Raw genomic sequence first — 114488 nt, 5'->3', positions numbered from 1 at the left:
CAGCAAGTGGTGTTCAAGGTTGGGGCCCCCCTTCTCCCGAAGTTACGGGGGCATTTTGCCGAGTTCCTTAACCATAATTCTCTCGATCGCCTTAGTATTCTCTACCTGATCACCTGTGTCGGTTTGGGGTACGGGCGGCTAAAACCTCGCGTCGATGCTTTTCTCGGCAGCATAGGATCACCAAATCCCCCCGTGAGGGGGTCCCATCAGATCTCAGGCATCATGAACGGCGGATTTGCCTACCGTTCGCCCTACATCCTTAGACCGGGACAACCATCGCCCGGCTTGGCTACCTTCCTGCGTCACACCTGTTAATACGCTTGCCTCCCAGGATCAGGTCCCGCGCTCCACCAAAACCCACATCACCCCGAAGGGTGGGCGGGCAGGCATCGGGCGGTTAGTATCCCCTGTTCAACATGGACGGTTTTTCGCCGGTACGGGAATATCAACCCGTTGTCCATCGACTACGCCTGTCGGCCTCGCCTTAGGTCCCGACTTACCCAGGGCAGATTAGCTTGACCCTGGAACCCTTGATCATTCGGCGGACGGGTTTCTCACCCGTCTTTCGCTACTCATGCCTGCATTCTCACTCGTGTAGGCTCCACCGCTGGTTTACACCGCGACTTCACTGCCCACACGACGCTCCCCTACCACTCCAGACGCCTGAACCAACCCACAAGGGGCGGCTTAGCTAATATCTGAAATCCACAACTTCGGCGGTGTACTTGAGCCCCGCTACATTGTCGGCGCGGAATCACTTGACCAGTGAGCTATTACGCACTCTTTTAAGGATGGCTGCTTCTAAGCCAACCTCCTGGTTGTCTTCGCAACTCCACATCCTTTCCCACTTAGCACACGCTTAGGGGCCTTAGTTGGTGGTCTGGGCTGTTTCCCTCTCGACTATGAAGCTTATCCCCCACAGTCTCACTGCTGCGCTCTCACTTACCGGCATTCGGAGTTTGGCTGACGTCAGTAACCTTGTAGGGCCCATTAGCCATCCAGTAGCTCTACCTCCAGCAAGAAACACGCAACGCTGCACCTAAATGCATTTCGGGGAGAACCAGCTATCACGAAGTTTGATTGGCCTTTCACCCCTACCCACAGCTCATCCCCTCCATTTTCAACTGAAGTGGGTTCGGTCCTCCACGACGTCTTACCGTCGCTTCAACCTGGCCATGGGTAGATCACTTCGCTTCGGGTCTAGATCACGCCACTGCAACGCCCTATTCAGACTCGCTTTCGCTACGGCTTCCCCACACGGGTTAACCTCGCGACGTAACACTAACTCGCAGGCTCATTCTTCAAAAGGCACGCCGTCACAACTACAAGGTTGCTCCGACGGATTGTAAGCACACGGTTTCAGGTACTGTTTCACTCCCCTCCCGGGGTACTTTTCACCTTTCCCTCACGGTACTGGTCCGCTATCGGTCATTAGGGAGTATTTAGGCTTATCAGGTGGTCCTGACAGATTCACACGGGATTTCTCGGGCCCCGTGCTACTTGGGATACTCTCCAGGCGGCACAAAACATTTCGGTTACGGGGCTCACACCCTCTCTGGCCGGCCTTTCAAGACCGTTCACCTATGCCTGCACATCACACCTCACCAGTCCGGCAGAACTGGTATGGAAAGTCCCACAACCCCGACCATGCAACGCCCGCCGGCTATCACACATGGAACGGTTTAGCCTGATCCGCGTTCGCTCGCCACTACTGACGGAATCACTATTGTTTTCTCTTCCTGCGGGTACTGAGATGTTTCACTTCCCCGCGTTCCCTCCACGCACCCTATGTGTTCAGATGCGGGTCACCAGGCAGCTCGCGCCCCTGGCGGGGTTTCCCCATTCGGACACCCTGGGATCACAGTCCGGTTATCGACTCCCCCAGGCTTATCGCAGATTCCTACGTCCTTCTTCGGCTCCTAATGCCAAGGCATCCACCGTGTGCTCTTAAAAACTTGACCACAAAAGATCAAAAAAACTAATTTACGAGAGAACCACGAAAACCACCCGGACACCACCACCACAACCCGAAGGCCACAGCAACAGACGCCCGGACAGATCCAGGTTCATAATTCTTGGAAATTGCTTCTTATAAAAGATGCTCGCGTCCACTATGTAGTTCTCAAACAACAACCCCAAACCACACACCCCACACACCAGCACCCCACAAAAGGAGAACCAAACGCGCATGATCGATGCAGCCAGGAAACCAGAAACAAACAAACCCGACAAAACACACCACAACCCGTAAGCTGCAGCCCATCCTCCCGGCCCTGTTGCCTCAGGACCCAACAGTGTGCCAAACACTACCCAACAACCCATCCCCGCCGCTTTCCAGGACCCCCGAAGGAATCCGTACTCGCTGCCGGCATGTGCCACCAGGCACCTATTCGTTGATATTCCACCCTTGAGCACCCGCCGCAGAACAATCGTCTGCGCAACGGGCATATACTCCTGACAAACCCCCACACCACATACATGGCATGAACAATCCGTAGGTGCTCCTTAGAAAGGAGGTGATCCAGCCGCACCTTCCGGTACGGCTACCTTGTTACGACTTAGTCCCAATCGCCAGTCCCACCTTCGACAGCTCCCTCCCACAAGGGGTTAGGCCACCGGCTTCGGGTGTTACCAACTTTCGTGACTTGACGGGCGGTGTGTACAAGGCCCGGGAACGTATTCACCGCAGCGTTGCTGATCTGCGATTACTAGCGACTCCGACTTCATGGGGTCGAGTTGCAGACCCCAATCCGAACTGAGACCGGCTTTTTGGGATTAGCTCCACCTCACAGTATCGCAACCCTTTGTACCGGCCATTGTAGCATGCGTGAAGCCCAAGACATAAGGGGCATGATGATTTGACGTCGTCCCCACCTTCCTCCGAGTTGACCCCGGCAGTCTCCTATGAGTCCCCGCCATAACGCGCTGGCAACATAGAACGAGGGTTGCGCTCGTTGCGGGACTTAACCCAACATCTCACGACACGAGCTGACGACAACCATGCACCACCTGTAAACCGACCGCAAGCGGGGCACCTGTTTCCAGGTATTTCCGGTTCATGTCAAGCCTTGGTAAGGTTCTTCGCGTTGCATCGAATTAATCCGCATGCTCCGCCGCTTGTGCGGGCCCCCGTCAATTCCTTTGAGTTTTAGCCTTGCGGCCGTACTCCCCAGGCGGGGCACTTAATGCGTTAGCTACGGCGCGGAAAACGTGGAATGTCCCCCACACCTAGTGCCCAACGTTTACGGCATGGACTACCAGGGTATCTAATCCTGTTCGCTCCCCATGCTTTCGCTCCTCAGCGTCAGTTAATGCCCAGAGACCTGCCTTCGCCATCGGTGTTCCTCCTGATATCTGCGCATTTCACCGCTACACCAGGAATTCCAGTCTCCCCTACATCACTCTAGTCTGCCCGTACCCACCGCAGATCCGGAGTTGAGCCCCGGACTTTCACGGCAGACGCGACAAACCGCCTACGAGCTCTTTACGCCCAATAATTCCGGATAACGCTTGCGCCCTACGTATTACCGCGGCTGCTGGCACGTAGTTAGCCGGCGCTTCTTCTGCAGGTACCGTCACTTTCGCTTCTTCCCTACTGAAAGAGGTTTACAACCCGAAGGCCGTCATCCCTCACGCGGCGTCGCTGCATCAGGCTTTCGCCCATTGTGCAATATTCCCCACTGCTGCCTCCCGTAGGAGTCTGGGCCGTGTCTCAGTCCCAGTGTGGCCGGTCACCCTCTCAGGCCGGCTACCCGTCGTCGCCTTGGTGAGCCATTACCTCACCAACAAGCTGATAGGCCGCGAGTCCATCCAAAACCACAATAAAGCTTTCCACCCCCCACCATGCGATGAGGAGTCATATCCGGTATTAGACCCAGTTTCCCAGGCTTATCCCAGAGTTAAGGGCAGGTTACTCACGTGTTACTCACCCGTTCGCCACTAATCACCGGTGCAAGCACCGGGTCATCGTTCGACTTGCATGTGTTAAGCACGCCGCCAGCGTTCATCCTGAGCCAGGATCAAACTCTCCGTTGAAGTAAAACAGACACAACCACCAACCCCGGAAATAACAGGATAAAATGGCTGCACAAAATTTGAAACCAGCTGTAAAAACCAGACCACACCACGGGGTGGCGGATCCAGTCAATTCAACCAATTCAATACAATAAATTGGTATCAACAAACTTGGCACACTATTGAGTTCTCAAACAACAGACACACCCGGCACCACCACAACCAATCGGCCGTGGATCGCTCCGGAGCAACTTTTCAAACTTACCCGGTTTCCCGCCCCGATGCAAATCCATATTCCAGGACCCGCACCAGCAGAAAACACATCCCCACCAAACAAAGGCGCTCAAAAGAACAACCAACATTTGGTCTTGAATTAGGGGGTTTGGCCGCCCGCGGTAACCAGCTCTTCGCTGTTCCCCTCGCGGCGACTTAGAAAACAATACACCCACCCAACCCCCACCGCAAATCCACCCCTGGAAGGGGCCCCAACCCCGCCATTCCGGGCCCAAAGCCGGCATCGGCACGCAAATTCGGGCGCCGCCGTCGTACGTGAGTTCTGTGTGCTGCGGCACAAGGGCCAACACTGCGCGGGACCTCGACAAGCTGGATCACCAGACGAGGCTCGATCAACGGGAGAGCGCGATCAACCCGGGGGCTCAATCACCGCAAGCCTTAAACGCAGAAGGGCCGGCAACCAAATGGTTGCCGGCCCTTCTCAAGCAGTTGGAATCAGCGGTACTGAATTACCAGGAAGACTTGGTGATGCCCGGGAGCTCACCACGGTGAGCCATGTCGCGGAAGCGAACACGGGAGATACCGAACTTCTGGAAGGTACCGCGGGGACGGCCGTCGATGATGTCGCGGTTACGCAGACGGACGGGCGACGCGTTGCGGGGAAGCTTCTGCAGGCCGAGGCGTGCTGCTTCGCGAACTTCGTCGGTCGAGTTGGGGTCAACCAGAGCCTTCTTCAGTTCGAGGCGCTTTGCAGCGTAACGCTCAACGATGACTTTACGCTGTTCGTTCTTTGCGATCATTGACTTCTTAGCCATGTGTTTAGCGCTCCTCTCGGAATTCGACGTGCTGACGGATCTTGGGATCGTACTTCTTCAGAACCATGCGGTCCGGGTCGTTACGACGGTTCTTCCGCGTCACGTAGGTGTAACCCGTGCCCGCAGTCGACTTGAGCTTGATGATCGGACGTACGTCCTTGTCCTTAGCCATTAGAGCTTCACTCCCCGAGCAAGGATGGCGGCGACGACTACGTCGATGCCGCGTACGTCGATGGTCTTGATGCCCTTTGCAGAAAGCTGCAGCGTGACATTACGGCGCAGGGACGGAACCCAGTAGCGCTTCTTCTGGATGTTCGGATCGAACCGACGCTTGTTGCGACGGTGCGAGTGCGAAATGCTGTGCCCAAAGCCCGGCTCGGCTCCGGTCACTTGGCAGTGTGCTGCCATGACTTCTCCTCAAGAATTGAATGTAATGATCCGCATATCTGCTGCAGGATCATGCGGCTAAGTGCGACCCAAAGTGATCAGGGTGAACGGTTAGTAGCGCAACTTGAGCCCCTAACTACCGGCTACCCTGGAGAAAATTACCGGGCCACCGGAGCAATTGCGCACGCTCCGCGCACTTAGCGCTCACCAAGTCTACGAGTTCACGCAATTAAAGACCAATCCGTGCTCGGACGGTGTATAAGGGGGCGTTGCCTCAGAGGCGCGTGAGCTGGGCGTACTTGGGCTCCAGTCCGTCACCCGAGGACTTGCCCGTGACGCGGCGGACCACCCACGGGCCGGCGAATTCGCGGACCCAGCGGGCGTTGGCGCGGAGGGCTTCGGCCCGGTTCAGTTCGGGCACGGGGGTCATGGGCGGGACTTCGATCGAGTGGTCGTGCTCCAGGACGGTGAGGACGCGTTTGGCCATGTTGGCGTGCCCGGCAGCGGACATGTGCATCCGGTCCTGGGCCCACATGCCCCAGTCGTAGTACTCGTTGAAGCGCCAGTAATCCACCAGCAGCGCTCCATGGTCCCCGGCAATTCCGCGGACCAGTTCGTTGTAGATGGCGGTGCGGCCGCGCATAGTGCTGAAGACCTTCGAGCCGCGCGCGTCGAAGCCGGTGAACATCACCACTGTGGCGCCGGTGGCCGCCAGCTTGCGGATGCCGGCGTCGTACTCCGCCAGCAGATCGTCGATGTCGATCTTGGGCCGCAGAATGTCGTTGGCACCTGCGTAAATGGTCACCAGCGTGGGGTTAAGGTCGACGGCGGCGTCCACCTGTTCCGCCATGATCTGGCGGAGCTTCCTGCCGCGGATGGCCAGGTTGGCGTAGCCGAAGCCGGGATCCGCCGTGCCCAGCTGCTCCGCCACGCGATCCGCCCAGCCGCGAACGCCGTTGGGGCGGCTGGGATCGTCATCCCCGACCCCTTCCGTGAAGGAATCGCCGAGCGCTACATACCGGGTCGAAAAGTCCATGGCATCAGTCTTTCATCTGTTGCCGGGAGCAACCAAGGCGGAGCCTGTCCGGACGGTGTCCAGCAGGGCGAGGGCTTATGGCCGGCTTTCGGTCTCGCGGAGGATCCAGTGGTCATCGTCCAGCCGGGCCACGATCTTTTCGCCGATGCGGGCGAGGTCATTGACGTCGCGTTCCGTCAGGGCGTCCAGGAACTTGGTGCGCACCGCCTCCACGTGCCCCGGTGCAAGCGCCTCCAAAGTGGCCATCCCGACGTCGGACAGGTGAGCGGTGGTGACCCGGGCATCGCGCGGGTGCGGACGCCGCTCCAGCCATCCGCGCTTCTCCAGTTTGGCAACAACATGCGAGAGCCGGGACAGCGACGAACTCGTACGGGCGGCCAGCTGGCTCATCGGCAGGAAGCGGCCCTCGGCTTCGGACAGCATGGCCATGACGTTGTAATCGAACAGGGACACCTTGCCGGCGGTGTGGAGCTGGTTGTCCAGGGCAGCCGGCAGCAGCGTGTTGATGCTCAGGAGTGCCAGCCAGGCACGGCGTTCGTCGGCGTTGAGCCAGCGCGGTTCGGTCATGCGTCCATTCTAGAAGCAGAGCGTGGTTGAGCGTTCAAGTGACGCACGTTCCCGTGGACCCAGCCGGGTAGGCTGACTTTATGTTTGTTGTATCGCTGACCTACAAGGTGCCCGAAGACATCGTGGACTATCACCGCCCTGCGCATATGGCGTGGGTTAAGCAGGCGTTCGACGACGGCGTGTTCCTTGCGTCCGGACGCCTGGTTCCCGCGGTGGGCGGTGTGCTGTTGTCCAAGGCCGACCGAATCACACTGGATGCTGCGTTGGCCAAGGACCCTTTCTACAGCAACGGCGTGGCCGAGTTCGAAGTTATCGAATTCACCGCCACGACCGTGGCGGAGGGTTACGAAAACCTGCTTGACACCTAGGCCCCTGGCCCCTGCCCAGCAGGCTCCGGGGAACTGCCCGGCATCCCCGGCAGTTCCCCGGAAGCACCTACTGCTCCAGAACCAGCAGCTGCGCCTTGTCCGGTTCCCAGGTCACGAACAGCTCCGCGACTGGCGCGGGCCGACCCGTCGCATCTGAGCTGAGTTCGCGCACCTGGAGCTCGTGGCCGCCGGCCGTCAGGCGGTGGCGCACCGTGGCGCCCAGGTTGGTCGAGGAGACCAGCGTCGCCTTGCCGCAGTTGTCCGTGCTTGCCTCGGAGCTGAACTTGAGGTTTTCGGGGCGGATGGACACGGCGTATTTCTCGCCGGTGACACCGCGGTCGCGAACCCTGCCCAGGCCCAGGCCGCCGAGGTCAACCAGCGCCTCGCCGTCCTTGCGTTCCAGGACGGTGCACGGGATGAGGTTTGTGTCACCCAGGAAGCTGGCCACCCAGTCCGTGAGCGGGTGGTTGTAGACCTCTTCGGGCGGGCCCGACTGGACGATCCTGCCGTCCTTCATGACCACGATCCGGTCCGACATGGCCATGGCCTCGTCCTGGTCGTGCGTGACGAAAAGGACGGAGATGCCCAGGCTCTTCTGCAGCGTCTTGATTTCTTCCTGCATGTGTTCGCGGAGCCGCTTGTCGAGGGCAGCCATGGGCTCGTCGAGGAGCAGGGCCGCCGGGTTGAACACCAGGGAGCGGGCCAGGGCCACGCGCTGCTGCTGCCCGCCGGAGAGCTGGCGGGGCTTGCGGTCGCCCATCTTGCCCAGGCCCACGCGTTCCAGCGCGCTATCGGCGCGTTGTCGCCGTTCGGCCTTGGGCACCTTGCGCATCCGGAGCGCGAACTCCACGTTTTCGCGGGCGCTCATGTGCGGGAAGAGGGCGTAGTTCTGGAACACGACGCCCAGGTTCCGGTCCCGGGGCGGGAGCGAATCCACGGGCTTGCCGTCGATCAGGACGCTCCCGGAGGTGTGCTCCTCGAAGCCGGCAACCATCATCATGGTGGTGGTCTTGCCGGATCCGCTCGGTCCCAGCAGGGTGACGAATTCGCCGGGTTCCACCACCAGGTCCAGTTCGTCGACGGCAACCACGTCGCCGTACGTCTTACGGACCTGCCGGAGTTCAATGGAACCCTGCGCGGACGCCGTCGTCCTGGTGCTTGCTGCTGCGGAAATCACTGAAGTAGTCATGGGCCTTCCTTAGTTTGGTGCGGACACGGCCAGCGGCAGCATCCTGGCGGTGGAACGCCGTTTGAGAACGAACATGACCTGGAACAACAGCCCCAGGGTGGCCACGGTGACCAACAGAGCCGAGGACACCGCGATCTTGGGGGTCAGGTTGAACTGGATGTCAGTGAACATCTTCACGGGCAGGGTGGTGGCGCTGGGCGACTGCATGAACAGCGACATCACGGTCTCGTCGATGGAGACCGAGAAGGCGAACAGCGCCCCGGAAACCAGCCCGGGCAGGATGACCGGCAGATAGACGTGCCGGAACACGGACAGCCATCCGGCGCCCAGGCTCTGCGCCGAATTGACCAGCGCCGGGTTCAGTCCGGCAAGGCTGGCACGCGTGGTCAGGTACACGTACGGGGTGGCGATGACGGCATGCGCCAGGCCGATGGGGAGGATGCTGCCCAGCACGCCGAGGGAGATGAAGAACTGGTAGAACGCCAGCGCCAGCACCACGGTGGGGACGATCATCGGCGCCAGGATCAGCCCGACGACAGCCTGCTGGCCCGGGAACTTGCGTCCGTGCAGGCCGATCGCCGCGGTCGCGCCGAGAAGCACACCGATCACGACGGCGATCGCTGCAGATTGGAGGCTGGCCGTCAGGGCCGAGGTCCAAGCCTTGTCAGCGAAGAAGCCCGCGACGGCGGCGAACGAGATTCCTTCGGGCGGGAACGTGATGTAGCGGCTGTCGTTAAGGGCAACAGGCACCACGATCGCCGTCGGGACCACCAGGAACAGGAACACCGGAATGGAAAGCAGCGTCAGCAGTCGCTGCCGGGGATTAGTTGTCTGCATGTTGGCCTCCCGCCTTGAGCACTCGCTGGTAGATGGCAACGAGGATGCTGACCAGCACTGTCAGGATTACGGCCAGGGCCGCGGCCCCGGAGAAGTCGGTGAGCTGTCGCGCGTAGTAGTCGATCTGGTTGGCGATCATCATGTCGCCGGGTCCGCCCATGACCACCGGGGTGATGAAGAATCCGGTGCTGATGATGAACACGAGCAAGCCTGCCGCGGAGATGCCCGGCGTGCTGAGCGGCAGGGTGATCCGGCGGAAGATTGAGGCTTCCTTGGCCCCGAGCGACCGCGCCGCCAGGGCAAGCCGGTCATCGATGGAGGTCAGCGAGGAGAAAATCGGGAACACCGCATACGGGAGCAGGCAGTGAACCATGCCGATGATCACTGCCAGCCGGTTGTGCAGCAGCTCAATGGGAGCATCGGTGAGGCCCACCGTCTGGAGGAAGGAGTTCACGATGCCGTTGTCCTGGAGTAGCACGGCCCACGCGAAGTTCTTCACCAGGATACCGGTCCAGAAGGGCAGCAGCACCACGGCGAACAGGATCACGCGGGTCACCGTGCCGGAGCGCCACAGCACCAGGGCAATGACGTAGCCCAGGACCACGGTGACGACGGTGGATGCCAGGCTGATGCTCAGGGTGTTGATCAGGGAACGGACCACCAGCGGGTCTTCGAGGACGCGTTGGTAGGCGTTGCCGGTGAAGCTCGAGCCCACCAGTTTGCCCAGCGGGCTGAGGAACAGTACGACGTCGAAGGCCAGGATCGGGGCCAGCAGCAGCCACCACATGGTGCGCCGCCGTCGGGGTTTCTCCTGCTCCGGTGCCGGGGCGCGTCCCGCCGGACGCGCGCGTTGCAAGGTTGCGTTGCTCATGTCAGCTGGCCTGCCACAGCTTGAACTGCTGCTCGGTCTTCTTCAGGTTCTCCGACCACCACTTGTCGTCACGGACCAGGATCTTGCCGGCCAGGCTCGGGCTGGTGGGCAGGGTGTCTGCGACCTCCTTGGGCAGCTTGGACAGCGCCGGAGTGTTGGCCAGGGTCAGGTTGGTGACCGTGTCGAAGGCGGCGCCGGCCTCGGCGTCGTTGGACATGAAGTTCATCAGTTTGAAGGCGGCTTCCTTGTTCTTGGCCCCCTTCGGCACCACGAAGTAGTCGCCGGCAAGCACCGCGTTTTCCGCGCTGAAGTTCAGCTTGGCGCCGTCGTTGCGGGCCGCGTTGATGCGGTTGTTGAAGCTCGTGGACAGCGAGACCTCGCCCGAGGTGAGCTGCTGGATGGGCTCCTGGTTGGCCGCGTGGTAAAGCAGGCGATCCTTGCCGGGGTGGTGGCCCAGCACGCGCAGGGCCCGGTCGACGTCGAGCGGGTAGATCTGGTCGAACGGCACGCCGTCGGCCAGGAGTGCGGCCTCCAGCACGGAGCTGTCCGAGAGCTGGTTGTAGACCGAGCGCTTGGTATCGTACTTGCCCTGGTCGAAAAACTGCGCCCAGTCCTTGGGGGCCTGCGCATCGGGGATGGCCTTCTGGTCCCAGGCCATCACAAACAGGAAGCTCAGGTACTTGATGCCATACTCCGCCTTGGCGTAGCCGGGCAGGCCCTTGTCGCTGATGATGTCGTAGTCGAACGGCTCCAGGAGGCCTTCTGCCACGGCCGTTTCGTACTCCGGGGCGGTGATTTCCACGAGGTCCCACTGCACGTCCCCGGACTGCACCTGGGCCTTGAGCGCGGCCAGGCTGGTGTTGGCCAGCAGCGTGGTTTGGATCCCCGATTGCTTGGAGAAGGGGTCCAGAATCGTCTGGGTCAGCTGGTCATTGTAGGAGCCGCCGTAGGAGGTGACCGTGACTGTCTTGTTGGCTGCCGCGCTATCGGCGGGCTTTGCCCCGCAGCCGGACAGTGCCAGGCCTGCAAATGGGGTCAACGCTGCTGCTTTCAGGAGTTTCCTGCGGTCAAAATGAAGGGAACTGTCAGTCATCGCGGTGGTGCCTCTCAAGGCTGGGGCCCGCCCGGCGCACGCCAAAGGACGCCGTGTGCCGAAGGGGCAGGTTGGGGATTCCGCGTTCACGCTGGCATCCCGACGGCGGCGGTTCACGCCCCGAACGGCCCACACAGCGCTGAGCGGACTAGAGCTGACGCGTTGAGTCGTCGTCAGTGCCGCAACAGTATCTGTGATGTTGCACACAAGTCAACAGCTGTTTACAAACCACTTGCTTTCGGGCTGTTCTTGAGCACCGCGTCCCGGTCCATCAGCTTCTTCAGCCCGCGCTTCCGCGGCACCTTGACGGGTTCCGGCCAGCGCGGCGCCAGTGCATCCCCGAGGGTGACGCCCCTGATTTTGCGGCCAAAAAGCGGCAGCACCCAGTCGTTAACCCAACGCCGCTGCCGCTGTTCCCACTCCCGGAGGCTGAGCCGCTCCGGCGGGTCCCAGTCCTTGAGCCGGATTTTGTGGGGCACCCCCAGCTGATCCAGCACCTGCCCGGCGAGGTACTTGTGGCCCGCCTTGGACATGTGGAGGCGGTCCGAGTCCCACATCCGCCGGTCATGGAAGGCGTCCAGGCACCAGTAATCCACCAGGACCGTCCCGTATTTGACAGAGATCTCGCGGACGCGCTGGTTGTAGACCGTGTTCCGCTTCTTCAGCAGCTCCAGAACGGCCGAGACTTTGACGTCGAAGCCGGTGAACAGGACCACCGTGGCCCCGGTCCCGGCCAGTCGCGCCACGAGGTCCTCGTACTCGTCCATCAGGGCAGCCATGTCCGTGCCGATGTCCAGGATGTCGTTTCCGCCGGCGTACAGCGTGATCAGCGTGGGCTTCATGGCCAGCGCCGGTTCCAGCTGCTCGGTGATGACGTGACGCAGGCGCTTGCTCCTGATGGCCAGGTTGGCATATTCCCACCCCGGCTCAGCCTTGGCCAGTTTCTCCGCCACCCGGTCAGCCCACCCCCGGACGCCGTTGGGCAGCCGCTCATCCCGGTCCCCAACACCTTCTGTAAACGAGTCCCCCAAAGCGACAAACACCCGCCGGCCCTCACGGTCCGAGAGTAAAGGATTAGAACCCATCCACTGAAAGTAACCGGCCAAAGAAACGCCAAGGTAAACGGACAGCAACAGGCTGTGCAGAAGGGTTGCGACCCAGGGGCAGCGTGCGGGGGCGCGTTTGGAGTGCCGGGTGCTAGGCGTGTCCATCAGGCCGCCGCCTCTGATCATCGGCAGCTGCTCAGCCTTTGTCACATTTTTGCGACCTATGGTCACGATCAGGTAACGTTGGCGGCTGGCCCCAATGCAGGGCCCCGGGCGCCCGATCACTGGACCCCCGACGCGCCCCTTCGGCGCCTGCTAGCTCCGGCCCTGCCAAGGGGCCCCAGGATGCTTTCCGCACTCGTCATCGTCTCAAGTGCATCAGTAGTTTCTTCCAGTCCTAGCCCGGAGGTATCTTGTTCAAGAAAATAGCCATCATAACCACCATGGGTGCTTTGTCCCTGACAGGATGCGGCCTAGCCCCTACGACCAATGGGGCGTCTGCCCCATCCTCGGCTGGCCGCGCGTCCGCACCTGCCACTCCAGCCCCAACTGCCTCAGCCTCGGCGTCTTCAGCCGCAGCGTCTCCGGCGCCCACGGCTTCGAGCAGCGGCCAGACCCCAGCTTCGGCGGCGGAAACCCCGGTGGCAGCTGTCCCCCCGGCGCCTGCGCTGGCCGCGGCCCCGGCCCCGGCCCAGCCGGGGCCCGCAGCCGGCCAGGCTCTCGCCACGACGGGTGACGGTGCCCAGGCAGCTACCGCCTTCGGTTGGGGCCCGGTCCTGACGGGCGACGAATTCTCCAACACCGGCGCACCGGACCGGACCAAATGGAGTGTCTACAACAGTGCAGGGCATGCCGGCAAAGGCCTGCGCAGTCCCCAGGCTTGGTCGGTTGCCAACGGCGTGGCCACCGTTAGCGGAGACGCAGCCGGCACCACGGGCGGCATGTCGGCAAAGTTCGCGGAACAAAAGTATGGTCGCTGGGAAACGCGCATGAAAACCAATTCACGGGACCCGAAATACCACCCGGTCCTGATCCTTAACAACAACGCTGCCCCGAACTGTGCCGAGATCGATTATGCCGAGGGCAGCTCAGTCACCTCCGTGATGAGGTTCTTCCTGCACTACGCCTGTGGTGGAGCGGATTTCCAGACCACAGCGGCGACGCCCGTCGATGGCACACAGTGGCACAACTACGCGGTGGAGTGGACCCCGGCCGGCATCAGCGGATACGTCGACGGAGTAAAGACCTTCACTGACACGAACCCGGCGCACCAGCCCTCTACCGTAATGAAGCAGACATTGCAGCTGGATTGGTTCCCGGACGGCTCCGCCACCAAGCCCTCGCAGATGCAGGTCGACTGGGTCCGCGTCTACAAGTAAGAAAAACCCACCAGGACCTGGCGAGTTCCAGCGGTCGTTGCAACACCCTGACTTTCGGGAGTGGCAACGACCGTGGTTCGTTAAGGTGATGATTCATCAAGATCCCGGTGGCAGGGGAAGGTCCAGAAGCGCTCGGCTAGACCTCGGCCTTACCCTGGCGCCAGTACCCCATGAAGGCAACCTGCTTCCGGTCGATCCCCACGTCCCGGACCAGGTACCGCCGCATGTCCTTGATAACGGCGGCCTCACCGGCGATCCACGCGTAGAAAGGCATGGCACCGGCCGGCATGGCGGGGTTCTTGGTGGCCTCGATTTCAGCTGTCTCCATCCGTGCGGGCGTCTCCCAGAGGATGTCCACGTCCACATTGACGTCTTCGGGCTCCGGGCCCGCACCGGCGTCGGACGCTTTGATGCCCACCCAGCCGGGAACGGGAACTGAAGTGCGCACTGCCTGCTGCAGCAGTTCGCCGTGCGGGCGTGAGCGGCCGATCGCGGCACCCCGGGCAAGCCAGGTGATGTCGACGTCGGCGGCTGTCTTGAGATCGAGGAAGTCACCGGCCTCCGGTACTTCCAGGAAGGCATGGCCGCTCATGTAGGACGGCAGGTTTTCGAGGATCGCGGAGATGGCCGGGATGGCGGTTTCGTCGCCGGCTAGCAGGACACGCTGGGCCATACCCGGCCGCCACTCGATGCCGGAGTAGATCTCGGCCGTGACACAGTGGGCGGCGCGGTTGTTGGGGCCGATGATAGTGATGGCGTCGCCCGGCTGGGCGTTCTGGGCCCAGTTCGCGGCGGGACCGCCGTGGCCGTCGGCGTCGAAGTGCATCACAAAGTCAACGTCAATTTCGGGATAAACGGCATCGAGCCGGGACTGGCGGACCGTGTACGTGCGCATCGAGCCGCGGACCGCTGGGTCCATGGCCAGCCATTCCTGGTACCAGCCGGCCTGCGCCATTTCGAAGACCGGCAGCGGCAGCTTTGTGCCGTCGGACGCCAGGGATGGGATCATCAGCTTGATCCGCAGGTCGAGGGTGTCGCCGTTAACGCCGAAGTCACGCAGCGAATACCCGCCGAAGGTGATCCGGCGGAAGTTGGGGCTCAGCTCCTGCACCGAGGAAACCGTCACCTCGAAAGCCAGGGTCATGGGCTCGGTGGCGGCGATGTCGCGGGTCTTCATGAAACGAGCTCCAGTTCGGTTGCGGCGGTGTGGTGGCGGCCGATGGGGATGATCAGGGGTGTGCCCGAGACCGGATCGGGAATCACCCGGGACTCAAGGCCGAAAACGTCGCGGACCAGCTTTTCGGTGACAACAGTTATGGGGTCACCCAGGGCCACGATCTCGCCGCCCTTCATGGCGATGACATGGTCCGCGTAGCGTGCCGCGAGGTTCAGGTCGTGGAGGACGATGGCCACGGTGGTGCCGCGCTTGCGGTTCAGGTCCGTGACCAGGTCCAGGACTTCCACCTGGTGCGCCAGGTCCAGATATGTGGTGGGTTCGTCCAGCAGGAGCACGTCGGTTTCCTGGGCGAGCGCCATGGCGATCCAGACACGCTGCCGCTGGCCGCCGGACAGTTCATCGACGTTCCGCTCAGCGAGTTCCAGCGTTTCCGTCGCTTCGAGCGCGCGCTGCACGGCGGCGTCGTCCTCGGTGCTCCAGCTGCGGAAGAAGCCCTGGTGCGGATACCGGCCGCGGCCCACGAGGTCGCGGACAGCGATGCCGTCCGGTGCGGTGGGGTGCTGCGGGAGGAGGCCCAGGGTGCGCGCCAGTTCACGGGCCGGGCGGGCGTGGATGTCCTTGCCGTCCAGCGTAACCACGCCGGCTGCGGGTTTGAGGAGGCGGGACAGGCCGCGGAGGAGCGTGGACTTGCCGCACGCGTTGGCGCCCACGATCATGGTCACCTTACCCTCGGGGATTTCCGCCGTGAGGCCGTCCACCACGCAGCGCTGGTCGTATTTGAGGGTGAGGTCCTGGGCGCTGAGAACAGCCATGTCAGGCATCCTTTCGGTTGGCCGTGACCAGAAGCCACAGCAGGAACGGGGCACCGAGCGCGCCGGTGATAACACCGACGGGCAGCACGGTGCCGTCCAGCAGCAAGGGGGCGAGGTTGGCCGCGACGTAGTCGGCCGTGAGGACAATCAGCGCACCCACCAGGGCCGACGCCGGGAGGCTGGCTTTACGGGTGAAGCGCCGCGCGATGGGGCCGGCCAGGAAGGCGACGAACGAGACAGGCCCGGCGGCCGCCGTCGCCACCGCGGCGAGTGCGACGGCGGTGACCACCACGGCGAGGCGCGTGAACCCGACGCGGATGCCCAGCCCGGCCGCGGCGTCGTCGCCGAGTTCCAGGATGCGCAGCGGCCCGGCAAGGGCGATGACCGCGGGGACCAGAACCAACAGCGCCAAGGAGAGCAGGCCCGCCCGGTCCCAGTTGGCGGAGTTGAGGGAGCCGTTGAGCCAGACGAGTGCGTCGGCTGCCGTGCGGATGTCCGCGCGGGTCATCATGAAGTTGACCACCGCGTGGAGGGCGGCGGCGATGCCCACACCGGCCAGAATCAGCCGGCTGCCCGCGGCGTTCCCCCGGTTGCCGCCGCCTGAGCCCAGTGACGGTCCGCGGGAGATGGCGTAGATCAGCGCTGCGATGCCCAGCGCGCCGCCTAGCGCCGCTCCGGATACGGCCGGACCGGTGGCGCCGAAGATCACGATGGCGGTGACCGCGGCCGCGCTGGCTCCGTAGCTGATGCCGATCACGTCGGGGCTGGCCAGCGGGTTGCGGAGCATGGTCTGGAACAGGCCGCCGGAGAGGCCGAACGCGGCGCCGATCATCACGCCGATGACGGCCCGGGGCAGCTTGTTCTCCATAACGATGAAGCTTGCGCCGGGGATTTTCTCGCCGCCGGTCAGGTGTCCGATGAGGATCTTGAAGAAGTCCGGGATGGTCACGGTGTAGCTGCCCAGGAGCACGTAGATGGCGAACATAACCAGAACGGCGAGGGCCAGGGCGGTGGTCCGCCAATGTTGCGCTATCAGTTTTGGTCGTTTAGACCCGGTTTTGGCAACCGGAAGTGATAGGTCAACGGGGGGTTTGGTTTCGACGAGGTTCACAGGCCGGCCCCCTTGCCACGGCGGATGAGCCAGACGAAGACGGGCGCACCCACGAGTGCGGTCATGATGCCGGCCGGGACCTCGCCGGGAAGCAGCACAACGCGGCCGATGATGTCCGCGCCGAGCAAAAGTGCCGGCGCGAGGACCAGGGAGAACGGCAGGATCCAGCGGTAGTCGGGGCCGGTGAGTGAGCGGACCGCGTGCGGAATGACCAGGCCAACAAAGCCGATGGGCCCTGCCAATGCCGTCGCGGAGCCGCACAGCAGCACGATGCCCAGGGCGGTGACTCCCCGGCTCAGGCCCACACGCTGGCCCAGGCCGCGGGCAATGTCATCACCCAGCGCGAGGCTGTTGAGGATGCGGCCGGTGCCCAGAATAATAAGTGCCCCGACGGCCAGGAACGGGAGGCCCGGAAGCACCACGGCCCAGTCGCGGCCGGAGATTCCGCCCACCTGCCAGAAACGGAAGCGGTCCAGGGTGTCCTGGCTGGAGACGAGAATGACGCTCATCAGGGAATAGAGCCCGGCGCTGAGCGCGGCGCCGGCGAGGGCGAGCTTGACCGGCGTCGCACCGTCCCTGCCCATGGATGCGATGAGGTAAACCACGACGGCGGCGGCTCCGGCGCCAATGAAAGCGAACCAGATGTAGCCGCTGAGGGAGGTGACGCCGAAAAGATAGATGCCGGTCACCACGGCCAGCGCGGCGCCGGCATTGACACCCATGATGCCTGGATCTGCCAGCGGATTGCGGGCAACGCCCTGCATGGCGGCGCCGGCCAGGCCCAGGGCGCCGCCAACGAGGATGCCGAGGACGGTGCGCGGGATGCGTGCGTGGACCACGGCGTGGTCCCCGTTGGCGGCGTCGAACTGGGTGAGCGCCTGCCACACGGTGGTCAGGGAAAGGCCCCGGGCGCCGATGGCCAGGGAAGCGGCGGCTAACAAAGAAAGTACGACGACGGCGGCCAGCAGCCAGGCAAGCTGCGTGGTTCTGGGCGTCCCGCCGGCGCTAGCCAATCGACCCGATCGACCGGCGCGAACGGACACTTGGGGCCCTCGTTGCGACCCGATCGGGGCCCCAAGTGTCCGTTCGCGCTGTCCGGCGGGTGCCGCCGTCGTACTTTCCGTCATGGAGCGGTGCTTACTTCACTGCATCCGCGGCGGTGGCGAGCTGCGGGAGGAACGTGTCCAGCGCCCACGGCAGGCTCAGCGGCGAGGAGGCCGAGATTGCCAGGACCAGGCTCTTGTCCGCGTCGGCAACGAATGCGCCGTTCTTGATGGCCGGAATCTGGCCCAGCAGGGGGTCGCTCTTGACGGCCTCGGCGGTGGCGGCATCCTCGACCGAGCTCAGGAAGATATCGGCCTCAAGTTCGTTGGCTTTCTCGGCGGCCCACGTCACGAAAAAGTCCTTGGAGCCGGCTGAAGCCTTCTCGGCGACCGGGGCCAGCTTCATCCCGACAGCTGAGAGGAACTTCGGACGGTTGTCATTGGCGGTGTAGAAGCCCGTGGCAGTGAGGTCTGCGGGATCGGTGTAACCGTAGACGAAGCTCTTGCCGGCGATCTGCGGGTACTTGGCAGCTTCCGTCTTTACGGTGGCCTCAGTATCGGCGATGAGCTTGGTAGCCTCAGCCTCCTTGCCCAGGGCCTTGCCGATGATGGAGGTTGAATCCTGCCATGAGGTTCCGTAGGCAACCTCGGGGTGCGCCACCACGGGGGCGATCTCGCTGAGCTTTTTGTAGTCCTCTTCGGTAAGGCCCGAGTAGGCGGCCAGGATGACGTCCGGGGTGAGCTTGGCGATCTCGGTGAAGTTGATGCCGTCAGCCTCGGAGAACTGGACCGGGGCCTTGTCGGAACCGAAGCCCGCGCCGAGTTCCTTCAGTGCTGCGTCCTTCCACGGTGTGGAGCCCTGCTCGTTGCCGCCCCATTCGTTCTTGGGGACGCCCACCGGAACAACGCCGAGGGCAAGGGCAACGTCGTCGTTGACCCAGGAAACGGTGACTACGCGCTTGGGCTGTTCCTTGACGGTGGTTTCACCGAAGGCGTGCTTGATGGTGACCGGGAACTGCGAGCTGCTGGAGCTGGAGGTGCTGGCGTCCGATGTGGAGGACACGGGGCCCGTGGAGCAGGCGGACAGTGTGAGTGCCGCGGCGGCCAGAACGGCCGTTGCCTTGCCGGCTGACTTGAACAGCGTGCGGCGGGTGGCGCTCGGGCCGGAGAAGAGGGGGGAAGTCACGGAACTCCTTAGGTGAATGATGCGAACCTAAGTAAGGGTAGCCTAGCCTGCCCGTAATTAGAAAAGCTTTGTATTGCGTAATTGATCATGTGACGCAACATATAGCGGAAGGTCATTGCCGGTCGGGGGTGAACGGTGGTTCACTCTTAAGGGGGTAAACACGCGTTCACCGTGCCGCGCCCCATCCCAGCCCACACCTGAAAGCACCTGATGCCGCGTTCCAACGCCCTGAACACCACCCGGGGCCCGTCCCCGTCCGCCATCACCGCCGTCCTGGCCCTTAGCGGCACGGTGGTAGCCCTTATGCAAACCCTGGTAGTGCCCCTCCTTCCGGATTTTCCCCGGATCCTGGGTATCACCGCCGACGACGCCTCCTGGCTGGTGACCGCCACCCTGCTCGCCAGCGCCGTGGCAACGCCCATCGTGTCCCGCAGCGCGGACATGTACGGCAAGCGCAAGATGATGGTGGTTTGCCTGGCGATCATGGTGGCCGGCTCGGTCATTGCCGCGGTTGGCGGATCCTTCCTGTGGCTGGTCATCGGCCGGACGCTCCAGGGCTTCGCATCGGCCCTAATTCCGGTGGGCATCAGCATCATGCGCGATGAACTGCCCAAGGAGAAGATGGGCTCCGCCGTTGCCTTGATGAGCGCCACGCTGGGAATCGGCAGCGCCATGGGCCTCCCCCTGGCCGGAGTGCTGTACGAGAGCCTGGGGTGGGCCTCGATCTTCTGGGTTTCCGCTGCCGCGGGCGCACTGCTGCTTGTTGCCGTGGCGCTGGTGGTTCCCGAATCCAAGGTCCGCACCCCCGGGCGGTTCGACTACGCGGGAGCACTGGTGCTCTCGGCAGCGCTGGCCGCCCTGCTGCTGGCGATCTCCAAGGGCGGCGCCTGGGGCTGGGGCTCGGAGCCGGTGCTGCTGCTGTTCCTCACGGCCGCAATACTCCTGGCTGCTTGGGTCCCGTACGAGCTGAAAGTCAGCCAGCCGATGGTTGACCTGCGGACATCGGGCCGCAGACCGGTGCTCATGACCAACGTGGCCTCGCTGCTCATCGGCTTCGCCATGTTCGCCAACATGCTCCTCACCACCCAGCAGCTCCAGCTGCCTACCGCCACGGGGTACGGTTTCGGGCTGAACGTCATCACCGCAGGGCTGTGCATGGTCCCGTCCGGGCTCGCGATGGTGATCTTCGCCCCGGTGTCCGGGCGCATCATCCGCGTCTTCGGCGGCAAATCCGCGCTCATCGCCGGCGGCGTTGTGATGATCGTGGGGTACGTGGGCCGCGTCTTCTTCTACGACTCCATCGCCTGGGTGATCATCGGCTCAACCGTGGTCAGCGTGGGCACAGCCATCGCCTATGCCGCCATGCCCACTCTGATCATGGGCGTGGTGCCGATTACCGAGACCGCCTCGGCCAATGGACTGAACAGCCTGGTCCGGTCCATCGGCACGTCGACGTCGAGCGCCGCGGTTGCCGCGGTCCTCACCTCGGTCAGCATGACGGTGGGAGCCGTGCACCTTCCGTCCTTCGACGCTTTCAAGGACGTGTTCTGGCTGGCCGCTCTGGCAGCGGCAGCATCGGTGGCGGCCACGGTCTTCATCCCGAAAGCCACCGCGGCCCACCGGCAGGCCGCGCCCGTTTCCGCCACGGCCGCCTCCGTGAACACCACCGAAATTGTGGTGCGGGGCCGCGTCCTTGCCCCTGACCACCGCCCCGTCGCTCCCGCCGTCGTGACCGTGCTTCAGACCGCCGGCGAGCCGGTGGACTGGAGCCGGGTGGACACGGAAGGCAACTATTCGGTGGCCCTCCCCGGCGCCGGGAAATACCTCATCGTGACCAACGCGGCAGGCTGGGCGCCCACGGCCGACGTTTTCGACTTCGACGGACGTACCCTGCACCAGAACTTCCTGCTTCGGGACCGGCTGGAGATCGGCGGACGGGTCACCGCCGGCAGCGAGGCTGTGGCGGGCGCGGTGGTGACGCTCCTCGAGGCAAGCGGCGGCTACGTGGACACCACAATCTCGGACGACGACGGCGCGTACGCGTTTCCGCTGCCCGCCGCCGGCCGCTACGTTGTGACCATGGTTAACCCGGCCACACATCAGGCCATGGCCCGGAAGCTCGCGGTGGACAACCGCTCGGTCACCGTTGATCTCGCCGCGCCTCGCGTGGAGGAAAAGTCCATGGAACCGGTGGGCGCATGAGCAGCCCCAGCCACGACGCGATCTTCAGCGCCGCCGGACGCCTTTTCGGTGAACGCGGCTACCGCGCCGTCACGGTGCGGGACATCGCCGCGGACGCGGGCGTTTCGGCCGCCCTGGTCATGAAACTCTTCGTTTCCAAGGAAAAGCTCTATGCCGCCGTGCAGCCGGACGAGTCGCTGCTCACCGAACTGGAAGTCCCGACGTCGGAGCTCGGCAGGGCCCTCGTGTTCCGTGTGTTGATGCGCCGGGAACGCGGAGTGCAGGAGCCGTGGGCCATCATCCCGTTCGCCGTCCTGGACTCTCCCGACCCCGAGGCCGCCCGGACGGATATCCGCGAAAGGTACCTCACCGCCATCGTCCGGCTCATCGGGGACACCACACCGGAGCGCCGGTTCGCCTCCACCGTGGTGGCCCTGATGACCGGCTTCGGCGAGACCGTCCGCACCCTGGGCCTTTTCGACGGCTGGGACTTTGACGAGCTGGTGGGACACTACGGCGCAATCGTCCAGGCCCAGATCGACGCGTGCACCGCCGCCAGCTAAGACGCTCTTTCACTTAACGCAGGAAAATCACCAACGCTCTCTCGCTTTCTTCAAGAAAGTGAGAGAGCATCGGCGGAAAACCCACGTTAAGTGAGAGAGCGTCTGACCTAGCGGAGCACGATGTCCACGGGGTTCGCCTCGGACCGCCACTGACCTTCCGCGCCGGGCCGGGGCCGGATCACCGGGGCGGTGAGCACGCCGGAGCGGTTGGTGCGCTTGTCCCGCAGGATCTCCGTCACGGAGCCCAGGTGCCGGGACAGGTCGATCACGTTCTCCGGCGCGGCCAGCAGCAGCTGGAAGCCGAACTCGTGCAGCGCCTTGATCCCGGCGCCGGCAAACTCCTCCGAGGCCAGCACAAACGCCTCATCCATCATCACGGTGCCGTACGTGGTGAACCCCTGCTCGGCGATGCCCAGCTGGTAGCTCAGCGCCGCGGCCATGATGAACGCGGTGAAGCGCTGCCGCTCGCCGCCGGACATGGAGCCGGTGTCGGCGTGCATGTACACGTCGGTCCGCTTGCCGTTTTCCCGGTGTTCCTTGCACTGGATGAACAGGTGCCCGCGGACGTCCAGCACTTCCGCGCGCCAGCGCCGGTCCTCGGGGGTGGGTGAGCCGAGCCGCTTTACGAGCGTTTCGAGGGTCTTGTAGCGGGCGGTGAGCTCGGCGTCGTCGCCTCCCCCGGCTTCCGGGCCGGAAACCGTGCCGGATCCGGCGCGGGTGGGCCGCATGTGCCGGGCCTTCAGCGCGTTCTGGATGGCGTCCTTGAACTGCTTGGCCGTGGCCGGCAGGGTCTGCTTGATGTCCAGTTCCAGGAAGCTGCCCTCGTGGAAGTTGACCTCGGACAGGATGCCGTTGAGCGGCAGGATGCGGCTGGTGATGGACCGCCGCTCCTCGTCCAGCAGGTGCAGCAGCGTGCTGAACGATTCGTGCGTGCGCTGGTTGAAGAACTGCCGGAACTCGGACTCCTGGGCGGGCAGGCCGTCGCTGATGATGGCGTGGTAGCGGCCTTCGAACTCCCCCGCCGCACCGATGGAGGTGCCGTGGTCCGCGGAAATCGCGGAACCCCACTCGCGCACAAAACCCTCGAAGATCCGGGTCAGCCGCTCCGAGGTCGCCTGCCCGCGCGTCTCGGCCACGTGCAGCTCTCCTAGCAGCGCCGTCCGGACACGGTTGGCCAGGTTGTCCAGCTCATGCATCTCGCTGACGTCGCCGAAGTCGGTGAAGTACGGTTCCAGCGCGGTCACTGTGGCGTCCGACGGCGGCGCCTGCTCCAGGCGGGCACGCGCGGCTTCCAGCAGCGAATCGGCAGCGCTCATTTGCCGGTCCAGTGCCTTGTATTCGCTCTGCAGGACGGCGGCTGCTTCGGTGCTGGCCTGGTGCTTCTGCCGGGCAGATTCGATGTTGGCCCGCAGCGGTTCCAGGTCGGCCTGGGCCGCGAGGGCATCCTTGAGCCGCTGTTCAATCCTGGCGAGTTCATCGGCGGCGACCGCAGCTGACACCTGTTCCCAGGGCCGGTGGTCCTCCGCGATCCGGCGGAGGGCATCGAGCTGCCGGCTCATGCCCTGGTGCGACTCTTCACGGCTCTGCGCCAGCTCGGCAGCCTTGGCGAGTTCCTGCTGCAGGTCCTCCACCTGGGCGGCCACAAGTTCCAGCTTGGCAGCATTGTCGAACCCGAGTACGTAGTCCTGGCGACCGGTGAAACGGTCGTCCTTCTCTACCGTGTGCCGGTTGCGTTTGACCACACCGCCCAGGCTCAGGCCCTTGTCCAGGGTGGCCAGCTCGTTAGGGTCCTCGACGCACGGGTAAGCGAAATCGAGGGCGATCCGCTCCCGGATCCATTCCCCGGCGTCCGCCACCGCGCCGCTGGCGAGGATGTCCAGCTTGGTCAGCAGGTCGCCGTCGTGCGCGTCTTCCACGGCGAGGGCGCCGCCCGCGAGCGGTTTGGATACGTCCACCGCGCGCAGGGCTCCGCGTACCTTGTTGTCGTTGAGGTAGCGGGTCACGGCGGCGAAGTGTTCGCCGGGGACCAGCAGCGTGGTGGCGAGGTTCCGGAGCGCGCGCTCCGCCGCCGGCCGCCACTGCTCCTCCCCTTCAGCGAGGTCCATCAGCTCGCCGCCGAACGGCATCCGGTCTTCCGGGACGCCCGTGGCCGCGGCGATTGCCGCGCGGTTTTCAATGCTCGACGGCGGCAGCAGGGACTTGCGCGTCTTCAGCGACACGAGCTCCTGCTGGGCCGCCGCCAGCTCGCGCTTTTTGGTGGCGTGGCCGTCGAAGGCTTCGAAGCGGAGCTCCTGCAGGGCCTGCGAGTCGTCCTTAAGCTCGGCCGACCTGGCGGCAGCCTGCTCGTGGGCCTGTTCCCAACCCTCAGCGGTCCACTCCAGCTGCAGGCCGGCGTCGGACAGGGCCGTGCGGGCCGCTTCCTCCACCTGCTCGCGAAGCCGCAGACCCACGTTGGCGTTGTCCAGCGACTGCTCGATCGCGGAGATCGCGTTGCCGCCCTGGTTGTTGTAATCGGTCTCCAGCTGGCGCAGATCCTTGGCCAGCCCGTCGCGGACGGAGCGTTCCGCGCCCAGTTCCTTGGCTTTCGCCTGGGCCAGCTCCTTGAACCGGGCCAGTGTCTTCTCGTGCACCGTGACCGCGAGCTGCTGCTTGTAGGCTTCGAACTCCTCGCCGGACAGCTCACGGAGCCGGTTCGCATCCAGCAGCGACTGCGCGTATTCCTTGTTCAGGCCGGGCACGGGGGCCAGCTGGTCCCGCTGCTGCCGCACGTCCTCCAGCCGCTGCCGGATGGACATGAGGTTGCTGAATTCCTCCACCACGTCGTCGGCCGCGGCGAGGGTGGCGGGGGCGTCCAGGACCTGGTCGCGGAAGAAGGTATTGACGCTGCCGCCCAGGCCCTTGCCGGCCTGGATCACGCGCAGCAGGGGCAGAGCCTGGTCCGAACTGATGCCGAGGAGCCGGCGGAAACGCTCCGCGAAGGCCTTGTGGACATCGAAGATCTGGGCGTCCGGGAAGATCGTCTCCAGCGCAGCCTTGGTGAAGCGCTTGTCCGCGATGTCCTCGATGGCCGGCAGGTCCAGCGGCTTGCTGTCGATCACGTAGAAACGCCCAACACTGGACTCCGTGCCGTTCTTGGGCAGGTCGAACAGTGCGGACACCGTGATGCGGGTGCCCGCGGCGTTATCAAACGTCAGGGCGACAGCGGACCACGTGGCGCCGGGCCGCTGGAACGCGCTGGCGGAGCCTTCGCCAACGGCCTTGTCGCCCACCTTGCCGCGCATGTACGTGAACGTGGTCCTCTTGTCCTCCACAGCACCGCCGGCACGCTGGGCCGCCGCCTCGTTGGAGCGCGGCCGGGCATCGAATACGCGCAGCATGGCGTCAAACAGCGTGGACTTGCCCACGCCCGAGTTGCCCGTCAGCAGGGTTCCGTTCCGGTCCACGTGCATTGTGTGCGCCCCATGGAACGTGCCCCAGTTGACCACCTGCACCAACGCAAGGCGCATCTGACCGGGGTTCGTGAGATCGCCCATCGGCAGCATGGTTGCGATGCTCATGCGTCTCCTTCTTCGTGGTCGGCTATCGCGCCACCACCGGACACATGCTCTGCATGCTCGCTCGTTCCTCGCTTAGACGCATGCTGCCGCATGTCCCCGGAGTCGTCGCTGTTGTCAGTCACCGGTTCGTTGTCCTCAGTGTCGTCGTCTGCGCGGAGGGGATTCTCGCCGTCGAGCTCTATAAGCGCTTCTGTGCCTGTGGGGTCTGCGGTGGCGGCTACCAGGGCTTCGATTTGGGCGGGGATGTCGCCGATGTTTTCGAAGGGGAGGGCCAGCGGGAGGGCGTTGGAGATGGTGTAGACGTCGTCCAGGCCGGTGGTGAGGAGCAGCTGGCGGGCCAGGAGCTTGGTGATGGCCCGGGTGACCACGTCCGAATCGCGCAGCGCGTCCTGCTGGCCGGCGGGCTGGTAGTGGGCCACGAGGTCTGCGATTTCCTCGCGGGTGATGGTGGCATCGGTCTGGGCGGTGACGTGGCGGTCCAGCAGCATCCGCAGGCGGAGCAGTACGATGGTTTCCACCCGGCTCAGGGCACGCTGTTGGCGCAGGATGCTGGACCGGTTGCTGCCGCCGATGGCTTCAGGATCCACCGGGCGCAGGACGGCGATCTTGCGCTCGTGGTCCAGCTGCAGGGTCAGGAACAGCTCGGACAGGCGGCTGCGCAGGATGATCTGGTTGTCCAGCAGCGTGGTCCACAGCTTTTCGTCGCGGCCGCCGTCAACGTACGGACCCTTGAGCAGCTTGACCAGCGCCTGGCGCACTTTCATCGAGAGCACGCCGGTGTCACCGGGAAACAGGGCCGCGCCGTCCACAAACGTGTCCCGGGGTGTGATGGTAGAGGTCCGTCCAGCACCAAATGCCGCCCCCGCCCCTTCGCCGCGCAGCTGATCTTCGATCAGCCCAGCGCGCGGCTCCGATAGCGGGTCAGGACTTCCCAATACTCGCAAGCTCGCATCGGGGCCCTCGTCCGGTCCCTTAGATGCCACTCCCTGGGCGGCATCTGGTGCTGAACTCATGGGGTTTGAAAGGTCAGTCATCGTCAATCCTTCTTGAGGGTGACCACCGGCAGGTACGCCGTGCGGGTGGTGCCGTCGATCTGTTCGTAGTCCAGGCCATCCCAGGCGTCGCGGTCAAAGGCCGCGCCATCCTGGAGGGCGTGCGAGAGGAGTGCGCGGATGGAGTTGATGTGCTGTTCCTCCGGCGGCAGCTGCCCCCAGGCCTCGGCCAGGGTGGCCGCGCCGGCCACGGCAGCCCGGATGGCCTCGGGGCGGGCTTTGCCTGTTCTCGGCGAGCGCACGCGGTCTGAGTCGCTGAAGGCGATGGGGTCGGCCAGCTTGGGCGGAACGGCGAACTCGTCCGGGTCGTAGAGCTTGACCATGGCCAGCGATTCGAACCCGGCGTTGAACAGCACCGGACCGCGGACCAGTCCCGGCCGTTCGCGTTCATACGGCAGGGACCTGATGGCCTGCTCGGCCTCGCGCAGCACCTTCCGGAGGCGGACGGACTGGCGGAAGTCGTCGCTCTGGACGTAGGTGTTCAGGCTTTCGCTGAGCTTGCCGTAGATCCGCTGGATCTGGCTGTGCTGGTGGCGGAGCTCGGCCACCAGGTTCTTGAGCGTCTCGCGGTCCTCCGGCGAAAGGTCGTCGGCGAACTGCCGACTGAGGACCTCACCGATGGCCGCCCGGAACCGGAGCTGCTGCTGCGGGTCTTCGAGGAATGCGGTGAAGGAGCGGAAGGTCCTGCCCTCGGGGCTCTGCCGCAGCCGCTTGTCCGCGTCGAGCACCTGCGCCATGGTGGCGCCTTTGCTCAGCGACTCCTCGATGATCTGGTTGCGCAGCTCGCCCACCAGTTCCTCGATGCGGTCGCGCATCTTTTTGTAGTCGGCGGGCAGGCTGGCGGCGAGGTCCAGGATGTTCCCGGCGGCTTCCACCGCTTCGTCGTCGTCCAGCAGGCCGTCAAAGTCGCCGGAGCTGATGTCCTGGATCAGCTGCTGCCGTTCCCCGATCTCGTCCTCAAGGGATTCCAGCCGGGCACTCTGGTCCGGATTGGTCTCATTGGCCAGCTTCTCCACGTCGCCCAGGAGCGTGCCCAGCCGGGAACCGTTCAGCGTGGACCGCTCGCTGGAAAGGCTGTCCAGGAAGGCGAGCACGCGGGCGGCCGGCTCGGTCACCTCGTAAACGATCTGCCCCGACTGGTTGCGGCGGGTCAGGAAATGCTTGCGCGTCCACTCGTCCGCATAGTTCCTGCCGGACGACGTGCCGATGGCGGCACCACCCGGCCCGGGCTCCTGGCGCCGGAGCTGCTCAAGGAAGGAGTCGACGTCGGCGTGGAACTCCTCGAGCGGAAGCTGCGGACGTGTGCGGGTGAAGGATGCCTGCAGCACCGCGATCACCCAGGGCGCCGAGCGCGTCAGGGCCCAGGCGGGTCCCTTGGTGAGGAGTTCGAGGTCCCGGAGCCGGGCACTGATCGCGTCAGCGGATGACCTGGCGGAGCGGGGCACGCGCTCTCCTTCAGCTGCTGGGGGATGGTTGGGCAGCGCGGATCGCGAAAACTGCCAACTACAAGGTTAACGCAGGCCCCGCGACCGAAAACTCGTTGTACCTTGCTGGCCGCGGGAGCACACTGTTTAGATCACCTGAGAGGAGTTTGTCATGCGTGAAAAAGCTGTACTGATCACCGGCCTGGCGGCTGCGGCTGTCATTCTGGGTGGCGCGACAGTGGCGGTCGCCGCGAGCACCGGGACCAGCGGAGATCAGCCCTTGAGCAAGATCGGGGTCAACGTCGACCGGTCAGTGCCGGTGTCCACCGTCCCGGGGCCCGAGCGGGACGATGATTCCAATCTGGCACCACTTAACACTGCGGACCATGACCAGGCCGCGAACGCCGCATTGGCCAGGGTGGGCCAGGGCAGTGTCATCGAAGTGGAACGGGAAAATGACGGGAACGTCGCGTACGAGGTTGAAGTCAGGCTGGACAACGGTTCCCAGGTTGAAGTGGGGCTCGGCGCCGACTTCGCGGTCCTGAACCAGGCCGCCCCGGAGTTCGACGACGATTAAAGGCACGCGCGGACAGTGACTTCCGCGACCGCTCCGTGACCTACGTCCCGGTAGCATTGCGATCCCGTATCAACCCGCCATGACGGCGGGGCAGGTCTGGCTGGGACGCCTCAGCACCCCTACGCTCATGCTACTGATCTCAACCGAAGCAACGGCGCAGCAGGGGGAACAATGCAGTTCGACTTAAGTGCAGTGGAGACGGCCACCATGGTGTTCATCGGAACCCTGGTGTTTGCCCTGGTTCTGGTGGGTTTCGTCCTGACAGCGGGCTTCCTGGCCCTGGTCATGGTTGGGGTAGGCAAGTTCGCCTGGTTCCTCGCCTCCACCACGCTGCTGACGGTGGTCCACGGGATCAACAGCGGCTGGGACAGGTTGGTCCACCACGCCTCCGCCGGATCCCCGGGGGACTTCCAGGGCCAGCCATCCCCTAGCACTGGAAGCTACCCGCGGGTAATGTTGAGAGACAGCTGAAGGGTTCTCCAACCCGGCGGATCCATGGCTTGAACCGGCCATCCCGGTCAGAGGAGATACCCCATGAGCTTCGCCACTGACAGTCCCGCCACGAACCCACCTGCCACCGAAGTTCCTGCCACGGATGCCCCGGACGCCGAAGTCCCCGTCGCCGCGGCCAATATCGGGCCCGAAGCCACCGCGGCGGACGCCCGGGCACTTGCTGAAGCCTCCCGCGAACTCGACTGGGAGCGGCCCAGCTTCGCCAAGGGACTCTACCTGGGGAATTTCGACCTCAGCCTCATCCACCCCTGGCCGAAAGCGAACGCCGATGACGTGGAACGCGGTGAGGCCTTCATGGAGCGCCTCACCGCGTACGCCCGCACCATGTCCGGGCGCGTGATCGAACGCGAGGCCCGGATCCCGGACGAGTACCTCCAGGGCCTGGCGGGCCTGGGCGTCTTTGGCATGAAAATCCCGCAGGAGTACGGCGGACTAGGCTTGTCCCTGGTCTACTACGGCCGGGCCCTGGCGCTGCTCGGCAGCGTCCACCCGAGCATTGGCGCCCTGATCTCCGCGCACCAGTCCATCGGCGTCCCCGAGCCCGTGAAGGTCTTTGGCACGCCGGACCAGAAACGCGAGTACCTGCCGCGCTGCGCCGGCGGCGCCATCACGGCTTTCCTCCTGACGGAACCGGACGTGGGCAGCGATCCCGCCCGGATGGGCAGCACCGCCGTTCCCACGGACGACGGCGGGAGTTACGTCCTGGACGGCGTGAAACTTTGGACCACCAACGGTGTGATCGCCGAGCTCGTGGTGGTGATGGCCGTGGTGCCGGCCCACACCGATGCGGACGGCACCGAACATAAGGGCGGCATCAGCGCCTTTGTGGTGGAAATGGACTCCCCCGGCATCACCGTGGAGAACCGCAACACGTTTATGGGGCTGCGTGGGATCGAAAACGGCGTCACCCGCTTCCACCAGGTGCGGGTGCCGGCGGCAAACAGGCTGGGCCGCGAGGGCCAGGGCCTGAAGATCGCCCTCACCACGCTGAACACGGGCCGGCTTTCCCTGCCGGCGTTGTGCGTCGCGTCCGGCCGCTGGAGCCTGAAGATCGCCCGGGAATGGTCCAACGCCCGCACCCAGTGGGGCCAGCCGGTGGGCAAGCACGAGGCCGTGGGCAAGAAGATCGCCTTTATCGCCGCGTCCGCCTTCGCCCTGGACGCCGTCTTCGAACTGTCCGCGGAACTCGCCGACGCCGGGCAGAAGGACGTGCGGATCGAGGCTGCCCTGGCCAAGCTGTGGTCCTCCGAGATCAGCTACCGGATCGCCGACGAACTGGTCCAGATCCGCGGCGGCCGCGGCTTCGAGACGGCGGAGTCCTTGGAAGCCCGGGGAGAACGCGCGGTTCCGGCCGAGCAGCAGCTGCGCGACCTCCGGATCAACCGGATCTTCGAGGGCTCCTCGGAGATCATGAAACTCCTCATCGCCCGGGAAGCCGTGGACGCCCACCTGGCCGCTGCGGGCGACCTTGCGTCCGTGGACGCGAGCCTCCAGGACAAGGCGAGGGCCGCCGTCGGGGCTTCAGGTTTTTATGCCCGCTGGCTGCCCAAACTGGTGGCCGGCGCCGGAATGGATCCCCGGTCGTACAGCGACTTCGGCAGGCTGGCCAAGCAGCTGCGCTTCGTGGAACGGTCCTCGCGCCGGCTGGCCCGCCAGACGTTCTACGGCATGGGGCGCTGGCAGGCGAAGCTGGAGTACAAGCAGGCGTTCCTGGGCAGGGTGGTGGACATCGGCGCCGAGCTGTTCGCCATGGCCGCCTGCTGTTCCCGGGCCGAAATGATCCTTCGCACCACGCCCGAACATGCCGCCAGCGCCTACGAACTGGCAGAGGCATATTGCGAGCAGGCCCGCGTCCGGATTGACGAGTACTTTGACCAGCTGTGGCGGAACACGGACGACGGCGACCACATCCTCTCGCGCAACGTCCTGGCCGGGGATTACACCTGGCTTGAGGCGGGCGTACTGGACCAGTCGGAGGGCACCGGCCCGTGGATCGCCGATGCCACGCCGGGGGCATCCAGCAAGGAAAACCTGCACCGGAAGTACCGCTAGCAACTCATAAGCAGCCTTGTTATCGCTGGTCAGCAGTGGTTGAGTTGACCCATGAGCAACCAAACGGACCCAGAGGACAGAGTTCCGCCAACGACGCGGAACAAGAATCTACGGAATGAAACTGCTCGTGATCAAACCTTCGCCAGTGGCGAGCCCACGCGCGCCTTCGATCAGACGCCGGCGCCGTATGCCGAGCAGGACTATGCCGAGCAGGGCTATGCCCCGGCAGCCGAAACGCCGGTGGCCGACGCTTCGGTGCTGGATCCACGCCTGACGGATCCGCGCCTGACCGACCAGCAGACGGCCGTAGCCAGGGAGAAGGAACAGTTCGGCGGCGTCAAGGTGGGATCTGCCTTTTTCGGCTGGCTCGCTGCAACCGGCATGGCCGTCCTGCTCACAGCCTTTGTGGCCGCAGCGGGAACCGCGGTGGGGCTGGCGAACAACACCGACGTCAACGAGGCCGTCAACCAGGTGACGACCAACGGCGCCGTCGGGCTGGTGGGCATCATTGTCCTGCTGGTGGTCCTGTTCGTCTCCTACTACTCCGGTGGCTACGTTGCCGGCCGGATGGCACGGTTCAACGGCGCCCGGCAGGGTTTTATGGTGTGGATCTGGGCGCTGATCGCCGCGGTTGTGATTGCCCTGCTGGGCATCATCGCCGGCCAGCAGTTCAACGTCCTCGCCAATTTGAACAGCTTCCCACGGATCCCCATCAACGAAGGCGAACTGACCCTCACCAGCATCATTGCCGCCGTTGTGGTGGCCCTGGTTGCGCTGGTGGGTGCCGTGCTCGGCGGCCTAGCGGGCATGCACTTCCACCGCAAGGTGGACCGCGCCGGCTTCACCCCGGACGAAACGTACAGCGGGGCCTAGGCGAGCATCACGGCGTCGACGTAGTACCAGCGGCGGTTCTCACGGACACAGCGGCTGGTTTCGTGGTGGACTCCGCGTTGGCCGTTGTGCCGGAAGTGGGCCTTGAACTCCACGGTCCCCTCCGTATCCAGCGGGCCGCCGCGGCTCGTGGAGAGGATGTCCAGGCGGCGCCACTCCATGGCCGGGTCCAGTTCCAGGTCCGAAGGCGCAGTATCCGGATGCCAGGTTTTCCGGAGGTAGTCGGCGTCCAGCAGGACAAACGCGCTGTAGCGGGAGCGCATCAGCTGCTCCGCCGTGGCTGCTTCGGCCCCGCCGATGTGGAAGCGCCCGCAGCAGTCCGCGTAGGTCTCGCCGGACAGGCAAACGCACGGGCCGGCGGTGCTCGGATTCTCGGGCATGGTGCTCCTGTCGCGGTTGTCCGGACAACAGTCCGGCGGCCTCGTGGGTCCCTTCCGACTATAGGCCGCAGCCGGCGTTGTCATATCCGGTAACAGCTTCGAAACAACCTCGGACGAACCCCGCCGGGCGCGGCAGGACGGAAAAATAGTCCGTAAGGTGGAGGAGGGCTGTTGCCCGTGGTGATGAGTGCCGGGACGGACTCCGCCGCCGGCAGAGAGGAGAGATGACGTGGGAGATTCAACGACGATCGCTCTCAACCTGACTTTTTTCGGCACCCTCGGCCTGGCGCTCCTGATGTTCCTGGGCCTGTTCCTGCTGGTGGTCATCACCTTGCTGCTTGCCGGCGTCGGGCGGCTGTTTGTGCTGACCGTCATGGCCCTCTTTGGCCGGCTCCCGAAAAACGAAACCCTCCCCCTGGTCCGCCTGACCGGGGACTCCGCGCCGCCGTCGGACGCCCCCGTTGAAACGCACGACGACGGCGCTGCCGCCCCGTCTGCCGGCCAGCCGGCCCTCGCCGAGGTGCTGGGCTCAAAGGCCGGCGCGCTACGGACGACAACCGGAGCGGCCCTGTCCACGATGTTTGCCCACGGCGCGGCCGCAGTGGCCGCAGTGAGCACGCCGCGCAACTGGCGCAAAGCCGTTCAAGACGCCCGCACCTTCCTGAAACCCTCCAAACTCCGGCCCCGCTTCCACCATGCGGTGGAGCATCACCCGCTGCTCACCGCGGCCCGCAAGGAACCCCCGGTGTTCGCCGAGGACTGGGCTGCCGCGGTGGCCGAAGCGGATGCCCGGGCCATGGCGCGCGCCCGGGCCGCCGCCCCCGAAATCAAGATCACGGTCCGCGATCTTCCCGGCCCCTCCGTTCCCGCAGCGAAGGTGGAAGCGGTGGCTCCGCTGGTGGAGTCGGCGCTGCACCAGGACAACCCTGCGCGGGACAATTCCAACCGCGACAACCCCAGCCATGAGAGCGCCGGCCTCGGGGCCGCCCGCTCCTTCACGAAGCCGCCCACCCCCGCGCCCCTGTCCCTGCTGGACACCGGATCGCTGCTGTCGTTGTCCGGCCACGCGAACGTCCTCAAGGCCAAGCTGCCTGCCGACCGGAGCTGAGGACCGTGCGGCTCCCGGGCCGTCACAAACCGTCACTGCCCCGGCCCGCGTTACCCCGTGCTACGAAAAGCGAAGCACCATGGCGCTTTCCTGCACCACAGCGCCGAATTTGTGTAGCGTCGTGACGATCCACAGCAATCCGCGTGGGAAATCGATCGTGAGGAGCCGGGGATGAGCCTCAGCGAACTTCGTGTGTTCGGGCGGTCCGGCACGCCCATCAGCCCGCTCACACTGGGCACCATGAACTTTGGCGAAGGCCCGGGCGGCGCGGCCGGCGGCCCCCAGGCAGGCGGCGCCCCCACCGGTGCGGATGAAAGCATCCGCATCATCCAGGCCGCCCTCGACTCCGGCATCACCGCGGTGGACACCGCCGACGTGTACTCCCAGGGTGAGTCCGAACAGGTGGTGGGCCGGGCGCTCCGCGGCCGCCGCGACGACGTCTTCCTGGCCACCAAGTTCCACGGCCAGATGAGCGCCAACCCGGCCCACTCGGGGAACTCCCGGCGCTGGATCATGCAGGCGGTGGAGGGCAGCCTCCGGCGGCTGCAGACGGACCGGATCGATCTGTACCAGGCGCACCGGCCGGACTACAACACCGACGTGCTTGAGACCATCACCGCCCTGAACGACCTCATCCGGCAGGGGAAGATCCTCTACTACGGCACCTCGGTGTTCACCCCGGCGCAGCTCGTGGAGGCCCAGTGGCTGGCCACCACCAACCACCTGATCCCGCCCGTAGCCAACCAGGTCCCGTATTCGATGCTGGTCCGCGGCAACGAACGCGATGTCCTGCCCATTGCGCAGCAGTACGGCCTGGGTGTGCTCGCCTACGGTCCGCTGGCCGGGGGCTGGTTGTCCGGCGAGTTCGTCCTCGATGCCGGGAAACCGCCCACCCGAGTCCATTCACTGCCGGGACGCTACGACATTTCCGGGCCGTCCAGCGAGCGGAAGCTGCTGGCGGCGGACGCGCTGGCCCGGCTGGCCGACAAGCTGGAGATCTCGCTCGTGGAACTTTCCATCGGGTTCGCGCTGAACCACCCCGCCGTCAGCAGTGTGATCATCGGCCCGCGCACCGAGGACCATCTCAAGGCCTATCTCAAGGCCGCGGACACCCTCCTGGGCGAGTCCGTGCTGGATGCGATCGACGAACTGGTGCCGCCCGGGACCAACTTCGTGGAGCGCGACGCCGGGGCGATAGTGCCGTCCCTGGAGTACGCGGAACTCCGCCGCCGCTGATCGCGGGGGCGGCCGCACCGCCGTCGCGCGTTTGCGGAAAGCCCTTTCCCTCAATAACTATCTCCGCTAGCGTGGAAACCATGGAATTCAGATACCTCGGAAACAGCGGCTTCAAAGTCTCGGAAATCACGTTCGGCAACTGGCTGACGCACGGCTCCCAGGTGGAGAACGACGTCGCCACCCAGTGCGTACGCGCAGCGCTCGACGCCGGCATCAGCACCTTTGATACGGCGGATGTTTATGCGAACACCGCCGCCGAAACCGTCCTCGGCGAGGCGCTGAAGGGCGAACGCCGCGAGTCCCTGGAGATTTTCACCAAGGTCTACGGCCCCACCGGGCCCAAGGGCAAAAACGATGTTGGCCTGTCCCGCAAGCACATCATGGACTCGATCAACGGCTCACTCAGCCGGCTCCAGACGGACTACGTGGACCTCTACCAGGCCCACCGGTACGACTTCGAGACGCCCCTGGAAGAGACCATGCAGGCGTTCGCGGACATTGTGCGGCAGGGCAAGGCGCTGTACATCGGCGTCAGCGAATGGACCGCGGAGCAGCTCCGGGACGGCCACGCGCTGTCCAAGGAACTGGGTTTCCAGCTGATCTCCAACCAGCCCCAGTACTCCATGCTCTGGCGCGTCATAGAGTCCGAGGTTGTGCCGGCGTCGGAAGAACTGGGGGTGTCCCAGATTGTCTGGTCCCCCATGGCGCAGGGCGTGCTGAGCGGCAAGTACCTGCCCGGCCAGCCAGCACCCGCGGGCAGCCGCGCCACGGATGACAAGGGCGGCGCCAGGATGATCGAGCGCTGGATGCGTGACGACGTCCTCGCGGGTGTCCAGGACCTCAAGCCGATCGCCGCGGAAGCCGGGCTCTCCCTGCCCCAGCTCGCGGTTGCCTGGGTGCTGCAGAACCCGAACGTTGCCTCCGCCATCGTCGGGGCGTCGCGCCCTGAGCAGCTCGCAGACACCGTGGCCGCCGCGGGTGTGACGCTGGAGCCGCAGACCATGAAGAAGATCGACGACGCCATCGGCTCACTGGCGGAACGCGATCCGGCGCAGACCAAGTCCCCCGCCACGCGCGAAGCGTAGGAGCTCCCCTCCTGGAGTTTTTGTCCAGATAATGGCCGGAAAACGCTCGAACGGCCCCGTTATCTGGACAAAAACTCCGGGCTGGCGTACGGGTGCTACAGGCTCAGCAGCCCTCGAAGTCCGTGAGCACCTTGACCTTGTCCGCCGAAGCAGAGCTCGGATCAAACGTGTAGCCGATCCATTCGCGGGCCAGCCTGCTGGCCAGCTCCACTCCCACCACGCGCTGCCCCATGGTGAGGACCTGGCAGTCATTGGACAGGACGGACCGCTCCACCGAGAACGAATCATGGGCCGTGGTGGCACGGATGCCGTCCACCTTGTTGGCGGCGATCGCCACGCCGATTCCCGTGCCGCAGAACAGGATGGCGCGGTCGGCCTTTCCGTCGCGGATCAGCTCTCCCGCCGCGATGCCAACGTACGGGTAGGGCCGGACGAAGTCCTCCGCGGCATCGCTCCGGTTGACGCCGATATCGATGATCTCGCTGATCCTCGGATCGGCCTGCAGGTCTGCCAGGATGCGGTTCTTGTAGTCGACGCCGGCCTCGTCGGCCCCCAGGACCAGGCGCAGTCCGGGCGTTGCTGGAGTGGGCGTTACTGGCTCCGTGGTCATGAAAGTGCTCCTGCGGTCTCGCTGGAGGTGGTGGCTGATTGGCCCGAACCTGCCAGGAACGGCCCCATGACGGTGAAAATCATCGCGAGTGACGTCGCTCCGGGGTCCGGCGTGCCCAGGCTCTTTTCCGCGAGTGGCCGCGCCCGTCCCTTCAGTGGGCGGAGTGCGGCCGTGGCTTCGGCCGCCGCCACAGCATCAAGGGCCGCTGAAGCCCAGGCCTGACGCGGTTCTGCGCCCTCCTGGACGAGGCGGGTAAGCGTTTCAGTGAACGGCAGCAGCGCATCCACCATGGTCTTATCGCCCGGTCCGGCCTTCCCCAGGTCAGTGATCCTGGCTGCGAAGGCGCTCATGCCGGCCGCCAGTTCCTCGGCGCCAGGGGTCCGCTGGTTCCCCAGCGATTCACCCAACGCCCGCAGCCCCGCACCCCACAGAACCCCGGAAGTGCCGCCGGCCTTGTCTGCCCAGGCGTCACCGGCGGCGATCAGGACCGAGCCCGCCCCGGCACCCCGGGTACCCGCCGCGGCACCTGCTGTGGCGGCGGCGTCGATCCCGCGGACCATTCCCCGGCCGTGGTCGCCGTCGCCGGCCACCGCATCGAGATCACCCAGCCGCGACTCGGCCGCATGTAGTGATTGACGGGCGGCTTCGAGCGCCGCAACGCACTGGACGGCGTAGGCGCGGGAGTCGCCGTCGGCCTCGAATGGCACGTCGGCGGTCCCGGCGTCGGACGTTTCCTGGCCGGAGGCGGCCCCTAACTGGACGGCGGCAGTTCCCCGGCGGTAGGCAGGGGTTTCCGCGGGCGCCGTCCAGAGCGGTTCCAGCTCCTCGTCCAGCCAGGTGATGGTGAGGGAGACACCGGACATGTCGAGGCTGGTGACGAGCTCCCCCACCTCGGGCATCACCAGGGTGTAGCCGGCGTCGCGGAGGAGAAGGGCCACGGTCAGCCAGAGGACAAAGAGCTCCTCGTGCTTGGTGGACCCCAGCCCGTTGAGGATCACTGCAAGCCGGTCGCCGGCACCGGGCGGGGTTTCGGCCAGCAGCCGGGACACAAATTCCTGGCCGAGTTCCTTGGCGGACGGCAAATCGGTGTCGAACAGGCCGGGCTCGCCGTGGATTCCCAGGCCGAGGCCCATCTGCTTGTCCTGGAGCGTAAACAGCGGGGCGTCCGCGCCGGGGAACGTACAGCCGTGGAAAGCGCTGCCGATGGTCCGCGTCAGGCTGTTGGCTTTCCGGCCCAGGCGGACGACGTCGGCCAGGTCAGCGCCCGCTTCAGCGGCAGCACCCATGATCTTGAAGACCGTGAAGTCACCGGCGATGCCGCGGCGTTTGTCGGATTCCGACGGGGGCGCGCTGGCGATGTCGTCCGTGACCAGGACGTTCTCAACCTGGATCCCTTCGGCGGCGAGGCGTTCGCTGGCCATGCCGAAGTTCATCACGTCCCCGGCGTAGTTGCCGTAGGTGAAGACAACGCCGGCGCCCGAATCCGCGGACTTGGCCACGGCGTAGGCCTGCTGCGCCGAAGGCGACGTGAAGATGTTGCCGACCACGGCGCCGTCGGCCAGTCCGGTGCCGATCAGCCCGGCGAACGCCGGGTAGTGCCCGGAACCGCCGCCGGCGAGGACGGCAACCTTGGGGTTCGCCGGACGGTGGCGCCGCACGGCGCCGCCGGGGACCTGGCGCACCAGCCCGGAATAGACGTCGCAGAATCCGGCAAGGGCCTCTTCTGCGAATTCGGAGGGATCATTGAAAATCTTGGTCATGGTGGGCTCTCTGACGTTTGCGCCGGGGCGGGCTGTTAGTGGATGTGGCTTCCGCCGTTGATGTCGATGGTGGTTCCGGTGAGGTACGCGGATTCCTCGGAGGACAGGAACGTGATGACGGCCGCGATCTCTTCGGTGGTGGCATTCCGGCCCAGGGGGATGCCGGCGTTGATGGCGGCTTCCTGCTCGTCAGTGCTGCCCACCCGGATGTTGGTGTCCACGGCGCCGGGCGTGATGGCGTTAACGGTGACGCCGGTGGCGCCGATTTCCCGGGCCAGCGCCTTGGTGAGGCCCAGGATCGCGGCCTTGGCTGCTGAGTAGGGGACCTTGCCGAACACGCCGCCGCCGCGCTGAGCGGACACTGAGGACATGTTGACGATCCGGCCCCAGCCGTTGGCGATCATGTCCGGCAGGAACGCCTTGGTGACCAGGTACGTTCCGGTGGCGTTGACATCCATCACCTTGTGCCAGAGGTCCAGCGTGGTCTCCAGGAACGGGACCGGGGAGGTGATGCCGGCGATGTTGGCAAGGGCTCCGACCGGGGGCAGGATGCCGGCAGTAATCTCCGCATTGACTGCTGCGTAGGCGATGTTGACGGAGCCTTCGTTGGCGACGTCGATCTCGTGGCCGAAGGCAGGCACGTTGAACTCATTGCCGATATCGGCGGCGACCTTGGCGGACTTCTCGCCGTCGAGGTCCAGGATCACCACCGCCCAGCCCTGGCTGGCATAGCGGCGGGCGGTGGTGATGCCGATGCCGCGGTCCGAGGTTGCCCCGGTGAGGACGGCGGTGCGCTGGATGGTGGTGGTCATGATGCTCCTTGGATTACTTGGTGGTGGTTCAGATGAGGTCGGTGATGAAGCTTGCCGCCTTGGCGGCGGCAGCGGGACGTTCGTCGTGGGTGACGTCGCGGGTTTCGAGTTCGAGGGAGAAGTGGCCGGTGTAGCCGCCCTCCGCCAGCGCGCGCAGCCCTGCGGCGAAATCCGCGTTGCCGTTGCCGATGCTGAGGTTGATGTTGCCCGGCACCGCATCACGGAGATGAACGTGGGCAATCCGGCCCTGGTGGCGTTCGAGGTACTCCAGCGGATCTTCTCCGGCGGCGACGATGTGGCTGAAGTCCATGACAATTCCGACGCCGGTACCCGCCAGCCGCCGGGCCAGCAGTTCCGCGCGTTCGAGGTTCCAGCAGAACCGCAGGAAGTGCAGGGATTCGGTCCAGAGCTCGACGCCGAACTCCGCCGCACGCTGCCCGGCATGGATGAGCTGGGCTGCAACTTCGTCCAGATCCGCGTCAAGGCTCCGGACCGGTTCGTGGCTCAGCGCGCCGCACGGGAGGACCAGCGCTTTCGCGCCGGTGTTGGCCGTGAGGGTGAGCAGCGCCTCCAGGTGCCGTTCGCGGGCAGCATGCTGGCGGGGGTCGAGCACTGCGTTGAGGTCGCCGATATCTCCGTTGACGGAACGGACGCGCAGCCCGGAAGCGGCAACTTCCGCAGTGACAGCGGTGACGGCCGCGTCATCGAGGTTGTACGGGACGTGGTCGCACACCCCCGGGAGGGCGCCGAGGTCGATCTCTTCGAAGCCCAGGCCGCCGATGGTACGCAGGGCGGCTGGCAGGTCCTGATGCCTGAAGCTGATGGACGAGCAGCCGAGTCGTGAGTTGAACATCGTCGTTGATCCTCTGAACGAGCGGGTGGTGATGTGAATCACTGTAGATTAATTCACTGTCAACAGTCAACCTCCAACATTGACTGTTGACAATGGAGCATGACCCGGGTCACACTGGCATATCATTTGTTAACAGTCGACAGCGGTGGCGCGGAAGCGTTCCCGCTCTTCGAAAGGGATTCAGCAATGAGCAATGAAGCTCTGAAAATGCGCGGCCACGTGCATGGCACAAAGGACGCAAAGCGCGTCGCAATCGGGTCCGGCGTTGGCGCCGTAATCGAGACGTATGACTTCATCGGCTTCGGCACCGCGGCTGCACTGTACTTCGGCACGGCGTTCTTCCCCACCGGCGACCCGGTGACGGGCACGCTGGCAGCCTTCGCCACGCTCGGTGTCGGTTTCGCCGCCCGCCCGATCGGCGGCATCATTGGCGGGCACCTCGGCGACAAGGTGGGCCGCAAGCCCGTCCTGGTGGCCTCCCTGATCCTCATGGGTGTGGCCACGTTCCTCATCGGGCTCCTGCCCACCTACGAGCAGGTTGGCCTGCTGGCCCCAGCCCTGCTGGTCTTCGTCCGCGTGGTCCAGGGCCTGGCCTTCGGCGCTGAGTGGGGCGGCGCCATCCTGATGAGCTACGAGCACGCGCCCTGGAAGTCCAAGGGCAAGTACACCGGCATCGTCCAGGCTGGCTTCCCCGTGGGCCTGCTGCTGGCGAACCTCGTCTTCCTGGTCAGCGTGAACCTGGGCGGCGAACTTGCCTGGCGCGTTCCGTTCCTGGCCAGCATCGTGCTCGTCGCCGTCGGCCTGATCATCCGTTCGAAGGTCCCGGAATCACCGGTGTTCGACGAGGTCAAGGAGAGCGGCTCCATCGTCAAGTCCCCGATCATCGAGGTCATCAAGACGGACTGGCGCAGCATCGTCCGGGGCATCGGCCTCCGCATTGCCGAGACCGCCGGCTACGCCGTTTCCATCACGTACATGATTTCCTACCTGCACACCCAGCAGCTGGCTGACAAGACCCAGACCCTCGTGGCCCTCTGCATCGCCTCTTTCATCGGCATCTTCGCCACCATGGCGTGGGCCCGGCTCACGGACAGGATCGGCCGACGGCCCCTGTACATCTGGTCCACAGCCTTCGCCGTGCTGTTCGGCATCCCCATGTTCCTGCTGGTGAACACCGGAATGTTCATCTTCGTGATCGCCACCATTGTGATCTCCTACGCCGTCTGCCAGAACTCCCTTGCCGGCGCCCAGGGCGCGTGGTTCCCCGAACTGTTCCAGGCCAAGACCCGCTCCTCCGGCGCCTCGCTGGCCTACCAGATCTCGGCCATGGTCTCGGGGTTCACGCCCTTCGTCACCACCCTGCTCTTCGTTTCCTTGGGCTGGATGGGTCCTGCGATCCTCTTCAGCTTCTACGCGGCCATCGGCCTGTGGGCCGCCTTGGTCACCCGGGAGACCTGGGGCAAGCGCGAACGGCAGCTGGCAGATGAGGCCACCAAAAGCACGCCGCAGTCAGTGAGCGTCTGATGACTGCGACACAGGAACTGCACTCACACGAACTCCCCCAGCAGGAACGCATGATCCAGGAAACGGCCGCGGAACGCCTCGACCGCGTCGGCGCCGCGGCGTACCGGATCCGGCATCACGCTTTGAACATGGGCGAGGTGCAGGGCCAAGGCTACGTGGGCCAGGCCCTCGGCGCGGCAGACATGCTGGCCACCGTGTACTCCGACCAGCTCCGCTTCCGCGCCGAGGACCCGGAATGGGACGCCCGGGACCGGTTCCTGCTCTCCACCGGGCATTATGCGATCGGGCACTACGCGGCATTGGCCGAAGCCGGCACCATTCCCGTCGCCGAACTCGAAACGTACGGCTCGGACGACTCCCGGCTGCCGATGTCCGGAATGTCCACCTACACCCCCGGTATGGAAATCTCCGGCGGATCCCTGGGCCACGGCCTGTCCATCGCCGTTGGCATGGCCCTGGGCCTGCGCTACCAGGGCTCCAACGCCAGGGTCTACAACTTCCTCTCCGACGGCGAACTCGACGAAGGCTCCACCTGGGAGGCCGCCATGGGCGCCCACCACCACCAGCTCGGGAACCTCACCGCCATGGTGGACATCAACGCCCTGCAGGCCGACGGCAAAACCGACACCGTCCTCCGCACCGAGCCCGTGACCGAAAAATGGGAAGCATTCGGCTGGTACACCCAGCGTGTGGACGGGAACGACGTCGGCGCGCTGCTCGCAGCGTTCGACAACGCAGCCGCCCAGGCCGCCGCCGTCGGACGTCCCTCCGTGATCCTTTGCGACACGAAGGTGGGACGCGGCGTCCCGCTGCTGGAGGAGCGCAAAAAGGCGCACTTTATGCGCATCGAAGAACACGAATGGCAGACCTGCCGCGAACAGCTGACCGCAGGACACGAAGGAAAGGACGCCCGATGAGCACCGCAGCCGTTTCCACGGGACCCGCACCGAAGTTGAAGACGTCGGCAATGATCGCGTCCTTCGCCGACCCCGGCCAGAAAACTACCTCCGCACCGTTCGGGCATGCGCTCGTCAAAGCCGCGCAGGAGAACGACAAAATTGTGGGCCTCACCGCGGACCTCGGCAAATACACCGACATGCACGTCTTCGCCCAGGCCTTCCCGGAGCGGTTTTTCCAGATGGGCATGGCCGAACAGCTGCTCTTCGGCGCCGCCGCGGGGCTCGCCGAAACCGGGCTGGTCCCGTTCGCGTCCACCTACTCCGTGTTCGCCGCCCGCCGCGCCTACGACTTCCTCTGCCTCGATGCCGCCGAACCAAACCTCAACGTCAACATCGTGGGCGGCCTGCCCGGCCTCACCACCGGGTACGGTCCCAGCCACCAGGCCACCGAGGACATGGCGATCTTCCGTGGCATGCCCAACCTGACCATCGTGGACCCCTGCGACTCGATCGACATCGAACAGGCCGTGCCCCAGCTCGCCGCCAGCGAGGGTCCCACCTACCTGCGGCTGCTCCGCGGGAACGTGCCCACCGTGCTGGACGAGTACGGCTACACGTTCGAACTCGGCAAGGCCAAGGTCCTGCGCGGCGGCAATGACGTGGTGTTCATCTCCTCCGGGCTGATGACCATGCGTGCGCTGCAGGCAGCGAAAGCCCTCGCGGCACACAACGTGGACGTCGCCGTCGTCCACACACCCACGATCAAACCGTTCGACGCCGCCACCGTCCTGGGCGAAATCAACACCGACCGCCTCGCCGTGACCCTGGAAAACCACAGCGTGACCGGCGGCCTCTTCGAAACCGTCGCCTCCGCCGTCGTCACCGCGGGGCTCGGCAAGAGGGTAGTGCCGGTGGCGCTGCCGGATGAGTTCCTCGACGCCGGCGCCCTGCCCACCCTCCACGACCGCTACGGACTCACCGTCGAAAAAATCGTCGCGAAAGTCCTCGCCGAACTGAAGTAGAAGCGTTTCGCCGGAAGCGCGGAGCCTCCCCGGCCGGCGCCGCGCTTCTGGCGTACCATCGACAGTTAACACATCGACTGTAAACAGTTGACCCCTGACATTGAGGAAGTATCACGATGGCCGGAGCAACAGCATCGCTGCTGGGACTGCAAAAGAAGAGCCTTCGCGAGCAGGCCCTCTCGGCACTGCGCGCCGCCATCACCAGCGGCGAGCTGGAGCCGGGGCGGCATCTGGTGGAAACCGAGCTGTCGGAAATGCTCCAGATCAGCCGCGGCACGTTGCGGGAAGCGCTGCGCCAACTCGAACAGGAAGGCCTCCTCTCCCCCGGGCCCCGGGGCCGGCTTTCCGTCCGGCACCTGGATGAGAAGGAAATCCGCGATATCTACTCCGTCCGGGCAGCACTTGAATCCCTTGCGGCCCGCACCCTGTGCGAACTCCCGGACCGGGAGCACGTCATCACCTCGCTGCGGGCCGCCATTGAAGCCATGGCCGCCGCGGAGAAGGCCAGCCTGCAGGAACGCATCGAATCGGATCTGGAATTCCATCGGACCCTGTGCCGCCTGACCGGCAACGAAACCCTGCTGCATTCCTGGGAGTCGCTGGAAGGGTCCATCCGGATGTCCATCATGTTCGCGGGCAGGGACAAAGGTGTGAAGAACATGAGCGTGGACCGGCACTACGACATCGTCACCGCCATCGAGACCGGAGACGCCTCGCTGGCCCGGAACACCATCCGCGAGCACATGGACACCGCCGCCGCGAACCTGGTGGCGTAAGGCTCTGCCGCAGTAACCTGGTTCCGCGAGACCGACGCCGTATACTCAGTGCCAGCCATGACCATCCCTCCGTCCTCCCCCGCCAGCGTCCGCATCGATGCGTGGCTGTGGGCGATCCGCGCCTACAAGACACGCTCAGCCGCCACCGCTTCGTGCCGCGCAGGCCACGTGCGGCTGAACGGAAGCCCAGCCAAAGCCTCGGCCACCCTGGTCACGGGCGACACCGTCACGGTGCGGATGTCCGGCTTCGAACGCATCCTCGAAGTCCGCCGCCTGATCGCCAAACGCGTGGGCGCAGAGGCCGCGTCGCACTGCTTCACCGACCACACGCCGCCAAGGCCGGTGGCACCTGCGCTTGGCCTCCCGCAGCGGGACCGCGGCGCGGGGCGTCCCACTAAGAAGGACCGCCGCGAGATGGAACGGCTCAAAGGCTCCGCAACCTAGTCAGCGTCCTGTTCGCCCGTTGAGCCATCAGAATTGGAACTGTGAACAACATCGTCCTGTGCTCCGTCCGCCAGCCCGGCGAGGTCACCGTCTCGGACCTGCACATCGTTGATGGCGTGGTGGCCGGGATCCGTGCCGGCGGCGGAATCCCCGGCGGCTCCCGCGTGGTCAGCCTGGACGGGCGCTACGTTATTCCAGGTCTCTGGGACGAGCACGTCCACATGACCCAGTGGGCGCTGCACTCAAACAGGATGGACCTGTCCGCCGCCGCATCCGCGCGAGAGGCTGCCACCGCCGTCGGACGTTATTTTCGCAACGCCGATCCTTCCGTCACGGCCGTGGGGGTGGGCTTCCGCGACGCCTCGTGGCCGGACGTCCCCACTCTGGAAATGCTCGACGCCGCCACCGGCAACCAGCCCACCGCCCTGATCAGCCACGACCTGCATTGTGTCTGGCTGAACAGCGCTGCCGCCCGGCGGTACGGGATGGAGGTTGATGCCGGCGGCCTGCTCCGGGAGGAACTTGCCTTTGCGCTGACCCGTGAGCTGGGCAAACTTCCGGACTCAGTGGTGGACCGCTGGGTCCGCGATGCCGCAGACGCGGCATCCGCCCGGGGCATCGTGGGCGTCGTTGATTTCGAGATGACCTGGAACCGCGACGTGTGGCTGCGGCGCATCGCCGGTGGATTCACCAGCCTGAGGGTTGAGGCCGGCATCTACCCCGAGGACCTGGAGCGGGCCCACAACGACGGCATGCGCACGGGCCTAGAGCTCGACGGCGGCAAGGGGCTCCTGCGCGCCGGCCCGCTGAAGGTGCTCATTGACGGCTCGCTGAATACCCGGACGGCGTTTTGCGTGGACCCATACCCCGACGGCGGCTACGGGCTGCTGACTGTCAGCTTTGACGATCTGGTGTCCCTGCTTCGGCGGGCACGTGAATACGGCTTTGTCCCGGGGGTCCATGCCATCGGGGATGGCGCCAATCAGGTGGCGCTGGATGCCTTCGAGCGCGCAGGGATCGGCGGCCGGATTGAACACGCGCAGTTTGTCCGGACGGAGGATCTGGCCCGCTTTGGGCCCCTGGGCGTTACGGCCAGCGTGCAGCCCGTGCATGCACTGGATGACCGCGACGCCGCGGAGTCCAACTGGGGCGGCCGCACGCAGCGGGCGTTTCCGCTGAGATCGCTCCTCGACGCCGGAGCCACGTTGGCGCTGGGTTCTGACGCGCCGGTTGCGCCACTGGATCCGTGGGCTGCGCTGTCGGCGGCCACCACCCGGTCCCGGCAGGACACCCGCGGGCCATGGCATCCCCAGGAATGCATCAGCCGGGGGCAGGCACTAGCGGCTTCAGCCAGGGGTCGGAGCCGGATCCGAGTCGGGGACCCGGCGGACCTGGTGGTGCTCGACACCGATCCGCTGGCCGCGCCGGACTCCGAATTCGCAGCCATGCCGGTTGCGGCAACGCTGCTGGCCGGCCGCTTCACGTACGACGGCGGCCTGGCCTAATTCCGCACCTTGGCCTGCACGAGATTCGCGAACGGCAGCCGGCCATGCTCGGCAACAAAGGCTGCGTGATACGCGGCCTCGGCCTGGTTTACTTCTTCGGCGGGCACCTCTTTCCACGCCATGATGAGTTCATCCGTGTGGGTCAGCTGCCAGATGAGCCGGCCGTCCCAATGGCCCGGCGGCCTGCCCCGCCCAAAATCCAGGAACTCCTTGATCTGGTTCCGGAGGCCGCGGTTACCCTTGCTTCCCGGCCCGGCTTTGCCAATGTAGAGAATGTCCGCGCCGTCCACCCATTCAGCCCATATGGCGTCCGCCGGCAGGGTGGGATTCTTTTTCTTGAAGGTCCCGGCGGTGCTGATCTTGAGGAAGTGCGGCTCGAACTCATTCGGCCGGAGAACGGCGAACACCCCGGTGCTCTGCGGAATCCTGATGATCTCCAGGCTATCGAAGGCCCGGAAGCCGGCAAAGCCGTCGGACTTGAGCGTTTTCCTGTTCATCATGATGACGTTACCCGGCCCGGCGCCGGTCCGACGCAAACTTGCACTGCGCACCTATACCTTCAAAAGCGTAGAGTGGGTTCAGACGCCTGTTTCTGGACGCCGTGCTGCTGAGGGAGAGATCGTGACGATTGACTGGGACGAAAAAAAGGCCCTGCTACAGGAACCAAACATCGCGGCGGTAACGCAGCTCTGCGATGAACTGATGGAAAAGAAGCCAGGGTCCGTCGTCCCCTACATCGACCCCGTGCATGACGAGGACGAATGCCGGATCGTCAGCCTCCACGTCAGTCCGGGCAAGGGCACCGAATCGGGGTTCGTCTCCCATTTCAATGACGATGAGGCCGCCCGCCGGGCCACCCAGATTTACGAACTTGCCGAGCTTGATCCGCGCTACGTGATGCCGTGGAATGCGTACCCGTGGGTGCGGGATCCGGAGCTTCCGTCGGCGCTGAACGTCCAGGAGAAGACTGACGGCCTGCGGCCCTTCCGGCAGTTCCTCAAGATCAACCGCCGGGTCTCTGCAGTAATCGCACACGGCACGGACGCCTCCACGTTCCTCACCCTCTTCGAGAAGACCTACCATTCTTCCCTGAAGAACAGCGGCATCAAGATCTACAAGGCCAGCGCGCTCGGCGGGCGGGCCTTTGCTGTTTCCGAAGCAAAACAGGAGGATCTCCTCGCCAAAAGCGTGGACGTCTACAAGGACGCCATGCAGCGGGCAGGCATCCAGCACCTCTAGCACGCACGACGGCGGGACTCCCCTCTGTGGCGCCGCCCACCGCGGTGCTAGGTTGGGCGAATGGACGTGCTCAACTGGCTGCTCGACTCTGATCCCGCCATCCGCTGGCAGGTCCTGGGCGACCTCGCCGACGCGCCTGCTAACGAGATTTCTGCCGAGCGGCACCGCGTTGCCACCCATGGTTGGGGCGTGCGGCTGCTTCAACTGCAGGGAACGGACGGACAGTGGGCTGGCGCCACGTATTGGCCGGCAGATGACGACGATCCGAACAGTCAGCCCTGGACCGCCACGACATACAGCCTGTTGCTCCTCCGGGATTTCGGGTTGGACCCTGTCAGCCCGGAGGCCAGGCACGCGATCACTCTGGTGCGCGACAACAGCCGTTGGGAGGCAGCCAACCAGCTTTTCTTCGAGGGTGAGATCGAACCCTGTGTCAACGGCATGGCCGTAGCACTCGGGGCATACTTCAGCGAAAACGTGGACCCGGTGGTAGAGAGGCTGGGCCGGGAACAGCTCGCCGACGGGGGCTGGAACTGCGAGGCAGAAATAGGATCCAGGCGCTCATCTTTCCACACCACCATATGCGTCCTGGAGGGTCTCCTCGAGCACGAACGTTCCACCGGCGGGACCTCCCAATCGCGGCAGGCGCGGCGGCGCGGAGAGGAATACCTCCTGGAACGCGTCTTGCTGCGGGGAAAGTCCTCCGGCGAGGTGATTAGCCCGGACTGGCTGCAATTCTCCTACCCCACCCGCTGGTACTTTGACGTGCTCCGCGGCCTGGACTACTTCCGCGCCACCGGCTGCAATCCAGACGAACGCATGTCGGAAGCAGTGGACGTGGTGCGGTCCAAGCAACAGCCCAACGGCACATGGCTGTTGGAGAACACCCACCCCGGTCGGGTCCACTTCGCTCTGGAAGCCGGCGACGGACAACCAAGTCGGTGGAATACTCTCCGCGCCCTGCGAGTGTTCAAGTGGTTCGACGGTTTGTGACTACTCACTGCTTAGCCTTCCAGCAGCCTCCGCCGGTGTTTCAGCTCCTTCACCCACGCCCTGGTGACCATGTCGGGGAACGGCGAGCCGCCGTCGTCGTTCTTTCCCGGACCTCCAAGTGCGGCAAATGCGGTGCCCGCCTCCAGGTCGGCGATCAGCGGACCTGACGCCTTCAAGGCGAGCTCCAGCACCTGGGCTGCTGTGCGGTCACTCAATCCCAAGTCCTTGGCCCAGCCAAGAAAGTGCCGGCGCGAGATCCCGCTCCGCTTCCCCTTCAGGGTCAGCGCAAGGGTCTTGTCCCCGTAGACCACTGTGGAGGGAATGTCGTAGACCGGGGCGATGGTCCACTCGCCATGCGGCTGCTGGACCATGGAAACGTTCTTGGCGTGCAGGTCCCCATTGCCACTCAGCCACGCAAACGCCCCCTGGACCGCGAGGTTCCGCAGGGCCGGGAGCGGGGCCGAGCAGTAGTCGGCCAGAGCATGGCAGACCTGGCCATAAGGCACGTTGTACTTGTCCGCCGGGTAGAGCTTCAGGACCTGGGCCCCGTCCTCCACCGCCAGCCGCCTGACATCATCGGGCCCGCCGTCGGGAAGCGGGATCCGGTCGAAACGCTCCACCAGCAGACCCGGCCGGCCCGCGACGTCCCGGATCAGCCGGACCCGGCTCAGCGGAATCCGCAGCCTGGCCGCATACCGGAACATCACCAGCTCGTTCTCCACCACATGCGGGAATTCGGGGGCGTTGAGTTTGAGGATGAACCGCCTGCCGGCGCTGGCCACAGGGAGCGAGATCATGCCGGCGGACAACTTGTCCTGCACGCCGGCGAGCGCCACGGGGTCAATAAGGTCCGGATCGCCGAGCAACTTGTCGAAATCAACCGGCAGCTTGGGATCCAGCTGGACAGCGTGCTCGTCCGGATCCAGTGCCTCGCCGTGGCCGACGATCTGGACGTCGCCCACCGGATTCCCGCCGGCGGCGATCAGCAGGGACAGGTCATCGTCGGCGCTGGTCTTGATGGAGCGCCGCAGCGCGTTGAGCCGGCGGCCCTCGGGCAGGAGGCCGGTGAAGTAGGGCGGCGCCGCCCCCGCCGCTGAATCGACGGGCGCGCCGGTGAGCGGCAGGGAACTGGCGACGGCGGGTCCCCCGGACCCGAGGTACGCCGGCACGTAGCTGAACCGGGTGCCGCCGTCGTGCCGTTCAAGCCTCGCGGCGAGCACGCCGGCCTTGTAGATGTCTGCGACGCGGTGTTTCATCGCCGTGGTTCCTGGCCGCTGGTTTGGCCTGCGAGCGCGCGGGCACCCTTGCCGGTCCTGGTGGTGATCCGGAGCTCCAGGCCCAGCGTGTCCAGGACGGCCAACAGGGAATCCAGCTGGATGCTGGGCTTGCCCTGCTCAACGAACCTGACGAAGCGTTCCGAGACCCCGGCCATGTCTGCGAGGTCCTGTTGGGTCAGGCCCAGCGCTAGGCGGCGCGAGCGGACCTCTGAAGGCAACTGATCCCCAAATGCGTCGGCCATGAGCAACTCCAATAGGTACGATCGTTCCGAATCCGGCTTGCAGCCAGCTTAAGCCTTGGCATTTGCTTCTGCATAGGGCTGAACGGCACGTTCGTACCGATCGGCCCTGGTGAATTCGCGAAGTCCCCTGCCCCGGTTGCTGGCGCAACACGCAGAACGGCGGGAGAATCTAAGTACCAAGACCAAAGAATCTGAAGGAGCCAGCAGGCATGCCTGCTCCAGCGTTTCCGCGCCCGGTGGAAGGGCGGTTCCGGCGGCGTGGATGCCGCGCTGCTGTCCCTCCCCATCCGGAATGTCATTTCATTCAACGATCCGAGGATGGTCTCCACCACCCAGGCCATCGCGGCGAACCTGGACGCCGGCAACTGGCTGCCGTTCCGCTACCTGCCGCAGGAGTCGCCGGACGGACTACCCGGCGGCGAAGGCGCCTTCCTGCTGTGCAGCTTCTGGCTGGTGGACAACCTGGCCGGGCAAGGGCGGCTGGACGAGGCACATGAACTTTACGAATCCCTGTGCAGCCACGCGAATCCCCTGGGCCTGCTCCCCGAACAGATCCATCCGGACACCGGGGAGTTCCTGGACAACTTCCCCCAGGCCTTCAGCCATGTGGGCGTGCTCGCCAGCGGGTTGCGGCTCCTGAAGGCCCAGCGCCGCAACGCCGCGCACTCCTGACCGTCTACGTCATAAACATTGACACTCCCTATGGCCCGTGCCATATTTGTGGCGTGAACCTGTCAGACAGCCGGACAGCAAGACAACCTGTGACGGCCTGTCCTTAGCTCCAGGAACTTCGCAGCCCCGAACACCTGGCCAACCTCAGCAAAATGGCCCCAACCGCCCAACCCCTCCGATCACCATGCTGATCCGGTGCACATCGTCGTGCCCAAAATCCCCGCCGGGGCAGCAGCCGCCAGACTCATGCAGAAGAGACCCGCGTCCGCGCTCCAGCAATGCACTGATCGAGTCACGCCCTGAAAGGCATGCGAAAAATGATTCATTCACTCACGGTCCCCGAAGACGCGGACCGTCCCCGCGACGTCCGGTCGAGGATCATCGAGCATCTCGCCCGTAACGGAGCGAGCAAGGTGTCCGACATCAGCAGCGCCATCAATTCCTCCAGGGAAAACGTCCGTTACCACCTTGCGGCGCTTGAGGCTGCTTCGCTTGTCCGCTCCAACATTTCCCCCGGGACAAGAGGCGGCTGCACCCCCTTCTACGCCCTCCTACCCGCGATTGCACGGTCCCGGCAACCAGTTCCCTGAGCAGCGGCGCGCATTCTGCAACTCCTTGTGCGAACCTGACGGCTTGTCCCGACCCTGACGACCGGCGGATCCTGGTCCGGGGATTCAACCGCCTCGGGCCAGGGCCCGCAGGCCCCTCGGGTACCCGCATTGACACACACTGTGACCCGTGCCATATTTGAGGCGTGAACCTGTCAGACAGCCGGACAGCAGGGCATCCTGCGAAGCCCTCCGGACACCAGCCCCCCGGAGCCCAGCGGCTCGACGCCCAACCGCTGGCCCGTCTCAGCGCGGCGGAAGCTGTCTTCAACGCCATCCGTGCCGATATCGAGTCCGGCACCGTGGCAGTGGGCGGCAAGCTCAGCTCCGAGGCGATGCTCTCGCAGCAGTACGGGGTCAGCCGCTCGGTCATCCGCGAGGCGCTCCGCTCCTGCACCGCCCTGGGCCTGACCGTCACCAAGACCGGGAAGGGCACGTTTGTGGTCGCCAACAAGGTCGCCAGTGACCTAACCCTGGGGCATTACTCTGCCCGGGACCTCACCGAGGCCCGCCCGCACATCGAGGTTCCGGCAGCAGGACTGGCAGCGCAGCGCCGGACCGACGAGGAACTCGAGACGCTGCGGCAGATCGTCGCCGCGATGACCACGGAAACAGACCCGGAAAGCTGGGTTGCCCTGGACTCCAGCTTTCACGCTGCCATCGCCCGCGCCAGCGGCAACAAGGTGTTCGCCAGCGTGGTGGCCGACATCCGGGGAGCCCTGGCCTTCCAGTCGGAAACCCTGAACATGGTGGCAGACCGCCAGCACGCGTCGGACACCGAGCACCAGCAGATCCTCGCCGCCATCGAGGCCGGCTCCGCCGAGGCCGCAAGCATAGCCATGGCCGAACACCTGCGCGCCGTGGGCGCTGCCCTCGACTCCATCCTCAACAAGTAACTCCCCTAACAAAGACCCCTAGGACTCCATGCCTGCCCCTGCCCTTCCTGCTGCCCAAACCGCTGTCCCCGGCACGGCCGCACACGCATTTTTGACTGGGATCGACGCCGCGAACCTCCCCCGGCACGCACCCCTGGTGGTGGCCACGCGCGACGGACTGGTGGAAAGCGTCCACTACGGCTCGGCCATCGCCACGGCAGCCGACGGCTCGATCCTGGCGACGGCAGGCGACCCGCTGGCGCCGTTCTACCCGCGCTCTTCCCTCAAGCCCCTGCAGGCCGTGGCCATGGTCCGCGCCGGCCTGAACCTCCCCGCCGACCTGCTCGCCCTGGCCGCAGCCAGCCACTCCGGCGGAGCCAAACACCGCGGCGGCACCCAGCGCATCCTCGCCATGCACGGGCTTGCTGTGGGCGACCTTGAGAACAGCACCGACCTGCCCTACGGCACCGGCGAGCGCGAGGACTGGCTGCGCACCGGCTTCCGCGCCACGCAGCTGACCCAGAACTGCTCCGGCAAGCACGCCGCCATGGCCGCCACGTGCGTCATCAACGGCTGGCCGGTCAAGGGTTACCTCGATCCGTCCCACCCGCTGCAGCAGCTGATCGCCGCCACCGTCACCGAACTGACCGGCGAGGAGGCCTTCGCCCGCAGCACGGACGGCTGCGGGACGCCTCTCTTCGCCCTCACCCTCCGCGGCATGGCCCGCGCGTTCGGCGCCATCGCGGCGGCCGCCACCGCGGTTACCATCGTCAGCACCTCCGACGACGGCGGGACCGCCCCGCTGCTTGCGGAAGCCGCCGTCGGGCTCGCCATGCGGCAGCACCCTGACATGGTGGCCGGCGATCGCCGGGACGTCACGGATCTGATGCGGCTGCTGCCCGGCTCTGTGGCGAAGGACGGTTTTGAAGGTGTGCAGCTCGTCGGCCTGCCGGATGGCCGCGCAGTTGCCGTCAAGATTTCCGACGGCGGTGACCGTGCCCGGATGCCCGCCACCGTCCACGTTCTTGAATCCCTCGGTGTGGACATTGCGCCGATCGCGAGCATCGGCACCGTCCCTGTCCTGGGCGGCGGCCACAAAGTGGGCCTGCTGCGGCCCACAGATTTCCTGCCTGCACTAACCCTGTCCGCGCCCGTCAACGAAGCCCTGTGAGGACCCCCATGACCAACCTGACCACCAACCCGAGTGCCGTGGAAACTTTCCCGGAAACCCGGTCCGAGCATGACCTTCTGGGTGACCGCGACGTCCCCGTTAACGCCTACTGGGGTGTCCACACGCTCCGCGCCGTGGAAAACTTCCCCATCACCGGGCAGCCCCTGTCCTCCAACATGCACCTGGTCCGGGGACTGGCCGCCGTGAAACTTGCAGCCGCCCGCACTAATCGGGAACTGGGACTGCTGGACGCCGAACGCGGCCAGGCGATCGAGCAGGCGTGCACCGACGTGATGAACGGCCAACTCAGCGAGCAGTTCGTGGTGGACGTGATCCAGGGCGGCGCCGGGACGTCGTCGAACATGAACGCGAACGAGGTCATCGCCAACCGCGCCCTCGAAATCCTCGGCCACCCCAAAGGCGACTACACCCGCCTGCACCCCAACGACCACGTGAACCTCAGCCAGTCCACCAACGACGTGTACCCCACCGCCGTGAAACTGGGTACCATCTTCGCCGGCCGGGAACTGCTGGACGCACTGGCCGAACTCGAAGAGGCCTTCGCCGCCAAAGCACTGGAATTCCGCACCGTGGTGAAGATGGGCCGCACGCAGCTGCAGGACGCCGTGCCCATGACCCTGGGCCAGGAGTTCGGCACCTACGCCATCACCATCGGCGAGGACCGGCTGCGCCTGGCCGAGGCGGAACTGCTGATCCACGAAATCAACCTCGGCGCCACCGCCATCGGCACCGGCCTGAACGCCCCCGCCGGCTACACCGAGGCGGCCTGCCGGCACCTGGCCGAGGTCACCGGCCTCCCCCTGGTCACCGCCGTCGACCTCATCGAAGCCACCCAGGACGTGGGCGCCTTTGTGCATCTGTCCGGCGTGCTCAAGCGCGTGGCCGTGAAGCTCTCCAAGATCTGCAACGACCTCCGCTTGCTCTCCTCCGGCCCCCGCGCCGGCTTCGGCGAGATCAACCTGCCAGCCGTCCAGTCCGGGTCCTCCATCATGCCCGGCAAGATCAACCCGGTCATCCCGGAAGTGGTCAGCCAGGTGGCCTACGAGGTCATCGGCAACGACGTCACCATCACCATGGCCGCCGAAGCCGGGCAGCTCCAGCTCAACGCCTTCGAACCCATTATTGTCCACAGCCTCCACAAGAGCATCTCCCACCTCGAAGCGGCCTGCCGCACCCTCACGGCACGCTGCGTCCGGGGCATCACCGCCAACACCGAGCACCTCCGGCTCACCGTGGAACGGTCAATCGGCCTGGTCACCGCCCTCAATCCCCACCTCGGCTACGCCACCGCCACCGCCATCGCCCAGGAAGCCCTCGCCACCGGCAAGGGTGTGGCCGAACTCGTGCTCGAACACGGCCTGCTCACCGCCGCCCAGCTCCAGGAACTCCTCAGTCCGGAACGCCTGGCGAACCTCAGCAAACAGCCTTAAGGACACCTCCATGACACATTCCCCCGTTACGGACCACACGGTCCCGCCCCAGGCGCACGCCACCGAAAGTGCCCTCCACGCGGAGGACCAGGGCTACCACAAGAACCTCAAACCGCGGCAGATCCAGATGATCGCCATCGGCGGCGCGATCGGCACCGGCCTGTTCCTCGGCGCCGGCGGCCGCCTCAACGCCGCGGGCCCGTCGCTGGTCATCGCCTACGCCGTCTGCGGCTTCTTCGCGTTCCTTATCCTGCGGGCGCTGGGCGAACTGGTGCTGCACCGGCCGTCGTCGGGCTCGTTTGTTTCCTACGCCCGCGAATTCTTCGGCGAGAAAGCCGCGTTCGTGTCCGGCTGGTTCTACTGGATCAACTGGGCCACCACCACCATCGTGGACATCACCGCCGCCGCGCTCTACATGAACTTCTTCGGCAACTACATCCCCTGGATGGCGGCCGTCCCGCAGTGGGCCTGGGCCCTGATCGCCCTCGTGGTGGTCCTCGCCCTGAACCTCGTTTCCGTCAAGGTGTTCGGTGAGCTCGAGTTTTGGTTCGCCCTGATCAAGGTCGCCGCGCTGGTTGTTTTCCTCGTGGTGGGCACGTACTTCGTCATCTTCGGCACACCTGTGGACGGCCAGCCGGTGGGCCTCAGCCTCCTCTCGGACAACGGCGGCGTATTCCCCAACGGCCTGCTCCCCATGATCATCCTGATGCAGGGCGTCCTGTTCGCCTACGCCTCCATTGAACTCGTGGGCACCGCCGCCGGCGAGACCGAGAACCCGGAGAAGATCATGCCCAAGGCCATCAACTCCGTGGTCTTCCGGATCGCGGTCTTCTACGTCGGCTCCGTCATCCTGCTCGCGCTCCTGCTGCCGTACACGTCCTACGAAAAGGGCGTCAGCCCGTTCGTGACGTTCTTCGGTTCCATTGGCATCCAGGGCGTGGACGTCATCATGAACCTGGTGGTCCTCACCGCCGCGCTCTCCTCGCTGAATGCCGGCTTATATTCCACCGGACGCATACTCCGCTCCATGTCCGTGAACGGTTCCGCCCCGAAGTTCGCGGGCCGGATGAACAAGGCGGGCGTCCCCTACGGCGGCATCGCCATCACCGCCGGAGTGTCCCTGCTGGGCGTCCCGCTGAACTACCTGGTGCCTGCACAGGCCTTTGAGATCGTGCTGAACGTGGCGTCCGTGGGCATCATCATGACCTGGGCAACGATTGTGCTCTGCCAGATCCAGCTCCAACGCTGGGCGAACAAGGGCTGGCTCAAGCGCCCGTCGTTCCGGATGTTCGGCGCTCCATACACCGGCTACCTCTCGCTGCTCTTCCTGGTGGGCGTGCTGGTGATGGTGTTCATCGAATCCCCGCTCACCATGCTGGTCACGGCCATCGCCTCCGTGCTGATGGTGTTCGGCTGGTACGCCTGCCGCGCCCGCATCCGTGAAATCGCCGAGACCCGCGACGGCTTCACGGGCACGGCTCCCGTCGTCGCCAACCCGCCTGCGGAGAGCTTCAAGAAGTAGCGCCCTGCCCGGCCAAACCGGCCGTGACGCCCGACGGCGGCACCTGGGTTCCGTGGTCACGGAACCCAGGTGCCGCCGTCGTACGTTCCGTAATGCAACGCTCCCGCAACCCTTCGCCGAGGGCTGATCGCCTATGCTCAGCAGAGCGCGTCACAGCGCTTTTTGCAGTTCAATGACGAAGCTCAATGACCCGTTCAATGACGAACCACCCGGGAGACACGGCATGACCAACTGGCGCATCAGGGATTTCCATTCAGCAGACCTGGACGGGATCCTGCACCTCTGGGAGTCGCTCAAGGCCACTGATGTGGAGCCCGTCTATGCCCTCTCCGAGGTGCTGGCATCCTGCGAAAAGGACCACGCGGTGGTGGCGGTGCAGGGCGATCAGGTGGTGGGCGCCGCCGTCGGACGCGCCGCGCATGACCAGGGCTGGATCGTCTTCCTGGCCACGCTGCCTGAATACCGCGGGCGCGGGATCGGCACCTCGCTGCTCGCCGCCGTCGAAAACCGCATGGCCCCGCACGGCCTCAACAAGCTCTCCGCGCTGATGCCGGAAGCGGAAACCCGGGTGGAGGCGTTCCTCAGCCGCGGCTTCGCGCTCAAGAAGAACCTGCGCTATTTCGAGCGGACCATCCCCGTCCAGCGCCAGGAACTCGGCGCACTGGGCCAGCTGGGCGGCCGGATCCTGGCCCGGGACCTGTGGGAGAACGTGGCCGGCATGCGCAAGGAGAAGGAACTCCTGGAACGCCGGCTGGTCCTGCCTCTCGCGGAGGCCGACCTCGCCGATGAATACGGCGTGGTGCCGCCGCGTGCCGTGGTGCTGTTTGGTCCTCCCGGCACCGGCAAAACCACGTTTGCGAAGGCCATCGCGTCCCGGCTCGAGTGGCCGTTTGTGGAGGTTTTCCCGTCCCGGCTGGCCTCTGATCCCAAGGGCCTCGCCGGCGCCCTGCGCGAAACATTCCTTGAGATCGCGGAACTGGAGCACTGCGTGGTGTTCATCGACGAGGTGGAAGAGATCGCCTCCCAGCGCTCGGGCGAACCGCCGTCGCCCCTTCAGGGCGTCACCAACGAGCTCCTGAAGATCATCCCGGCGTTCCGCGAACAGCCCGGCCGCCTGCTGGTGTGCGCCACCAACTTCATCCGCGCGCTGGACAGCGCCTTCCTTCGCCATGGCCGGTTCGACTACGTCATCCCCATCGGCCTCCCGGACCGCCAGGCCCGTGAAGCCATGTGGCAGCGCTTCATCCCGGCCGCCGTGGTGGACGATGTGGACGTGGAGCTCCTGGTGGAACGGACCGAGGGCTTCTCCCCCGCGGACATTGAGTACGCCGCCCGCAGCGCCTCCCAGCGCGCGCTGGAAAAGGCAGTGTACGACGACGGCGGCGCGGCTTCCGCGGGCAGCGTTTCAGTCCGCGAGGCGGTCCGGAAGGGGCCTTGCACCGAGGACTACCTCGACGCGATCGGCGATACCCGGACCACCGTGAGCCAGGAGGTCCACGAGCAGTTCCTGGAGGACATCGACGCACTGGGGCGGGTCTAAAACCCCCGGCCCAGGGCGCGAACTGGAAGGAAGGCAACTGCACTCTGGAGCTGGCCACGGCCCCGGCGGTACCTTTGAGCCATGTCCAACAATCCCATCCGGCATGCCATGGCCCGCATGGGCGGCCGCAACCCGCATCAGCAACACCGGGCAGCCACCCCGCTGGAGCTATTCTTTGACCTAACGTTTGTGATTGCTTTCGGAGTGGCCGGCAGCCAGTTCGCCCACGAGGTCGCCGAAGCCCACTTCGGTGCCGGGCTGCTGGCCTTCTCCTTCGCGATGTTTGCCGTGATCTGGGCGTGGATCAATTTCACGTGGTTCGCCAGCGCCTACGACACCGACGACTGGGTGTTCCGGCTGGTCACCCTGGTCCAGATTGTCGGCGTCCTGATCCTGGCGATGGGCATCGAGCCGCTGTTCCACTCGCTCGTGGAGGGCGACCACGTGGACAACGCCGTGATAGTCGGCGGCTACGTGATCATGCGTTTGGCCCTGGTCTGCCAATGGCTGCGCGCGGCGCGGCAGGATCCGGAACGCCGCCAGACGTGCCGGCGCTACGCAGCCTACCTTGGCGTGGTCCAGCTCGGCTGGATCGCTGTGCTGATCATCCGGGCCGACGTTCCCACCACCATCCTCATGACTGTGCCCCTCTTCGTGCTGGAAATGGCTACGCCCTACGCGGCCGAGCGCTCCATGCGGACCCCGTGGCACGCGCACCACATCGCCGAACGCTACGGGCTGCTCGCCATCATCGCCCTTGGCGAATGCCTGTTCGGTGCCGTCGAAACCCTCCGGGTCATCGTAGGCAACCACGGCTGGACGCTGGATGCGGCGTTGGTGGGTTTCGGCGGTACGGCGCTGGCGTTTGGCATGTGGTGGATCTACTTCATACTGCCGACGGGCCAGGCCCTGCACCTCCAGCGGCACCGCGCCTTCTTCTTCGGCTACGGGCATATGCCCATCTTTGCGGCCATCGCCGCAACTGGCGCCGGACTGCATGTGGTGGCCTACTACATCGACCATGCGGCCCACATCAGCGCCGCCGTGGCCGTGGCCAGCATCGCCCTGCCGGTGGCGATCTTCAAAGTGTCACTCACGGCGATGTTCAGCGTCATGATCACAGTGGACCGCACCATCATTGCCGTGGCAGCTGGCGTGCTCGCGGCGCTGGCGGGCAGCGTGGGACTCGCCGCTGCCGGGGTCCCGGTGCCGGTCTGCCTGCTGGTTATCGTGCTCGCGCTGGGCGTTTCAATTGTCCTTGATGAGCGGCTCGACAGAACGCAAATGAGCGCGGCGCTGGAGCGGATGAAGCAGGAGGCTAAGACGTCCCGTCCGACCTAGTGTCCGCCGTGTTCATGGCCTCGACAGTTTCAGCCACCGGTGGTTTCCGCTCGCCCACCGGAGCGTCGTCGTAGGAGAGGTTCTCGTAATCCGTGTCGTCTTCGTCGTCGAGCCTGTCGTCCAACTCCTTCAGCAGCCAGGGATTAACCCGCGCAAGGATCTTGCGGACTTCCTCAACGTCGACGGCGGCATAAAGCACCGGACGGGCATCCCGGTACTTGGTGACCGGCGGCTTGTCCGGCCACTTCGCGGCCAGAGCCCTGACGCGTTCAGGCAGGGAATTGTGGGCGTTGTCGGCGATCTTCACGAGTGCCGCGTCGTGGTCCTCGGCAATGAAGTGCATCCCGGCCTGATAGTCATCGGGGTTGTCGTGCAGCCGGTTGGTGACCCGTTCGATGATGTCCGCTGCCCGCTCGGAAACGCCCATGTCCAGCAATGCCTGCCGCGTGATGGGAGTGTCCTCGGCAATGTCATGAAGGTAACCGGCAATCCGGATATCTTCGTCGAAATCTGCCAGGGCATCACCCACCGCAATCACGTGGTCACGGTAGGGCCTCTTGAGCTTGTCCTTCTGCCGGTTGTGGGCCACCTCGGCCAGGACTCGCGCCGTCTCGACAGTGAATCGCGGTTGAGGGATTTGTGCTTCAGTGAATTCGGGTGCCGACATAGCTCCAGCCTACGCGTAGGGCAGCAGGTGGCCTCACGTCCGCGGGGCCGCAAGCGTCCTTTCGCGCGATGCTTAGGGGCCGGTCCAGACCCACGGTTCCCGCGGGAGGTCCGCCGGGCGGAACGCCGCGAGTGCATGCTCCAGCGTCCCGGCCGGCAGCCCCAGGGACTGCAGGATGAGGTTCCGCACGTCAGCGGCGGAAACGTCGGCACGGGCGAGATCGGCCAGCGTCACGGCGCCGTCGCGCTTGGCCAGCCGGGCGCCGTCGGAATTCACCACCAGCGGCACATGCGCATATTCCGGGGCAGGAATATTCAACAGTGAAGCAAGATATGCCTGCCTCGGCGTGGACGGCAGCAGGTCATCGCCCCGCACCACCTGGTCGACGCCCTGTGCGGCGTCGTCCACCACGACGGCCAGGTTGTAGGCGGTCACGCCGTCGTTGCGGCGAAGGACAAAATCGTCCACCACGCCGGTGAAATCACCGTGCAGCACATCCCGCACGGTGTACTCCGCAACGTCGGCGCGGAGCCGAATGGCAGCCGGACGGGTCGAGCGTTTGAACTCCAGCTCGGCAGGATCGAGGTCCCGGCAGGTGCCCGGATACGCGCCCTGCGGCGCGTGCGGCGCGGACGGCGCCTCCTGGATTTCGCGGCGCGTGCAGAAGCATTCGTAGGTAAGGCCCGCAGCAGCCAGCCGGCCGATCGCTTCGGCATAGACGGCGCCGCGGTCCGTCTGGCGCACGACGGCGCCGTCCCACGTCAGGCCCAAGGCCTCCAGATCGCGGAGCTGCTCCGCCTCCGCGCCGGCCCGCGCCCGGTCAAGGTCCTCGACGCGCAGCAGGAAGTCGCGACCGGAGGACCGGGCGAACAGCCAGGCGAGCATCGCGGTGCGGAGGTTTCCTACATGCAGTTCGCCGGAGGGGCTGGGGGCAAAGCGGCCAGCAGGGGTCATGGACCAACCCTAGTCCGGACAGCACAAGAGCCCCTCAGCTACCGATGACTTCGGGGATCCGACGTCGGTGGCTCAGGGGCTCTTGCCGTGTGTGCAGAATGACCGTGGTGTGAACAAGTGTCAATCAGCGGCGTCCTCCTTGCGGGAGGCGGTGTCCAGTTGCCGGGTGGTGTGCCGGGGTTCCTGTAGCCTGCGGGATTCGGCGGTAGCCTTAGCCCTTGTTGCCACAATTTGAGCAGACGCCATACAGTTGGCACAACTAGCAAGCATTTCATTGGTCAGTCTGACCAACAGGGACCACATACTCCGACAGGAACTGATCAGATTGCAGCAATTGGACGCCACGGACAAGCGCATCCTCAATGCCCTGGACGAGGACCCCCGCGTCCCCGTCATGGTGCTGGCCCAGCGGCTGGGCCTGGCGCGCGGGACCGTCCAGTCGCGCCTGGAGCGGATGACGGCGTCGGGCGCACTCCGTCCCAACAGCAGCCGCGTGCTCCCCTCCGCCCTGGGCAGGGGTGTGGCCGCGGCCGTCAGCGCCGAACTGGACCAGAGCCACCTCAACGAAGCCATCGCGGCGCTCCGTAAAATCCCCGAGGTCCTCGAATGCCATGCCCCGGCCGGCGACACCGACCTGCTGATCCGCGTGGTAGCCACCAGCCCGGACGACCTCTACCGCGTGTCCGAGGAGATCAGGCTCTGCCCCGGCATTGTCCGGACGTCCACCAGCATGTTCCTGCGGGAAGTCATCCCGTACCGGACCACCGGACTGTTGCAGGACTGAGTTCCGTCACTCCGGGCCCGCACTCGACCCCGCACGGGGAGCTCTCCCCATCGCCCTCGCGGACGCATCGCAGCTAGGCTGGCACGGGAATCCACTCAGGGGGAAACATGGCGGGAAACTTTTACGGCGGCGACGTTGCCCAGTTGCGGCAGCTCGCCAAGGACCTGGCAGGCGGCGCCACCAGGTTGAGCCTGCTCGGCCAGCAGCTAAGCAGTGTCATCAGCACCGGCGCCTGGAAAGGGGCCGACGGCGAGCGCTTCCGCAGCGACTGGACGTCATCGCACTCGAAGCTGCTGAAGTCCGCAACGGCCGGGCTGGAGTCGGCATCCAAGTCGCTGCTCGCCAACGCCGACGAGCAGGAGAAGGCCAGCGACGGGGCCGGTTCAGGCGGTGGCTCCGGGAGTGGTGGCAGCGGTTCCGGGAACGGCGCTGCCCAGGACCTGACGGACCGGCTGAACGGCATGACCCCCGAAGAACGCCAGGACTACCTCGGCAGCGAGGAATTCAGGCAGTGGGCGCTTGAAAACCCCGAGGCCGCAAAGGCCGCCCTGGATGCGGCCGCCGATTCGGGGCTGATCGACAAAAGCTCCGAGGAATACGCGGATTTTCTCAGCGACTACTGGAACAACCAGGCCATGCTGGACATGGGCATCGACCCCGCCAGCTGGGACACCTCCAAAGGCACCGAACACAACTGGGAGACCATCAAGAAGGTCTACGACTTCTACGGCCAGGCATACCTCTCCAACCCGGACCTGCAGTGGGCCGGCATGGCCAACATGATCGGCCCGTCCTTCGCGGGCGGCTTCAAGGACATGGCCATGCTGCGGGACCTCGCCCAGCAGATCGCGGACAATCCGGCCTCGGACATCCCGCTCCCCATCCTTGATCAGATCGAACAGCTCGCAGGCATGACCGACCAGGAGATCCGTTACTACGAGACCAGCATGCTGGATATGAACAAGGAGATCTTCCTGGACCAAGCCCGCCAACATGAGGCCTACATGAGCGGCGGAATCGAGGAGATCAATAGACTGCGGGACTCGGGTGCCATCGATACGGGTACCGCCGAGGAATGGGCGAAGATCGATTCCGGCGACCCGGACCTGATCCAGGAAGGCAACACCGCCCTCCTGTACCGCGAGCAGAACGAAATCATCGCGGACGACTACGACGACATGCGGAACCACCCTGGCGGAGAGGCCGTGACGTACCTGGTCACGCTAGCCGGCGAGCCGTCCATCCCGGGCGCCAAGAGCTACCCGGAAGTCTTTCCCTACACCTTCAGCGTGGAGAGCCCCGGCCCGAAAAACGTGCCCTTCACCAACTGGGACAACCCCACGCAGTTCCGCACCGACTTCACCACCGGCTTCCCAGATGGGAACATCTCCCACGCGGACCAGCGGTGGGACCTCATCCGGCAGGACACCCTCCCGGCCTACCAAGACCTCCTGGCGACGGATCCGGGACGTGCGGAGCAGATTATCGGTTCGGACTTCAACGACCGCGTGGAGCAGCACCGCCCCACCAACAACATCCCCGGCATCATGGACCGCTTTGTGGATGGCTTCGGCGCGGAGGTCCACCAGTGAAGACCACATGCCCAACCGCACCTCGGCGCCAGAGCCGGCGGCCCGCCGTCGTACTCCTCGCCCTTGCCGCTTGCCTCGCCCTGACGGGCTGCCAGATCAGTGGCACCACGAACGAACCCACCTCTCAAGGGAGCACCATGAGCACCTCGGAATTTTCCACCCTCGACGCTGCCGGCGTGGACCGGATCCGTGACTCCAAGACCGCCCGGCTGGACATGAGTTCGGGAAAGCTGGAAAAGGCTGCTGTGCGGGTCACGGAAGACAGCTATGGGCCCGAGATCAACACGAAGGACTCGGGAAAGATTAAGCTCACCATCGTTGCTCCGAGCGGCGAGATCAGCGGGGAAACGGACCGCATCCGCTTGAACACCACGAACAAGCGGCCGGACTTCAGCGAGGTCACTTACTTCCTCACCGCTGGCTCTCCCGACGAGTATTTTGAGCTCATCCGGGACGGTGTGGCGCGGTACGGGATTGACGGCGACTCGGCAGAACGCTGGATCGCCGGCGCCCAGCGGGACCCGGAACGAAAGACTGATTTCTCCATCACGTCGGGCACGTCGACGGGCCTGGACGTGAATTACGACCTCCGGTACGACGGCGGCAAGGACACCCAGGTGATCATCGTCCACGTCCGCCCCACGGACTGAGGCAACGCAGGACGGACGCATCTCAAGGGCACAAGCGCTAAAGCGGCGGGCCCGCATTGGACTTGATGTTCTTCATCACCAGCGTGGACGTCAGCCGCTCAACCCCAGGCAGTGACGTGAGCTCGGCGTCGTAGAAGCGCTGGTAGCCGGGCAGGTCCTCGGCGATGACCTTCAGCAGGTAGTCCGGCGAGCCGAACAGCCGCTGGGCCTCCACAATGTTGGGATTGTCCGCCACCCGGTTCTCGAAGATCTCCATGGTGGAGCGGTCCACCTGGCGCAAAGTCACAAAGACAATGGCCTCAAAACCCAACCCGACGGCGGCCGGATCGATGTCCGCCTTGTAGCCGCGGATCACGCCCGACGTCTCCAAATCCCGGAGCCTCCGGTGGCATGGCGCCACCGTGAGCCCGACCTTCGCGGCCAGTGCTGTGGCGGTCATCCGGCCATCCTCTTTGAGGTGGCGCAAAATGTTTCTGTCGATGTGGTCAATCACGCAAATATCTTACCAATTCGGACTCGAACTGAGCGAAAAGGGTAAGCACTTATGGCCGGAAACTTCATAAGGTTTGTCCTGTACCTAATCGGACAGGAGCCCGCCATGAATCCCCAGTTGTTTTTCGCCTTTGTGCTGGTGGCTGTCGCCCTCGCCTGCACCCCCGGCGTGGACTGGGCGTACTCCATCACGGCGGGTCTGCGGCAGCGCAGCTTCGTCCCGGCCGTGGCCGGACTGTGCGGCGGCTACGTCCTGCATACGCTGCTGATGGTGGCAGGTCTCGCGGCCCTGCTGTCCGGCCATCCCGGCGTCCTGGGCTGGCTGACCGTGGCCGGCGCGGGCTACCTGCTGTGGCTGGGCATCAGCACCCTCCGCTCCTGGCGCGGGGCCTCCTTCAGTGCGGCAGACGCCGTCGGGAAGCCCGCCAACCAGCTCCGCACGTTCCTTCAGGGCATGGGCACCAGCGGCATCAACCCCAAGGGGCTGCTGTTCTATGTGGCGCTGGTGCCGCAGTTCGTCAGCCCGGAGGCTTCCCTCCCGGTCCCCGTCCAGTCCGGCCTGCTGGGCCTCACGTTTGTCCTGCTGGCCGGAACCGTCTACACCTGCGTGGCGCTGCTGGCCCGCAAACTCCTGCAGTCACGGCCTGGTGCCGCACGGACAGTCACCCTGGCCAGCGGCATCATCATGGTTGCCCTCGGCGTGGTGCTCCTCTCGGAGCAGCTGGTTCCGCTCGTTGCCGGGCTCACGCAGCAAACCTAGGCTTTGCGCTCCATAAACCATTCCGTGAACTCCGACGCCCGACCGTCCGGTTCGAGGCGGATGACCCACAGGTTGTCGTAGCTGGGATTATCGCCGACGTAGTCCGTGAACCCCTGCACAAAGGCCAGCCCGCCGTCGGTCCCCAGCCCGCTATCAGCCCCAAGCAGCGTCCAGTCAAAGGTCCAGTTCCCGGGGTCGTCCTGCGCCTCCAGCCAGCGGTCCACGATCTGCTCGCGGCCCCGCCATGAGTCGGCATCGTGCGGCCGGGTGGCGTAGACGGCTTCCTCGGTGAACAGTGCCCTGATGTCGTCCGGGTTGTTGGAGGTCCACGCCGCGATGTACTTTTCCATCCAGGACCGGACTGCGTCGCTCATGCCTCCGTTGTACTCCGAGGCGGCCCGGTCCACAAGGCAACGCCACAAGGCAACGCCACCAGGCAAGTCCCTAAGGCCGCCCGCGCCCGAAGCCTATTTCCCGTCCAGGTTTTCCCACTCCTGCTCCCACAGCCGGCGCTCGTCAATGTCCTTGCGGATGACATCGAACGTCGCCAGCTCCGCCGGCCGGCCGCGGAGCCAGTCCCGCGGGTTGAGGGATTTGCGGCCGTTGTCGAGCACCAGCAGGGCACGGTCGGTGATGGCGTCATTGCGGAGCACCACGTCCGTTTTCCGACGGCGGAGCACCTCCTTCAGGGCCTCGTGCGCTTGTGCGTGGGCGCCGAGCCGCCGGAGCACACGCCCGCGGAGCAGCAGCAGGGCCGCCGAGAGGTCGTCGGAGTTCAGCAGCCCCTCGGTCCAGATCACCACTTCCTTATCGCGTCCCAGCGCGAACGCCAGTGCGCAGCGGGCCAAAGCTGAAGGCAACGACGGCGGCAGCCCGGCCACCGTCTGCAGCGCGGCTTCCAGCTGGCCCGTCTCCCGCAGGGAGTGCGACAGGGCCAGGAAGACCGATTCCTGGCTGAACAGCACGGGGACTTCGATGCGCTCGGCAACCTCCACCCGGGTGACCACACGCGTGAGATAGGTGGCCGCATACTGGTTGGCGTCGTCGTCGTTCCTGATGGACAGGCCGCGCTGGAGGAGTTCGGACGCACGCAGGTAGCCGCCGTGCTGGTACGCCAGGAGGCCGGCCATAACGGAACAGAGCCCGGCCCAGCCCGGATACATGCGGCCCACGGCGATGAGCCGCTCAGGTTCCCTGCTGGTGAAGATGGCATCGTGGACTGCTTTGGGCGCCTTGCCCGGCATCCGCTTGAGCCTGGGAACCTCGCCGTCCACGGCAATCAGCGCGGCATCCCGGCCACCCAGCACACCATGGATCAGCCCGCCCACGCTGCCGGCGAGTTCCCGGACAGGGGTCTGCAGGTGGGCGTTCCCGAACGGCGTCAGGTCACGCGCGTCCCGGTAAATCGGTCCTCTGGCATCCCCCGCGGTCATCCCTCCATGCTACGTGGCGGACCTGCGTGCACGCCCTACGTGGCGGCGGCAACCCAGAGCCCGATCACCCAGGTGCTGCCCGCCAGGCACGCCAGCCCGAACTCCGCCAGCATGCCCAGCCCGGTGGCCTTCAGGGCGGCCCAGCTGGTGGTGGTTGCGGTGCGGAAGCGCCGGGTCCGGTGCAGCTCGCTGAGCAGCAGGCCGGCGGCGAACCCGATAAAGAGCCCCACGACGGGGATGATGAACATGCCGATCACGCCCGCCACGAGGCCGATCACCACGCTCCGGCTGGGAATGCCGTGCTGCTTGAGTTTCCGTCCGGTCAGCACGGCGCTGGCCGACATACCGGCCAGCACAAACACCATGCCCACCGCGAAAACCACCCAGCCGATAGCACCGGCTCCGCCCCAGATAGCCCACGCCAGCAGGCTGAGCCCGATCAGGAAGCTGCCGGGCAGGATGGGGATGATGGTGCCCGCCACCCCCACGAGGATCGCCAGGCCGCACAGGATGCTCACCACGGTTTCGGAGTTCATGTGCCCCAGTTTAGGGTGGCGCAGAGGTGAGCTTCGCAGGTTTACTTCACACTTAAAGCCCGACGGCGGTGCGTCCCCTGCGCGGGGAGGCACCGCCGTCGGGCGTTATGTCAGGTTGTATCGGCGGAGGTTACTCGGCTTCCACGGCGGCGGCGACGGCGGCCGTCACTGCCGGGGCAACGCGCGGATCCAGTGGGCTGGGCACGATGTAGTCCACCGAAAGGTCAGCTTCCGCGAGTTCGGCAATGGCGCGGGCCGCGGCGAGCTTCATGGCGGGCGTGATCCGGCGGGCGCCGGCGTCCAGCGCGCCGCGGAAGATTCCGGGGAAGGCCAGGACGTTGTTGATCTGGTTGGGGAAGTCGCTGCGGCCGGTGGCCACCACGGCGGCGTACTTGGCGGCCACCTCGGGAAGGACTTCGGGGTCCGGGTTGGAGAGGGCGAACACGATGGAGTCGGCGTTCATCAGCTTCAGATGCGCCTCGTCCAGCTTCGAGGAGGAAACCCCGATGAACACGTCGGCGCCGAGCAGCGCTTCGCCGGGGCCGCCCGTGACGCTGCGGGGGTTGCTGCGCTGTGCCATCTGGGATTTCTTGCTCTGCGGGTCGGCGGCAATGTCGGCCCGTTCGCGGTTGATGACGCCCTTGGAGTCGAGCAGGACTACATCCGTGATGCCGGCGGCGAGCAGGATTTCGGCGACGGCGATGCCCGCGGCTCCGGCGCCCGAAACCACCACGCGGAGGTCTGCGAGTTCGCGGCCGGTGACCTTGGCGGCGTTCGTCAGGGCGGCGAGGGCCACCACCGCAGTGCCGTGCTGGTCATCGTGCATGACCGGGCAGTCCAGCGCCTCGATCAGCTTCTCTTCCAGCTCGAAGCACCGGGGGGCCGAGATGTCCTCAAGGTTGACGGCGCCGAAGCTGGGGCGGAGGCGGACCAGGGTTTCCACGATCTCATCGACGTCCGTGGTGTTCAGGACCAGGGGAATGGAATCCAGCTCGCCGAACGTCTTGAACAGGGCGGACTTGCCCTCCATCACCGGCAGGGATGCGGCGGCGCCGATGTTGCCCAGGCCCAGCACCGCGGTGCCGTCGCTGACCACAACCACCAGGCGCTGCGCCCAGGTGAGGGTCTTGGCGAGTTCCGGGTTGTTGTGGATGGCGCGGCTGACCTCGGCCACACCGGGGGTGTAGGCGATGGAAAGGTCGCGCTTGTTGGACAGCGGGACCGTGCTGGTCACCGAGAGCTTCCCGCCCTGGTGGGCGTCGAAGATCTCGGCCTCGCTCAGGGCAGTGGCTGCTGAATTGTCGGTCGGTGCGATTACGTCAATGGACACGTCGTTGTCTCCTGGGGCTAGCCGTGGGCGCACGGCGCAGAAAGGCTCAAGCACAGGGAGGCTCAAGGTGGTCATATTCGGCGCTTCGTGGGCCCAATGGTGGCGGGCCCGGGGGTGAAGCCCTTGCAGTTGCTGGTTGCCAGCCACTCCGGTCCTGCCATAATAAACAGCGCCAACGCGCCAGAAAGTGCATTTGGGTGCCCTGGGGCATGACAAATCGTTTAATCAGGCCGTTTTGTGAGCCACGTCACGGCATAAAGACGTATTTATTGGCCGATTGGTCTAGACCAGTTACGCCGATCGGTGGGCAGCGCGGGCCCCGGAAGCTACCGGAGCAAGCAGGGTGCAGGCCTTTTTGAGGTCTTCTTCGGCCTCAAAAAGCGAGAGCCGGCGGTTGCGGACTGACTGGACCAGACCAGTGACGGTCAGCAGGAGCACGCGGGCCGCCACGGCGTCGTCGGAGGCGGTGGCTACAGCCGTTTCGCTCAGGGCATCGATTTCATGCAGGAGCGCCGTGGTGTCCTTGTCTTTGAGGTAGACGCAGCGGGTCAGGCACTGCTCGACGGCGGGCTGCATCACGCGCATATGGAAGATCTCCATCACCACGCCGGTGAGGGCCCGGCCGCCGAAGCTGGCCGCCGACGTGCGGGCCCGGGCCTGAAGCTCGTCCAGCTGCTGGCGGTAGAGCGACAGCATCAGGTGGTTGGCGGTGGGGAAATAGCGGTAGACCGTGCCCGACGGCACGCCGGACTTTTCCGAAATTTCCGCGAGGTCCACGGACTCCAGCCCTTTGCGGGCAAACCCTGCGGCAGACTCAAGGACGCGCGTGTAGCGCAGCCGCTGACGCGGTGTGGAGGGCCGGGCGGCCATGGACGGATGGGCTGAAAGTGTCTCGGGCATCAGGATTCCGGGGTTGTGAATTATGGTGCAGCGGCCGGCGGATCCCCATCCCGGCCGCCCTGCAGTCTGCCTCAACAATACGCCACGCGGCGTTGGCGCCTCAGTCCACGCCCTTGATCTTGACCACGAACACAGCTCCCAGCAGGCCGATGACGGCGGCCGTGGTGAACAGCGTGACGTAGCCGCCGAACTGCGTCACCGCGAGGAAAGCGAGGCCTGTCGCGAACACCTGCGGCAGCGAGGCGGCCACGTTAATGACCCCCATATCCTTGCCGCGGTCCGCGGCCTGCGGCAGCACCTGCGTCAGCAGCGCAAAGTCAACGGCTTGGTAGGCGCCGTAGCCGATACCCAGGATGGCGGCCCCAACCAGGGCGCCGGTCCACACGGGGAAGAACGCCATGGTGAGGCCTGCCATGGCGATCATGACGGAGGAGGCGATCACGAAGGGCTTGCGCTTGCCCACCCGGTCGCTCCAGGGGCCCGCAAGCACCGCAGTAACCATGACCAGCGCCGCATAGATCCCGGTCAGGGTCAGGACTCCCAGCGCCGGGTTCTCATGCTTGAGGACGTCCCCGAGGAAAAAGATCAGGTAAACAATGGTCAGCTGGTTGCAGACGTTGACCAGGAAGCGGGTGAGCCACGCCCAGGCGAAGTCAGGGTGGCGGGCCGGGCTGATCCAGAAGCCCCGGAGGAAACTGCCCCACGAGAACGGCGGCCGGAGCTCCCTGGGCAGCGGCGGGTCATTCCGGTGGAACAGGTACGGCACCACGGAGAACAGCAGGGCGGCCGCACACATGGTGTACCCCACCATGAAGTTTCCCGACACGACAGCCCCGAAGACTGCGCCCAGGAGGATGCCCGCCGTTTGGCCCAGGGCCGCCAGACCCCCCACTCCGCCGCGCTGCAGCACCGGCACCCGGTCCGGGATGGCGGCGGTGATGGCCGCATAGGCCGCGTTGGCGCCCAGCTGGACCAGGCACCAGAACAGGACCATCAGGGCAACAGCCGCGGCTCCGGACATCGCCAGCAAGGCGGCGGTGGCCAGGACGGCGCCGGCCAGGACCCAGGGGGAACGACGGCCGAAACCGGAGACTGTCCGGTCGGACAGCGCCCCGAAGAGCGGATTGGCCACCAGGGATACGGCGGCGCCGCACCCAAGTACGAGGGAAGCGATGGCTTCCTTGTTTGTTTCGTCGATGCCAATGGCCTGCTGGGCGATGAAGATGTTGATGGGTCCGAAGAACGCGGCGTTGATGCCAACATTGACCAGTACCAGACCGGTCACCCATCGCGCGGTGACCTTCGTGGTCGGCTCGGCGAGTGCCGCCGTCGGGCCTTCCGCTCCCGCTTCGGGAGCCGATGCGGCGCTGGGATCCGGTGCTGCGGGTGTGTCGGACAGGCTCATGGCTGGTTCCCCCTGGAACGGTTGGTGATGCTGAAAATCAGACTATCGTGGGCTGCATCGCCCCGCTTTGTTATTCGGAGCCCAACTTGTGCGGCTAAGGAAAAGCGCGGAGCCCGCCACGACAACACCTGGAGATCCAATGACCGCTTCTGCTGCAGGCAACACCACGAGCCCAAACACCGCCGATCTGTACGACGAGCGCGGCGAGGAGCTGGCCTCCGTATCAGTCCAGTTCCAGTCCCTCGGCGGCCGGTCGCACTTCAGCGGGCCCGTACGGACCATCCGGTGCTTCCAGGACAACGCCCTGGTCAAGTCCACCTTGGCCACCCCCGGCAATGGCGCGGTGCTGGTGGTGGATGGCGGCGGCTCGCTGGGCACCGCCCTGATGGGGGACATGATCGCCGAGAGCGCCGTGGCGAACGGCTGGGCCGGCGTCGTAATTAACGGCGCCATCCGCGACCGCGAGGCCATTGCCCACCTGGATCTGGGCGTCAAGGCGCTGGGCAGCAACCCGCGCAAGAGCGCCAAGGCCGGCGCCGGGGAGGTTGACGTGGATGTAGTGCTCGACGACGTGACCTTCCGTCCCGGCGCCACCGTCTGGTGCGATCCGGACGGCATCCTCGTGGAGCGCTGATTTGGGTCCTCCAGCTGCCGTGGGGGCTGCGGTTCCGGACGAAATATCTGGCAGCGGGAATGAAACGCGAACTAACATAGTTACTGAAAGCAACTATCGAGCGTGATCCCTTTTCTTTCCTGGAGTAGCCATGTCCAAAACAACCGCTGTGCGTGCCGCCGGCGAAACCCTGACGCAGCGTCAGATCGTCACTGTGATGGTGGGGCTGATGCTGGGCATGTTCCTGGCATCGCTGGACCAGACCATCGTGTCCACCTCCATCTACACCATCGCCAACGACCTCGACGGGCTGTCCCTCCAGGCGTGGGCCACCACCGCCTACCTCATCACCTCCACCGTCAGCACGCCGCTGTACGGCAAGCTGAGCGACATTTTCGGCCGTCGCCCGCTGTACCTGACCGCCATTGCGATCTTCCTGGTCGGCTCGCTCTACGCCGGCTCAGTGCACTCCATGACGGAACTGGCCATCGCCCGCGGCGTCCAGGGCCTGGGCGCCGGCGGCCTGCTGGCCCTCGCGCTGACCATCATCGGCGACATCGTGTCCCTCAAGGACCGGGCCAAGTACCAGGGCTACTTCATGTCGGTGTTCGGCATCTCCTCCGTGCTCGGCCCGGTGGTGGGCGGCGCGTTCGCAGGTTCGGCCAACATCCTGGGCTTTGACGGCTGGCGCTGGGTGTTCTTCATCAACCTGCCCATCGGCCTGGCGGCCCTGGCTGTGGTGTTTATGTTCCTGCACCTGCCCGCCAAGCACGTGAAGCAGAAGATCGACTACTTCGGCGCAGCGGCCATCACGCTCGCCATCGTCCCGCTGCTCCTGGTCGCGGAACAGGGCCGCAGCTGGGGCTTTACGTCGCTGAACTCCTTCCTCTGCTACGGCCTCGGCGCGATCGGCATCGTCTGGTTCCTGCTGGCTGAAAAGCGCGCCGGCGACTACGCCCTGATCCCGCTCCGGCTCTTCCGGAACGCTACTTTTGGCCTGTCCTCGCTGCTGAACTTCATCATCGGCATCGGCATGTTCGGGGCCATCGCCATGCTGCCCATGTACCTGCAGCTGGTGAAGGGGCTCACGCCCACCGAAGCCGGCCTGATGATGATCACCTTCACCCTCGGCATCCTGACCGGTTCCATCACCGCGGGCCGCACCATTTCGGCGTCGGGCACGTACCGGATCTTCCCCATCGTGGGTACGGGCATCCTCACTGCCGCCGCCGTGGCCATGGGCCTGTCCCTGGGCGTGGACACGGGCCTCTGGGTTCCCGGCGTGATCGCCGTGTTCTTCGGCATGGGCCTGGGGTTCTGCATGCAGCCGCTCACGCTGGCAATGCAGGTCTCCGTGCCGCCGAAGGACATGGGCGTGGGCACCTCCTCCGCGGCGTTCTTCCGCTCCATGGGCGGCGCCGTGGGCACGGCCGTGTTCATCTCCATGCTGTTCAGCCTCGCCGCGAGCAGGATCGCCGAAACGATGAAGTCGGCCATGTCCAGTGCCGACTACCAGGCCGTCCTGCGCGACCCGGCCGTGGCGGCGGACCCCGCCAACGCCAAGCTGTACGAGTTCTTCCAGAACGGGGCATCGAACGAGTCGCTCAATGACACCAGCTGGCTCCACTCAGCGAACAGTGTGCTCACCCGGCCCATCACCGAGGGCTTCGCGTACGCGATCGACACCGTGATGATCACCGCGGCCGTCCTCACCGGGATCGCGTTCCTGATCAGCTTCGCGCTGCCGAACAAAAAGCTGACGGATCCGAAGGTCGCCCCGCGCGGAGACACAGCTGCGGTGGCGGCGCGCTAAGGCAGCAGCTTCGGCTCCCCTTACGGAGACGGAAGACGACGACGACGGCACACCCCGCCGTCGTCGTCTTCCTGTTTCGGCGGGCACAGGTCCGAAGTGGAACGGCGGGCGGTGACGTGCCACACTGTTTAGCGCGTGTGCGCCGGCCTGTGAGCCGGTACCGCAGCCGACGACGTCCGCACCCGCATCCACCCGACCCCCAAACCCAGGGAGCAGCATGCCCACCGCCAAGGAGCAGACCACCGCCAAGATCCCGCAGCGGGTGATCTGGCTGGCACTCGCAGGCGCGGTGGGCGGATTCCTGTTCGGCTTCGACTCCTCCGTGGTGAACGGTGCAGTGGACGCCATCAAGGATGAGTTCGCGCTCTCCGAGGCCGTCACCGGCTTCGCCGTGGCCATCGCCCTGCTGGGCTGCGCGGCAGGCGCGTTCCTCGCCGGCAAAGTCGCCGACCGCTACGGCCGCATCCCCGCCATGAAGCTCGGCGCGCTGCTGTTCCTGGTCAGCGCCATCGGAACCGGCTTCGCCTTCGGCGTCTGGGACCTGATCTTCTGGCGCCTGGTGGGCGGCCTCGGCATCGGCCTCGCGTCAGTAATTGCACCGGCCTACATTTCCGAGATTTCGCCGCGGCAGGTCCGTGGCCGGCTGGCATCGCTTCAGCAGCTGGCCATCACCACCGGTATCTTCGCCGCGCTCCTGTCCGACGCGCTCTTCGCCACCACCGCCGGCGGCGCGGACCAGGCCTTCTGGCTGGGCCTGGAGGCCTGGCGCTGGATGTTCCTCGCCGCGGCGGTTCCTGCAGTGGTCTACGGCTGGATCGCCTACACCCTCCCGGAGTCCCCGCGGTTCCTGGTGTTCCAGGGCAAGGAAGACGAAGCCCGCAAGGTCTTCGCTTCCATCGCCCCGGCCGAGGACACCGACCGGAACATCCGCGAGATCCAGGACGCCATCGAAGAGGACAAGCTGTCCGGCCAGAAGGGCTCGCTCCGCGGCAAGACGTTCGGCCTGCAGGCAGTGGTCTGGGTGGGCATCGTCCTCTCGGTCCTGCAGCAGTTCGTTGGCATCAACGTGATCTTCTACTACTCCACCACGCTGTGGAAGGCCGTCGGTTTCCAGGAGAAGGACTCGCTCACCATCTCGGTGGCAACCTCCATCACCAACATCCTGGTGACGCTCGTGGCCATCGCCCTAGTGGACCGGATCGGCCGCCGCCCCATTCTCCTGGCCGGTTCCATCGGCATGGCGGTTTCACTCGGCACCATGGCGCTGGCATTCTCCGCCGCGGTCGGTTCAGGCTCCGAAATCTCCCTTCCGGGCGCCTGGGGCCCGGTGGCCCTCGTGGCGGCCAACATCTTTGTGGTCAGCTTCGGCGCGTCCTGGGGCCCGCTGGTCTGGGTCCTCCTTGGTGAGATCTTCCCGTCCCGGATCCGTGCCCGCGCCTTGGGCCTGGCCGCAGCCGCGCAGTGGGTGGCCAACTTTGCCATCACGCTCAGCTTCCCCGTGATGGCCGCGGCTTCCCTGCCCCTGACCTACGCCATGTACGCGCTGTTCGCGGCGGCGTCGTTCTTCTTTGTGATGTACAAGGTGCCGGAGACCAACGGCATGTCCCTGGAGCAGGCCGAGACGCTGTTTGTGCCCAAGGGTTCCAAGAAGGCATAGCGTCCGGGGCATACCCCAACTAGTTCAGAGCGTGAGCTTCATGCCCTCATGGCTGGCCTCAAAGCCGAGGCGTTCGTAGAACCGGTGGGCCGCCGTCCGGGTCTTGTGCGTGGTCAGCTGCAGCATGGTGCAGCCGCGGCGCCGGGACTCCTCGATGGCCCACTGCACCATCACATTTCCCAGGCCCTGGCCACGCAGGCTCCCTGCCACGCGGACCGCCTCAAGCTGCGAGCGCCACGAACCCTGCCGCGAAATGCCGGGCAGGAAACTCAGCTGGAAGGTGGCCACGACCGGGCCGTCGGCTGCCCCCATCGGGACGTACTCCCCCACGACCAGCAGGTGGCAGGGGTCGGCGTCGATCGCTTCGAAGGCCCTCTCGTAGGGCGCCATGTCGTGGCCCAGTTCGCGGGCGGAGCCCAGGGAATCGTCGGCCAGCAGTGCCACGATGGCGGGCAGGTCCGCGGACACGGCGTGCCTGAGGCGGAAGGTCCCGCCGTCGACGTCGGCAGTCAGCAAGGTGATCAAGGAGCCGGGGTTCGTGGTCATCTCCCCAGCATTCCACAGCCGGGTTCCTTGTGATCCAGGCGGGCTCGTGCTTGGCTGGGGCCAGCACGGAACAACAGTCATTTGGGGAAGGCCTGGAATGGATCAGCAGACGGTCTCACGTTTGCCGGCAACAACTCTGCGGACAGGAATAATTGTGGGCGTCATCGGCGCCTTCTCGATCATCCTTGCACCGCAAATCATGCAATCGCTGCAGTTAGGGCCAGCCTATTCACAGGCGCTGGGCATGGTCCTGCACACAGCCTTCCAACTGGTCACGTTGTTTTTCCTCCCGTTTTCCGCCGCCCTGATAGCCGCCTCACTAGTCATGCGCTATCTGGATGGATTACTCGCCCGGGTGAGCCAGCCGGAGTCCTGAGGCGCGAGGGTCGCCGAAGAACGTAACGCACGACGCCGGCACTCGGGTGAGTGCCGGCGTCGTACTTTACTGCGAGAGGGTTCCCGAAAAACCCGCAGGATCTGCGAGAGGGTTCCCGAAAAACCCGCAGGACGTGAGAGAGCGTCCTGGCGGTGGGTGCGTGCGGTGAGGGTCAGGCCGGGGCCTTCGCCCCTTCCGCCTGGCGTTCCTCCACCAGCGTGGACACGGCCGCGAACAACGGGTGCTCCGGTGCCAGCCCTGTGATCCTGGCCGTGGCGTCGGCGGACGATGAGGCCGCCAGGATCTGCGCGAGCTCGGTGGCCTCGGCGTCGGCGGGGTCGGTGAAGCGCAGGGCCGCGGCGATGGCACCCAGAAGCGCCTCGGGAACGATCCCGCGTTCTGCGAGCTCAGCCGCAGGGCCGATGAACCGTTCGTGCCGGCTGAGCTTGCGCATCGGGGCGCGGCCCACCCGGTTCACCGTGTCCGGCAGGTGCGGGTTGGAGAACCGGACCAGGATCTTCTGGACATAGGCTTCCTGCTCGTCGTTGCTGAAGCCGTGCTTGGCCACGAGGAGCTGCTTGGTTTCCTCCAGGACCGCGCGGACGTCTTCCGCCACGTCCTGATCGGCCATGGCCTCGGAGATCTTTTCCAGCCCGGCCTCAAAGCCGAAGTACGCAGCCGAGGCGTGCCCCGTATTCACGGTGAAGAGCTTCCGCTCGATGTAGGGCGAGAGCTGGTCCACGAAGGTTGCGCCCGGGATGACCGGGGCCGCATCGCCAAACGCCGTCCGGTCGATGACCCATTCGTAGAACGTCTCCACGGTCACATCCAGGCCCTGGCCAGGCGCCTGGTTGGGCACGATCCGGTCCACGGCGGTGTTCGCAAACACCGCCGCGGCGTCCAGGGACCCGGCGGCGTCGTCCCAGAGAGCGGCGACTTCGGCCCGCAGGATGTCCGTGGCGTTGATGGCGTTCTCGCAGGCCATGACCTGCAGCGGCGCCAGCCCGGCAGCCCGCGCTGCGATGCCCTTGGTGATGGCGGGCGCCACGAACTTCAGGATGTGCGGCCCCACGGCGGTGGTGACGATGTCCGCCGTCGCGATTTCCCGCACCAGCTCCGCTTCCTGCGTGCCGGAGTTCAGCGCGCGGAAGTTGTCCACCGTCCGGACGGTGGGGTTCTCCCCCACCTCGTGGACGTTGTAGCTGTCTGCTGCCGTCAACTGGTCGATGAGTGCGTCCGCGACATCCGCGAACACCACCTCATACCCGGCCTGGTGCAGCAGCAGCCCCACAAAGCCGCGGCCGATGTTCCCGGCTCCGAAATGTACCGCCTTCACTATGCGTTCACCTTTCCGAACAGCTCCAGGACTTCCTCAACGGACGTAGCCGCTTCCAGCTGGGCCACCTGGGCCTTGTTGGTGAAGACCTTCGCGATGGAGGACAGGATGTGGAGGTGTTCGTTGTTGATGCCGGCCACGCCCACCACGAACTTGACCTGCTTGCCGTTCCAGTCGATGCCGTCCGGGTAGCGGATCACGCACACCGCGGACTTCAGGATGTGGTCCTTGGCGGCGTTGGTGCCGTGCGGGATGGCCAGGAAGCTGCCCATGTACGTGGATACGGATTCCTCACGCTCGTGCATGGCCGCGAGGTAACCCTCGTCCACGGCGCCGCGGGCCAGGAGAAGCTGACCTGCTTCGTCGATGGCCGCGTCACGGGTGGTGGCTGTGCCGTTAAGGATGACGCTGTCGGCTACGAGGATGTCCGACGGCGCCGCCGTCTCTGCAGGTGCCGCACCGCTGGCAGCGGCGGGTGCCGCATCCGCCGGGGCACTGGCAGCGTGCGCGCCGTGGCCGGCGCCAGCTGCGGTGCCGGCAGCACCGGCGGCGGCAGCACCGGCGTCGGCAGCACCGGCGTCGGGCGTTGAGCCTTCGGTGTTGTGCTCCTTGACCAGTTCCACAATCTCGTCGTACCGCGGGCTGTTCATGAAGTTATCCACCGAGAAGTGCGCGGCGCTGGAGGTGACGGGCTTGGCGCGTTCGGTCAGGTCCTGGTGGGTGATGACAACGTCGTAGGTGTCACTGAGGTTGGCGATCGCGGCATTGGTGACCTTGACGTCCGGGAAGCCGGCAGCCTTGATCTTGTTCCGCAGCACCGAGGCGCCCATGGCACTGGAGCCCATGCCGGCGTCGCAGGCGAACACGATGTTCTTGATGGGGCCGGCCAGGACAGCCGTGCCCACGCCTGCACCGGCGCCGGTCAGCACCGAGGAGACGGAGCTCTTTTTGCCCTTCATGGCCTCCATCTTGGACGTGGCATCGCTCAGGTCCACCTCGTCGCTGTGCTTGGTGGTTTTCAGGATCACCGAGGCCACCAGGAACGAAACCGTGGTGGCGAGCACCACCGCGAGGATCACCCCGACGTAGCTGTCACGGGAGGTCTGGGCGAGCACGGCGATGATCGACCCAGGCGCCGCCGGCGCCACGAGGCCGGAGCCGGTGATGGCCAGGGTGGCGATGCCCGTCATGCCGCCCGCGATCGCGGCCAGGATCAGCAGCGGGCGCATCAGGACGTACGGGAAGTAAATTTCGTGGATGCCGCCGAAGAAGTGGATGATCGCTGCGCCGGAGGCCGAACCCTTGGCCAGGCCCTTCCCGAAGAACATGTACGCGAGCAGGATGCCCATGCCGGGGCCGGGGTTGGCTTCAAGCAGGAACAGGATGGACTTGCCCTGCTCCAGCGACTGCTGGATGCCCAGCGGGGTCAGCACGCCGTGGTTGATGGCGTTGTTCAGGAACAGCACCTTGGCGGGCTCGATGAAAATGCTGGTGAGCGGTAGCAGGCCGTTGTTGACCAGGAACTGGACCACATTGCCGGCGGCCGTACTGAAGGCCTGGACCAGCGGCGAGATGCCGTAGAAGCCCAGCATCGCCAGCAGCGCGCCCCAGATACCGGCCGAGAAATTGTTGACCAGCATCTCGAAGCCCGGGCGGATCTTGCCCTCCCACAGGAGGTCGATCTTCTTCATGGTCCAGCCGCCCAGGGGGCCCATGATCATGGCGCCGATGAACATCGGGATGCCGGCGCCCACAATGACGCCCATGGTGCCGATGGCTCCCACCACGCCGCCTCGGACGTCGTAGACCATCCGGCCGCCGGTGTAGGCGATCAGCAGCGGCAGCAGGTAGGTGATCATGGGGCCAACCAGGCCCACATTAGGCACTCCCTCGGCGTTGGTGTCGAAGCCACCGAGGGCAGGGACCGGGATCCAGCCCTTCTCAATGAAGAGGGCCGTGATGAGGCCCCACGCGATGAACGCGCCGATGTTGGGCATGATCATGCCGGACAGGAACGTCCCGAACTTCTGGACGTGAACCCGCAGGCTGGTGCGGGGTTTCGCAACTGTCTCTGTTGCCATGTGCTTTCCTAACCGTCATTCCTGCTGCAGCGCAGGATGGGTCCGATACTTACGACGACGTGCTGGTGGAGATTCGGTGAAGCCATTCGAGGAACAGCTTGAGTTCCGAGCTTGAAAGCTGGTCTGAGTGCGAAGCCTGAAGTGCGGCATTCAGGGCAATCGCTGCCACCACTACCGAGGACTTGCCGGAGTCTTCCGGCGCGGCCCCTTCGGCCTGTGCCGCAGACACCGCAAAGATCATGGCGTCCCGGGTCATGGTGGACAGTTCAAGGTTCCGTTCGGCGGCGGGTTCCGCAATCAGCATCAGGGTCACACCCACGTTGGCTGCCAGGATGGACCTGGCTGCTTCGCGCGGCTGGACGTTCAGCTGGCCCGCTGCCGCTGCCTTGTTCAGCATCTCCTCCATGAGCGCCTCGGCATCGGCAACGATGGCAGGGCGGCTTTCCGGACGGATATTGCCGAACATCACCAGGTACAGTTCCGGCTGCTTGAGCCCGAACTGGACGTGGTTATCCCACATCCGCCGGATGTCTTCCAGCGGATTTCCGGACGGGGCGAAGTCCCTCTCGCCCGCAACATACTCTTCAAAACCTGCGGCGACGACGGCGTCGAAGAGACCTTCCTTGTCACCGAAGTGGTGGTACAGCGTGGGCGCCGTAACCCCTGCCAGCTGCGTGATCTGGCGGGTGGAGACGGATGCTCCCGAGGACTTTGCCAGCAATTCGGCCGCTGCACGCAACAGACGCATTTTGGGGGGAAGCTGGCCATCCAAACTCATAGCCGCTACCCTATCACCTATAGCATTGCTATATGAACTGAATCACATACAATTTTTTCAGGCACGTTTCCGCCCTCGCACATAGTGGTCGCGGCGGCCCCGGCATGGCGCCGGGATAACCTTGGCGGGCCTGGCTACCGGCAGAGAATGAGGACCTTCAGTGCAGACCTTCCCAGGAGTTGGCGTCAGCCCCGGCCGCATCATCGGAACCGTCCGGCAGATGCCCAAACCGATCAGCGAACCCCCTGCAGGCGAGCAGCTGGCCGGCGGTACGTCCGCCGAAGAAGCCACGGCCGGGCTCAAGGCAGCCTCTCAGTCCGTCCACGACGAACTTAAGGCCCGGGCCGCGCACGCCACAGGAGATGGCAAGGCCGTCCTGGAGGCCACAGCGCTGATGGCCAAGGACACCATGCTGATCAAGGGCGCGGCCAAGCTCATTGCCCGCGGCCTCTCGAGCGAGCGCGCCATCTGGGAATCCGGTTCCTCCGTCGCGGAGATGCTCCATAACCTGGGCGGCTACATGGCCGAACGCGCCACCGACGTCCTGGACGTCCGCGCCCGGATCGTGGCGGAACTCCGCGGCGTCCCTGCGCCCGGCATCCCCACCTCCAGCACGCCCTTCATCCTGGTTGCCGAGGACCTGGCACCGGCCGACACCGCAACCCTGGACCCGAACAAGGTCCTGGCACTCGTAACAGCCGGCGGCGGCCCACAGTCCCACACCGCCATCATTGCGCGTTCGCTGGGCCTGCCCGCCGTTGTGGCTGCCGTAGGGGTGGACGAACTCGCTGACGGCACGGAAGTCTATGTTGACGGCGCCGCAGGCAGCATCACCGCCGATCCCGACAGCTCGCTGCGTGCCGCAGCGGATGCGTGGGCGGCCACAGCTTCCCTGCTGGCCGAGTTCAGTGGCACGGGCACGACGGCGGACGGCCACCTGGTACCGCTGCTCGCCAATGTGGGCGGCGGCAAGGACGCCGAGGCGGCCGCCAAGCTGGGCGCCCAGGGTGTGGGCCTCTTCCGCACCGAATTCTGCTTCCTGGAACGCGACACCGAGCCAAGCGTGGAGGAACAGGCCGCGGCCTACAAGAGCGTTTTTGACGCGTTCCCGGGAAAGAAAGTGGTTCTTCGTACGCTGGACGCCGGCGCCGACAAGCCCCTTCCCTTCCTGACCGACTCCACGGAACCCAACCCGGCCCTGGGCGTCCGCGGCTACCGCACGGACTTCACCACACCGGGCGTGCTGGACCGCCAGCTGGAAGCCATCGCCTTGGCCGAGAAGCAGTCCGAAGCGGACGTGTGGGTCATGGCCCCCATGATCTCGACGGCGGAAGAGGCCGCCCGATTCGCCTCAATGTGCGCCGACGCCGGCATCAAGACGCCCGGCGTGATGGTTGAAGTCCCGTCCGCCGCACTCACCGCCGAGGCCATCCTGCGCGAGGTGGGTTTCGCGAGCCTGGGCACCAACGACCTCACGCAGTACGCCATGGCGGCCGACCGCCAGCTGGGCCCGCTGGCCAACCTCAACACCCCGTGGCAGCCTGCCGTGCTGCGCCTCGTGGGATTGACGGTGGAAGGCTCCCGCGCGGAAGGCCACAACAAACCCGTGGGCGTCTGCGGTGAGGCGGCCGCTGACCCGGCCCTCGCCGTCGTACTTACCGGGCTGGGTGTCACCACGCTTTCCATGACCGCGCGGTCCCTGGCCGCCGTGGCCGCGGTGCTGAAGACCGTCACGCTGGCCGAGGCGCAGCAGCTGGCCAAGCTGGCCCTGTCCGCGCCCAGCGCCACCGAAGCCAAGGCCTGGGTACGGGAAAAACTGCCCGTCCTCGAGGAACTCGGCCTCTGACCGGCCGGTTCGTACCAGCCGCCCGCCTTCGACCCACCGCCCGCCGCTAGCCACAAAGAAGCACCCACCAGGAGGAACAATGCCCGAACGCATCGCCACCATCGCCAGCCGCTCCGGCCTTCACGCCCGTCCCGCCGCGCTGTTTGCCGAAGCCGCCGGAGACGTGGGAGTGGAGGTCACGATTGCCATGCAGGGCGACCCGGAGGACGACGCACTGGACGCATCCAGCATCCTGTCGCTGATGACCCTGGGCGCCGCCAAGGGCGATGTTGTGGTGCTCCGGGCTGAAGGTGACGGCGCCGACGCGGCATTGGATTCGCTGGTCAAGCTCCTGGAAACGGACCTCGACGCCGAATAGGTTCTGCTTGGCCGTTTCGATGGTTCCCTGCCGGGTCGACGCTCGCAACCATCTGGTGGGCAGGGAACCATCGAAACGGGAGGCGGCCAAGGCTTCGCGGGGGTAGGTTCAGGGTATGAACGAGCGCGCTATCCCCATCCTGCCGTGCCGCCGCCTGGACGACGTGGCGCCCTTCTACGAGGTCTTGGGCTTCCAGGTCACCTACCGGCAGGAGCGGCCGAACCCGTACATATGCTTCAAGCGTGGCGGAATCGACCTGCATTTCTTCGGGCTGGAAAGCTTCGAGCCCGAAAATTCCATGGGAAGCGTGATCCTCCTGGTGCCGGACACGGGGCTTCTGTTCGACGAGTTCGCCGCCGGACTGCGGGCCGCCTACGGAAAGTTGCCGATCTCCGGGATTCCGCGGATTACCCGGCCACGCCGCAAGCAGGGCACCACGGCGGGCTTTTCCGTGGTGGATCCGGGCGGCAACTGGCTGCGGGTGAGCGCCCTCGGCGATTCCGAGGATGCCTCCGATGCTTCGGCTGGTGCGTCCGGGTCAGCGTCTACCCCGGCAGGGCGGCTCGACCGGGTCCTGTTGAACGCGGCACGGCAGGGCGACGCCCGTGGCAGCGAGGCGACGGCCATCTCCGTGATCGAGGCCGGGCTCCAGCGGCATCCGGAGGCGACGGACGCGGAGAAGCTGCCGCTGCTGGTGTACCTCGCCGAGCTGCACGAGCGGACCGGAAGCCGCGCATTGGCGCTGGCTGTCCTGGATACGGTGGATGCCCTCGAGCTCGACGCTGAGGCGCGCCAAGTGCTTGCCACGGAGCTGGCGAACGCAGAAGAGCTCCGCCGCGGATTCGAAGGATGAGCAGAATCCTCAGGAAGCGCGCGGGTTAGGCTTCTGGCATGGCACTGATAGCTCCACGCGTCACGGCTGGCCTGCCCGCCGACGACGCCCAGAACCTCGCCCGTTCCCTCCGGGACAGCAACGACATCACCGTCTTCGTGGACGGCACGGTCCACCGCCTCCCGGGCGAGGCGAGGGACGCCGTCGTCGACCTGCTCGCCCGGCTGGGCCGCGGCGAAGCGGTGACCGTCAGCAGCGTGGAGGAAATGCTCACCACCTCCCAGGCGGCCGAACTCGCCGGGATTTCCCACACGTACCTGCGCAACATGACCGATCGCGGCGAGATCCCCGTGGAATACCGCGGCACGCACCGCCGGATCAGGCTCGCGGCCATCTTGGCGTGGCTGGACGAGCAAAAGAAGGGCGAGCAGGCCTAGGTCTGTCGAGGTATACGCCTAAGGGAACTAACTCACCTCCCGTGTTACATAGAATTGTCCGGTGCCCGGACCTCAAGCAATCACCGTATCCATTGCCCGCACCGTCCAGCCCGGCTACCACCGTCAGTTTGCCGCCTGGGCACATGCCGGTCAGGAACTGGCGCGTGAATGGCCCGGCTACTTGGGGTCGGGCTGGGTCCGAACCGGGCAGGATTCTGATGAATGGCACGTGATATATCGCTTTGCAGATATCGATTCGCTCCAGGCCTGGGACGATTCGCACGAGCGGCACTGGTGGATCGACAGTGCCGGCGGGCTTATGCAAGTCACCCGGGTGGAACACCGGACCGGGATCGAGGGGTGGTTTGACCAACCGGGCGATGCGTTAATCACGATGCCGGAGACTGTGGTCCCGCCCCGATGGAAGCAGGCCGTCGGCATTTTCCTTCCGTTCTTCCCGCTCAGCCTGCTGGCAAACTTCCTGCTGCACCCGGTCACGGGCCAGTGGCCGCTGGCGCTGGCTGTGCTGCTGAACGTCTGCCTGCTGACGCCAATCATGACGTACCTGTTCCTGCCGTTGAGCACGCGGCTGCTTCGGCCGTGGCTGCAGGCCCCAAGGAAACGCGCGAAGGGCTCCGCCGGACGGTAGTCCTCCGGGTCGGTTCCAGAGTCCGCGAGCTTAAATCCGCGGGCGCGCCGCCCAGCGCCGCATCTTCAGTGCGGCGTGGAGTTCCAGCCGGGGCATCCCCTTCAGCGGGTCCACGCCCAGGAGCTGCCGGATGCGGCCCAGCCGGTTGTAGATGCTGCTGCGGTGCAGGTGGAGTTTGGTGGCCACGTCCTGGACCGATCCGTCGTTGTCATAGATGAGCTCAAGTACAGGGAGAAGCTCATCGTTACGGTCGTGGTCCTCCAGCATCCGCACATAGACGGACCCGGAGTCAGCCCAGGCGCCAGCTCCCCCGCCTGCCGATGCCAGCAGCTGGTACACCCCGGTGGCACGGCAGTCCACCAACTCGCCGAGCTGGAGGTCCACAGCTGCCGCCTGCGCTGCCAGCCGGGACTGCCGGTAGGCCTCGGCAAGCTCGCGCGGCTTGGCAAAACCCTCGCTGATGCCCAGGATGATGCGGTGCACGGGCCGGCCCGAACGTTTGGCCAGCTCCAGCTGGTAGTGGACCAGCACCTGGGCATGGTTTGCCCGGCCCACCGACTCACGGAACAGCACCACCGAATGGGTTTCCGTGCCGGCGCTGAACAGCGCCACGTCCACCCCCACCGTGGCCTGCAGGGCGGCTGAGCGGTGGATCAGCGTGGAAGCGATGGGATCCGGGCCGCCGGCCCAGCCGTCGGCGTCGAGCACCGTGACCATCTGCCACGGCCCCTTGCCCTGGATTTCCTTCCAGCCCGCCACGGAGGCCACCGCGTTGGCCTCTCCGGAACAGGCGGCCAGGAACTCGCGTTCGCGGCCCCGCCGGAACTCGGACTCGGCGGTGTTGGAGTCCAGCAGCAGGCCGGAAAGCAGCTCGATCTCCGGGGTCACGTCCGGCAACTGGGTGAGGATCGCCGTCGGACTTTCCTCTGCCGAGTCCTGCTGCACCCAGAGGTAGCCGACGCGGAAACCGCGCACCATCAAGGGGACGCACACCCGGCCCAGCATCCCCAGCTCCTGGTTGGCGGGAATCGCCACCGGGCGGACCGCCGTGGCGATGCCATGGGAAAGCTGCCAGGCGCTGACATCGGCCGGGACCCGCTTGCTCAACAAAAAGTTCACCCGGACCCGGTCCGCGTGGGACTGGTTGGAGCTGTAAGCGAGCAGCAGGCCGTCCAGGTCCTCCAGCGACAGTCCCCGGCCAAGCTTCTGCGCCACCTGCTCCACCAGTTGTTCCACGTCCTGCTGCATGGGGTAACCCTACTGCTCCGGCAGGCATCCGGGCGAACGAACAGCAGGCGACACCTGACGCCCTGACGCTGAACATTTGTCGACCCGCGAAAGTAGAAATTCCCGGAATCACGGGGAGCTTACACGCCCCGACCCCTGCTTTCCTGTCAGTTGGGTCACAACCGGATTTATTCTGGAATCACAACTTCCCCCGCAATTTCGGGCCTACCCGGCCTGAGAATATGGAGCCACAAATGATCATCGGTGTCCCCAAAGAGATCAAGAACAACGAATTCCGCGTCGCCATCACCGCTGCTGGCGTTCACGAGTTCCGCACGCACGGCCACACGGTCCTGGTAGAGCGCGGCGCAGGCTTGGGCTCAGGGATCACGGACGAGGAATACGCGATCGCCGGCGCCGAAATCGTTGCCGAGGCCGACGACGTCTGGGGCCGTGCCGACATGGTCATGAAGGTCAAGGAACCCATCAAGGCCGAGTACCACCGCTTCCGCAAGGGCATGATCCTCTTCACCTATCTTCACCTCGCCGCCGAACCGGAACTCACGCAGGAACTCATCAACTCCGGCGTCACCGCCATCGCCTACGAGACCGTGCAGGAAGGCCGCACCCTGCCGCTGCTGGCCCCCATGTCCGAGGTTGCCGGCCGCCTGTCCGTGCAGGTCGGCGCCACCTCCCTGATGGCACCCGCCGGCGGCAAAGGCGTCCTCCTGGGCGGCGTACCGGGTGTCCGCCCGGCGAAGGTTGTTGTCCTGGGCGCCGGCGTCGCCGGCACCAACGCCGCCGCGATGGCCCTGGGCCTGGGCGCCGACGTCACCATCCTGGACATCAACATCAACCGCCTCCGCGAGCTCGACGCCCAGTACCAGGGCCGGCTCAAGACGGTCGCGTCCAACTCCTACGAAATCGAGAAGTCCGTCGTCGACGCCGACCTCGTCATCGGCTCCGTGCTGATCCCGGGCGCCAAGGCACCCAAGCTGGTCAGCAACGAACTCGTCTCCCGCATGAAGCCCGGCTCCGTGCTGGTGGACATTGCCGTGGACCAGGGCGGCTGCTTCGAGGACACGCACCCCACCACACACCAGGAACCGACGTACAAGGTCCACAACACGATCTTCTACTGCGTTGCCAACATGCCGGGCGCCGTACCCAACACGTCCACCTACGCGCTGACCAACGTCACCCTGCGCTACGCCGTGGCCCTGGCCAACCTGGGCGTCAAGGCCGCCTTCGACCGCGACCCGTCCCTCGCCGCCGGTCTCAACATCGCCGGCGGCAAGGTTGCTCACCGCTCGGTCTCCGAGGCGCACAACCTGCCCCTCGTGGTGGACTGGCACGAGCTGGTTTCCGCATAGTCCTCTAGGTCGCCGCCTGAACGGCAGTCATCCAACGCGTGCTGCTCCTTCGTCGCTTGGGCCCACGCCAGCAGGGTTCCCTGGCCGAGCTTGAGAGGTTAGGGTGCTGGTGGGGAGCACGCTTTCTGGATGGCTGCCGTTCCGACGTTCGGTGGTTGCGCTGGCCGAAACCCGGATTTCGCCAAGCTCAACCACCGGACCTGCTTAACCGCCGATCGCTCGGAGAGCGTTCACCTGGCCGTGGCCGTTGAAGCCGTTGTAGCCGGCACCGCCCTGGCACACCTGGGGTGCGCCGTTGTCCGTTGCAGGGAACGGGGCGTACACACTCATGTCAGCCGGGCAGTCCATCTTGTCGGCGGTAGTGTTGATCCGCGATGCCACGGTGCCCGGGTTGGTGACTCCGCTGCTCACAATGAGCGCCGCGACACCGGCCACGTGCGGGGCAGCCATGGAGGTACCCTGCAGGTAGCAGTAGCGGGCGGCTCCGTCCGTCACAGTCAACACCTCGGGACAGGATGCGGCGAGGGCTGAAGGCCAGGTCGACAGGACCCGGCCGTTTTCGGCGGCCGGAGTCAGCTGGAAGCGGCGGTCCCCGCCGGGGGCGACGACGTCGGCGGTGCCCATGCCGTAACTGGAGTAGTACGACTTGAACAACTTGTTGCCGTTGGCCGTGACACCTATGACTCCAGGCACTTCTACGGGCACCACGGCGCAGGCGTTGCTGATCTCACGCGTGACAGGTGTGGTGTTATCCGGGCTGGTCTGATCCTGTGTGGGATGGGCAAGGTCATCGGACTGGTTGCCCTCCGCCGCCACAATTGTGGTGCCGTTTTGCTGGGCAAACTTGATGGCCCGGCGCTCGGCCTCCCAGATGGCCCGCTGGGTGGGGTCATTCTTGCAGTTGAAGAGCCAGGGATCGGCAAAGTAGCTGTTGTTGGTGACCTGGATACCGTTCGATCCTGCCCACATGAAGGCGCAGACCACGGCTTCGGGGTAGAAGAATCCGTCGTCGTCGCCGGCCTTGATCCCGGCAATCTTCACGTTCGGCGCAACGCCCACCATGCCGATGTCGTTCTTCGCGGCGGCAATGGTGCCGGCCGTGTGGGTGCCGTGGCCGTTGTTATCCATCCAGGCCGCCGGGGTCTGGTCCGGGACGCCGCCAACGCAGGAAACGCTCTTGGAGAAGTCAACATTCGGGGCCAGGTCCGGGTGCGTGTAGTCCAGTCCAGTGTCGATGTCGCCAACCACCACCGAGGCGCTGCCGCCATTGATCGCCCGGGCGGCCGGGGCCTGGATCTGCTCCATATCCCATTGGAGCGCGGCCAGGTTGTCGTCACCCGGCGCGGGCGTTCCGGGGTCGATGGCCGCCACAGCCGCACCGGAGTTGTCGTCTTCGACAGCCACGCCGAAGCCTGCTGTGGAAGCGGCCCCCTGAATGGAAGAATCTGCTGCGCGCAGAGCCGCATCAAAGCCGCCGCGGTCCGACTTCACGATGGCCACACCGATCTGCGGATAGGCCTGCACCACGGTGCCGCCAGCGTCCCGCACAGCCGCAAGCGACCTGCCGGAAACCCCGTTGGCCTTGTACAGGACGATGTAGGTTTGGCTTCCCGCTTGGGCATTTGCCTGCATTCCGGTTTTGGCAGGCTGCCCATTGGCCGACAACGCCGCAGGAGCCGCGGCGGTCGAAAGGCCAATGGCGAGGGCTAGTGCCCCGATTGGCGCCACAAGCTTGGTGAATCTTTGCATGGTGTTGCTCCAATTCTGCCGGCGGGCACCACGCGATCGCAGGTGCCGCTGGCAAGAGTCAATCGATCACGATCCTGACGGCTGTTTGCCTCGGATCCTTCCGGGCTACACCTGCCCAACAATTCGGTGTCACCCGCAACAAGAGACCCTAGTGACTCACCTCACGCAATTTCAATGGCCGGCGGTTTCGTAAGCCCGGGCTGATTCGATAATCTTCAGCACCTCGACGGCGTCTGCCGGGTCTACCGGGAGGGACAGCTTGGAGGTGGCGCCGCCGTCGTCGATCTTGGCTGCCAGGAGCCGGTAGAACTCGGGGTAGGCACCTGGTTCCGTGGGCAGCGGATCGAGGTGGCCGTCGCGGCCCAGGGATCCTGCCCATTCCGGTGCCTCAACGCCGTATTCAGTGTCCAGCGGGCTGCCGCCGGCAACGATGTACGGTTCCTGCGGGTCGATCCCGTGCTTGGTGAACGCGCCGGTGGATCCGAGAATGCGGAAGCGCGGGCCCTGCTGGGCGCAAAGCATGTTCATGCTCAGGTGGCTGGTCACCCCGGACTCGTGGTTGAGCACCAGGAAAACGTCATCGTCCACCTTCTCGTGCGGACGCCGCGCCTGCAGTTCCGCGTGGGCCACGGCGGCTGGACCGAAAAGCAAAAGCGCCTGGTCGATAAGGTGCGTGCCCAGGTCGAACAGCACGCCGCCGCCGTCCGCCGCCGTGGCGCTGGCTTTCCACGCCTTGGAGATGTCCGGGGACCAGCGCTCGAAGCTGGACTCAAAGCGGGTCACTGCGCCCAAGGCTTCGCCGGCCAGCAATTTCCGGACCGTGAGGAAATCGCCGTCCCACCGCCGGTTCTGGAAGACCGTGAGCACCCGGCCCAGCCGCTCCGCGAGGGCGATCAGTTCCTGCCCCTCGGCAGATCGGACCGCGAAGGGCTTGTCGACGACGACGTCGAGCCCGGCCTCCAGGGCGGCCTTCGCCAGCGGGAAGTGAGTGGCCGGCGGGGTCCCCAGCACCACAAGATCAAGGTCACTGGCGAGCGCAAGGACCGCATCGCCGTCGGGCACTGTTTTGGTGCCGGGGTACCGCTGCGTCGCGGCAGCCTGCCGGCCGGCGTCGGACGTTGCGATGACGTCCAGCGCGTAGCGGGGATCCGCCGCGATGAGGGGCGCGTGGAAAACGCTGCCGGACAGGCCATAGCCGACGACGGCGGTCCGGATACGTTGGTCGGGTTCAGTCCAGGTCATAGGGGAAACGGTACCCGCACGCTCTCGCAGTTAGTGTGCATTAAGGCCAAACGCTCTCTCACTTCCCGCGATGACTTGCCGGAAGTGAGAGAGCGTTGCAGGGAGGGTGTTACTTCTTGATCCAGCCCAGGGTGGACCAGTCCGGAACCTGGGAGAGGCTCTGGAACAGGGACGGGCCGTAGTTGGCCAGGCCGGTGCGGACGAAGGAGATCTGCGGGCCGTTCATGACAACACCCATGGAGAAGTACTTGGCCATGTGCTCCTTTTCGACTTCCATGGCTGCCTTGTTGCGCTCGGCGTTGTCCTCGATGGAGGCGAGATCGGCGATCTTCTTGTCCAGCTCGGCATCGCCAAGACCGTTTTCGTTGACCTTGGAGTCGTAGTACTGCTTGACGGCATCGGTGGAATCCGGGCCAACGGTGTAGCCGGAGACGCTCATGTCGAAGTCGCGGCCGCCGATGACCTTGCCGAAGTCGGCGGAGGCACGCTGGTCAATACCGACATCCATGCCGCCGGCCTGGAGCTGCTTCTGCAGGGTCTGGGTGAAAGCGAGGGTGGTGGGGTCGTCACCGAAGTTGCTGATCTTGAAGGCGGCAGGCTTGCCGTCCTTCTCCATGATTCCGGCGGCGTTCGGCGCGTAGCCGGCGTCGGTCAGGACCTTCTTGGCAACGTCCGCGCCGGTTTCCTTCACAGGGTAGTTGTCCTGGTAGTAGTCCGAGAACGGCAGGACCATCATGGAACCGGAGCTGGGCTCTTCCCAGTTCAAGCCATTGAAGCGGACCTTGCGGAGGGCTTCGCGGTCAACAGCGGCGAAGATGGCCTCGCGGACGGCGACGTCGGTGATCTTCTGGGCGTTGATGTTCATGCCACCGGCGAAGAGGCGCTGGCCACGGCGGACCTCGGAGTCCTTGGTGCCCTCAAGCTGCTTGTACAGGGCGATGGTGTTGGCGGACATGGCATCGATCTCGCCGTTCTTGAAAGCAGCGATCTGTGCGCTGGTTTCCAGCTGGCGGAAGACGACGCTTTCCAGGACAGGCTTGGTGCCCCACCACTTGTCGTTGGGAACCATGGTGACGGTCTTGGCTGCGGCGTCGTACTGGTCCACCTTGAAGGGGCCGGCCATCCATTCCGGATGCATTTCGCCCACGAAGCCTTCGTTGAAGATCGCAGGCGTGTTCACGGCCGGGTGGATCAGGCCGAAGAAGAGCGAATCCACGGGGTAAACCGGCTGGGTGGTCTTGACGATGATTTCTTTGTCGCTGCTGCCAGCCTCGACGGACTCAACGAATTCGTAGGCCCCCGAGCTCACAATGTCGTATCCGGCATCCGGGCTCTTCAGGATGTTCCAGGTGTTCTGGAAGGCCTTGATGTCGATCGGGGTGCCGTCGTTGTACGTGGCCTTGTCGTTGACCTTGATGGTGACGGTCTGCTTGCCGTCCACAACCTTGCTCTCCACCGACTCGCAGAAGTCCTTGTTCGGCGTTGCCTTGCCGACGAAGTCGACCTTCCAGCAACCGCCGATGCCGCCACTGTTCACGGCCACCGGGTTGATCGGGGCCATCATCGCGGAGTTGTCCGAGCTGTTGCCGTTGTTGGAGAACCCGTTGAAATCCGGCCCGATGCTGCCCAGCGGCAGGGTGACCTTGCCACCAGGCTCAAGATCAGCGGCCGGCTTCTCGTTGATGCTGATGAGCTTGGCCAGATCACTGCCCGTTCCCTGCCCCTTCGCAGTTTCCGGTCCGGTGGGTGTTCCGCCACCGCCGCAGGCCGTCAACGCCAGGGCTGCGGCAATGGCCGCTGCGCCGCCGATCTTGGTCAGATTCCTCATGGTTTTCCCTTCATAGGTGCGGGTGGTGCTTGTGATGGGTCGAAAAAATCTAGGGTGCATGGGGTTCCGCCGTTTCGTGGACCACCAGCATGTGCTCGTCCAGTTCACCATCCGGGAAGAAGCAGGCGAACTGCTGATCCGGTGTAGGCGCCGGGCCGGCCTCCAAAACCTGCACCGCCGCGGAAGGCTGCACGGCCTCGAGCGGGGGCTCCAGGGTCAGGCAATGCTCCTGTTTCGCAGCGGGAAGCGCCGCGAAGACGGGGCAGCGGGTGGCGAAGTTGCAGCCCTTCGGGGCATCCAGCGGGGAAGGCAGGTCGCCTTGCAGGATGATCCGCTCACGAGTGCGCTCGAACTGCGGGTCCGGGACTGGGATCGCGGACAGCAGCGCGCGGGTATACGGGTGGCGGGGGTTGTCGAAAACCCGGTCCACCTCCCCGATCTCCACGATCTTCCCCAGGTACATCACCGCCACCCGGTTGGAGATGTGGCGGACCACGGACAGATCGTGGGCCACCATGAGGTAGCTGAGGCCCAGCTCCGCGCGGAGCTTGTCCAGGAGGTTGATGACGCCGGCCTGGACCGAGACATCCAGCGCGGACACGGGCTCGTCCAGGACCACGAGTTTGGGGTTCACGGCCAGTGCCCGGGCGATGCCCACGCGCTGCCGCTGTCCGCCGGAGAACTGGTTCGGGAACCGGTTGACGTGGTCCGGCTGCAGGCCCACCAGATTCATCAGTTCCATGATGCGTTTTTTGATGGCCCGCTTATCCATGCCGGCGTTCTGGAGCGGCTCGGCCAGGACCTCGTAGACGGTGAAGCGGGGGTCCAGGGCGCCGGTGGGATCCTGGAAAACCATCTGCATTTCCTTGCGCATGGCGCTTTTGGTCTTGGCGTCGGCGGCCTGCTTGTTGCTGATGCCGCCGATGATCACCTCGCCGTCCTGGTCCTTGTGGAACTCCATGATTTCCAGCAGGGTGGTGGTTTTGCCCGAACCGGACTCCCCCACGATGGAGAAGCACTCGCCTTCACGGATGTCGAAGCTCAGGCCGTCCACGGCCTTTACGGTGCCAATGCGCCGCTTGAGCAGGGCCCCCTTGGTCAGCGGAAAGTGCTTGCGGACATCCTTGAGTTCCAGCACGGTTGAGCGTTCCCCGCGGGGGATGAGGTCAAAGCGCGAAACCGGGACCGGCGGTGCGGAAAAGATCTCGTGGACATCCACGTCCCCGCCGAGGGAACCGGATTTGATGCAGGCCGCCTGGTGGTAACCAGTCCCCGGAACCGGGCTCAAAGCGGGCTCGCCGTCCAGGCAGGCATCGGTCACCAGCGGGCACCGCGGTGCGAAGGAGCAGCCGGTGGGGGTATGCAGGAGGTTCGGCGGGATGCCGTCAATGGGGACCAGTGAGGATTTCTCCGCGACGTCCACGCGTGGCACCGCCCCGAGAAGGCCCATCGTGTAGGGCATCCGGGGATCGTAGTAGATGTCATCCACGCTGCCGGTTTCCACCGGCTTGCCGGCGTACATCACCATGATGTCGTCGGCGATGCCCGCCACCACGCCCAGATCGTGCGTGATCATCACGACGGCGGCGCCCGTTTCCTCCTGCGCCTTATGCAGCACCTCAAGCACCTGGGCCTGGATGGTGACGTCCAGTGCCGTCGTCGGCTCATCTGCGATCAGCACACGCGGGTTGTTGGCGATGGCGATGGCGATCATCACGCGCTGGCGCATGCCGCCGGAGAACTCGTGCGGAAAAGCCCTGAGCCTGTTCCGGGGGCTGGGAATGCCCACCATTGCCAGGAGTTCGACGGCGCGGGTTTCCTTCGCCGCCTTGCTCATGCCCGGGTTGTGGATAGTGAGGGCCTCGGTGATCTGGGTGCCCACCGTGTACACCGGAGTGAGGGAGGACAGCGGGTCCTGGAACACCATGGCGATGTCGTTGCCACGGTACGCACACATGGCCTTGTCGCTGAGGCCCAGCAGTTCCTTGCCCTTGAGCCTGACCGAGCCGGAGATCTCGGCCGTGGCGGGAAGCAGGCCCATAATCGCCAGCGATGTTACCGATTTGCCGGAGCCGGACTCCCCCACGATTCCCAGCGTTTTGCCGGGCATCAGGTCGAAGTTGACGCCCCGGACGGCATGCACGGCCCCGTTTTCGGAGTTGAAGCTGACGTTCAGGTCCCGGACGGACAGGACCGCGTCCGACGGCGAGTGGAGACCGGCGATGTGGAGCCGCTCGGCTGCTGTGGGGGCCGGGTCAGCCGGCTCAAGGAAGGTGCTCATTTGCTCTTCTTCTCTGCGCTGTTCTTTTTGGCCCGGCCAACCGAACTGGAGCTCGGGTCGAAGGCGTCGCGCAGGCCATCGTTCATCATGGCCAGGGACCCCGTAAGCAGGAACATCACAGTGAGCGGGACCCAGAACATCCACGGGAAGGTCTGGACCTGGGACGTGGCGCCGCCAATCAGCACGCCGAGGCTAACATCCGGCACCTTGATGCCGATGCCGATGAAGGAGAACGCCACTTCGGCCAGAATGGCCCCGGTGACGCCGCGGGTGATGTCCAGGACCAGCAGCGACCCGATGTTGGGGACCAGGTGCCGCCACACGATGCGCCGCGGCGGGACGCCCATGTACTGGGCCGCCTTGACGAAGTCCCGCTGCATCAGCGACATGGACATGGAGCGGATAAGCCGCGCGGTCCCCATCCAGCTGAACACCAGGAGCACGATGATCAGCAGGAGCCAGCTGGGGAGGTTCTTCTTCAGGCCGTCCCCTCCGCCGCTGGTGGCCACTGCCACCACCAGCAGGGCGGGCATCATGATGAGGGCCTCCAGGACGAAGAGCATCACCTTGTCCACTTTTCCGCCGAAATAGGCCATGGTGCAGCCGTAGACCGCGGCGACCAGGACGGATACGAGGCCCACGATCAGGCCGATCATGATGGAGATCCTGGTGCCTTCGACAGTCATGGCGTAGAGGTCGATGCCGGCCTGCGACGTGCCGAGGAAGTGGTCACCGGAAGGCGGCATGCCGATATTGAAGGGGTCGATGGTCTCCTTGTCCCAAGGAGTGAAATACCCGCCGACGAAGGAGAAGATGGTGAGGCCCAGGAACACCGCCAGCCCGGCGACGGCAGTCTTGTTCCGCATGAAGCGGCGGAAAATGATGGTGGACTTGGCGATCACCACATCGGCGCTTTCGAGGTGCGCGTCCTGCGCCACGGCTGCCGGATCAACGGCGTTGAGGTTGGTCATGGCTACTGCACCCTCACTCTCGGGTCAACAAGCGTGGTGGCGAAGTCGGCGAGGATGGCGCCCAGGGCGAAGATGACCGAGCCGTAGGCGAGGGTGGCCGTTGCCGCATTCACATCCTGCAGCGAGATGGCGTCAATGCTCCAGGACCCCACTCCTGGCCAGGCGAAGATCTTCTCGGCGAAGAAGCCGCCGGCGAAGATGGCCGGGATAGTGAAGGCGATGCTTTGGGCGACCGGGATGAAGGAAACCCGGAGGGCGTGCCGGGTGATGGCCTGGTTCCGGGTGAGCCCCTTGGCCCGTGCCGTCCGAACGAAGTCCGCATTGACGTTGTCCAGCAGGTACTGGCGCTGCGCGATCTGGTACGAACCCCAGCCGACGAGCGTGATGGCGATGGTAGGAACCGCATAGTGGGCCACCATGTCCACAAACTGTGCCCACCCGGGTTGCATGCCGGGCGTGGAGATACCTGTCACGAAGAAGATGCGCTCCCCGACGGTTTCGTTGATGTTGATGGCACCGAGCTGAACCAGGAAGTAGGCGATGGGGGCGGGCACGATGTACGCGAGGTAGCTGTAGGACGTGATCACCCGGTCCTGGAACTTGTACTGCCGTGCCGCCGAATAAACCCCTAGGGCGACGCCGATGACAAGGGTCAGGACGATGGATGCAAGGAAGAGCCGGGTGGAGATCCACACACGGTCGCCGAATTCAGCGTTGATGAACGCGCCGTTGGGGCTGCGTCCCCAGTCCCACCGGGTCACGATCCCGGTGAGCCACTCAACGTAGCGTTCCCAGGGGCTGAGGTCCGGGTCCAGGCCCTTCAGGCGCATGGAATTGGCTACCTGCTCGGGTGTGGGCCGGGGAATCCGCTCCTGTTCAAGGAGCGCCGGCTTGAGGGAGCTGACCGCCAGGAAATAGCCGGCAGACGTGGTCAGGAAAATCATGAAAACGTAGGTGATGCCGCGCTTGGCGAGGTACCTGATCATGGGGCAGCTACTTCAGGATCGTTGCCGCCGGGACTATGGACGAACACTCCAGGGGATCACCCTGGGCTGGCAACGGACTTCCTGCCTTCACTACATCCACGTTCCAGATCCTTCCGATTTCCCCGCCAGCAACGGGTCTCGCCGCCACCGGGTCTCCACCAGCGTGTGGCCGGCCTCCCGCGACCAGCGCAGAGTGAGTCCGGGTGGACTATGTTGCGGGTCACATTCCAGAGGAAACTACCACAGAGTAGCGTCCGAAATGCGGGCACCTGAGCGGAATCCGCGCGCTCCGTATCAGATTGTTATGAATAATTCAGTGGAACTGATTTGACTGGACGAGTCACTGGATTCAGGCGTACCCTACCGCCCGCGGACCACCCGCGTAACAAGTTCCCGCCAGGAGTCCGTCAGCCGCTCGGGCGCCAGACCGTGGACGCGGACGGCGTGCAGGAGCCGGTCCGGATCCAGTGTTGCGGTCAGGGACATGGCCATCAGCAGCGGATCCGCATCCATGCCCTCCTCCCGGAGGAGGAGCTCGATGTGGCGCTGCCACAGCTTGACTGCCGGGACCTCGTACCGGCTGCGGGCCGAAGCCTCGGCCGCCCTCGCCAGGTCCCCGTGCTCCATCACATACGCGATCCGCTCTGCACCGAAGGCGATCAGCCGCTCCAGGCCCGGGGCGCCCGGCCCCAAGGGCGGCGGGCCGAACATAAAGCGGGCCTGGAAGGCGGCCTCGGAATCGCTCAGCAGCGTCATCATCAGCCCGGCGCGGCTGCCGAACCGGCGGAAGACGGTGCCCTTGCCCACGCCGGCCCGCTCGGCCAGCCTGTCCATGGTCAGGGCGTCCGGGCCACACTCGGCAATCAGCTCCCGCGCCGCGCCCAACAGCCGCTCACGGTTCCGGGCAGCATCACTGCGCTCAGCGGGCGGGCCGGAGAGCGAACCGGGCAGCAGCGGGATAAAGCTCACAGTCCATATCCTAGACCCGGGAATAATAATCGGACTACGGTCCGTTTAGTCCATGAAGGCACCAAGCCTCCACCCTTCCACCGGCCAGCGGTCCCGCCGCGGCCACTAAAGGAGTCCGTATGTCGAAGAGCACCGTCCTTACACTTGTTGGCAGCCTCCGCGCCGAATCCACCAACCAGAAGCTCGCCGAAGCCATCCAGCTGAACGCTCCCGAGCAGGTTGACGTGGTCATCCACGAAAGCCTGGGCAACATCCCGTTCTATAACGAGGACATCGACGTCGAGGGCCAGGTTCCCGCCGCGGCCGCCGCCCTCCGCGCAGCAGCCAACGACGCCGACACCATTCTCCTGGTGACCCCGGAGCACAACGGCACCGTGCCCGCATCGCTGAAAAACGCCATCGACTGGCTGTCCCGCCCCTTCGGTGCCGGCGCCCTCTCCGGCAAGCCCACCGCCGTCGTCGGTACCGCATTTGGCCAGTTCGGTGGCGTGTGGGCACAGGACGAAGCCCGCAAGGCAGTGGGCATTGCCGGCGCCCAGGTGCTTGAGGACGTCAAGCTCGCCGTCCCCGGCTCCATGGTCCGCTTTGCCGAGCTGCACCCGAAGGACGACGCCGAGGTAGTGGAGCAGATCAAGGGCGTCTTCGACGCGATCGCCGCCGTCCAGCCGGCAGCGTAAGGCAGCCGCACGCAGCAGCGCCAAGCAACCAAATGCCCCGGGCACCGCAAGGTGGCCGGGGCATTTGTTATCGCACCGTGAGCGGACCGGCGCTCACGCCCGTACGTGTGACCAAGTCTTGTTCCAACCGGTACCTCGCGGGCATTTTCAGGGCTGAGGGACCGCCGTAACGTTTAATGCACGGAAAGCATTCGGGATGGAACGCGGTGCGGACATGGCAGGCAGGCGGAGCGCCGGAAAGCTGATGGCGACGGCGGCAGCACTTACGCTTCCGCTGTGGCTGGGGTGCTGCGCCCCCACCCCCAACCCGTCTGCCGGGAGCAGCGTCGCACCCGGCGCAACCACCATTGAACACTCTGACCGCGCCCACCCGCCCTTGGTTCCAATTCCCCAGCCGCAGGCACCTCCGCCGGTCATCGCTGTGCCCGCCGAAACCACCGGCCAGTCCGCCGCTTCACCCCCCGAGCCCTCTGGCCACGCCTCCGGCGGGACGCCCGGAACACCCGGGCCGAGTTCCGGCACCACGCCCTCGTCCGGAACGGCTTCGCCCGGAACTGCCGCGCCCGGAGTCGGCGCGGCATTCGGTACAACCAGTGCCGTCGGAGCAAGCCCCTCGCCGGCCCCCGAGCCTTCGGCGCCGCCCCCGGCCCAGCCGGCCCCTGGCCAGTCCAGCGGATCCCAGATGGTGACTGCCTACTACGTGCTGCTCGACGACGGCGGGGCCGGAGGTGTGCGCTTTGGCTGCAACGACAGCCTGGCCGGCGTCCGCCGCACCGTGGCGGGCTCCACGGAACCGTTGGCCAACGCCATGCGCGCCCTGCTGGACAGCCCTGCAGAACCGGCCCCCGGCCTGTACAACGCCCTGTCCGGCTCAACCCTCACGTTCCTGTCCGGCACTTTCGACGGCACGGCCGTGACGGTCTACCTGTCCGGCTCGTTCCGTCCGGCGGGGGTGTGCGACATCCCGCGCATCGAGGCCCAACTCACGCAGACCGCCGTCGCGTCGGTGGGCGCCATCCGCGCCGAGGTCTATGTCAACGGCGTGAGGCTCGCCGAGGCACTACGCCTCCAGTAACGCAATTGATCAACAGATGTTGCCTTATCGGCAACTGCCGGCTGTATCCTGAAGATGTGAGCCACGAAACACTTGATGCCGGCGCAGTGCAGTTACCGGCCGAAGCCATTGATGCCATCGAGCGCGCGGCCACGTCCGCCCACCGCGCCGCCCATCCCCACGAGGCGCTGTTTTCGGAGCGCGCAGCCAACATTAAGCAGTCAGCAGTGCGGGACGTTTTCGACATTTCGATGCGCCCCGGACTGGTGTCCCTTGCCGGGGGCAGCCCGTACCTGCAATCCCTTCCGCTTGAGCGGCTGGCCGCCACGGCGGCAAGCATCATCGCCAACGAAGGGCTCACGGCCCTGCAGTACGGCGGCGGGCAGGGCACGGAAGAACTGCGCACCCAGATCTGCGAGGTGATGGCGGCAGAAGGAATTCTGGACGCTGTCCCGCGGAATGTGGTGATCACCGCAGGCTCCCAGTCGGCCCAGGATGTGGCCACCAAGGTCTTCTGCAACCCGGGGGACGTGGTGCTGGTCGAGAACCCCACCTACGTGGGCGCCCTCAATACGTTTGAGGCGTACCAGGTGGAGGTGGCCGCCGTGGAGATGGACGACGACGGCCTGGTGCCTGAGCTGTTGGAGGCCCGGATCGCCGCCCTCCAGACAGCCGGGAAGAACATCAAGTTCCTCTACACCATCCCCAACTTCAACAACCCCTCAGGAATCACCCTGGCACAGGAACGCCGCCAGCGGGTTGTTGATATATGCCGGAGCGCGAATATTCTGGTGCTGGAAGACAACCCGTATGGGCTTCTCCGGTACAACGGGACACCGCTGGAACCGCTCCGCGCGGCCAACCCCGCCGATGTCATCTACATGGGATCCTTTTCCAAGATCTTCGCCCCCGGTCTTCGCATCGGCTGGGCATTGGTCCCGGAGCACCTCCAGCGGCGCTACTACCTGGCATCCGAATCTGTCACGCTGTGCCCTCCGACGCTGAACCAGATGCTGGTGTCCGCCTACCTCAGCGACTATGACTGGAAGGGCCAGATCGAGACCTACCGCGGACTCTACGCCGAACGGTGCACGGCCATGCTCGCAGCCCTGGACGAACACATGCCTGCGGGCACCAGCTGGACCAGCCCGGAAGGCGGCTTCTTCGTCTGGGTCACGCTGCCGGAAGGCGTGGATACCTATCCCCTGCTGCAGAAGGCGATCGACGCCGGCGTCGTCTTTATCCCGGGGGCTGCCTTCACCTCGTCAGATGCGCCGTCCAATAAGCTGCGGCTGGCGTTCAGCGCGGTGCCGCCCGACGCCATCAAGGAAGGTGTCCGCCGCTTGGCCCCGGTACTGCGCGAAGCCCTGGCAGCGCTGTAACGTTGGCCGGACTGAGTGTGGCCACGATTGATACTGAACAAGGAGTACAAAGCATGAGCGGAATTATTGTTGTTGGCGTTGACGGCAGCGGCACCGCCAAGAAGGCCGCCGAATCGGCCCGGGATCTCGCCGCCGCCGTGGGCGCCTCGCTGCACGTCGTCTCAGCCTTCGACAGCGACCGCACCGAGGTCTTCGGCTCGGGCAGCGACCAGTGGATCGTTTCGGACGCCGACGGTGCCGAACATGTTGCCAAGACAGTGGCCGAGGCCCTGGCCGGTTCCATCAAGGTGACCTACTCCGCCGCCCGCGGCAAGCCTGCCGAAGCGCTCATCAAGGAAGCCGAGCGCCTGGGCGCCAAGATGATCGTGGTGGGCAACCGGCGGATGCGCGGCATTGGCCGGGTCCTGGGAAGCGTGGCCAACAGCGTGGCCCACAACGCCACCTGCGACGTCTACATCGCCAACACCTACGACGCCGACTAACTGACAACGGGACACCATGCACCACCCGCAGCGCGCGCGGGTGCATGGTGTCCGTTCTCACCCCTTCAAGCCCGGTTTCGGCACCCGGCAGGCGATAAAATGGAAGTGCCCCCAACGGAGCGGACAACCACTCTCCACTCCAGCCAAAGGGGCCCTCTTGCTTACTCTTCAGCGCCGCCAACTTGTAGGCCACGACATTCTCCTGGCCCGCCACGGCAACCACATCTGCTCCATGCGGGTGGACCGCGGCAACGGCCGCGTCATTGCGCTGCTGGATGACGGCTCCGTGGACAGCGCCCCCAACCTCATCGCGCCGGGGCTGCTTCTGCCGGAGACCCTGGAGAGCGTGCTGCGCGGCGACTGGAAATTCTTCGCGGCCCTCTCAGGCATTGCCCTGGTTCTGGGCGGCCTGATGTTCGCCACATTGCCTGCCTTGGCTGGCGCCATGGCGGGTAATCCCGAGATGGTCGAGATGATGACGGCCTACTCCGCCGACGGCTACTGAAACCAGGCTTCCGCTTCTAGAGGAGCCAGCCGCGCAGAAGCCACCACAGGCCCGCCATCACCAGGCCGCCGAACAGCGACCCGGCCACCACCTGCGCCAGGGTGTGTGCGCGGAGCACCACCCGGGACCAGCCGACGGCGGGAACCAGCAGGAGTAACGGCAGCCAGGCCGGACCGAGCATCAGGACGGAAATAACTGCCGCCGACGACACCGCCGCCGCGTGGCCGCTGATCTTCCAGAAGGGGCTCACGGCGGCCAGCACAACGATGCCGCCGACGATGGCCAGCACCATGACCATCACGCTTCGCGGCGCACCGGCGGCTTGCAGCACCACCAGGCCGGCGGCCACGGACGCCAGTGCCATGAGCAGTACGGGTGCCCGCTGTTTGCGGTTGCTGACGTGGTGGTCCGTGACCTTGCCCAGCCTTACGAGCCCCAGGAGCACAACGAGCGGCAGTACGCACACAAACAGTACGGCCAAGGCTCCATAGCCGATGGTGCCTGGGAATCCGGCCTCGACCACAGGGCTGACCAGCAGCTGAAGCGTCACCACCACCGGTGGTTGGAATACCTCTGTCAGCCATCTGGCTGCCCGGTTCCTGGACTGAATGGCGGTTTGGTTCACGGTGTTGATGTTCTTAGTCCCGGCGTCCTAGTCCAGCAGGAGCGCTGGCTCCTCAAGGATCGCGGCGACGTCGGCCATAAAGCGTGCGGACAGGTCCCCGTCCACCACCCGGTGGTCAAAGGAGCCGCCGAGGGTGGTGATCCAGCGCGGGATGACCTCTCCGTCCAGGACCCAGGGCTTCTGCTTGATGGTTCCGAAGGCAACAATGGCCACTTCACCCGGGTTGATGATCGGCGTTCCGGTATCAATGCCAAGCGCACCGATGTTGGTGATGGTGAGCGTTCCGCCCTGCATTTCGGCGGGCTGGGTCTTGCCCGCCCGGGCTGTGGTGGCCAGGTTGTTCAGGGCCAGCGCGAGCTCCTTGAGCGAAAGGTCCTGCGCATCCTTGATGTTCGGCACCATCAGCCCGCGCGGGGTGGCTGCGGCGATGCCGAGGTTCATGTAGTGCTTGACTTGGATCTCCGCAGCATCGGTCCCGTCCACGTTGTCCACCCAGGTGGCGTTGACGCTGGGGTTCCGGGCTGCAGCCCAGATGACGGCCTTGGCAAGGATCAGCAGCGGGGAGACTCTGATTCCCTCAAAGTCGCGTGAAGCCTTCAGCCGCTTGACGAATTCCATGGTGCGGCTGGCATCAACATCAACAAAGATGCTCACGTGCGGCGCGGAGAAAGCCGACTCCACCATCGCCTTGGCCGTCGCCTTGCGGACGCCCTTGACCGGAATCCGTTCAATCCGCTGGTCCTGCGGCTTGCCTGCCTTGCCCCAGAAGCCCTCGGCCTGGTCCAGCTCTGCATCGCGCTGGGACTGGTAGCTGACCAGGTCCTCGCGCGTGACTTCGCCGCGGGAGCCGGTGGCCACCACATCGGCGAGATCGATCCCCAGATCCCGGGCGATCTTGCGGACAGGAGGCTTGGCCAGGACGCGGTTCACGAGGCCTGTGATCGTTCCGCCGAAAGTGGGCCGGTTATCGACCATTCCGCTGGTTGAGCTCGCCTGGGTCTCGACAGGCTCGACCACCGGGTTTTCGGTGATTGCGCTTGTCGAAATCGCTGGGACCGGGGCTGACCCGGCCTGGGCGGCGGGTGCCGCCTTCCGGGGACGGCGTTTGACGGCGTCGGCCTTGGGGCCCGATCCCACCAGCGGACCGCCGGCCAGGGCACTGCCTGAAGTGCCGCCGTCGTCCGCGGGAAGCTTGCCATAGAGGGGCTGGACGGGAGTGGCCGGAGCCGGGACATCGGCCGGCGTCGGGTCACCGGAGACGGCGTCCGAGACGCTGATGATGGCGGTTCCGACGTCGATGGTCACGCCCTCGGGGACCAGCAGTTCGGTGACGGTGCCGGCGAAGGGGGACGGCAGCTCAACGAGCGACTTGGCGGTCTCGATCTCGCACAGGACGTCGTTGATGGCAACGGTGTCCCCCGGCTTGACCTTCCAGGCGACGATTTCCGCCTCGGTAAGGCCTTCGCCCACGTCGGGCAGGTTGAACTTGTTCAGAGTCATGATGTCCTCTTTCGCGGCAAGCGTGAGCGGGAAGCGTGAGCGGGGAAGGTGCCTGCGCCTAGTAGGCCAGGGCGCGGTCCAGCGCCTCGAGGATGCGGTCGATGTCGGGGAGGTAGTCTTCCTCGACCTTGGCCACCGGGTAAGGCATGTGGAAGCCGCCCACACGGATCACGGGAGCCTCCAGTGAGAGGAATGCACGTTCGCTGGTCCGGGCAGCAATCTCGCCGCCGATGCCGCCGAACGTCGGTGCCTCATGCGCCACCACGAGCCGGCCTGTCTTTTTAGCGGACGCCGTGACGGTGTCGAAGTCGATCGGCGAAATGGAGCGCAGGTCGATGACCTCGATGCTGTGGCCGTCCTCGGCGGCGGCGTCGGCAGCGGCAAGGGCCACCGGCACGAGCGGGCCGTAGGCCACCACGGTGGCGTCCGTGCCCTCGCGGAGCACATGCGCTTTGAAGGGATCGGCCGACGCGCCGGGGTTCTGGGTGTCGACCTCGCCCTTGAGCCAGTAGCGGCGCTTCGGTTCGAAGACGATCACGGGGTCCTGGCACTCCACGGCCTGCCGGATCATCCAGTAGGCGTCGTGGGCGTTGGACGGTGTGATGATGCGCAGGCCTGCTGTGTGGGCGAACAGCGCCTCCGGTGATTCCGAATGGTGCTCAATGGAGCCGATGCCGCCGCCGTAAGGGATCCGCACAACGACGGGAACGGTGAGGTTGCCGTTGCTGCGGGCGTGCATCTTGGCCAGCTGGGTGGTGATCTGGTTGAAGCCCGGGAACACAAACCCGTCGAACTGGATCTCGCAGACGGGCAGGTAGCCGCGCAGGGCCAGGCCGATGGCCGTGCCGATGATGCCGGATTCGGCGAGCGGTGTGTCCACCACGCGGTCCGCACCGAACTCCGCCAGGAGTCCGTCGGTGACGCGGTAGACGCCGCCCAGCGCCCCGATGTCCTCGCCCATGAGCAGGGTCCGCGGATTGTTGTCCAAGGTGGCGCGCAGGCCCTCGTTAATGGCCTTGGCTATGGTCATGGTGGTCATCAGCGGGCCACTCCTGTCGCTGCGTCATCCGGGTCCGGGCTGCCAGGTTCAGCGCTGTTGTGCTCCGGCGTTTCGGCGAAGCCTGCGCTGTACTCCTCAAACCAGGCCAATTCCTCGGCCACCAGGGGGTGGGCCTCGACGTAGGTGTTGGCGAAGGCGGTCCGGATGTCCGGGGTTTCAAGGTCGTAGGTGGTCTTGCGGACGTAGGCGGCGAGTTCGTCGCCGTCGGCCTTGACCTGGTCAAAGAACGCGTCATCCGCCAAGCCTTGGGCCCGGAGGTACTTTTCCAGGCGGTCAAGCGGATCCTTGGCCCGCCACAGGGTTTCCTCGGCCGTTTCCCGGTACTTTGTGGGGTCATCAGCCGTGGTGTGCGCACCGACGCGGTACGTGAAAGCCTCGATCAGCACCGGCCCCTTGCCCTCGCGGGCATGTTCGAGCGCCCACTCGGTCACGGCGTGGACGGCGATCGCATCGTTGCCGTCCACCCGGATTCCCGGGAAACCGTAACCCTTGGCACGGTTGGACAGCGGAATGCGGGTCTGCACCGAGCTGGGAACGGAGATGGCCCAGTGGTTGTTCTGGCAGAAGAACACCACCGGCGCGTTGTAGGAGGCGGCGAACACCATGGATTCGTGGACATCGCCCTCGGAACTGGCCCCGTCACCGAAGTAGACCATCACCGCGGCCTTGGGCTCGGCCGGCCGGTCCTGCGCCCCATCCGCGGCGACTGCGGCGGCCGCCTTCTGGTCCCGCTGGATCCCCATTGCGTAGCCGACGGCATGCGGCGTCTGCGCGGCGAGGACCAGGGTGTAGAGATGGAAGTTGGTGTCCTTCGGGTTCCAGCCGCCGTTCGAAACCCCGCGGAACTGGCGTAGGAGCTCCGCGAGGTCCACGTTGCGGGTCAGCGCCACGCCGTGCTCGCGGTAGGTGGGGAAGATGTAGTCCTGCGGCTGGCTGGCCCGCCCGGAGCCGATCTGCGCGGCCTCCTGGCCGGTCAGCGGGACCCACAGGGCCAGCTGCCCTTGGCGCTGGAGTGCCGTTGCCTCGACGTCAAAGCGGCGGATCTTGGCCATGTCAGCGTAGAAGCCACGCAGCTTTTCACCGTCCAGCCGGTCCGCATACGCGGAGAAGACCGGATCCGTCCCCAGGGTCCCGTCAGGCGCCAGCAGCTGCACCATGGGCTCGGCCGGGCTGCCCAGGTGGGCCTCGGCCTCTGCCTCGAGTTGGTCGTCTGCCGCTGTCTCATCGAACTCGGTGGAGGGCAGATGTGTGGCGCCCATACCGTCTCCTTGCTTGCCGCATGCGGATGCATTGCAATGTCGCTGGGATATATGCCGTTGGGGGAATGCATTCCCTTGTTGGCATATATATTGGCTTACTGGTCCTTACTTTATCTTCAGTAGGTGCCGCTGCTGGTGCATGTTAAGCACTAGGAACGCTACGGCGCCTTTGTATAGTTTGCACAGAGCTCGAGGAACCGGCTGTTGGCCTCGACCTCACCGATGCTGACGCGCACGCCATCGCCGCCGAAGGCGCGCACTGAAAGCGCCTGCGTGCCCGCCAGTTCGGCAAATTCCGAGCTGTTTTCGCCCAGGTTCAACCAGACGAAGTTGCCCTGCGCCTCGGGTACGAACCAGCCGAGTTCACGCAGTCCGGAGGTTACGCGGGTTCGTTCGTCCACGATGCTTTGTACCCTTTCTACAACCAGGGGGTAATTCTGCAGCGACACAATGGCTGCATTTTCAGCGATCTGTGACACGGCGAAGGGTGTGGCGGCCACGCGAAGGTACTGGGTCAGCCCGGGGTTGGAGACGCTGTATCCCACGCGCAGGCCCGCCAGTCCATGGGCCTTGGAGAACGTCCGGAGCACCACAACATTCGGGTATTTGCGGTACATCGCGATGCCGTCCACAGCATCGCTGGCGCGGACGAACTCTTGGTAGGCCTCGTCAATCACCACCACGACGTCGGACGGGACCGCCTGGATGAACCGCTCCGTTTCGGCAGTGGTCAGGATGGGGCCGGTGGGGTTGTTCGGGGTGCAGAGCAGGATGACTTTGGTGCGGACCGTTACGGCTGCAGCCATGGCATCCAGGTCGTGGCGTCCCTCGGCCGTCAGCGGAATGCGGACGCTCTCCGCACCCACAAGGCCCACGCTGATGGGATACGCCTCGAAGGACCGCCACGCATAGATCACCTCGTCCGCTTTGCCGTCGTCGTTCTGGCCGGCGAACGTGGACAGCAACTGGTTGAGGGCTCCGAGGCTTCCGGCGCCGGTGACCACGTCCTCGGCCGGCACCGCCAGGAACTCGGCGAGCGCCGCACGAAGCTTGCTGCTGAGGGGATCGGGGTAGCGGTTGAAGTCCGTCTGGTTGGAAATTGCCTCCAGCACTGCCGGAAGGGGGGGGCAGGGGGTTCTCGTTGGAGGACAGCTTGTAGCTGGCCAGCCCATCCACGGCGACGGGAGGCTTTCCTGCGGCGTACCGGGGTAGCCGGCCAACCACGGGGCGCGGCCGGATTTCGCCAGGCAGGATCTCGGGTGAAGTCATGCAAACTAGCCTACTTCGCGTGAACGGCACGGGGCGGGCAGGAACTCAGACGGGGCCCAGGGGCAGTGTGACAGCATGGGCCTATGCGCTCTTTTATTGTTCGAGTCCTTATCAACGGGCTGGCCCTCTGGATTGCCAGCTGGATACTGCCGGGCCTGGATATCTCAACTTCGGCGACTACCGAGGCGGTGGCCAACTCGGGCGTAACGCAGGGCACCGACACCATCGGCATCATCCTGGCGTACTTGTTCGTCGGTTTGATTTTCGGCGTGGTCAACGCGTTCGTCCGGCCCCTGGTCAGCCTCTTGTCCTTGCCCATCACCATCCTCACACTGGGCCTCTTCACGATCGTCATCAACGCCGCCATGCTCTACCTGACGTCCTGGCTCAGCAGTTACACGCCGGTGCACTTCACCATTGACTCGTTCCTCTGGACGGCGGTCCTCGCGGCCATCATCATCACCCTCATTTCGCTGGTGGCAGGACGGCTGACAGGGGCCGGCAAGCGCTGACCGTCGGATTACCTCGTCCGGTCAATCTCAGAGGCCCGCTGTGGAGCATCCGGCTTGGACCTCGGTAGCAGTTCAGGTGGCTTCGAACGGGACAGTGCGAAGCGGGTGGCCGTTGCCGTGCCGCCTGCCCCCAGGACGCCGCCAAGAACCGCGGTTGACGCCATCAGAGAGGGATCGTCGCTTGCTGCGACGAGCCGCGCGGCTCCCTGGTAGTTGTTGAGATTGTGGCCCGGCCCAATACCGAACTCGCCACCTTGGGGCGTGGTTACTGGGCTGTTGAGGGTCACCGTAACCCGGTTTCGGGCGTCCGGGTTCGGTGTACCGTCAGTGCCGGGCACCCAATCCTGCCTGTGCTCCAGGTGAAGAGCAGTGACGTCGGCGTCCGGAACAATGCCACCCACGGGAGACCCTGCGGTGAGGACATATTTCATGTCGTACTCGTTCAGGAAAAGATCGTCGGCCGCCAGGTTCATTGCATGGATTCCACCTTGGCTGTAACCCACTGCCACTACGGGTGCCCCCTTTTCCGCGCCGGCAGCCTGCAGGGCTTGAAACACCGCTGCGTTGATTTCTGCCGAGCTGTGGCCCAGCCCTTCAACGATGCCGACTTCGTCGAACGGATTAACGCCGCCCATTTCACCTCCGGCCTGCGTTCCGGGAATGACCACCACGTAAGCCTTCTTTCCGCCGTTATCCACTTCGATGACTTCGATGTAGCCTTCACCGCGTTCATCGATGATCCGTGCCCGTTCCAACAACGCAGCCGGTGAACCGTCGAATTCAATGGGCAGCGTCTCCTTCTTTTCCAACGTGACCGGACGAGGCTGAAGGATTCGGTTTGAACGCCCGGACACACCGGCGAGCAAAGGTACCGCCGCCGCAATATGCCTGCCCGCCGCCATGTCTGCCGCGAGCGCTGCCCAAAAGCGCTCCGGGGAGACTGCCAACAAGGCAGCCATGGCAATAGGTCCCACGGCGAGTTCTGTGACTTCCCTGTTGGGAACCGGACCCAAGCCGAGGTCTACCGCCTGCCTGCCAAGGGTTTCGGGGCGCGTCAGTCCGCCGCCCATTCCGCGCGAGAATCCCGCCCACGCTTCCGCCGTTTCGTAGTTCCTTTTGCAGTCCCGCACCTGGCTGCTGATTCCTTGCAGCTCCGCACGGACGGCCTGGACACTCCACTGCGCCTCTCCGACGCCAATCAGGGCCGCCGTTCCGGTGGGACGCGCTTCATCCTGGTACGGGCACAGGTCTTCCCAGATGCGGCGGACCTCCACTTCCACGGCAGCCAGCTCCCCCGCAGCAGCGTCGAGCTTCTCCGCGCCGCCTACGAGCTCCTCCAACTGAAAACTGATGCCACCAACGCCGCCCCTGATTTCCATGCCCCCGTCCACGGCAGGCCCTGTCAGCTGGATAGGGCCGCCGCTGCCGGATGGCGTCACCTCGGCCATCAGTACCGCCCCGCCGGGTTGCCGGCGGACGTTCCCACCGCCTGCGCGTGGCGTTTCACCGAAGCCAGCGCGTCCTCGAGCCGTACCCTCGCCCTCCCTAGGGCCACCTCCTGCAGAGCCACCGAGTTCCTGTACGCCCTCCCGGCAGGTGACTGCCAGTCCAAAAGCTGGATCTCGCGAAAGCCGCCGAGGACCTTTTCCACCCTCGCCAGGCAAAGGTCAACCCGGGCCGCCAACTGCTGAACCTCATAACCTCGGGACATGCATGCCGCGATGTCGGCTGCCGTCACGTCACTGCCCATGCCCGTTCCCCCGTCCCGGATATCCGCCCGAACCTCTCGTCCGTCAAGGCCAACTCCTGAACCCCGACGCTACGGAATGCCGCCCCCACGACGGAAGCACCGCCGTCGGCTATGTGGACAAGTCACGCCGCTGTTCACATGCGACGGAGCGCTTAAGCGGCAGTGAGGAGTTCATGAAAGAATCAACACATGCCTGAAACTGCCGCCACAGCTGATACCCGCACGCCCTCCGGACGCCTGGCCCTTGCCGCGTCACCGGACCAGATCGCCCTGGGTCCGCTGGACGGCCGCTACCAGTCCGCCGTTGCGCCCCTCGTTGACTACCTGTCCGAGGCAGCCCTGAACCGTGACCGCGTGGCCGTGGAAGTCGAGTGGCTCATCCACCTGACCAGCAACAATGTCCTTCCCGGCGCAGGTCAGCTCACCGCGGAACAGCAGGAAAAGCTCCGCGCGATCGTCACCGAATTCAACTCCGCCTCGGTGTCCGAGCTCGCCGAAATCGAAGCCGTTACGGTCCATGACGTGAAGGCTGTGGAGTACTACATCGGCCGCCGGCTGCCCGCCATCGGCATCGAGAACCTGACCGCCATGGTCCACTTCGGCTGCACGTCCGAGGACATCAACAACCTCTCTTACGCCCTGGGCGTCAAGGGTGCTGTGGAGGACGTGTGGCTGCCCGCCGCACGCGCCCTCGTTGCCCAGATCAGCAAGATGGCCGAGGACAACCGCGCGGTCCCCATGCTGTCCCGCACGCACGGCCAGCCGGCCACGCCCACCACCCTGGGCAAGGAACTGGCCGTCATCGCGCACCGCCTGACCCGCCAGCTGGACCGGATCGCGGAGACCGAATACCTGGGCAAAATCAACGGCGCCACCGGCACCTATGCAGCCCACGTGGCCTCTGTCCCCGGCGCTGACTGGCAGCAGGTGGCCAAGTCCTTCGTCGAGGGCCTGGGCCTGACCTGGAACCCGCTGACCACCCAGATCGAAAGCCACGACTGGCAGGCCGAGCTGTACGCCGACGTCGCGCGGTTCAACCGGATCCTGCACAACGTCTGCACGGACATGTGGAGCTACATCTCCATCGGCTACTTCGCCCAGATCCCCGTGGCCGGCGCCACCGGATCCTCCACCATGCCGCACAAGGTCAACCCCATCCGGTTCGAGAACGCCGAAGCGAACCTGGAAATTTCCTCCGGCCTCCTGGACGTGCTGGGCTCCACGCTGGTGACCTCCCGCTGGCAACGCGACCTCACCGACTCCTCCAGCCAGCGCAACATCGGTGTGGCGTTCGGCCACTCCCTCCTGGCGATCTCCAACGTGGCCAAGGGCCTGGACCGCCTCGATGTTGCCGAAGACGTGCTCGCCGGGGACCTGGACACCAACTGGGAAGTTCTGGGCGAGGCCATCCAAATGGTCATGCGTGCCGAAGCGATCGCCGGCGTCGAAGGCATGGAAAACCCGTACGAGCGGCTCAAGGACCTCACCCGCGGCCAGCGTGTGGATGCCGCCCGGATGCAGGAATTCGTGCAGAGCCTGGGCCTCTCCCCCGAGGCCGAGGCGCGGCTGCTGGCCCTCACGCCGGGCAAGTACACCGGCATCGCGGACCAGCTGGTGGACCACCTCAAGTAAGCACGCCCGCGGGCACAAGAAGTACGACGGCGGCGCCGGGTCCTTGGAGGGCCCGGCGCTTTTCGGTGGTTGAGCCTGCCGAAACCGGTTGCGGTGGGAACGCACGGCGCCGGCCCGGCAGGCAGACGCCGAATCTCGCCGCCGGATGCGAAACTGGAGTCATGAAGCTGCTCCTCATCCGCCACGGACAGACCCCCGGCAACGTACTCGGCCAGCTGGACACCGCCCACCCGGGGCCGGGGCTGACCGAGCTGGGAGAACGCCAGGCCGAGGCCATGGCACGGTCCCTGGCCAACGAGCAGATAGGCGCAGTGTACGCATCAACACTTCTGCGGACCCAGATCACGGCCGCCCCGCTGTCCCGGCTCCACGGGCTTGAGGTTGAAGTCCTGGATGGGCTGCACGAGATCGAAGCAGGGGCGCTGGAGAAACTGACCGACCACGAGTCGCACATGCGCTACATGGGGACAGTGTTCGCGTGGGCAGCCGGTGACCTGGACCGCCGGATGCCGGCTGGCCCGGACGGCCACGAGTTTTTCGAACGGTACGACGCCGCCATCTACCGGATTGCCGAGCGCGCGGCCAACAATGGTGGCTCCGCCGTCGCGGCCGTGGTGAGTCACGGCGCGGCCATCCGCACGTGGACCGGTCGCCGCGCCGCCGGCGCCGACCATGAGTTCGCAGCCCGCCACGCCCTGTCCAACACGGGCATTGTGGCCCTGGAAGGGGACCCCGGCGCCGGTTGGAAGCTGATCCACTGGGACGGGAGCCCGGTGGGCGGCCTAGCTCTCGCGGATCCGACCGCCGAGGACCCCACGGGCGGCGCCGCGTAGCCGCTGCGAAACACTGGACGCCATGTGGCGGGGCGTCCATGATGAAGTCAGGCATGAGGCTTCCCCAGGGGACCACGGCCAGTGGTGCCAGCCCTTGCCGTGGAGGCGCAGTGGAATGTCACGCGAAACCGCACCGGCTGCCCAGGGAGGGGCTGCCGGTCCGTTCGAGCCCAACGATTCCTTCTTCGCGGACTACTACGAGCACGTCGCGGCGGAGGACCTCCTGGACTACAGTCCGGAGACCCTGGGCCGGCGGGCTCGGTACCACGCGGAATTAGCGGGCATCCGCACTCCCGGACAGTCCGTCGTCGGGGTCCTGAATGAAACCGATGCGAGCATTGTGATGGTGGTCGCCAATGACATGCCCCATCTGGTTCACTCGGTGACAGCCGAGCTGACCAGGGAGAGCGCGTCGATCCGGCTGCTCGTGCATCCCACGTTCCGGGTGTTGCGGGACCCTGAAACGCATGCGTTGCTGGACGTCGCGCATGGGCCATCGCGGGCCGGACTGACAGCGGCGAACGCCGGCCACGCGGAAATCCCGGACGTGCGCCCGGACGAGTTGGACGGCATCCAGGAGGGGACCACAGAGACTTGGGTGGCCGTGGAAATCGGCAGGCTGCCTGGGGACTCGGGCGCCGAGGAAGTCATCGCGAACCTCCACGGGGTGCTGGCCGATGTTCAGGCAGTCGCCGAAGACCTCCCAGCCATCCATGCCCAGGTGACAGCCGCCGTCGGCTCCGTTGACGGATTCCCCAGCGCCACGGTCCCGGCCCCGGATCAGCTCCGGGAACTGCTGCTCTGGCTGGACAACGGCAACTTCGTGTTCCTCGGGTACAGCGAATATGAGCGCACGACGGCGGGCGGCCGGGATGCCCTGCGCGTGCGGGCCGGCGCGGGGCTGGGGCTGCTCCGGGAGGACCGTCCGGAAGGCGGGACCGGTCCGGCCTCCGGCGCACCTCACACAGAGGAGTCCGGGGAGGCAAGCCTCCACAGCCCGCGGGCACTCACGCTCGCTACCTCGGATCTGCGTTCCTCGGTCCCCCGGCCCGCCTACCTGGACGAGATCCGTCTTCGGATCTTCGACGATGGCGGAGCCGTGGCCGGAGAGCGGCGCTTTGTGGGCCTGCTCGCCCCGGGCGCCACAGGCCAGTCCGTACGCCGCATTCCGGTGGTCCGGGACAAGGTCCTGGCCGTGCAGGAGCGCCTTGGTTTCAAGACTGCCTCGCCCCAGGGCAAGGAACTGCTGGCGGTGCTGGAGTCGTTTCCACTCGACGAGCTGTTCCATATGGAACAGCACGATCTGGCCCAGCTGGCCACGGAGATCTTGCGCCTGCAGCCGCGCCGCCAAACGCGGCTTTTCCTGCGGCCGGACAGTATCGGCCGCTTCATGTCCGCCCTGGTTTTCCTTCCCCGGCGCCGCTACAACACGGCGGTCCGGCTCAGGATCGAGCAGGAACTCAGGCACGCCTTCAAATCCCCGTCCATCGAGTTCGAGGTCCGGTTGGGCGACTCCCCCATGGCCCGGGTGTTCTTCCGGATCCTGCTGGGCCCCGGGACGCCAGCGCCCGACGTCGACCCCCTGGAGCTGGAGCGGCGTGTAGTGGCGGCAAGCCGCTCGTGGACGGAGGGCCTGGACGAGTCCCTCCGTGACCGATTCACCGCAGAGGAGGCGGCGCGGCTCTCGACACTGTGGCAAGGCTCGTTTCCGCCCGGCTACCGTGCGGACCACGACGCCGAGGACGCGGTCCGCGACATCGCCGCCTTCGAGGAATTCGATCTTGACGGGACGGGCGGGCGGGCGCTGGACGACCCCCTGTTGACTGTCTATGTCCGGCCGGAAGCCACGCGGCCGCCGGCAGAGGACGCGCGGATGCGCCTCTACCTGACCAGCGCACAGAGCCTCACCCGGTTCCTGCCATTCCTCCACAACCTGGGGCTTGAGGTGCTGGACCAGCGTCCCTTTGAGCTTCGGCGCGCCAACGGCCAGGACCTCTTCCTCTACGACCTCGGGCTGAAGTACCCGCCCGGCATCGATCCCCTGGAAACCAGCATGCTGCTGGCGGATTCGTTCTGCGCGGCCATGCGCGGAGACATCGAGTCGGACGGCTTCGATGCCCTGGTGATCAGGGAGGGGGTCAGCTGGCGCCAGGCCGTGGTCCTCCGCAGCTACGCCAAATACCTGCAGCAGCTAGGCACCCTGAATTCCTATGGCTTCATGGCGGACACCCTGCTGTCCAACACCCGGGCCACGCACGCACTGCTCGCGCTGTTCCACGCCAAATTCGTTCCCGGCATTGACTGGACCCGGCGCCTCCACGACACGGCCGCCGCCAGGAAGGAACTGATGGCCGCGATCGAGGAAATCCCCAGCCTCGACGCCGACCGGCTGCTCCGCACGTTCATGAACCTGATCGAGGCCACACTCAGAACCAACTACTTCCTGGACAGGCCCCATGTGAGCTTCAAGCTCAGCCCGGGCGCCATCCCCAACGCACCGTTTCCGAGGCCCAAGTTCGAAATCTGGGTCTACTCGCCGCGCGTGGAAGGGGTTCACCTGCGCTTTGGCATGCTGGCCCGCGGCGGCCTGCGCTGGTCGAACCGCAGCGAGGACTTCCGCACCGAAGTCCTGGGGCTGGTCAAGGCCCAGAACGTCAAGAACTCGGTCATTGTGCCCACCGGGGCCAAGGGCGGCTTCTACGCCAAACGGCTTCCGGATCCTGCGATTGACCGGGCCGCATGGATGGCCGAGGGGCAGGAGAGCTACCGGATCTTTATCAGGGGAATGCTCGATCTCACGGACAACCTGCTTGGTTCCGGAAACGGCGGCACGGTGGTAGCCCCCAAGAATGTGGTCCGGCACGACGGCGACGATTACTACCTGGTGGTGGCCGCGGACAAGGGGACGGCTGCTTTTTCGGACACCGCCAACGAGGTGGCCCACGCGTACGGCTTCTGGCTCGACGACGCCTTCGCCTCCGGCGGGTCCGTAGGCTACGACCACAAGGCAATGGGCATCACGGCCCGCGGCGTGTGGGCGTCGGTGAAGCAGCACTTCAGCGAGCTGGGCCTGGACACGCAGCAGGAGGATTTCACGGTCGCGGGCATCGGCGACATGAGCGGCGACGTCTTCGGCAACGGGATGCTGCTCTCCCGCCATATCGTGCTGGTGGCAGCCTTCGACCACCGGCACATCTTCCTGGACCCCAACCCCGATCCGGACGCCTCCTACGCCGAACGCCGGCGGCTTTTCGGGCTGCCCCGGTCCTCCTGGGCCGACTATGACGCCCGGACCATCAGCGCGGGCGGCGGCGTCTACCCCCGGTCCGCAAAGACCGTCCCGATCAGCGATCCGGTCCGGATCGCGCTGGGCCTCGAAAGGGGCCGGAGCAGCATGGCGCCGCAGGAACTCCTCCAGGCCATCCTGCGCGCCCCCGTGGATCTGATCTACAACGGCGGCATCGGCACGTACATCAAGGCCTCCAGCGAAACCCAGGCCGAGGTGGGAGACAAGGCCAACGACGCCATCCGCATCAATGGACACGAACTGCGGGCCCGGGTCATCGCCGAAGGCGGG

104 protein-coding genes, 2 rRNA genes and 1 pseudogene (2 of these 107 only partly in view) are annotated in these 114488 nt (G+C 65.5%); 50 read left to right on the top strand and 57 right to left on the bottom strand.

The genetic code is table 11. The annotated features are described in order from the left end of the window. From MUN23_RS09720 to MUN23_RS09685, 8 genes are all read right to left on the bottom strand, one after another. Positions 1–1961, bottom strand: a 23S ribosomal RNA gene (locus MUN23_RS09720); it reaches 1175 nt to the left of the window's first position. Between the two features lie 22 nt (positions 1962–1983). Beyond that, complete coding sequence (locus MUN23_RS09715; RefSeq protein WP_248761709.1) at positions 1984–2448, bottom strand: hypothetical protein; 465 nt, start codon at positions 2446–2448, stop codon at positions 1984–1986. 61 nt (positions 2449–2509) lie between these two features. Next, positions 2510–4035 (bottom strand): 16S ribosomal RNA (locus MUN23_RS09710). Together the 16S and 23S rRNA genes form the textbook arrangement of a ribosomal RNA operon. 722 nt (positions 4036–4757) lie before the next feature. Continuing rightward, positions 4758–5063, bottom strand: coding sequence for a 30S ribosomal protein S14 (rpsN, locus tag MUN23_RS09705; RefSeq protein ID WP_026266887.1), 306 nt, complete (start codon positions 5061–5063; stop codon positions 4758–4760). A gap of 4 nt (positions 5064–5067) precedes the next feature. After that, positions 5068–5235, bottom strand: a complete 168-nt coding sequence (rpmG, locus tag MUN23_RS09700; RefSeq protein ID WP_013602737.1) for a 50S ribosomal protein L33 — start codon at positions 5233–5235, stop codon at positions 5068–5070. Continuing rightward, positions 5235–5471, bottom strand: coding sequence for a 50S ribosomal protein L28 (gene rpmB, locus MUN23_RS09695; RefSeq protein ID WP_056342125.1), 237 nt, complete (start codon positions 5469–5471; stop codon positions 5235–5237). Before rpmB ends, rpmG begins: the two co-directional genes overlap by 1 nt. A 253-nt stretch (positions 5472–5724) precedes the next feature. Next, entirely contained in the window at positions 5725–6486 is a 762-nt protein-coding gene (locus tag MUN23_RS09690) for an SGNH/GDSL hydrolase family protein (RefSeq protein WP_248763591.1), read from the bottom strand. Between the two features lie 75 nt (positions 6487–6561). Continuing rightward, the gene (locus tag MUN23_RS09685; protein ID WP_056342119.1) at positions 6562–7053 is read right to left on the bottom strand and encodes a MarR family winged helix-turn-helix transcriptional regulator; all 492 of its coding nucleotides are present in this window, start codon (positions 7051–7053) and stop codon (positions 6562–6564) included. An 80-nt stretch (positions 7054–7133) separates the two neighbouring features. Between MUN23_RS09685 and MUN23_RS09680 the strand changes: the two genes are divergently transcribed. Then, positions 7134–7421, top strand: a complete 288-nt coding sequence (locus MUN23_RS09680; protein ID WP_248763590.1) for a YciI family protein — start codon at positions 7134–7136, stop codon at positions 7419–7421. 67 nt (positions 7422–7488) lie between these two features. Here the strand turns inward: MUN23_RS09680 and MUN23_RS09675 are convergent, their stop codons facing one another. The 5 genes from MUN23_RS09675 to MUN23_RS09655 all read right to left on the bottom strand — a co-directional run bounded on the left by MUN23_RS09675 (position 7489) and on the right by MUN23_RS09655 (position 12496). After that, positions 7489–8610, bottom strand: coding sequence for an ABC transporter ATP-binding protein (locus MUN23_RS09675; RefSeq protein ID WP_248763589.1), 1122 nt, complete (start codon positions 8608–8610; stop codon positions 7489–7491). Between the two features lie 9 nt (positions 8611–8619). Then, positions 8620–9447 (bottom strand): ABC transporter permease, encoded by an 828-nt coding sequence (locus MUN23_RS09670; protein WP_248763588.1) that lies wholly within the window; start codon positions 9445–9447, stop codon positions 8620–8622. Then, entirely contained in the window at positions 9434–10318 is an 885-nt protein-coding gene (locus tag MUN23_RS09665; protein ID WP_248763587.1) for an ABC transporter permease, read from the bottom strand. The genes MUN23_RS09670 and MUN23_RS09665 overlap by 14 nt, the downstream gene beginning before the upstream one ends. A 1-nt stretch (position 10319) precedes the next feature. Further along, positions 10320–11411 (bottom strand): extracellular solute-binding protein, encoded by a 1092-nt coding sequence (locus MUN23_RS09660; protein WP_248763586.1) that lies wholly within the window; start codon positions 11409–11411, stop codon positions 10320–10322. 221 nt (positions 11412–11632) lie between these two features. Continuing rightward, positions 11633–12496: an SGNH/GDSL hydrolase family protein gene (locus tag MUN23_RS09655; protein ID WP_248763585.1), complete on the bottom strand. Its 864-nt coding sequence runs from the start codon at positions 12494–12496 to the stop codon at positions 11633–11635. A 602-nt stretch (positions 12497–13098) separates the two neighbouring features. On the opposite strand from MUN23_RS09655, the gene MUN23_RS09650 reads away from it, so the two are divergent. After that, positions 13099–13836, top strand: coding sequence for a glycoside hydrolase family 16 protein (locus MUN23_RS09650; protein ID WP_248763584.1), 738 nt, complete (start codon positions 13099–13101; stop codon positions 13834–13836). A 136-nt stretch (positions 13837–13972) separates the two neighbouring features. Here MUN23_RS09650 and MUN23_RS09645 read toward each other — a convergent pair whose 3' ends face one another. The 5 genes from MUN23_RS09645 to MUN23_RS09625 all read right to left on the bottom strand — a co-directional run bounded on the left by MUN23_RS09645 (position 13973) and on the right by MUN23_RS09625 (position 19165). Then, positions 13973–15013 (bottom strand): siderophore-interacting protein, encoded by a 1041-nt coding sequence (locus tag MUN23_RS09645; protein WP_248763583.1) that lies wholly within the window; start codon positions 15011–15013, stop codon positions 13973–13975. Further along, positions 15010–15825 carry an ABC transporter ATP-binding protein gene (locus MUN23_RS09640; RefSeq protein ID WP_248763582.1) on the bottom strand — a complete coding sequence of 272 codons (816 nt, stop codon included), beginning with the start codon at positions 15823–15825 and terminating at the stop codon, positions 15010–15012. Before MUN23_RS09640 ends, MUN23_RS09645 begins: the two co-directional genes overlap by 4 nt. Position 15826: 1 nt before the next feature. Next, positions 15827–16810 carry an iron chelate uptake ABC transporter family permease subunit gene (locus tag MUN23_RS09635; RefSeq protein ID WP_248764043.1) on the bottom strand — a complete coding sequence of 328 codons (984 nt, stop codon included), beginning with the start codon at positions 16808–16810 and terminating at the stop codon, positions 15827–15829. A gap of 122 nt (positions 16811–16932) precedes the next feature. Next, positions 16933–18063 (bottom strand): iron ABC transporter permease, encoded by a 1131-nt coding sequence (locus tag MUN23_RS09630; RefSeq protein ID WP_248763581.1) that lies wholly within the window; start codon positions 18061–18063, stop codon positions 16933–16935. A 10-nt stretch (positions 18064–18073) separates the two neighbouring features. Next, positions 18074–19165, bottom strand: coding sequence for an iron-siderophore ABC transporter substrate-binding protein (locus tag MUN23_RS09625; protein ID WP_248763580.1), 1092 nt, complete (start codon positions 19163–19165; stop codon positions 18074–18076). Positions 19166–19375: 210 nt separating this feature from the next. Here MUN23_RS09625 and MUN23_RS09620 point away from each other — a divergent pair, with 210 nt between their 5' ends. Together MUN23_RS09620 and MUN23_RS09615 are read left to right on the top strand one after the other, a co-directional pair. Beyond that, positions 19376–21367, top strand: coding sequence for an MFS transporter (locus MUN23_RS09620; protein ID WP_248763579.1), 1992 nt, complete (start codon positions 19376–19378; stop codon positions 21365–21367). Then, complete coding sequence (locus tag MUN23_RS09615) at positions 21364–21909, top strand: TetR/AcrR family transcriptional regulator (protein ID WP_248763578.1); 546 nt, start codon at positions 21364–21366, stop codon at positions 21907–21909. The genes MUN23_RS09620 and MUN23_RS09615 overlap by 4 nt, the downstream gene beginning before the upstream one ends. Before the next feature lie 107 nt (positions 21910–22016). On the opposite strand, the gene MUN23_RS09610 is transcribed toward MUN23_RS09615, so the two are convergent. The 3 genes from MUN23_RS09610 to MUN23_RS09600 are packed head-to-tail and all read right to left on the bottom strand — an operon-like array spanning position 22017 to position 27963. After that, positions 22017–25466, bottom strand: coding sequence for an ATP-binding protein (locus MUN23_RS09610; protein WP_248763577.1), 3450 nt, complete (start codon positions 25464–25466; stop codon positions 22017–22019). Beyond that, positions 25463–26500, bottom strand: coding sequence for a DUF4194 domain-containing protein (locus MUN23_RS09605; protein WP_371876009.1), 1038 nt, complete (start codon positions 26498–26500; stop codon positions 25463–25465). Before MUN23_RS09605 ends, MUN23_RS09610 begins: the two co-directional genes overlap by 4 nt. A 2-nt stretch (positions 26501–26502) precedes the next feature. Continuing rightward, positions 26503–27963, bottom strand: coding sequence for a DUF3375 family protein (locus tag MUN23_RS09600; RefSeq protein ID WP_248763576.1), 1461 nt, complete (start codon positions 27961–27963; stop codon positions 26503–26505). Positions 27964–28114: 151 nt separating this feature from the next. On the opposite strand from MUN23_RS09600, the gene MUN23_RS09595 reads away from it, so the two are divergent. The 4 genes from MUN23_RS09595 to MUN23_RS09580 all read left to right on the top strand — a co-directional run bounded on the left by MUN23_RS09595 (position 28115) and on the right by MUN23_RS09580 (position 31957). Continuing rightward, positions 28115–28519 carry a PepSY domain-containing protein gene (locus MUN23_RS09595; protein ID WP_248763575.1) on the top strand — a complete coding sequence of 135 codons (405 nt, stop codon included), beginning with the start codon at positions 28115–28117 and terminating at the stop codon, positions 28517–28519. A gap of 171 nt (positions 28520–28690) precedes the next feature. Next, a complete protein-coding gene (locus MUN23_RS09590; RefSeq protein ID WP_058930786.1) occupies positions 28691–28990 on the top strand; it encodes a hypothetical protein in 300 nt (99 codons plus the stop codon). 63 nt (positions 28991–29053) lie between these two features. Then, positions 29054–31084: an acyl-CoA dehydrogenase family protein gene (locus tag MUN23_RS09585; RefSeq protein WP_248763574.1), complete on the top strand. Its 2031-nt coding sequence runs from the start codon at positions 29054–29056 to the stop codon at positions 31082–31084. A gap of 51 nt (positions 31085–31135) precedes the next feature. Next, a complete protein-coding gene (locus tag MUN23_RS09580; RefSeq protein WP_248763573.1) occupies positions 31136–31957 on the top strand; it encodes a hypothetical protein in 822 nt (273 codons plus the stop codon). Here MUN23_RS09580 and MUN23_RS09575 read toward each other — a convergent pair. Continuing rightward, the gene (locus tag MUN23_RS09575; RefSeq protein WP_248763572.1) at positions 31954–32355 is read right to left on the bottom strand and encodes a YchJ family protein; all 402 of its coding nucleotides are present in this window, start codon (positions 32353–32355) and stop codon (positions 31954–31956) included. The genes MUN23_RS09580 and MUN23_RS09575 overlap by 4 nt on opposite strands. A 229-nt stretch (positions 32356–32584) precedes the next feature. Here MUN23_RS09575 and MUN23_RS09570 point away from each other — a divergent pair, with 229 nt between their 5' ends. The 3 genes from MUN23_RS09570 (at position 32585) to MUN23_RS09560 (ending at position 35784) form a co-directional block, all read left to right on the top strand. Continuing rightward, positions 32585–33463 (top strand): hypothetical protein, encoded by an 879-nt coding sequence (locus MUN23_RS09570; protein ID WP_248763571.1) that lies wholly within the window; start codon positions 32585–32587, stop codon positions 33461–33463. Positions 33464–33634: 171 nt separating this feature from the next. Beyond that, a complete protein-coding gene (locus MUN23_RS09565; protein WP_248763570.1) occupies positions 33635–34699 on the top strand; it encodes an aldo/keto reductase in 1065 nt (354 codons plus the stop codon). A gap of 80 nt (positions 34700–34779) precedes the next feature. Next, entirely contained in the window at positions 34780–35784 is a 1005-nt protein-coding gene (locus tag MUN23_RS09560; protein ID WP_248763569.1) for an aldo/keto reductase family protein, read from the top strand. 103 nt (positions 35785–35887) lie between these two features. Here MUN23_RS09560 and MUN23_RS09555 read toward each other — a convergent pair whose 3' ends face one another. Genes MUN23_RS09555 through MUN23_RS09540 form a run of 4 tightly spaced genes read right to left on the bottom strand, consistent with a single transcriptional unit; the run spans position 35888 to position 39819 of the window. Beyond that, on the bottom strand, positions 35888–36394 hold the full coding sequence (locus tag MUN23_RS09555; RefSeq protein WP_248763568.1) for an RpiB/LacA/LacB family sugar-phosphate isomerase: 507 nt from the start codon (positions 36392–36394) through the stop codon (positions 35888–35890). Next, a complete protein-coding gene (locus tag MUN23_RS09550; RefSeq protein ID WP_248763567.1) occupies positions 36391–38154 on the bottom strand; it encodes a dihydroxyacetone kinase family protein in 1764 nt (587 codons plus the stop codon). Before MUN23_RS09550 ends, MUN23_RS09555 begins: the two co-directional genes overlap by 4 nt. Before the next feature lie 35 nt (positions 38155–38189). Beyond that, positions 38190–38966 (bottom strand): SDR family NAD(P)-dependent oxidoreductase, encoded by a 777-nt coding sequence (locus MUN23_RS09545; RefSeq protein WP_248763566.1) that lies wholly within the window; start codon positions 38964–38966, stop codon positions 38190–38192. A 28-nt stretch (positions 38967–38994) separates the two neighbouring features. Beyond that, complete coding sequence (locus MUN23_RS09540) at positions 38995–39819, bottom strand: sugar phosphate isomerase/epimerase (RefSeq protein WP_248763565.1); 825 nt, start codon at positions 39817–39819, stop codon at positions 38995–38997. A 186-nt stretch (positions 39820–40005) separates the two neighbouring features. Between MUN23_RS09540 and MUN23_RS09535 the strand changes: the two genes are divergently transcribed. The 6 genes from MUN23_RS09535 to MUN23_RS09510 all read left to right on the top strand — a co-directional run bounded on the left by MUN23_RS09535 (position 40006) and on the right by MUN23_RS09510 (position 45989). Beyond that, on the top strand, positions 40006–41343 hold the full coding sequence (locus tag MUN23_RS09535) for an MFS transporter (protein WP_248763564.1): 1338 nt from the start codon (positions 40006–40008) through the stop codon (positions 41341–41343). 50 nt (positions 41344–41393) lie between these two features. Next, the gene (locus MUN23_RS09530; protein WP_248764041.1) at positions 41394–42260 is read left to right on the top strand and encodes a transketolase; all 867 of its coding nucleotides are present in this window, start codon (positions 41394–41396) and stop codon (positions 42258–42260) included. Beyond that, positions 42257–43264 (top strand): transketolase family protein, encoded by a 1008-nt coding sequence (locus MUN23_RS09525; RefSeq protein WP_248763563.1) that lies wholly within the window; start codon positions 42257–42259, stop codon positions 43262–43264. Before MUN23_RS09530 ends, MUN23_RS09525 begins: the two co-directional genes overlap by 4 nt. Before the next feature lie 116 nt (positions 43265–43380). Next, entirely contained in the window at positions 43381–44040 is a 660-nt protein-coding gene (locus MUN23_RS09520) for a GntR family transcriptional regulator (protein ID WP_056342034.1), read from the top strand. Between the two features lie 57 nt (positions 44041–44097). After that, positions 44098–44484, top strand: coding sequence for an RNA-binding S4 domain-containing protein (locus MUN23_RS09515; protein WP_248763562.1), 387 nt, complete (start codon positions 44098–44100; stop codon positions 44482–44484). 41 nt (positions 44485–44525) lie between these two features. Beyond that, on the top strand, positions 44526–45989 hold the full coding sequence (locus MUN23_RS09510; protein ID WP_248763561.1) for an amidohydrolase: 1464 nt from the start codon (positions 44526–44528) through the stop codon (positions 45987–45989). Here MUN23_RS09510 and MUN23_RS09505 read toward each other — a convergent pair. Continuing rightward, positions 45986–46489 carry a hypothetical protein gene (locus MUN23_RS09505; protein WP_371876008.1) on the bottom strand — a complete coding sequence of 168 codons (504 nt, stop codon included), beginning with the start codon at positions 46487–46489 and terminating at the stop codon, positions 45986–45988. The two genes, MUN23_RS09510 and MUN23_RS09505, sit on opposite strands and share 4 nt — an antisense overlap. A gap of 121 nt (positions 46490–46610) precedes the next feature. Between MUN23_RS09505 and MUN23_RS09500 the strand changes: the two genes are divergently transcribed. Further along, positions 46611–47228: a uracil-DNA glycosylase gene (locus tag MUN23_RS09500; RefSeq protein ID WP_056342023.1), complete on the top strand. Its 618-nt coding sequence runs from the start codon at positions 46611–46613 to the stop codon at positions 47226–47228. Positions 47229–47288: 60 nt separating this feature from the next. Continuing rightward, the gene (locus tag MUN23_RS09495) at positions 47289–48221 is read left to right on the top strand and encodes a hypothetical protein (protein WP_248763560.1); all 933 of its coding nucleotides are present in this window, start codon (positions 47289–47291) and stop codon (positions 48219–48221) included. Positions 48222–48232: 11 nt separating this feature from the next. Here MUN23_RS09495 and MUN23_RS09490 read toward each other — a convergent pair whose 3' ends face one another. Both MUN23_RS09490 and MUN23_RS09485 read right to left on the bottom strand, forming a co-directional pair. Continuing rightward, entirely contained in the window at positions 48233–49477 is a 1245-nt protein-coding gene (locus MUN23_RS09490; protein ID WP_248763559.1) for a type II toxin-antitoxin system HipA family toxin, read from the bottom strand. Beyond that, positions 49474–49740 carry a helix-turn-helix transcriptional regulator gene (locus MUN23_RS09485; RefSeq protein WP_248763558.1) on the bottom strand — a complete coding sequence of 89 codons (267 nt, stop codon included), beginning with the start codon at positions 49738–49740 and terminating at the stop codon, positions 49474–49476. The genes MUN23_RS09490 and MUN23_RS09485 overlap by 4 nt, the downstream gene beginning before the upstream one ends. A gap of 258 nt (positions 49741–49998) precedes the next feature. On the opposite strand from MUN23_RS09485, the gene MUN23_RS09480 reads away from it, so the two are divergent. The 8 genes from MUN23_RS09480 (at position 49999) to MUN23_RS09445 (ending at position 58920) form a co-directional block, all read left to right on the top strand. Further along, positions 49999–50412 (top strand): glycoside hydrolase family 15 protein, encoded by a 414-nt coding sequence (locus MUN23_RS09480; RefSeq protein ID WP_371876007.1) that lies wholly within the window; start codon positions 49999–50001, stop codon positions 50410–50412. A gap of 317 nt (positions 50413–50729) precedes the next feature. Then, positions 50730–51002, top strand: coding sequence for a winged helix-turn-helix domain-containing protein (locus tag MUN23_RS09475; protein ID WP_248763556.1), 273 nt, complete (start codon positions 50730–50732; stop codon positions 51000–51002). A gap of 164 nt (positions 51003–51166) precedes the next feature. After that, positions 51167–51916 carry a FadR/GntR family transcriptional regulator gene (locus MUN23_RS09470; RefSeq protein WP_371876006.1) on the top strand — a complete coding sequence of 250 codons (750 nt, stop codon included), beginning with the start codon at positions 51167–51169 and terminating at the stop codon, positions 51914–51916. A gap of 28 nt (positions 51917–51944) precedes the next feature. Beyond that, positions 51945–53066, top strand: a complete 1122-nt coding sequence (locus MUN23_RS09465) for an asparaginase (RefSeq protein WP_248763555.1) — start codon at positions 51945–51947, stop codon at positions 53064–53066. An 8-nt stretch (positions 53067–53074) separates the two neighbouring features. Then, positions 53075–54517, top strand: a complete 1443-nt coding sequence (locus MUN23_RS09460; protein ID WP_248763554.1) for an aspartate ammonia-lyase — start codon at positions 53075–53077, stop codon at positions 54515–54517. Between the two features lie 10 nt (positions 54518–54527). Beyond that, complete coding sequence (locus MUN23_RS09455; RefSeq protein ID WP_248763553.1) at positions 54528–56039, top strand: amino acid permease; 1512 nt, start codon at positions 54528–54530, stop codon at positions 56037–56039. A 223-nt stretch (positions 56040–56262) separates the two neighbouring features. Then, entirely contained in the window at positions 56263–57579 is a 1317-nt protein-coding gene (locus MUN23_RS09450; protein ID WP_248763552.1) for an ATP-binding protein, read from the top strand. An 81-nt stretch (positions 57580–57660) separates the two neighbouring features. After that, entirely contained in the window at positions 57661–58920 is a 1260-nt protein-coding gene (locus MUN23_RS09445; protein WP_248763551.1) for a low temperature requirement protein A, read from the top strand. Here the strand turns inward: MUN23_RS09445 and MUN23_RS09440 are convergent. Together MUN23_RS09440 and gluQRS are read right to left on the bottom strand one after the other, a co-directional pair. Next, positions 58898–59587, bottom strand: coding sequence for a phosphohydrolase (locus MUN23_RS09440; RefSeq protein ID WP_248763550.1), 690 nt, complete (start codon positions 59585–59587; stop codon positions 58898–58900). The genes MUN23_RS09445 and MUN23_RS09440 overlap by 23 nt on opposite strands. Positions 59588–59659: 72 nt before the next feature. Next, on the bottom strand, positions 59660–60541 hold the full coding sequence (gene gluQRS, locus MUN23_RS09435; RefSeq protein WP_248763549.1) for a tRNA glutamyl-Q(34) synthetase GluQRS: 882 nt from the start codon (positions 60539–60541) through the stop codon (positions 59660–59662). A gap of 325 nt (positions 60542–60866) precedes the next feature. Between gluQRS and MUN23_RS09430 the strand changes: the two genes are divergently transcribed. The 3 genes from MUN23_RS09430 (at position 60867) to MUN23_RS09420 (ending at position 63567) form a co-directional block, all read left to right on the top strand. After that, positions 60867–61325 (top strand): Lrp/AsnC family transcriptional regulator, encoded by a 459-nt coding sequence (locus tag MUN23_RS09430; protein ID WP_248763548.1) that lies wholly within the window; start codon positions 60867–60869, stop codon positions 61323–61325. Positions 61326–61432: 107 nt separating this feature from the next. Then, a complete protein-coding gene (locus MUN23_RS09425; protein ID WP_248763547.1) occupies positions 61433–62917 on the top strand; it encodes a WXG100 family type VII secretion target in 1485 nt (494 codons plus the stop codon). Between the two features lie 137 nt (positions 62918–63054). Then, the gene (locus MUN23_RS09420; RefSeq protein ID WP_371876005.1) at positions 63055–63567 is read left to right on the top strand and encodes a hypothetical protein; all 513 of its coding nucleotides are present in this window, start codon (positions 63055–63057) and stop codon (positions 63565–63567) included. Positions 63568–63604: 37 nt separating this feature from the next. Here the strand turns inward: MUN23_RS09420 and MUN23_RS09415 are convergent, their stop codons facing one another. After that, the gene (locus MUN23_RS09415; protein WP_083510350.1) at positions 63605–64060 is read right to left on the bottom strand and encodes an Lrp/AsnC family transcriptional regulator; all 456 of its coding nucleotides are present in this window, start codon (positions 64058–64060) and stop codon (positions 63605–63607) included. 105 nt (positions 64061–64165) lie between these two features. Here MUN23_RS09415 and MUN23_RS09410 point away from each other — a divergent pair, with 105 nt between their 5' ends. Next, on the top strand, positions 64166–64819 hold the full coding sequence (locus tag MUN23_RS09410; RefSeq protein WP_248763545.1) for a LysE family translocator: 654 nt from the start codon (positions 64166–64168) through the stop codon (positions 64817–64819). On the opposite strand, the gene MUN23_RS09405 is transcribed toward MUN23_RS09410, so the two are convergent. From MUN23_RS09405 to MUN23_RS09380, 6 genes are all read right to left on the bottom strand, one after another. Then, positions 64816–65193, bottom strand: a complete 378-nt coding sequence (locus tag MUN23_RS09405) for a nuclear transport factor 2 family protein (RefSeq protein WP_248763544.1) — start codon at positions 65191–65193, stop codon at positions 64816–64818. The genes MUN23_RS09410 and MUN23_RS09405 overlap by 4 nt on opposite strands. 93 nt (positions 65194–65286) lie before the next feature. Continuing rightward, on the bottom strand, positions 65287–66252 hold the full coding sequence (locus MUN23_RS09400; protein WP_248763543.1) for a hypothetical protein: 966 nt from the start codon (positions 66250–66252) through the stop codon (positions 65287–65289). Positions 66253–66287: 35 nt separating this feature from the next. Beyond that, on the bottom strand, positions 66288–66788 hold the full coding sequence (locus MUN23_RS09395; protein WP_248763542.1) for a DUF456 domain-containing protein: 501 nt from the start codon (positions 66786–66788) through the stop codon (positions 66288–66290). Positions 66789–66918: 130 nt separating this feature from the next. Further along, positions 66919–68118 carry an NADP-dependent malic enzyme gene (locus tag MUN23_RS09390; RefSeq protein WP_058930754.1) on the bottom strand — a complete coding sequence of 400 codons (1200 nt, stop codon included), beginning with the start codon at positions 68116–68118 and terminating at the stop codon, positions 66919–66921. A 291-nt stretch (positions 68119–68409) separates the two neighbouring features. Further along, positions 68410–69018, bottom strand: a complete 609-nt coding sequence (locus MUN23_RS09385) for a TetR/AcrR family transcriptional regulator (protein ID WP_248763541.1) — start codon at positions 69016–69018, stop codon at positions 68410–68412. 100 nt (positions 69019–69118) lie between these two features. Then, positions 69119–70423 carry an MFS transporter gene (locus MUN23_RS09380; RefSeq protein ID WP_248763540.1) on the bottom strand — a complete coding sequence of 435 codons (1305 nt, stop codon included), beginning with the start codon at positions 70421–70423 and terminating at the stop codon, positions 69119–69121. A gap of 139 nt (positions 70424–70562) precedes the next feature. Between MUN23_RS09380 and rraA the strand changes: the two genes are divergently transcribed. From rraA to MUN23_RS09365, 3 genes are all read left to right on the top strand, one after another. Beyond that, complete coding sequence (gene rraA, locus MUN23_RS09375) at positions 70563–71057, top strand: ribonuclease E activity regulator RraA (RefSeq protein WP_248763539.1); 495 nt, start codon at positions 70563–70565, stop codon at positions 71055–71057. Positions 71058–71187: 130 nt separating this feature from the next. Further along, positions 71188–72849, top strand: coding sequence for an MDR family MFS transporter (locus tag MUN23_RS09370; protein WP_248763538.1), 1662 nt, complete (start codon positions 71188–71190; stop codon positions 72847–72849). Between the two features lie 217 nt (positions 72850–73066). Next, positions 73067–74506, top strand: a complete 1440-nt coding sequence (locus tag MUN23_RS09365) for a sugar porter family MFS transporter (RefSeq protein ID WP_248763537.1) — start codon at positions 73067–73069, stop codon at positions 74504–74506. A gap of 24 nt (positions 74507–74530) precedes the next feature. On the opposite strand, the gene MUN23_RS09360 is transcribed toward MUN23_RS09365, so the two are convergent. Next, complete coding sequence (locus MUN23_RS09360) at positions 74531–75052, bottom strand: GNAT family N-acetyltransferase (RefSeq protein ID WP_248763536.1); 522 nt, start codon at positions 75050–75052, stop codon at positions 74531–74533. A 97-nt stretch (positions 75053–75149) separates the two neighbouring features. On the opposite strand from MUN23_RS09360, the gene MUN23_RS09355 reads away from it, so the two are divergent. Continuing rightward, a complete protein-coding gene (locus MUN23_RS09355) occupies positions 75150–75428 on the top strand; it encodes a hypothetical protein (RefSeq protein WP_248763535.1) in 279 nt (92 codons plus the stop codon). 172 nt (positions 75429–75600) lie between these two features. Here MUN23_RS09355 and MUN23_RS09350 read toward each other — a convergent pair whose 3' ends face one another. Genes MUN23_RS09350 through MUN23_RS09340 form a run of 3 tightly spaced genes read right to left on the bottom strand, consistent with a single transcriptional unit; the run spans position 75601 to position 79623 of the window. Then, the gene (locus tag MUN23_RS09350; RefSeq protein WP_248763534.1) at positions 75601–76764 is read right to left on the bottom strand and encodes a mannitol-1-phosphate 5-dehydrogenase; all 1164 of its coding nucleotides are present in this window, start codon (positions 76762–76764) and stop codon (positions 75601–75603) included. Next, positions 76764–78845 carry a PTS mannitol transporter subunit IICBA gene (locus MUN23_RS09345; protein WP_248763533.1) on the bottom strand — a complete coding sequence of 694 codons (2082 nt, stop codon included), beginning with the start codon at positions 78843–78845 and terminating at the stop codon, positions 76764–76766. The genes MUN23_RS09350 and MUN23_RS09345 overlap by 1 nt, the downstream gene beginning before the upstream one ends. 49 nt (positions 78846–78894) lie before the next feature. Beyond that, positions 78895–79623, bottom strand: coding sequence for a TetR/AcrR family transcriptional regulator (locus tag MUN23_RS09340; RefSeq protein ID WP_248763532.1), 729 nt, complete (start codon positions 79621–79623; stop codon positions 78895–78897). 160 nt (positions 79624–79783) lie between these two features. On the opposite strand from MUN23_RS09340, the gene ptsP reads away from it, so the two are divergent. From ptsP to MUN23_RS09315, 5 genes are all read left to right on the top strand, one after another. Next, positions 79784–81469: a phosphoenolpyruvate--protein phosphotransferase gene (gene ptsP, locus MUN23_RS09335; RefSeq protein WP_248763531.1), complete on the top strand. Its 1686-nt coding sequence runs from the start codon at positions 79784–79786 to the stop codon at positions 81467–81469. A 79-nt stretch (positions 81470–81548) separates the two neighbouring features. Then, positions 81549–81827 (top strand): HPr family phosphocarrier protein, encoded by a 279-nt coding sequence (locus tag MUN23_RS09330; protein ID WP_056341927.1) that lies wholly within the window; start codon positions 81549–81551, stop codon positions 81825–81827. Between the two features lie 115 nt (positions 81828–81942). Next, a complete protein-coding gene (locus MUN23_RS09325; RefSeq protein WP_248763530.1) occupies positions 81943–82680 on the top strand; it encodes a hypothetical protein in 738 nt (245 codons plus the stop codon). Positions 82681–82718: 38 nt separating this feature from the next. Beyond that, positions 82719–83096, top strand: coding sequence for a helix-turn-helix domain-containing protein (locus tag MUN23_RS09320; protein ID WP_248763529.1), 378 nt, complete (start codon positions 82719–82721; stop codon positions 83094–83096). A gap of 61 nt (positions 83097–83157) precedes the next feature. After that, the gene (locus MUN23_RS09315) at positions 83158–83745 is read left to right on the top strand and encodes an antibiotic biosynthesis monooxygenase (protein WP_248763528.1); all 588 of its coding nucleotides are present in this window, start codon (positions 83158–83160) and stop codon (positions 83743–83745) included. 30 nt (positions 83746–83775) lie between these two features. Here the strand turns inward: MUN23_RS09315 and MUN23_RS09310 are convergent, their stop codons facing one another. Next, the gene (locus tag MUN23_RS09310) at positions 83776–84993 is read right to left on the bottom strand and encodes a CdaR family transcriptional regulator (protein ID WP_248763527.1); all 1218 of its coding nucleotides are present in this window, start codon (positions 84991–84993) and stop codon (positions 83776–83778) included. A 233-nt stretch (positions 84994–85226) separates the two neighbouring features. On the opposite strand from MUN23_RS09310, the gene ald reads away from it, so the two are divergent. Further along, on the top strand, positions 85227–86345 hold the full coding sequence (gene ald, locus MUN23_RS09305; protein ID WP_248763526.1) for an alanine dehydrogenase: 1119 nt from the start codon (positions 85227–85229) through the stop codon (positions 86343–86345). A gap of 204 nt (positions 86346–86549) precedes the next feature. On the opposite strand, the gene MUN23_RS09300 is transcribed toward ald, so the two are convergent. The 7 genes from MUN23_RS09300 to MUN23_RS09270 form a co-directional block, all read right to left on the bottom strand. Beyond that, a complete protein-coding gene (locus MUN23_RS09300) occupies positions 86550–88094 on the bottom strand; it encodes a S8 family serine peptidase (protein WP_248763525.1) in 1545 nt (514 codons plus the stop codon). Between the two features lie 171 nt (positions 88095–88265). Further along, positions 88266–89336, bottom strand: a complete 1071-nt coding sequence (locus tag MUN23_RS09295) for a Gfo/Idh/MocA family oxidoreductase (protein WP_248763524.1) — start codon at positions 89334–89336, stop codon at positions 88266–88268. A 109-nt stretch (positions 89337–89445) separates the two neighbouring features. Further along, complete coding sequence (locus MUN23_RS09290) at positions 89446–91164, bottom strand: ABC transporter family substrate-binding protein (protein ID WP_058930736.1); 1719 nt, start codon at positions 91162–91164, stop codon at positions 89446–89448. Positions 91165–91213: 49 nt separating this feature from the next. Continuing rightward, entirely contained in the window at positions 91214–93445 is a 2232-nt protein-coding gene (locus MUN23_RS09285; RefSeq protein ID WP_248763523.1) for an ABC transporter ATP-binding protein, read from the bottom strand. Further along, positions 93442–94416: an ABC transporter permease gene (locus MUN23_RS09280; protein ID WP_248763522.1), complete on the bottom strand. Its 975-nt coding sequence runs from the start codon at positions 94414–94416 to the stop codon at positions 93442–93444. The genes MUN23_RS09285 and MUN23_RS09280 overlap by 4 nt, the downstream gene beginning before the upstream one ends. 2 nt (positions 94417–94418) lie before the next feature. Beyond that, positions 94419–95402 (bottom strand): ABC transporter permease, encoded by a 984-nt coding sequence (locus MUN23_RS09275; RefSeq protein WP_104062879.1) that lies wholly within the window; start codon positions 95400–95402, stop codon positions 94419–94421. A 360-nt stretch (positions 95403–95762) separates the two neighbouring features. Then, positions 95763–96371 carry a TetR/AcrR family transcriptional regulator gene (locus MUN23_RS09270; RefSeq protein ID WP_248763521.1) on the bottom strand — a complete coding sequence of 203 codons (609 nt, stop codon included), beginning with the start codon at positions 96369–96371 and terminating at the stop codon, positions 95763–95765. 119 nt (positions 96372–96490) lie between these two features. Between MUN23_RS09270 and MUN23_RS09265 the strand changes: the two genes are divergently transcribed. The 5 genes from MUN23_RS09265 (at position 96491) to MUN23_RS09245 (ending at position 100471) form a co-directional block, all read left to right on the top strand. Then, positions 96491–97048: an NAD(P)H-dependent oxidoreductase gene (locus MUN23_RS09265; RefSeq protein ID WP_248763520.1), complete on the top strand. Its 558-nt coding sequence runs from the start codon at positions 96491–96493 to the stop codon at positions 97046–97048. A 196-nt stretch (positions 97049–97244) separates the two neighbouring features. Further along, positions 97245–98123: a GerMN domain-containing protein gene (locus tag MUN23_RS09260; RefSeq protein WP_248763519.1), complete on the top strand. Its 879-nt coding sequence runs from the start codon at positions 97245–97247 to the stop codon at positions 98121–98123. Positions 98124–98179: 56 nt separating this feature from the next. Next, positions 98180–99484, top strand: coding sequence for a PLP-dependent aminotransferase family protein (locus MUN23_RS09255; RefSeq protein ID WP_248763518.1), 1305 nt, complete (start codon positions 98180–98182; stop codon positions 99482–99484). 53 nt (positions 99485–99537) lie between these two features. After that, positions 99538–99966, top strand: coding sequence for a universal stress protein (locus MUN23_RS09250; protein ID WP_248763517.1), 429 nt, complete (start codon positions 99538–99540; stop codon positions 99964–99966). Positions 99967–100123: 157 nt separating this feature from the next. Then, entirely contained in the window at positions 100124–100471 is a 348-nt protein-coding gene (locus MUN23_RS09245) for a hypothetical protein (protein WP_248763516.1), read from the top strand. Positions 100472–100487: 16 nt separating this feature from the next. On the opposite strand, the gene MUN23_RS09240 is transcribed toward MUN23_RS09245, so the two are convergent. The 5 genes and pseudogenes from MUN23_RS09240 to MUN23_RS09220 form a co-directional block, all read right to left on the bottom strand. Continuing rightward, positions 100488–101096: a phosphatase PAP2 family protein gene (locus MUN23_RS09240; protein ID WP_371876004.1), complete on the bottom strand. Its 609-nt coding sequence runs from the start codon at positions 101094–101096 to the stop codon at positions 100488–100490. Between the two features lie 27 nt (positions 101097–101123). Then, the gene (locus tag MUN23_RS09235) at positions 101124–102596 is read right to left on the bottom strand and encodes a dihydrolipoamide acetyltransferase family protein (RefSeq protein ID WP_248763515.1); all 1473 of its coding nucleotides are present in this window, start codon (positions 102594–102596) and stop codon (positions 101124–101126) included. 58 nt (positions 102597–102654) lie between these two features. After that, positions 102655–103635, bottom strand: coding sequence for an alpha-ketoacid dehydrogenase subunit beta (locus MUN23_RS09230; RefSeq protein WP_248763514.1), 981 nt, complete (start codon positions 103633–103635; stop codon positions 102655–102657). Then, a complete protein-coding gene (locus tag MUN23_RS09225) occupies positions 103635–104915 on the bottom strand; it encodes a thiamine pyrophosphate-dependent dehydrogenase E1 component subunit alpha (RefSeq protein ID WP_248763513.1) in 1281 nt (426 codons plus the stop codon). Before MUN23_RS09225 ends, MUN23_RS09230 begins: the two co-directional genes overlap by 1 nt. Positions 104916–105073: 158 nt before the next feature. Continuing rightward, positions 105074–106184 (bottom strand): annotated as a pseudogene (locus MUN23_RS09220) (histidinol-phosphate transaminase). A gap of 83 nt (positions 106185–106267) precedes the next feature. Here MUN23_RS09220 and MUN23_RS09215 point away from each other — a divergent pair. Further along, positions 106268–106696 carry a phage holin family protein gene (locus tag MUN23_RS09215; RefSeq protein WP_248763512.1) on the top strand — a complete coding sequence of 143 codons (429 nt, stop codon included), beginning with the start codon at positions 106268–106270 and terminating at the stop codon, positions 106694–106696. Between the two features lie 8 nt (positions 106697–106704). Here the strand turns inward: MUN23_RS09215 and MUN23_RS09210 are convergent, their stop codons facing one another. Then, positions 106705–108075 carry a hypothetical protein gene (locus MUN23_RS09210; RefSeq protein ID WP_248763511.1) on the bottom strand — a complete coding sequence of 457 codons (1371 nt, stop codon included), beginning with the start codon at positions 108073–108075 and terminating at the stop codon, positions 106705–106707. Between the two features lie 68 nt (positions 108076–108143). Beyond that, positions 108144–108446, bottom strand: a complete 303-nt coding sequence (locus MUN23_RS09205; RefSeq protein ID WP_248763510.1) for a hypothetical protein — start codon at positions 108444–108446, stop codon at positions 108144–108146. 189 nt (positions 108447–108635) lie between these two features. On the opposite strand from MUN23_RS09205, the gene purB reads away from it, so the two are divergent. From purB to MUN23_RS09190, 3 genes are all read left to right on the top strand, one after another. Then, positions 108636–110078, top strand: coding sequence for an adenylosuccinate lyase (purB, locus tag MUN23_RS09200; protein WP_248763509.1), 1443 nt, complete (start codon positions 108636–108638; stop codon positions 110076–110078). Positions 110079–110239: 161 nt separating this feature from the next. Further along, on the top strand, positions 110240–110911 hold the full coding sequence (locus MUN23_RS09195; RefSeq protein ID WP_248763508.1) for a histidine phosphatase family protein: 672 nt from the start codon (positions 110240–110242) through the stop codon (positions 110909–110911). A gap of 115 nt (positions 110912–111026) precedes the next feature. Beyond that, positions 111027–114488, top strand: partial view of an NAD-glutamate dehydrogenase gene (locus MUN23_RS09190; protein ID WP_248763507.1) — the 5' portion only. It continues 1428 nt past the right edge of the window; only the first 3462 of its 4890 coding nucleotides appear in the window; its start codon is at positions 111027–111029; its stop codon lies off the right edge, out of view.

Source organism: Pseudarthrobacter sp. SSS035 (assembly GCF_023273875.1).
Lineage (GTDB): Bacteria > Actinomycetota > Actinomycetes > Actinomycetales > Micrococcaceae > Arthrobacter.
This window is presented reverse-complemented; position numbering and strand designations above follow the sequence as displayed.

Coding starts and splice junctions, on each gene's coding strand:
- MUN23_RS09715 (WP_248761709.1), bottom strand. CDS start 2,448: ATGCCCGTTGCGCAGACGATTGTTCTGCGGCGGGTGCTCAAGGGTGGA.
- rpsN (WP_026266887.1), bottom strand. CDS start 5,063: ATGGCTAAGAAGTCAATGATCGCAAAGAACGAACAGCGTAAAGTCATC.
- rpmG (WP_013602737.1), bottom strand. CDS start 5,235: ATGGCTAAGGACAAGGACGTACGTCCGATCATCAAGCTCAAGTCGACT.
- rpmB (WP_056342125.1), bottom strand. CDS start 5,471: ATGGCAGCACACTGCCAAGTGACCGGAGCCGAGCCGGGCTTTGGGCAC.
- MUN23_RS09690 (WP_248763591.1), bottom strand. CDS start 6,486: ATGGACTTTTCGACCCGGTATGTAGCGCTCGGCGATTCCTTCACGGAA.
- MUN23_RS09685 (WP_056342119.1), bottom strand. CDS start 7,053: ATGACCGAACCGCGCTGGCTCAACGCCGACGAACGCCGTGCCTGGCTG.
- MUN23_RS09680 (WP_248763590.1), top strand. CDS start 7,134: ATGTTTGTTGTATCGCTGACCTACAAGGTGCCCGAAGACATCGTGGAC.
- MUN23_RS09675 (WP_248763589.1), bottom strand. CDS start 8,610: ATGACTACTTCAGTGATTTCCGCAGCAGCAAGCACCAGGACGACGGCG.
- MUN23_RS09670 (WP_248763588.1), bottom strand. CDS start 9,447: ATGCAGACAACTAATCCCCGGCAGCGACTGCTGACGCTGCTTTCCATT.
- MUN23_RS09665 (WP_248763587.1), bottom strand. CDS start 10,318: ATGAGCAACGCAACCTTGCAACGCGCGCGTCCGGCGGGACGCGCCCCG.
- MUN23_RS09660 (WP_248763586.1), bottom strand. CDS start 11,411: ATGACTGACAGTTCCCTTCATTTTGACCGCAGGAAACTCCTGAAAGCA.
- MUN23_RS09655 (WP_248763585.1), bottom strand. CDS start 12,496: ATGGGTTCTAATCCTTTACTCTCGGACCGTGAGGGCCGGCGGGTGTTT.
- MUN23_RS09645 (WP_248763583.1), bottom strand. CDS start 15,013: ATGAAGACCCGCGACATCGCCGCCACCGAGCCCATGACCCTGGCTTTC.
- MUN23_RS09640 (WP_248763582.1), bottom strand. CDS start 15,825: ATGGCTGTTCTCAGCGCCCAGGACCTCACCCTCAAATACGACCAGCGC.
- MUN23_RS09635 (WP_248764043.1), bottom strand. CDS start 16,810: ATGTTCGCCATCTACGTGCTCCTGGGCAGCTACACCGTGACCATCCCG.
- MUN23_RS09630 (WP_248763581.1), bottom strand. CDS start 18,063: ATGACGGAAAGTACGACGGCGGCACCCGCCGGACAGCGCGAACGGACA.
- MUN23_RS09620 (WP_248763579.1), top strand. CDS start 19,376: ATGCCGCGTTCCAACGCCCTGAACACCACCCGGGGCCCGTCCCCGTCC.
- MUN23_RS09615 (WP_248763578.1), top strand. CDS start 21,364: ATGAGCAGCCCCAGCCACGACGCGATCTTCAGCGCCGCCGGACGCCTT.
- MUN23_RS09610 (WP_248763577.1), bottom strand. CDS start 25,466: ATGAGCATCGCAACCATGCTGCCGATGGGCGATCTCACGAACCCCGGT.
- MUN23_RS09605 (WP_371876009.1), bottom strand. CDS start 26,500: ATGACTGACCTTTCAAACCCCATGAGTTCAGCACCAGATGCCGCCCAG.
- MUN23_RS09595 (WP_248763575.1), top strand. CDS start 28,115: ATGCGTGAAAAAGCTGTACTGATCACCGGCCTGGCGGCTGCGGCTGTC.
- MUN23_RS09590 (WP_058930786.1), top strand. CDS start 28,691: ATGCAGTTCGACTTAAGTGCAGTGGAGACGGCCACCATGGTGTTCATC.
- MUN23_RS09585 (WP_248763574.1), top strand. CDS start 29,054: ATGAGCTTCGCCACTGACAGTCCCGCCACGAACCCACCTGCCACCGAA.
- MUN23_RS09580 (WP_248763573.1), top strand. CDS start 31,136: ATGAGCAACCAAACGGACCCAGAGGACAGAGTTCCGCCAACGACGCGG.
- MUN23_RS09575 (WP_248763572.1), bottom strand. CDS start 32,355: ATGCCCGAGAATCCGAGCACCGCCGGCCCGTGCGTTTGCCTGTCCGGC.
- MUN23_RS09565 (WP_248763570.1), top strand. CDS start 33,635: ATGAGCCTCAGCGAACTTCGTGTGTTCGGGCGGTCCGGCACGCCCATC.
- MUN23_RS09560 (WP_248763569.1), top strand. CDS start 34,780: ATGGAATTCAGATACCTCGGAAACAGCGGCTTCAAAGTCTCGGAAATC.
- MUN23_RS09555 (WP_248763568.1), bottom strand. CDS start 36,394: ATGACCACGGAGCCAGTAACGCCCACTCCAGCAACGCCCGGACTGCGC.
- MUN23_RS09550 (WP_248763567.1), bottom strand. CDS start 38,154: ATGACCAAGATTTTCAATGATCCCTCCGAATTCGCAGAAGAGGCCCTT.
- MUN23_RS09545 (WP_248763566.1), bottom strand. CDS start 38,966: ATGACCACCACCATCCAGCGCACCGCCGTCCTCACCGGGGCAACCTCG.
- MUN23_RS09540 (WP_248763565.1), bottom strand. CDS start 39,819: ATGTTCAACTCACGACTCGGCTGCTCGTCCATCAGCTTCAGGCATCAG.
- MUN23_RS09535 (WP_248763564.1), top strand. CDS start 40,006: ATGAGCAATGAAGCTCTGAAAATGCGCGGCCACGTGCATGGCACAAAG.
- MUN23_RS09530 (WP_248764041.1), top strand. CDS start 41,394: ATGATCCAGGAAACGGCCGCGGAACGCCTCGACCGCGTCGGCGCCGCG.
- MUN23_RS09525 (WP_248763563.1), top strand. CDS start 42,257: ATGAGCACCGCAGCCGTTTCCACGGGACCCGCACCGAAGTTGAAGACG.
- MUN23_RS09520 (WP_056342034.1), top strand. CDS start 43,381: ATGGCCGGAGCAACAGCATCGCTGCTGGGACTGCAAAAGAAGAGCCTT.
- MUN23_RS09515 (WP_248763562.1), top strand. CDS start 44,098: ATGACCATCCCTCCGTCCTCCCCCGCCAGCGTCCGCATCGATGCGTGG.
- MUN23_RS09505 (WP_371876008.1), bottom strand. CDS start 46,489: ATGATGAACAGGAAAACGCTCAAGTCCGACGGCTTTGCCGGCTTCCGG.
- MUN23_RS09495 (WP_248763560.1), top strand. CDS start 47,289: ATGGACGTGCTCAACTGGCTGCTCGACTCTGATCCCGCCATCCGCTGG.
- MUN23_RS09490 (WP_248763559.1), bottom strand. CDS start 49,477: ATGAAACACCGCGTCGCAGACATCTACAAGGCCGGCGTGCTCGCCGCG.
- MUN23_RS09485 (WP_248763558.1), bottom strand. CDS start 49,740: ATGGCCGACGCATTTGGGGATCAGTTGCCTTCAGAGGTCCGCTCGCGC.
- MUN23_RS09475 (WP_248763556.1), top strand. CDS start 50,730: ATGATTCATTCACTCACGGTCCCCGAAGACGCGGACCGTCCCCGCGAC.
- MUN23_RS09465 (WP_248763555.1), top strand. CDS start 51,945: ATGCCTGCCCCTGCCCTTCCTGCTGCCCAAACCGCTGTCCCCGGCACG.
- MUN23_RS09460 (WP_248763554.1), top strand. CDS start 53,075: ATGACCAACCTGACCACCAACCCGAGTGCCGTGGAAACTTTCCCGGAA.
- MUN23_RS09455 (WP_248763553.1), top strand. CDS start 54,528: ATGACACATTCCCCCGTTACGGACCACACGGTCCCGCCCCAGGCGCAC.
- MUN23_RS09450 (WP_248763552.1), top strand. CDS start 56,263: ATGACCAACTGGCGCATCAGGGATTTCCATTCAGCAGACCTGGACGGG.
- MUN23_RS09445 (WP_248763551.1), top strand. CDS start 57,661: ATGTCCAACAATCCCATCCGGCATGCCATGGCCCGCATGGGCGGCCGC.
- MUN23_RS09440 (WP_248763550.1), bottom strand. CDS start 59,587: ATGTCGGCACCCGAATTCACTGAAGCACAAATCCCTCAACCGCGATTC.
- gluQRS (WP_248763549.1), bottom strand. CDS start 60,541: ATGACCCCTGCTGGCCGCTTTGCCCCCAGCCCCTCCGGCGAACTGCAT.
- MUN23_RS09425 (WP_248763547.1), top strand. CDS start 61,433: ATGGCGGGAAACTTTTACGGCGGCGACGTTGCCCAGTTGCGGCAGCTC.
- MUN23_RS09420 (WP_371876005.1), top strand. CDS start 63,055: ATGAGCACCTCGGAATTTTCCACCCTCGACGCTGCCGGCGTGGACCGG.
- MUN23_RS09410 (WP_248763545.1), top strand. CDS start 64,166: ATGAATCCCCAGTTGTTTTTCGCCTTTGTGCTGGTGGCTGTCGCCCTC.
- MUN23_RS09405 (WP_248763544.1), bottom strand. CDS start 65,193: ATGAGCGACGCAGTCCGGTCCTGGATGGAAAAGTACATCGCGGCGTGG.
- MUN23_RS09400 (WP_248763543.1), bottom strand. CDS start 66,252: ATGACCGCGGGGGATGCCAGAGGACCGATTTACCGGGACGCGCGTGAC.
- MUN23_RS09395 (WP_248763542.1), bottom strand. CDS start 66,788: ATGAACTCCGAAACCGTGGTGAGCATCCTGTGCGGCCTGGCGATCCTC.
- MUN23_RS09385 (WP_248763541.1), bottom strand. CDS start 69,018: ATGCCCGAGACACTTTCAGCCCATCCGTCCATGGCCGCCCGGCCCTCC.
- MUN23_RS09380 (WP_248763540.1), bottom strand. CDS start 70,423: ATGAGCCTGTCCGACACACCCGCAGCACCGGATCCCAGCGCCGCATCG.
- rraA (WP_248763539.1), top strand. CDS start 70,563: ATGACCGCTTCTGCTGCAGGCAACACCACGAGCCCAAACACCGCCGAT.
- MUN23_RS09370 (WP_248763538.1), top strand. CDS start 71,188: ATGTCCAAAACAACCGCTGTGCGTGCCGCCGGCGAAACCCTGACGCAG.
- MUN23_RS09365 (WP_248763537.1), top strand. CDS start 73,067: ATGCCCACCGCCAAGGAGCAGACCACCGCCAAGATCCCGCAGCGGGTG.
- MUN23_RS09360 (WP_248763536.1), bottom strand. CDS start 75,052: ATGACCACGAACCCCGGCTCCTTGATCACCTTGCTGACTGCCGACGTC.
- MUN23_RS09355 (WP_248763535.1), top strand. CDS start 75,150: ATGGATCAGCAGACGGTCTCACGTTTGCCGGCAACAACTCTGCGGACA.
- MUN23_RS09345 (WP_248763533.1), bottom strand. CDS start 78,845: ATGGCAACAGAGACAGTTGCGAAACCCCGCACCAGCCTGCGGGTTCAC.
- MUN23_RS09340 (WP_248763532.1), bottom strand. CDS start 79,623: ATGAGTTTGGATGGCCAGCTTCCCCCCAAAATGCGTCTGTTGCGTGCA.
- MUN23_RS09330 (WP_056341927.1), top strand. CDS start 81,549: ATGCCCGAACGCATCGCCACCATCGCCAGCCGCTCCGGCCTTCACGCC.
- MUN23_RS09325 (WP_248763530.1), top strand. CDS start 81,943: ATGAACGAGCGCGCTATCCCCATCCTGCCGTGCCGCCGCCTGGACGAC.
- MUN23_RS09320 (WP_248763529.1), top strand. CDS start 82,719: ATGGCACTGATAGCTCCACGCGTCACGGCTGGCCTGCCCGCCGACGAC.
- MUN23_RS09310 (WP_248763527.1), bottom strand. CDS start 84,993: ATGCAGCAGGACGTGGAACAACTGGTGGAGCAGGTGGCGCAGAAGCTT.
- ald (WP_248763526.1), top strand. CDS start 85,227: ATGATCATCGGTGTCCCCAAAGAGATCAAGAACAACGAATTCCGCGTC.
- MUN23_RS09300 (WP_248763525.1), bottom strand. CDS start 88,094: ATGCAAAGATTCACCAAGCTTGTGGCGCCAATCGGGGCACTAGCCCTC.
- MUN23_RS09295 (WP_248763524.1), bottom strand. CDS start 89,336: ATGACCTGGACTGAACCCGACCAACGTATCCGGACCGCCGTCGTCGGC.
- MUN23_RS09290 (WP_058930736.1), bottom strand. CDS start 91,164: ATGAGGAATCTGACCAAGATCGGCGGCGCAGCGGCCATTGCCGCAGCC.
- MUN23_RS09285 (WP_248763523.1), bottom strand. CDS start 93,445: ATGAGCACCTTCCTTGAGCCGGCTGACCCGGCCCCCACAGCAGCCGAG.
- MUN23_RS09280 (WP_248763522.1), bottom strand. CDS start 94,416: ATGACCAACCTCAACGCCGTTGATCCGGCAGCCGTGGCGCAGGACGCG.
- MUN23_RS09275 (WP_104062879.1), bottom strand. CDS start 95,402: ATGATCAGGTACCTCGCCAAGCGCGGCATCACCTACGTTTTCATGATT.
- MUN23_RS09265 (WP_248763520.1), top strand. CDS start 96,491: ATGTCGAAGAGCACCGTCCTTACACTTGTTGGCAGCCTCCGCGCCGAA.
- MUN23_RS09260 (WP_248763519.1), top strand. CDS start 97,245: ATGGAACGCGGTGCGGACATGGCAGGCAGGCGGAGCGCCGGAAAGCTG.
- MUN23_RS09250 (WP_248763517.1), top strand. CDS start 99,538: ATGAGCGGAATTATTGTTGTTGGCGTTGACGGCAGCGGCACCGCCAAG.
- MUN23_RS09235 (WP_248763515.1), bottom strand. CDS start 102,596: ATGACTCTGAACAAGTTCAACCTGCCCGACGTGGGCGAAGGCCTTACC.
- MUN23_RS09230 (WP_248763514.1), bottom strand. CDS start 103,635: ATGACCACCATGACCATAGCCAAGGCCATTAACGAGGGCCTGCGCGCC.
- MUN23_RS09225 (WP_248763513.1), bottom strand. CDS start 104,915: ATGGGCGCCACACATCTGCCCTCCACCGAGTTCGATGAGACAGCGGCA.
- MUN23_RS09215 (WP_248763512.1), top strand. CDS start 106,268: ATGCGCTCTTTTATTGTTCGAGTCCTTATCAACGGGCTGGCCCTCTGG.
- MUN23_RS09210 (WP_248763511.1), bottom strand. CDS start 108,075: ATGGAAATCAGGGGCGGCGTTGGTGGCATCAGTTTTCAGTTGGAGGAG.
- MUN23_RS09205 (WP_248763510.1), bottom strand. CDS start 108,446: ATGGGCAGTGACGTGACGGCAGCCGACATCGCGGCATGCATGTCCCGA.
- purB (WP_248763509.1), top strand. CDS start 108,636: ATGCCTGAAACTGCCGCCACAGCTGATACCCGCACGCCCTCCGGACGC.
- MUN23_RS09195 (WP_248763508.1), top strand. CDS start 110,240: ATGAAGCTGCTCCTCATCCGCCACGGACAGACCCCCGGCAACGTACTC.